This window comes from Streptomyces sp. NBC_00057, assembly GCF_045041165.1.
Classification (GTDB): Bacteria; Actinomycetota; Actinomycetes; order Streptomycetales; family Streptomycetaceae; genus Streptomyces.
In genome coordinates this window covers 8,017,681-8,133,023 of record NZ_CP108256.1, presented here as the reverse complement: position 1 = coordinate 8,133,023, position 115,343 = coordinate 8,017,681, and the positions used below count along the sequence as shown (strand labels likewise).

Below are 115,343 nucleotides of genomic sequence, written 5' to 3'. Positions count from 1 at the left end.
CACCACGTACGCGGCCAGTTGCGCGGACATGCCGGAGCCCTCGACGAGGGCGGCGGCCTCCTGCACGCCCTCGGTCCGGACGAGCGCGGCCTCGATCTCGCCAAGCTCGATCCGCATGCCGCGCACCTTGACCTGTGAGTCCTCGCGGCCGAGGAACTCCAGGTCCCCGTCCGGCATGAGCCGGGCCAGGTCTCCGGTGCGGTAGAGCCGTTCGCCCGTGACGGGGGACGTGGGGAACGCCCGGGCGGTGAGCTCCGGTGCGTTGCGATATCCCACGGCCAGGCCCACACCGCCGATGTACAGGGCGCCGGGCACCCCGGTGGGCCGCAGCCGGAAGGCGTCGTCGAGGACGTACAAGCGCTGGTTGCGCATGGGACGGCCGTACGGGATGCTCCGCCGCTCCGGGTCGACCGTGCCGACCGGGTGCAGAACCGACCAGATCGACGCCTCGGTGGCGCCGCCGAGGCTGATCACCTCGGCCTTCGGCGCGACCGCACGGATGTGGTCGGGCATGCCGACCGGGATCCAGTCGCCGCTGAGCATGACCAGGCGCAGTCGCTCCACGTCCACGGCCGGGTTGCCGTTCGCGTGGACGAGCAGCATCTCCATGAGCGCCGGTACGGAGTTCCACACCGTGACGCCGTGGTCGGCGATGAGCCGAGCCCAGCGGACCGGGTCGCGCTCCTCGCCGGGGCCGGGCAGGACGAGCGCCGCACCGGCGGCGAGCGTACCGAAGATGTCGTACACGGACAGGTCGAAGCCGAGGGACGACAGGGCGAACACCCGGTCGTCGGCGTACACTCCGAACCGCTCGTTGATGTCGACGACGGTGTTGAGCGCGCCCCGGTGATCGGTCATCACGCCCTTGGGGTCGCCGGTGGAACCGGACGTGTAGATCACGTACGCCAGGTCCTCGGGCCGGACTGCGACTGATTCCGGTTCCAGGGCGCCGCGGTTTCCGTCGGTGCCTTCGGTGGCGTCCGCGACCGCTTCGTCGAACCGGACGACCGTGACCCCGTCGGGGGCCCTGTCCTCGGCCGGAGCGGACCGCGGAACCACCAGTGCGACGGCTCCGGCGTGACTCAGGGAGCGGGCCACACGGGCGGGCGGCAGGCCGCTGTCCAGGGGGAGGTAGGCGCCTCCCGCGCGCAGGACGCCGATGACGGCCGCGACCTGTTCCCATCCCCTGTCGGCGAGCACACCGACGAGGTCGCCGGCCCGCACCCCGGACCTCTGCAGCGTGCGGGCGACGGCCAGGGAGGCCCGGTCGAGTTCGCCGTAGGTCACGGTGCCGGTGGCCGAGACGACCGCGGTGCGGCCGGGATCGCGGCGGGCACGCGCGAGGAAGGGCTCGTGCAGCAGACCGTCCGGGAGCCGACCGTCGGTGTCGTTGAGCGTCGCGTACCGCGCGGCCTGGCCGGGCGGCAGCGCCTCCCGGTGCGGGCCGTCCCAGGCCGTGGGGTCCTCTGCCAGCACCGTGAGCAGCGCGGTGTAGGCGCCGAACATGTCGTCCAGCGTCCCGGCCGGGAACAGCGCCTCGACGGCGTCCCAGGTGAGCCGGAGCCGGTCGCCGTCCTCGGCGATCTGGTGGTCGAGCCAGACCTGCGGGGTCTGTGTGATGGTGTGCGTGACACGGGCGCCGAGACCGGCCGGCGGTGTGCTGCCCGCGTCGGCGGCACCGAGTTCGCTGGTGAAGACGACGGGCATGACGGCGTCGCTGACACCGCGGCGCCGCGCCAGTTCACCGGCCACCCACACACCGCTGACCAGTTGGTGGTCCAGGTCCTGCCAGAGCCGTTCCTGGATCCGATGGGCCCTCTCCTGAAACGCCCCGGTGGTGCCGCCCTCCACTTCCAGCATGGTCAGCGCGGTGAAGTCACCGACCAGCGAGGCGAGGTCGGGATGGTCGCCCACCCGGTTGAAGAGGGTGAGGTTGAGGGTGAAGCGATCGGTGCCGGACCAGGTGCCGAGCACGGTGGCGTACGCGGTCAGGGCGAGCGCCGAGGGAGTGATCCTGGCCGCGGCGGCCCGCTCCTTCAACCGGCTCCACACATCGGCCGGGAGGTGGGCCTCACGGCGCCGGAACCGGACCTCGGACAGCTCCTCGGGGCGGCAGGCCAGCGGCAGCGGGGGGGCGGGCGGCAGCGTGTCCAGCCGGTCGCGCCAGTAGGCGAGGTCGCGCTCCCGCTCCGGTCCCCGGCACCGCTCCCGCTCGGCCAGGACGTAGTCCCGGAACGAGAGGTCGAGCGGCTGCGGTTGCAGTGTGCCGCTGTAGACCGCGAGGAGCTCGCGCAGCAGGATCTGCACACTTCCGCCATCGGCGATCAGGGTGTCGATGCCGACGTGTAGGCGGGCCTCGCTGTCGCCGGTATGGCTGGCCCGGATGTCGAACAGCGGCCAGGTCTCCGAGGGCAGCACCTGGTGGGACATCGCCTCACGGGTGGCCCGGAGCCGGCTCTCGCGCTCGGCGTCCGTCAGGCCGCGCAGATCCCCGACCTCGATCCGGTACTCCGGCACCTCGGGCAGGATGCGCTGGTCACCGTCCTCGTCGACCACGATGCGCAGCGCGTCGTGACGGCGTACGAGTGCCTGCCAGGCGCTCTCCAGCCGGGGCAGGTCGACGTCGTCGACGTCGAGTTCGATGTACAGGTGGCAGGAGACGTCACCGCCGACGGTGCCACTGCGGCCGATCCAGTAGGCGCGCTGCACATCGGTCAGCGGGAACGGGTCGTGGCGGTGTACCGGATCGGGCCGCAGCACGGCGGGGGCGGACGCCTCGGCCGCTTCCGTCCGGGGCGTGTCCGCACCGAACTCGTCCACGGCGCGTGCGAGTGCACCGACCGTGGGCGCCTCGAACAGGGTGCGCAGCGGCAGTTGTACGCCGAGGGCGCGCCGGATGCCCGCGACGACCTGGGTGGCGAGCAGGGAGTGGCCGCCGAGTTCGAAGAAGTCGTCGTACAGCCCCACCCGGTCGGTGCGCAGGGCCTCGCGCCAGACCGCCGCGATCCGCTCCTCGGTCGGGGTGACCGGCGCGGTGTAGGCATCGGATCCGGTCCGCTCGGGCCCGGGTGCGGGCAGCGCCGCGCGGTCGACCTTGCCGTTGCTGGTCAGCGGAAGCGCGTCGAGGACGACGAAGCGCGACGGGACGAGAAAGGACGGGAGCCTGCGGGCCAGTTCGGCGCGGAGCTCGGCCGGGACGGGCGGATCGTCCGGTGACTCGGGGACGAGGTACGCGGCGAGGGCCGCCCGGGACGTACCGAGGCCGTGGCCGGTGACCACGCACTGACGCACCTTCGGCAGTGCGGTGAGCGCGGCCTCGACCTCCCCCGCCTCGATCCGGAAGCCCCGGATCTTCAGCTGGTTGTCGTTGCGGGACAGGTACTCGATCCGCCCGTCGCGGCGGACCCGGACGATGTCACCTGTGCGGTACAGGCACCCAAGGGTGCCGGTCCCGGTCGCGCCGGTGGTCCCGGCCGTGCCGGATGCGCGGACGAAGCGCTCGGCGGTGAGCTCCGGGCGGTCCAGGTAGCCGGCGCTCACGCCCACTCCGCCGATGTACAGCTCGCCGGGTACGCCGACGGGCACCCGGCGGCGGTGCGCGTCGAGCACGTGGACGGTGGTGCCGGCGATGGGCCGTCCGATGGTGACGGCCCCTTGGGCCGGGTCCACGGTGTCCGTGGTCGACCACACGGTGGTCTCGGTGGGGCCGTACATGTTGCTGATCGTGCCGCGCAGGTGCTTCGACAGCCGGCCCACGAGGTCGGCGTCGAGCGGTTCGCCGCCGAGCAGCAGCTGCCGCAGTCCGCAGAGCGCGGCGGGGTCCGTCTCGTCGAGCAGGGCGCGGGCGCGCGAGGGGGTGCACTGGAGGTGGGTCACGCCGTGCGTGCGGATCAGCGCGGTGAGGGAGGCGTCGTCCTCCGGTCCGGGGGACACGATCCGCGCCGCGGGCGTCGGCTCCGCCGTGGCCCGGGTGATGAGGCCGGCCAGTCCGGACAGCGCGCCGATGGCGGCGTCCGGGTCGACACCGAAGTCGACGAGACAAGCGATCTCGTCCACCCCGACCGCGGACAGCCGGTGCACCAGGGGCAGCCGGTCCTCGGCCGTGCCGATGAGGGAGCTGTCCGCGAGGTAGCGGGCGCAGGCGTGGTCGAGGAGTGCTTCCTGGTCGTCGGCGGTGAAGTCGTCAGCCGTGATGTCGATGCCCTGCGCGCGGGCCATGTTCTCGATCAGGCCGACGGAGGAGCGCAGATAGTCGCGGAACGGCTGCCAGGCGTGTGCCCGTACCTCGTCGGCGTCGGCGCCGACGAAGGTGTGCAGCATCAGCGTGACGTGCGGCTCCCCGGGGTGGCCCGCCTGTCGCCAGGCGTCCCGGTAGACGGCGATGCGCTCGGCGAGCTCATCGACGCTCTGACCGAGCAGATGGGTGAGTAGTCGCGCGCCGGCCTCGCCGGCCCGGCGGCAGGTCTCCGGGTTGCCCGAGGAGGTGAGCCAGACGGGCAGTTCGGGCTGGACGGGTCGGGGCAGCACCCCCACCTCGATCGTTCGGTCGGCGGGTCCTTCGAAGGGAACCCGGTCACCGCGCCAGAGCCGGCGCACCTCGTCGAGGCCCTGGACGGTACGCGCCTGCCGGTCGTCGTAGGCGTCCTTGGCGAGGACGAAGTCGTCCATGTGCCAGCCGGAGGCGAAGGACAGGCCGACCCTCCCGTTCGACAGGTTGTCGACGACCGACCACTCCTCGGCAACGCGGACGGGGTGGTGCAGCGGCAGGACGACACTGCCCGCCCGGATGCCGATCCGCCGGGTGGCGGTGGCCACGGCGGCGGCGAGGACGGACGGCGCCGGGAAGGAGCCACCGAAGGCATGGAAGTGACGCTCCGGCAGCCATACGGCGCTGAACCCGTGCTCGTCGCCGAAGCGCGCTCCCTCCATCAGGAGCCGGTACTGGTCCGGGCCGGGCGGGATGCCGCTTGAGTCGCTGGCGAAGTAGAAGAGGCTGAACTCCGGGGTGGCGGATTCTTCGGTCGCCCCGGGGACGGCGACGGGTGCGGGCCCGGCGGCCGGCCGTCCGGCGTCCGGGCTCACCACCACCCGGTGGCCGCGGCTGACCGTCCACAGCAGTTCGAGCACGGAGATGTCGAACGAGACGCTGGTGACGGCGAGCCAGGTGACCGGGTCCTCGCCGGTCTCCACGACGCGGTCCATCGCAGCGAGGAAAGCCGTGAGGTTACGGTGGAGTACCACCACGCCCTTCGGCCTGCCGGTGGAGCCGGAGGTGTGGATGACATAGGCGGGCGTTTCGGGGCCCGCCACGGCGGCGGCCGCCTCCACGGGCGCGCCGGGGCCGTCCTGGCTGGAGCCGTCCGGTGCGTCGAGGTCGACCAGGGTCACCCCGTCCGGGACGACGCCGGCGGCGCCGAAGGCGTCACGGGTCGCGGCGTGTACGAGCACGGCGGCGGGCGTCGCGTCGTCGCACACGTACCGCAGCCGCTCCTGCGGGTAGTCCGGGTCGAGCGGCAGATATGCCGCGCCCGACATCAGGACGCCGAGGAGCGCGGCGGGTAGGTCCGCGCACCGGCGCACACCCACGCCGACCCGGTCACCCGGCCGTACGCCCACGGCCCGCAGCCGGCCGGCGATTCCGGCCGCCCTGCTCTCCAGTTCGCGGAACGTCAGCGAGTCGCCACCAAAAACCACGGCTTCCGCGTCCGGACGGGTGAGGACGGCCCGGGCGAAGGAGCTGAGCACGTCCTCAGCGTCGGCGGGCAGCGGTCCGCCGTCCCCGGCCGCGTCGAGCAGGGCCTGCTCGGCCGCGGTGAGGGCGAGCAATTCGGAGAGGCGCAGACCGGGGTCGGCCGTGCCACGGCGCAGCACCCGTTCCAGGGTGTCAGTCAGCGCCCGTGCGCCGGCCTCGTCGAACAGGTCGCGGCTGTACTCGCAGATCCCCTCGGTGAGACCGCCCCGCCGGGCCAGTTCCAGGCTGAGGTCGGTCCGGCACAGCCCGTTGTCCAGATCGACGGGCTCGACCTCGACGCCGGGCAGGGAGAACTCGCGCTCGGGGACGTTGCGGTAGCCGAACTGCACCTGGTAGATCGGCGCGTGGCTGAGGTCCCGGTCGGGGCTCAGCTCGCGCACGAGCCGTTCGAAGGGAACCTGGGCGTTGGCCAGGGCACCGAGGGCTGTCTCCCTTACCTGGGCGAGCAGTTCGCCGAAGGTCGGGTCGCCGGACAGGTCGGCCCGCAGGACGAGGCTGTTGACGAACATGCCGGCCAGCGCGCCGAGTTCGGGCCGGTCGCGTCCGGCGGTCGGTACGCCGACGACGACGTCCTCCTGCCCCGAATGGCGCATCAGCACCGCGTGCCAGGCTGCCAGGGTGACCATGAACGGCGTGGCCCTGGCGTCCCGGGCCGATGTCTCGACGGCCTCGGTGAGCCGCGGGTCCAGGGTGAAGCGCACCCGGCCGCCGCGGTGGGTCGGGACCGCCGGACGTGGCCGGTCCGTCGCCAGTTCGAGCAGGGGCGGGGCGTCGCCAAGGCGTTCCCGCCAGTACATGAGCTGTTCCGACAGTGCTTCGTCGGTGAGTTCCCGGCGCTGCCAGGCGGCCCAGTCCCCGTACTGGACCGGCAGCGGCTCCGCGCCGGCCGGTGTGGTGCCGTCGAGGTGCGCCCGGTATCCGGCGCACAGGTCGTCCACGAGCACCGCCCTGGACCAGGCGTCGCCGACCATGTGGTGGTTGACCACGACTAGCAGGGAGCGGTCGGGCGCCGACCTGATGAGCACGGCACGGAAGAGCGGGCCGTTCTTGAGGTCGAAGGGCCGGGCGGCCTCCTCCACGGCCGGCGCCGGCTCCTCGCCGGGCTTCACATCGACGATGCGCAGGGCAGGGCCCGACGGGGGAAGCACCCTCTGCACCGGGGTGCCGTCGGCGGGGGCAATGACGGTGCGCAGCGCCTGGTGGCGGGCGACGAGCCCGTCGAGCGCGGCCTCCAGGGCGGTCAGGTCGAGCGCACCGGTCAGCCGCAGCGCCACGTACTCGTTGTAGACGCCCAGTCCGGGGGTGAGCTGCTCCAGGAACCACAGGCGCTCCTGCCCGAAGGAGAGCGGCGCCGGGCCCGGTGCCGGGCGGATGGGCTCCTGGGCGAGGGGGCCGGTGGGGGCCGTGGACGCGGCGGTCGAACGACCGCGGGTGCGCGCCTCGAACCTGGCACGCTGTTCGGGTGTGAGCCGGGACAGACGGTCTTCCCGGCCGGTGGGGTTGGTCACTGGTTCTCCAGTTCGGCGAGGATGCGGTCCTCGATCAGCTCGGCGAGGTCGGCCACCCGCCCGCCCTCGAAGAACGCGCGGGCGGGCACGTCGACTTCGAACTCGGCCCGCAGCCTGGCCGCGATCTGGGCGGCGAGGAGGGAGTGTCCTCCGAGGTCGAGGAAGTCGTCGTGCACGCCGACCTCCTCGATGCCGAGCATCTCGCCGTAGACCTCGGCAAGGCGCTCCTCGGTCGGGGTGCGAGGGGCCACATACGCGGTGGCGAGGTCCGGGCGGGGCAGCGCGACCGTCGCGGGCCGCGCGGCTGCCGGCTCGTCGGCCAGCCTGAGGGTGCCGTCCGTGACGGTGGCCGCGGAACGCGCCACCACGGCGCGGCCGGCGGGCCCGTCGAGGAGAGCGGCGAAGGCCCGGGCGCCCTGACCGGGGGTGAGGGCGCCGGCGAGCATCCGCCCCTGGAACTCCTGGAGGTCGGCGGGGACCTCGGCCTCGCTGGCCATGCCGACTTCGGCCCACATGTCCCAGTCGATGGCGACGACATGGCGTTCGCCGCGTGCGGCCTCGGCCTCCGCGGCGGCGGCGAGGTAGGCGTTGGCCGCGGTGTAGTCCGCCTGACCGTAGGTGGGCACGAGCGTGGCGAGCGAGGAGCACACGAGCAGGACGCCCGCCTCACCCGGGCGCAGGGCGGCGAGAAGGTTGCGCATGCCCGCCACCTTGGGGCCGAACACCGTGCGCGCGTCCTCGTCGTCCCGCCGGGCGACGGAGCCTCCGCCGGGCACACCAGCCGCGTGCACGACGCCGTCGATGCCGCCGAAGCGGGCGCGGACCTGGTCCAGTGCGCCGGCCAGCGACCCGGCATCGGTCACGTCCGCCTGGAGCACGAGGACCTCCGTGCCGGACGCGCGCAGGTCCCGCAGGAACGCGGCTGCGGGGCCGGTGTCGCCGTCGGGGGTGGTCCGCCTCCCGAGGAGGACGAGCCGGGCGCCGTGGGTGCGGGCCAGGCGTGCGGCGAAGGTCCGGCCGATGCCACCGAGTCCGCCGGTGAGGACCCAGGTGCCGCCCTGTGCGACGCGCGCCGGGATGTCCGGGACGGGCCTCTCGACGACTTCGACGGTGCGGGTGAGCAACTGCCCGTCGCGCAGGGCGAGAAGCCGGGCGGGCGTGGCCAGTACGGCACCGAGCACGGCTTCGGCGCTCGTACCGTCCAGCGCGGTGCCGCTCGGCAGGTCCACCTGCGTGCATCGCAGGTTGCCGTACTCCTCGGGCAGGACCTGGACCGGGCCGCTGAGCATCGCCGCCGCGGGATCGGGGCGCTCGTGCTCGGCGGTGCGGAACGCGCCTCTGCTCAGGACGCCCAGGTGCACCTCGTTGACGACGCTCTCCTCCGCCATGGCACGGGCCAGCCGGACCAGTCCGAAGTAGCACGCGTCCTCGTCTGGGCCGGTGGCGTCCTGTCCGGTGTTGAGGCCCCAGGCGTAGAGCACGGCGGTGGGTGTGCGCACGAGTCCGCGCAGGTCGGCCATCAGCTTGGCGTACTGGGCCAGGTCCCGCGGATCGAGTTCGTAATTGCCGCGGCGGACCCGGCGGTAGCCGGGTCCGGGCTGCACCACGGTGACGATCTGTCCGCGGGCGGTGAGCAGGTCGACGGCCGGCTGCGCCTCGCCGTCCGGGTCCATCAGGACGAGCCAGGTCTGGCGGCGGCTACCGAGGCGGTCGCCGGCGTCGGCCTCGCCGTCCAGCGGGCGCCAGACGGGGACCGCGTGAACGGCGTCGGCGTCCACGGCCGTGCCCTCGGCGGTGAGGGCGGTCGTGGAGGCGGCCTCGGACGTCACGGGCAGGGCGGGCGTGCCGGGCTCGATCCAGTGGGGCCGGCGCTCGAAGGGGTAGCCGGGAAGGCCGGTCACCCGGGCGCCGGGAGCGGTGGGCCCCCAGTCGACGTGAACTCCGTTGGCCCACAGGCCGGCCAGGGACAGCGCCGCGCTCGCGGGCTCGTCCGCCGGCCCACGACGGCCGCGGGACGGCAGTGGTGCGGGGGCGAGCCTGGGAGCCTCGGCGCCGGAGCGCACCAGGTCGGTGAGCACGCTCCCGGGGCCGTTCTCCACGAGGACGAGGCCCTCGTCGACGGCGGCGAGGGTGCGCAGGCCCCGGTCGAAGCGCACCGGTTCGCGCATCTGGCGTGCCCAGTAGGCGGGGGCGGTGGCCTGCTCGGCGGTGATCCAGTCGCCGGTCACCCCGGAGAGGAACGGCACGCTGGGGGCGTTGCGTACGGTGTGGGAGACCTCTTCGGCGAAGCGCTCGGCGGCCTCGTCGCACAGGGCGCTGTGGAAAGCCCGGTCGACGGGCAGCCACAGGGGGCGCAGGCCGCGCTCCTCGAAGTCCGCGGCGGCCCGGTCCACGGCGTCGTGCGGGCCGGACAGCACGGACGCCGCAGGTCCGTTGATGGCGGCCAGGTCGAGGCCGTACGTGGCGGCTTCCCTGGCCGCGTCCGTCTCGCCCAACGGCACGGCCAGCATGGCGCCCGGGGCCGTCTCCTGCATGAGCCGTCCGCGGGCCGCGACCAGGCACAGGGCGTCGGGGAGTTCGAATACGCCCGAGAGGGTCGCGGCGGTGAACTCGCCGATACTGTGCCCGAGCAGGGCCGTGGGGCGCACGCCCCAGTGCTCCCACAGGCGGCCGAGCGCATGGCCGACGGAGACGACGGCGGGCTGGAGAATGGCCGTGCGCCGCAGTTCCTCCTCGCCGCCGTCGCGCAGCAGGGCGGTGAGCTCCTGCCCGAGGTGGGGGCGGAGGATGCCGGAACACTCGTCCAGCGCGGCGCGGAACACCGGGTGCGCGTCGTACAGACCCATCGCCATCCGCGGCAACTGGGCGCCCTGCCCGGGGAGCAAGAAGGCGACGGGCGCGTCGACGCGCTCGGTGCGGGCGCGGACCGCGTCGCGCCGCCCACCGTCACGGAGCACGGTCACCGCCCCGGCGATGTCCCGGGCGAGGACGACCCGGCGGTGGTTGAGGCGGCGGCGGCCGGTGCGCAGGGTGCGGGCGACATCGGCGAGGGACGCCTCGGGGTGGGCTTCGAGATGGGCGGCCAGCCGCTCGGTGGCGGTGTCCAGCGCGGTGGCGGTGCGTGCCGACAGCGGCAGCGCGACCGGCAGCGCGGAGGCGGGCGAGGTGCCGACGTCGTCCGCGGGTGCGGCGCTGGGGCGCGGTGCCTCTTCGAGGATGACGTGGGCGTTGGTGCCGCCGATGCCGAACGCGCTGACAGCGGCGCGGCGGGGCCCTTCCCCGACGGGCCACTCGGTGAGCCGGGCGGGCACGAAGAAGGGGCTCTCCGCGAGGCCGGGGGCCGGGTTCTCGCTCTCGGCATGCAGGGTGGCGGGGATCCGGCCGTGGCGCAGCGCCTGAACGGTCTTGATGAATCCGGTGATCCCGGCCGCGGTGTCCAGGTGACCGACGTTGGACTTGACCGAGCCCAGTGCGCACCAGGTGTCCGTGGGCGACCCGTCCCCCTGGGGGTCGGCAGCCCGGAAGGCGGCGGTGAGCGCCTCGATCTCGATCGGATCGCCGATCGGGGTACCGGTGCCGTGTCCTTCCACGTAGCCGATGGAGCGGGGCGAGACGTCCGCAACCGCCAGCGCCTCGCGGATCACGGCCACCTGGCCCGCCATGCCGGGGGCGGTGTAACCGGCCTTGGCGGCACCGTCGTTGTTGACGGCCGACCCGAGGATCACGGCATGCACGCGGTCACCGTCGGCGAGCGCGTCGGCCAGCCGCTTGAGCACGACGACACCGGCGCCGTTGCCGAACACCGTGCCGTTGGCGTCGGCGCCGTACGGGCGGCAGCGACCGTCGGGCGACTCGATGCCTCCGTCGACGGCGAGGTAGCCGGAGCGGTGCGGCACGGTGACGGTCACGCCGCCGGCGAGGGCCAGGTCGCACTCTTGTGAGAGCAGACTCTGCGCCGCCATGTGCACCGCGACGAGCGAGGTGGAGCACGCCGTCTGGACGCTGACGGCCGGTCCTCGCAGGTTCAGCTTGTACGCGGCGCGGGAGGCCAGCTGATCGGGCTGGTTGCCCTGGAACAGCATGGGCACGCCCAGTGTGGAGCGCAGGTCCGTGCGGGGCAGCAGGTTGTGGATCAGGTAGGTGCTGAGCAGCGACCCCGCGTACACCGCGATGGGCCCACGCGACCGGTCCGGGTCGCACCCGGCGTCCTCCAGCGCCGACCAGGCGCATTCGAGGAAGATCCGCTGCTGGGGGTCGATGACCGACGCCTCCAGCGCGCTGTAGCCGAAAAGCTGGGAGTCGAATCCGGCGATGTCCTCCAGGACTCCCTTCGCCGGTATGTAGCCCGGGTGGGCGGAGTCGGTCTCGGGCACACCGGAGGCGCGCAGCTCCTCGGCGGTGAACCGGTTGATCGCTTCGGAGCCCGCTGCCAGCAGCTCCCACAGCTCATCGGGGGATTCGGCCCCCGGGAAGCGCCCCGCCATACCGACGACGGCGATACGGCCGTCGGTGTCGGCCCAGTCGTCCCGATCCGGCTGAACTGGCTGTGCGTTCAAGATGTTCTCCGTTGGTAGCTCGGTGCGTCACCGCGCGTCGGCGGGCGGGGGGTGGGGGCGGTCGGGCTTTCCGCTGCGGCGGTGCGTCAGACCGCCATGAGGTAGCGCTGGAAGCGGGGCATCAGGTATTCGAGCGCGCGCACCTCGGTGGCGGTCAGCTCCGGGTGCCAGACGTCCCACAGCAGGACGGCACGCTGCTGGGTGCCCCGGTTCCAGGCCTCGTGGATGAAGCTGTCGTCGAAGAGGATGACCTTGCCCTCCTCCCAACCCCGCTCCTCCTCGCCGACCTTGATGACGCAGCCCGGCGGGACGATCAGCGGCAGGTGGGCGGTGAGCAGCAGGTTCACTCCGCCCGTGTGCGGGGTGATGTGGACGCCCGGGTTGAGGATGGTGAACATGCCGTCCCGCGGGCCGTGCGGGGTCGAGTCGAGTGCCTCGCAGGTCTTGGGGCAGCGTTCGCGGGCTTCGTCGCGCCAGGCGCCGTCGCGGTAGATCTGGTAGGTGTCCCAGCCCTGCCAGCCGAGTTCCTTGGTGTAGAGGTCCTCGTACGGAGCGAAGCGCGCCTCCGCCTCGCGCAGGGCCAGGAACTCCGCCTTGATGTCCTCGTACGCGACCTCCATCCCGGCCACCCACGGCTGGGAGGCGGGGTCGTGCCAGGGCAGCGCGCCGATCTCCGGGAAGAACAGTCGGGTGGGCTCCTGGTCGTCGTGGAGGTATTCCGGGGACCGCTCGCCGACGAGGATGGCCAGGCACTCCTCGACGCGCTCAAGTCCGTCGGAGCCAACGGCGTTGCGCAGCTCCGTCATCACGCTCTGCACGTCCATATCAGTCTCTCCTTGTCGGTGTGTTGAACTGGTCGGCCCGGCCGCGGGTCCGGGCCCGGACTGCGGCCCGCCGCCGGTTGCCGCGTGCGGCCGACTCGTTGGCCTGTGCGGGGCCGGGGCGGTTCACCGGGTCGCCTGCCGTTTCGTCCAGGCCCGCGACGAATTCGGCGACGGTGGGCCGGGTGAAGATCTCCACGAGCCGTACCTCCCGGTCGAGCCGGCGGCCGAGCTCCAGCTGAAGCCGGGCCGCGAGCAGCGAATTTCCGCCCGCCTCGAAGAAGTTGGTGTGGCGTCCGACGGGCCGGTCGTCGCCCAGGACTCGTCGCCAGGCGTCGGCGACGAGTTGTTCGGTGCCGGCCTTCGGCGGCGTGTCGGCGTCCGGGACGGCCGGCCCGGGTGCCGGAAGCCGCGCGCGGTCCCGCTTGTTGGTGCGGGTGCGGGGCAGCGCATCGAGCAGAACCACGTGTTCCGGCACGACCGCCGCCGGCAGTCGTTCGGCGAGGTGGGTGCGGAGTTCCGCGTCGGTGACCTCGTCCGTGACGACCGCGTATCCGATCAGCCGGGGCGACAACGGGGTGCCGTGCAGCGCCGCGGCGGCCTCCCGGACCGCAGGGTGGGACTCGAGGAGCGCCTCGATCTCCTCCAGCTCGACGCGGTTGCCGCGGATCTTCACCAGGCTGCCGGTGCGTCCGGTGAAGGCGAGTTCCCCGTCGGGCAGGATGCGGCCCAGGTCGCCGGTGCGGTAGAGCGTCCCACCGGGCCGCCAGGGATCGGCGACGTACGCCTTGGCGCTCTCTTCGGGCCTGCGGTGGTAGGCGCCGGCCAGGAAGTCGCTGCGCAGATGGATCTCACCGATCACGCCGACCGGGCAGGGCCGGCCGCGGTGGTCGAGTACCAGCGCCTGCCGGCCGGGGATCGGCACACCGATGGGTACGGAGACCGGGAACCGTTCGCCGGGCGCCAGTTCCCGGTAGGTGGCGAGCACGCACTCGGTGGGGCCGTACAGATTGTGCAGCCGGGGCCGGTCGGTCCGGTCCGCCCAGGCGGCGGCGAGCGACGGCGGCAGTACCTCGCCGGCGAGCAGCACGTGCTCCAGGGCGGGCAGTGTCTCCTCTGTGCGGTCCAGCGCCTCGGTGAGCACCCTGAAGAAGCCGGGCACGGTCTGGATCTGGGTAACCCCTTCGGTGCCGAGCCAGACGGCCAGGGTCATCGGGTCGTGCCGTGTGCCGTCCGGCGGTACGCAGAGTGTGGCGCCGTGGCACAGGGCGGCGAACACCTCGGTGTAGGCGGCGTCGTAGGTGAAGGGCGCCCACTGGGCGACTCGGCTGCCATACGTGATGCCGAACCGGTCGCGCTGCCAGTCGGCGAACTGTGCCAACGTCGCGTGGGGCAGGGCGATGCCCTTGGGGGTGCCGGTGGAGCCGGACGTGTAGACCAGGCAGAGGGTGTCGCCGCCGACGACGGGAGCGGCCGGGAGCGGCCGTTGCGTGTCGTCGGCGGACAGGCCCGGGTCGTCGGCCGGCACGCTCGGGTCGAGGACCTCCACCGGCACCTCGGCGAACCGCCCGGTGGCCCGGTCCCACAAGGCCGGCTGGGCGTCGAGGCAGGGTTCGGCGGCCAGGACGCAGATCGGCTCGGCGTCGGCGAGCACGGCGCGCAGCCGCAGTTCGGGACTGTCGGGGTCGAGGACCGCGAACGCCGCCCCGGTCTTGGCGGCGGCGAGGATCGCCGCGGTCTGCGCGGGACCGGTGGGCAGGAGCGTCGAGACGAAGCGGCCAGGTGCCGCGCCCCGGTCGAGGAGCCGCGCGGCGATCCGGTCGCTCCAGGCGTCCAGCCAACGGTAGGTGACGGACTGTCCGTCGTGGCGGACGGCCACCGCGTCGGGCCGCGCCGCGGCCTGGGCGCGGAACAGTTCGTGCACCGGCGTGGCGTACGCCGCGCTCTCGGCGGCCAGCGGGTTGCGTGGCCGCGGTGAGGGCGTCTCTTCCTCGTCCGGGTCGAGCGGGGCGAGGGCGGCGTCGGCGTCCGGATCGTCCAGCGCCGCGCGCAGCAGGGTCTCCAGGTGGCGTGCGAAGCGGGTCGCCGACCCGTGGGTGAACCGGCCCGACGCGTACTCCAGGAGTCCGTCGATCCGGTCGGGCCGCTCGTCGAGGGCGAGTGTGAGGTCGTACTTGGCGGTGCCGGTGGAGACCGGGCGCAGTTCTCCGGTGGCGTCGCCGAGCCGGATCAGGTTCGGCGGGGCCTCCTGGAGCACGAGGGTGGCCTGGACGAGGGCCGGTCGGCCGGCGTCGCGGGAGACACCGAGGGTGTCCACGAGACGGTCGAGGGGCACGAGCGGCCGGTCGAGGTCGGCGACGAGCAGTTTTCCTGTGCGGGCGGCGAGTTCGGAGAACGACGCGGTGCCGCGGAGATCGACGCGGACGGGAAGGGTGTTGACCAGCGGGCCGACCAGCCCCTCCAGCTCCGGTGCGCCCCGATTGGCCACGGGTACGCCGACGACGACGTCGTCGGTACCGGCGTAGCGGCCCAGCAGGGCGGCGTACACGGTGAGCAGCACGGTGAACGGGGTGACCCGCAGCCGGGCGGCGGTCGTGCGCAGCCGGTCGGTGAGGTCGGCCGAAAGCGTGACGGGCACGGACGCTCCGGCGCCGACGGGCTGCGGACCGGCGTCGGGGTCGGTCGGCAGCTCCAGCACTCCGGGGTACCCGTCGAGGCGGGCGCGCCAGTACTCCAGCTGGACCGTGCGGGCGGCCGCGCCGGTGACGGCAGTCGCGGCCGCGTAGCCGGTGAAGTCCGCGGCGGGGGGCGCGAGGGGGGCGCCGGTGCCGGTGTGGTGGGCGTACAGGGCGGCGAGTTCACGAATCGCCACGCCGATCGACCAGCCGTCCACGGCGATGTGGTGGGCGGTGCACAGCAGGACGGAGGTGTCACCCGCGCGCAGCAGGGTGACCCTCAGCAACGGCCCCTCGGCCAGGTCGAAGGGACGCACGGCCTCGGCGGCGGTGACGGAGTCCAGCCATCGCCGGGGCCCTTCGCCGCCCTCCGTGGGGAACTCCTGCGGTGCGTCGACCACGGAAGGGCGCACGGAGTCGGCGGGCAGGCGGACGAGGACCGGGCCGTCGTCGGCCAGCTCGCAGCGGACGGCCAGCACCGGGTGACGGGTGACCAGGTCGTGGAAGGCCCGGGCGAGGGCGTCCTGGTCCACGGGGCGGTCGAGGCGAATGGCGGCGGCAAGGTTGTAGGCGGCGGACTCGGGCGCGAGGTGGTGGGTCAGCCACAACTGGCGCTGCTGGTCCGTGAGAGGTACGGGGGCGGCCGGGTCGAAGGTCGGCGGGGGCGTGTCCGCCACGGTGTGCCCTTCGGCTGCCTGCCGGGCCAGGGCCCGGGGGGTGGGCTCGGTATAGAACCCGGCCAGCGGGGGCGCGTGCCCGAGCAGGTCGCGCACCCGGCCCAGGAGCCTGGTGGCGACGATCGAGTTGCCGCCCACGGCGAAGAAGTCGTCCGTGGTCCCCACCGTGTCGCGGGGGACGCCGAGGATTTCGGCCCACAGCTCGACGACGGTCCGTTCGGCGTCGGTGACCGGGGCGACCCGTCCGGATGCGGTGGCGAGTGCCTGGGCGGCCCGGGTCAGGGTGAGACGGTCGATCTTCCCGCTGGTGTTCAGCGGGAGTTCGGCGAGCGGGGCAACGACGGAGGGGACCACAGCGGCCGGCAGCAGACCCTGCAAATACCGGCGCAGCTCCCCGCCGAGACGCTCGGCGTCGTCGCCTTCACCTTCACCTTCGGCTAGGAATACGGCTGCGGGGGCCTCGGGTACGACGAACGCGACGAGCCGGGGCGCCGCCGGCCGGGCCCGGTCGACCACGACGGCGGCGGCCCGCACCTCCTGGTGACCGGCCAGGAGCGCCTCGATCTCGCCGAGTTCGACGCGGTGGCCGAGAATCTTGACCTGCTGGTCGGCCCGGCCGAGGACGACGATGCGCCCGTCCGGCAGGTACCGTGCCAGGTCGCCCGTCCGATAGACCGTATCCGTGCCGTCGCCGGCCGGGACGGCTCGCACCGGGTCGGGGACGAAAGCGGCGGCGGTGAGTTCGGGGCGGTGCCAGTAGCCCGCCGTGACACCCGCTCCGCCGATGACCAGTTCGCCGATCGCACCGATGGGTACGGGATGGCCGTGCCCGTCCAGGATGTGGCAGAAGGTGCGGGCCACCGGCCGCCCGATGGTCGCCGGCTCGCCCCGCAGCACACGCCCGCCTGTCGAATAGATGGTGGCCTCGGTGGGCCCGTACAGGTTCCACACCTCGGCGCAGCGGTCGAGCAGCCGCTCGGCCAGCCCGGAATCGAGGGCCTCGCCGCCGCTGAGCGCACGGAGCCCCGGGTGCCCCGGCCAGCCGCCGTTCAGCAGCGCGCGCCACAGGGAAGGCGTGGCCTGCAACAGGGTCGCCCCGGACCGGCGCAGCAGCGCGCCCAGCGCGTCGGGGTCGCGGACCGTCGCGTGCGGCGCGACCACGACCCGGGCACCGGCGACCAGCGGGGCGAACAGTTCGAGCACCGAGATGTCGAAGGTGATCGAGGTGACGGCGACCAGCACGTCGTCGGTGCCGATGCCGGGCTCCCGGACGATGCTGTGCAGCAGGTTGGCGACGCAGCCGTGCGGTACCGCCACGCCCTTCGGCCGTCCGGTGGAGCCGGAGGTGTACAAGAGATACGCGAGCGAGTCGGCCGCTGGTCCGTCCGGGAACGGGACCGCGGCGCTGCCGGCGGCCGCGGACAGCAGTTCCGCCGCTTCGGCGCGCGGTACATCGGTGGCCGGGGAGGTGCGATCGGGGAGGCCGGTGATGAGCAGCCGGGCGCCGCTGTCCTGGAGGACGTACGCCATCCGCTCGTCGGGCATTGTCTCATCGAGTGGTACGAGGACGGCACCGGCCCGCCACAGACCGACGATCAGCGGCACGAGCTCGGCGCCGCGCGGCACCAACAGGGCCACGCGGTCGCCGGGGCGCACCCCCAGGCGGTTGGCCAGCCGGGCGGCCACCCGGTCGGCGGCGGCGTCCACGTCGGCGCGGGTAAGGGTCCGTTCGCTGTCGCCATCGACGACCGCCGGTGCGTCGCCGCTCCGGGCGACCAGGGCACGCAGCGCCCCGGGCACAGTGCACCAGGGGGGCGGCGTCCGGTCGGCCCGGTTGAAGTCAACCAGGACCCGGCGGCGCTGGGCATCGGTCATCACCGGCAGGTCCGTCAGCGGCGTGCCTGGCTCGGACACGGCGGCTTCCAGCAGGCACAGCAGACCTTCCGCGATGCCCACCACGGTGTGCGGGGAGAGCAGTGCGGTCCGGAACTCCAGGCTGGCGTCCAGCTCTCCGTTGGGCCTCGGCCGGAGAAGCAGCGACAGGTCGTACTTGGCGGTGCCGCTGTGCGCGGGGGCGTGTGTTGTCTCGACGCCGGGCAGTCGCAGGGTCGTGGTCGGTCCGCTGTGGAAGGAGTACATGAGCTGGAACAGCGGGGAGCGGCCGCCGCCCGTGGCCGGGGCGAGTTCCTCGACGACGAGGTCGAAGGGAGTGTCCCGGTGGCCGAGGTCGGCCTTGAGGTTCTGCCGTGTGCGCCGCAGGGCCTCGGTGAAGTCGGGCTCGCCCGACAGGTCGACGCGGTGGGCCATGACGTTGAGCAGAGGGCCGATCATGGCGCCCAGCGCGGGCCGGTTGCGGGTGGCGACGGGCATGCCGACGACGAGGTCGTCCTGGCCGGTGTAGCGCTGGACGACGGCACAGAAGGCGGTGAGCACGATGGCGGGCAGGGTGGCGAGTTCCGCGCGGGCCAGTGTGCCGAGCCGGGCGGCGAGGTCCGCCGGGATCACGAAGTGGTGCACGGCGCCGGCGATGTCGGCGGCCGGCCCGTCGGCGGTTGCGCCCCGGGCACCTGATCTGGTGCTCAGGTGTCCGTCGGCGGGCAGCCGGAGTGCCGGCAGTTCTCCGCCGAGCCGCTCCCGCCAGTGGTCGAGGCCGCGCTCGGCGTCCGGGTCGGTGCGCTGCCAGGCGGCGTAATCGCCGAAGTCGGGCCCCTCGGTGGTCTCGTGGACCGCCGGGCCGCCGGTCTCGGCGGCGTACTGCGCGGCGAGTTCCTCCAGGAAGACGCCGAACGCCCAGGCGTCGACGACGATGTGGTGCGCGACGAAGAGCAGCAGATGCCGCTCCTCCCGCAGTCCGAACAGATACGTGCGCATCAGCGGCGGCCGGGCAAGGTCGAAAGGCTCGGCCACGGCCCGCGAGACGAGTTCGGCGAGCCGGTCCTCCCGCTCGTCCTCAGGCAGCGGGCCGAGGTCGGTGCGTTCGACGGTGGGGAAGGTGCGATCCGCGAAGCGCTGCCACGCCTCGCCGTCGCCATCGGGGGCGATGGAGCAGCGCATCACCTCGTGGCGGACGGCCAGGACGGCCAGGGCACGCTCCAGTGCGTCGGGGTCCACGGGGCCGTTGAGGCGGAACGCCGCGGTCTCGTTGTGCAGCGCGCTGCCCGGACGTACCTGTTCCGCACGCCAGATGGACCGCTGGGCGTAGGACAGCGGGGCGCGGCCGCGCTCCGGCCTCGGCGGAAGGGGCGCAGGGCTCATCGGGTACTCCCCGTGGCATCGGAGGGCGTCGGGAACTCGGCGATCACGCCGGCCGGCATCGTGTCGGTCACGGCCGCGGCAAGGCCGGCGACCGTGGGGTCGGCGGCGAAGACGCGCAGGGGTACGTCCACGCCGAACAGGGAGCGCAGCCGGTCCAGGAGCCGGGCGATGCCCAGGGAGTCGCCGCCCAACAGGGTGAAGCTGTCGTGGCGGCCGACCCCGGGCAGATGCAGCAACTCGCACCACACATCGGCGATTCGGGCCTCCGCCCCGTCCCTGGGCCGGTGCTCCAGGTGGGCGGCCCGCGCGGCCGCCGGCGGCGGCAGGGCCCGCCGGTCTGCCTTGCCGTTGAGGGTGCGCGGGATGGCGGCGAGGCGTACGTAGAGGGCCGGGCCGCTGCCCGGTACGAGGCAGGCCGCGGCGTGGTCCCGCAGCTCCTCGTCGGTCACGGAGTCGGCGGCCACGACGTAGGCGCACAGCACCGGGTCCGCGTCGGGCTCGGCCACCGCGGCGGCGCAGGCGTCGGCGACTCCGGGATGGCGGCGCAAGACGTCCTCCACCTCGCCCAGTTCGACCCGTACGCCGTTGACCTTGACCTGCTGGTCCCGGCGGCCGAGCACCTCCAGGACGCCGTCGGGCCGCAACCGGCCGAGGTCGCCCGTGCGGTAGCGGTCGGTGCCGGTGAAGCCGCCGGCCCTGCCGTCGAGATAGCCGCTCAAGGGGAACGGGGTGCGGATCTCGATCTCGCCGATCGCGTCGGTGACGGGCTTACCGGCGGCCAGTACCCGCACCTCGACGCCCGGCATGGGCAGGCCGACGGGCACGGTCCCGGCCGCGGCGTCCTCGGCGCCGAGGCGGCGGAACACCTTGGTCATCGTGGTCTCGGACGGGCCGTACAGGTTCACCAGTGCCTTGCGGTCGGCGAACAGTTCCCGCCACCAGGCGACGTCGGCGGGCCGCACCGGCTCTCCGGCGAGCAGGACCGCCCTCAGCCGGGGCAGGGAGTCGCCGGTAAGCGCGGCGGCGCGCAGGGTGCGGAAGACGGTGGGTACGCAGTGCAGCACCTCGATGCCCTCCTGGTCGAGCCACTCGGCGAGGGCGTTGCCGACGGGCACGGTGCCGGGCCCGGCAACATGGACGCTGCCGCCCGTGCGCAGCGGGACGAGGGCGTCGCGGAGGAAGGCATCGAATCCGGGTGAGGTCAGCAGGGAGACCCGGGTGCCGGAGGTGATGCCGAATGCGTCGGCCTCCCAGGCGAGGAAGTGCTCGACTGCCTCCAGGCTGCCCTTGATGCCCTTGGGGCGTCCGGTGGTGCCGGACGTGAAGTACACGTACCCGGCGTCGGGGACATCGAGCCCCCGCCAGTCGGCGGCGTGCCAGGGCATGGGCTCGACGGCCTCGGCGTCGATCCGCTCGCCAGTGTCGGTCGTGTCGCTGTCACGGCCGGCGAGGGCCGCGCGTCCGGCCTCGTCGGCGACGACGGCCGCGGGACGCAGGTCTTCCAGCAGGGCCGTCCAACGGGCTGCGGGCTGGCCGATGTCGACTGGTGCGAAGGCCCGGCCGACGGCTGCGCACGCCAGGATGGTGGCGATGACGGTGACGGGGTCGGCGCAGGCGACCAGGACCGGTCCGGTGTCTCCGGTCAGCCGGGCCCGCAGTCCGGCGGTGAACTCGGCGAGTTCCCGGCGGCTCCAGACGCGCTCGCGGGTGGCGACCGCGGGTGCCTGTCCGTCCTGCTCCATCCAATCGGCCCAGCGGTCGAGGATCTTCGTGTGGCTCACAGCTCTCCGTTCTTGATCCGGTGGGCCACGACCGCCAGTGGGTCGATGGCCGGGAACTCGTCCGACCGGCCCGAAGCCGCGATGGCCTGGGTGACCAGGTGGAGTTCGGTGCAGGCGGCGACGAATGCCCGTACCCCGTAGCGGGGCAGGATGGTGCGCAGGAAGTCGACGGTCCGCAGCGGATCGCCGCCGCACTTGATGCGGTAGACCTCCTGGTGCAGGGCCTCCTGGTCGTCCGGCCGGAGCATGACCAGGTCGCGTACCGCTTGGTCCGCCTCCGGGCCGGAGGTCAGGATTCCGGCCTGTGCGGTGCCCTTGGTACACAGCAGGAGGTGCGGCTCCGCGGTGCGGGCGAGTTCGCGGTGGACCAGGTCCACCAGGGACACGCAGCTCTCCAGGAGGTCGGGCGGCAGATCACCGAGCACCCGGTGGGCGGTGATGCAGGCTACGACCACCCGCTCGGCGCCTGCGGTCACCAGGCCGCGAACGGCCTTTTCGACGGCCCGGTACAGCGGCTCCAGGTCGCCGCTGCCGATTGCCTCGGTGCGGTCGACCACGGCGGGGTCGGACCACAACAGCACGCGCGGTGCTTCTTGTTCGGGGCGGGCGGGGGCGGCGCGATAGACGGTGCGCAGCAGCTCGGTCGAGGCCAGTGGCCCCATGCCGCCGACGATGCCGACCAGGGGGAGCGAGGGCCGGACGAGGTGCGGGCTCGCGGCCGGGGCGGTGTGTTCGCCGGCGATCTGCTCGCCGGGCGCGGCGAGGCGGGTCATCCCAGACACGGCAGGTCGAACTCCTCGACGAATAGCCCGAACGTCGCAATGACCATCAGGTAGTCCGTGTCGAGATGGGCGTGCACCTGACCGTCCTGTTCGCGCTGCCGGCGGACGAGCGCGGCGACCGTGTCCGGGTTGAAGTAGCCCTGCCGGCGTACCAGGGCCGGTGAGAGGAGCTCCTCGAACCAGTCGTCGTCGCCGCTCAGCAGGTGGCTGCTGGTCTGGCCGCGGAAGCCGAACTTGGGACGGGCCAGCACTTCCCCCGGGACATGTCCGTCGGCAACCCGGCGCAGCACGGCCTTCTCCGATCCGTGGGCGACCATCAGCTCCGGGTGCAGTGCGACGGCGTGGGAGACGACCCCGCGCCCCAGGAAGGGGAACCGCAGCTCGACTCCATTGGCGAGTGCCATGCGGTCGCCGTGGTCGCCGAGCAGATGGTCGGCCAGGCGCAGGTGGAAATCCAGGTAGGAGCGCTGGTGCAGCGGGTGACGGCCCTTCAGCCGGTCGGCGTCGACCAGGCGCTGGGAGGTGACGGTGAATTCGCCGAAGGAGGTGGCAAGGTCGTCGGAGTACAGGTCGCGCCGGAATTCCTGGGCGATCAGCTGATCGTTCTCGTATCCGAGGTCCACGCCCCACATCCGCTGACGGATCTCGCGTTCCAGATGGGCGTCGAGGCCGCTGAGCCGGCTTCCGCCGAGTCCCGTGGCGTCGTAGCGGTATCCGGGGTAGCCGCCGAAGAGTTCGTCGGCGCCCTCGCCCGTCAGTACGGCGACGGTGCCGTCGGCACGCACGGCCTCGGACAGCATCATCGAGCAGACGTTGTACGACTCACGGACGGGTGTCTCCGCGTGGCGGACCATGGTGGTGAGGCGCTCGGAGAGGTCGGCCTGGCGGACCGGGACCTCGCGGTGGCGGGTGCCCAGCTTGGCGGCGACCAGGCGTTGGTGGGGGCTTTCGTCGAAGTCGTGGTCGGGGAACACCGCGGAGTAGCTCGGCCAGGCGTGCCCCGGCCGGGAGGCCGCGGCCAGCGCGCCGATGAGGCTGGAGTCGAGTCCGCCGCTGAGGTAGAGGCCCACGGGCACGTCGGCGACGAGCCGGACTCGTACGGCGTCGTCCAGGAGGGCCGCCATACGGTCGGCGGCGCTGTCCAGTTCTTTGTCGAGGGTGGCGCCCAGGGGTACCAAGTCGTCCGCGGTGGGGTAGTCGAGGTCCCAGTAGCATTCGACAGTCACTCCGGACCGGTCTGCGATCAACTGCTCGCCCGGCCGCAGGGCCTTGATGCCCGCGAACATGGTGCGGGGGCTGACGAGTCCGGGGAGGGTGAGGATCTGGTCCAGGCCGTGCAGGTCGACCTCGGGCCGCACCGCGGGGTGGCGCAGGATCGCCTTGATCTCGGAGGCGAAGACGAGCAGCCCGTCCACGACCGTGTAGAAGAGGGGCACGATGCCTGCGTGGTCCCGGGCGAGCAGCAGGCGTCCCGCGGGCGCGTCGTGCAGCGCGAAGGCGAACTGGCCGTCGAGATGCGCGGTGAGGCCGGAGCCGTACTCGCGGTACAGGTGGACGAGCACCTCGGTGTCGCAATCGGACCGGAACCGGTGGCCGCGGCTGTGCAGTGCAGACCGCAGGCACCGGTGGTTGTAGATCTCCCCGTTGCACACCGAGACCAGGGTGCGATCCTCCGAGAAATGCGGCTGATTGCCCCGCTCGAGATCACTCAGGGCAAGTCTGCGAAAGCCCAGCGCAATGCCTTCCCTGGCGTAATACCCCTGATTGTCGGGTCCTCTGTGAATCAGCTTGGAAGTCATCCCGGAAACGACACGGGCATCAATCGGATGCACCCCGTCGAGGGAAAAGGCACCCGCTATTCCACACACGTTGGAAAAATCCCCGTTTCACACCTGCGCGACGATGGAATATACACGCGTCACGCTATCCCACGGAACAATGAAAGGTCAACAAGAAAATCTTCAATTCCCTACCATCCGGACCTTGGTGACGTACCGTCATAGACAACCTATAGTGCCGGGCGATCAAGGCGAGGCAAGCAATTCACGCTCTTTTCCATATTCTTGAGGGGTGCCCGTCAGTGACTCGCTGGCCTGCCTGGCCAATTCGGGAATAAGGTCGACCCGCGGGTCCCGAGGCCCGCGCAGAACTCCCAGAAACAGAAGGGCAGGGCGCAGTGACCGGCCACCTCAGAGTCGAACGCTCCGACCAGAACCGATGGACCCCGTGGGACTCCGACCCCGTGGCGTCCGACGGAACAGGACCCTTGCGTGTCTACTGCCTGCCGCACGCTGGGGGTTCCGCCGGTTCCTATCTGGCGTGGGCCCGGTCTCAGGACGTGCCCGGGCTGCGGTTCGTGCCGGTGGAGCTGCCCGGCCGGGGCACCCGCCTCGCCGAGCCCCTGCTCACCTCCATGGACGAAGTGGTGGAAGGGGTCCTCTCGGTACTGGAGAACCGGCCGAGGCAGGAGAGCTTCATGTTCTTCGGGCACAGCATGGGCGCCCAGATCTCCTACGAGACCACGCGCCGGCTGGCCGAGGCCGGCCAGCCCCTGCCGCGGGCCCTGGTGGTGTCCGGCTGCCGGCCGCCCGGCGCGCCCGTCGCGGCTCCCCTGCACGAGCGTAGCGACGACCAGCTGATGGAGGGAATCCTCGAACTCGGTGGTACACCGGCCGAGATACTCGAACACCGGGACCTGCTGAACATGCTGCTGCCGGTGATGCGCGCCGATCTCGGCCTGCTGGCCCGGTACATGGAGGGGGCGCGGCCGACCGTCCTGCCGTGCCCGGTCATGGCGTTCGGTGGCAGGGACGACCGGCTGGTGGGCCCGGAGTGGATCACCGGATGGCGGTCGATGACGGCCGGCGGGTTTCGTCACCGGATCTTCCCCGGTGACCACTTCTTCCTGCACAACCAGGTGGCGGAGTTGATGGCTGAGATCGCGGCCACTGCCCGGGAGCAGGCAGGCGTGACCGGCGGCTGAGGCGGTCGCCCCCGCCCGGGCCCCTCGCGGAGGTCCGGACGGGCAAGGCCGTCCCCGTACGTGCGGGTACCGGTGACGGGCGTCGTGCAGCGTGCCACGCTCATCGCGTGTCCAGCCGTGCCAGCTCAGCGGCGACGACCCGGCCGATGAGGTCGACCGGTCCGGGCTCGACCAGCTCCAGATGCTCTGCGTCGACCGGATGATCCACCACGGGCCCGGTGACGTAGGGACCCCACAGCTCCGCGGCCGTCGCGCGCGCCACCCGGCCGACCCTCCTGGCCTCGGCCGTCGCGGTGAAGGTGAGCAGCCCGCCGTCGTACACGCGGGGCAGCCAACGGACCATCAGCTCACCGTGGTAGCGACAGGTGTCGATCATGGCCGCCAGCGCCGCGGGGTCGATGGGCGCCGAGGCGCCCATCGCCGGGGCGAGGCGCCGCTGCAGCTCCTCCGGCTCCGGCACCAGGGTGCCCGCGGCCACGGCCACGATCTCCTCCTCCGGTGCGCCCACCGCGTCGAGCAGCGCCCGCAGGACGTCGGCTTCGGTGACCTGCCCGGTGTGCGGCCGGTCGTGCGCGGTGGGCGGGATGCTGTCCATCATCGCGACCAGCTCGACGGTCTCGCCGCGCTCCCTGAGCCGGACCGCCATCTCGTGCACGAGCACGCCGCCGAACGACCAGCCGAGCAGCCGGTAGGGGCCGCGCGGCTGCACGTCGAGGATGCGTGTCACGTACTCGGCGGCCAGTCCGCCCATGGTGTCGGGACGCGCCCGTCCGCCCGCCGGGCCGACGCCCTGGAGCGCGTACACGGGCTGGTCCGGGCCGAGGGCGCGCAGCAGTCCCACGTAGCCGAAGCCGTCGCCCACCACGGGGTGGACGCAGAACAGCGGCGGGCGGCTGCCGTGCGTGCGCAGCGGCAGCACCGGTTCCCACGCCGGAGGGCCACCGGCGAGGTCGGCCCTGAGGCCGGGCTCGGCGGCGATCCGGTTCGCCAGCGCGCTGGGTGACGGGCTGTCGAAGAGGGTGCGGATGGGCAGGTCCACACCGAGTTCGGCGCGAATCCGTTCGACGAGCCGGACCATCATCAGCGAGTGGCCGCCGAGCAGGAAGAAGTCGTCGTCCGGCCCTGCCCCGGGCAGGTCGAGGACCTCGGCGAACAGTGCGGTGAGGGACTTCTCCAGGGGCGTCGCCGGCTCCCGCGACGCCGTCGCCTCGGCGGTGGCCGCGGCGGGCTCGGGCAGCGCGGCGCGGTCCAGCTTGCCGTTGGGCGTCACAGGAAGCCGGTCGAGGGTCACATACCCGGTGGGCACCATGTACTCGGGCAGCCGATGGCGCAGGTGCTCGCGGAGATCCTCGGTGGTGGGGGCGGGGCCGTCCGTGAAAGGCACCACGTAGGCCACGATCCGGGCCGAGCTGTGCCGGTCCTCGCGGATCACGACGACCCCCGCGGCGACTGCCGGGTGCTCACCGAGCGCGGCCTCGATCTCGCCGAGTTCGATACGGAAGCCCCGGACCTTGACCTGGCCGTCGACCCGGCCCAGGTACTCCACCGCTCCGTCCGGGCGCCGGCGGGCGAGGTCGCCCGTGCGGTACATGCGGGAGCCCGGAGGGCCGTACGGGTTCGCGACGAACCGCTCCGCGGTCAGCGCGGGGCGGCCCAGATAGCCGTCCGCCAGCTGCACGCCGTCGAGATACAGCTCGCCCACCAGCCCGGGCGGGACCAGTTGCAGTTCGGCGTCAAGGATGTGGACGCGGGTGTTCCACACGGGTCGTCCGATGGGTATCGGACGGCCGTCGTCGTCCTCCGGTCGGCAGGTCCAGGCGGTGACCTCGATCGCCGCCTCGGTCGGTCCGTACTGGTTGACGAGCCGGACGCCCGGCAGGACTTGGTGGAACCTGCGCGCGGTGGCCGTCGTCAGGGCCTCACCGGCGACGATGACCAGGCGCAGCGAGACGCAGAGGGCGGCATCGGGGTGCTGCAGGAAGGCGTCCAGCATGGAGGGGACGAACTGGGCGACCGTGATGCGCTCCCGGCGGATCAGCTCGGCAAGGTACGCAGGATCCCGGTGTCCCTCCGGCCGGGCCACCACCAGGGTGGCCCCGGTGGTGAGCGGCCAGAAGACCTCCCAGACCGACACGTCGAAGCTGGACGGCGTCTTGTGGAGCACCCGGTCGTCCGCCGTGAGCAGGTACTGGGCCTGGCCCCAGCGCAGCCGGTTGGTCACGGCCCGGTGCGGAACGACGACTCCCTTGGGGCGGCCGGTCGATCCCGACGTGTAGATCACGTATGCGGGGTCGATGGGCTCCGGCGCCACAAGGCTCGTCCCCCCGGCCGGGGCCGGGGCGTCCGGGGTGAGAAGGCACACTCCCTCGGGCATGCGCAGCGCCGCGGCCTCGTCCGGCGTGGCGATCACGGCCGTCGGCCGGGCGTCCTTCAGCATGAAGGCCAGCCGCTCGGCGGGGTAGTCCGGGTCCAGGGGCACATAGGCGGCGCCCGCCCGGTGCACGGCGCACAGCGCCGCGACCAGTTCGACCGAGCGGGGTACGGCGACGGCGACGATGGCACCGGGGCCCACGCCCTGTGCGGCAAGCCTCCCGGCGAGTGTCCCGACCAGGCCGTCGAGCTCGGCGAAGGTCACCGCGCGGCCCTCGTACACGACGGCGGTGGCCTCCGGCGTACGTGCCGTCTGCTCGGCGACGGCGTCGGCGAGCGTGCTGGGCGACAGCTCCTTGCGCGTGTCGTTCCACTCTTCGAGCAGGAGCCGGCGCTCGTCGTCCGAGAGGAGCACGATCCGGCCGACGCGCTGGTCCGGGTCGGCCGCCGCGGCGGCCAGTAGCCGCGAGAGCCGGTCGGCGACGCCCGTCACCGTCGCCTCGTCGAACAGGTCGGTCCGGTACTCGACGGTGCCGGTGATCGGGCCTTCGCCGCCGTCCTCGGCCCGCTCGGCGGCCAGCATCAGCGTCAGGTCGAACTTGGCGGGCGCCAGCCCGGCTGTCAGCCGCTCGACCGTGACGCCGGGGATGTCCATGGCGACGTCGGTGCCTTGGTCCACGACGAGGGCGATCTGGAACAGCGGGTGGCGTCCGGGTTGGCGCTCCGGGTTGGCCAGATCCACCAACTGCTCGAAGGGCAGGTCCTGGTGTGCGTACGCAGCGACGTCGGTGTCCCGCACCCGGTTCAGCAGTTCCCGGAATGTCGGGTCGCCCTCGGTGCTGGTGCGCAGGACCAGGGTGTTGACGAAGAAGCCGACCAGGTCGTCCAAGCCTTCGTCGGTGCGGCCGGCGACCGGGGTGCCCAGCGGGATGTCTGTTCCGGCGCCGAGCCGGGTGAGCAGCGCGGCCAGACCCGCCTGTACGGCCATGAAGAGGCTGGCGCCGCTCTCGCGGGCGAGCGACGCCAGGGCCCGGTGAGTCCGCGCGTCGATGTGGACCGGGACGGTGCGGCCCTCATGGCCGGTCTCAGGGGTGCGCCGCCGGTCCACCGGGAGCGGAATCTCGTCCGGCAGGCCCTCCAGCGCCTTGCTCCAGTAGTTCCACTGTTCGGCCGCGAGACTGCCCGGGGTGCGGGTGTCCCCGAGCAGTTGGTGCTGCCAGAGGGTGTAGTCGGCGTACTGGACCGGAAGAGCGGCCCAGTCGGGCGAACGGCCCTCCGTGCGACCCCGGTACGCCGCGCCCAGGTCGGCGGCGAGCGGCCCGAGCGACCAGCCGTCGCAAGCGATGTGATGGATCGTCAGCAGCAGAATGTGGCGACCCGGACCCAGCAGGTACAGCCGGGCACGCAGAGGCGGCCGCGTGGCCAGGTCGAACGGCGTGGCGGCTGCGGCGCGCAGCTCCGCCTCCAGGGCCTCCCCCTCGGCGTGATCCGGGTCCAGGAGAACGATGTCCAGGAGGGAGGGCAGCTCGTGTGGGGTGAGGACGCGCTGGTGGGGCACCCCCTCGCGATCGGGGAAGACGGTGCGCAGCGCCTCGTGCCGGACGACGACGTCGTTCAGCGCGGCCCCGAGGGCACCGATGTCCAGCGGGCCGTCGAGCCGGAGCGGCAGCGGGATGTGGTAAGCGGCGCTGTCGGTCTCCAGCCGCTGCAGGAACCACAGGCGTCGCTGGGCGTGCGAGAGGGGAATCTCGGCGGGGTGCTCCACCGGGGACAACGCGGGGCGCCGGCGGCCGGTGCCTAGGAGCCGGGCCAGGCCGGCGGGGGTGCGTGCCTCGAAGACCGCCCGGATCGCCAGTTCCGCGCCGGTGACCGTGCGGACCCGGCTGATCAGGCGCATGGCCAGCAGCGAGTGGCCGCCCAGCTGGAAGAAGTCGTCGTCCGGTCCGACCTCGGGCACCCTGAGCACGTCGGCGTACAGCTCGCACAGTGCGGCTTCCTCGGCGTTGGCCGGGGCACGTCCCTGGATGTCCGCCACGCGCAGATCCGGTTCTGGCAGGGCCCGCCGGTCCAGTTTTCCACTGCTCGTCAGCGGGAGCCGGTCGAGGTGCGCGAAGGCCGCCGGGAGCATGTACTCGGGGAGGTGGCCGGCCAGGTGTTCCCGGAGCTCCGCCGCGCCGGGGAGGGATTCGGCGGCCGGTACGAGGTAGGCCGCGAGATACCGGTCCTCGGTACCCTCTCCGCGGACCACGACGGCCGCCTGCGCGATGCCGGGGTGCCGGGTGAGAACGGCCTCGATCTCGCCGGGTTCGATCCGGAAGCCGCGGATCTTCACCTGCTCGTCGGCCCGGCCGAGGTACTCCACCTGCCCGTCGCGCCGCAGTCGAGCGAGGTCGCCGGTGCGGTACATGCGGGAGCCGGGAGGGCCGTACGGGTCGGCGACGAACCGCTCGGCGGTCAGTGCCGGGCTGCCCAGGTAGCCGCGAGCAAGCTGGGGCCCTGCCAGGTAGAGCTCGCCGGGAACGCCCAGGGGCGCGGGGCGCAGCCGGTCGTCCAGGACGTAGGCGCGGGTGTTGTCGACGGGCCGTCCGATGACCGGGGTGTCGCAGGCGCCGAGTTCACAGGCGAGCGCGTCGACGGTGAACTCGGTGGGACCGTAGTAGTTGTGGACCGTGGTGCCGGGGACGTCGACGAGCCGGGTCCACAGCTCGGGTCCGACCGCTTCCCCGCCCAGCATGATGACCGCCGGACGGTGGTGGTCGCCCTCGTCGAGAAGGCCGGCGGTCAGCAGCGCCTCCATGTAGGTGGGGGTCAGGTCGAGAAAGTCGACCCGCTCGCGGCGCACATGGGCTACCAGCGTCTCGGGGTCGAGCCGCACTTCGTCGGCGAATAGGTGAACGCAGTGCCCTTCGAGCAGCCAGAAGAAGGGATCCCAGGCGGTGTCGAAGGTGATGGAGGCCACCAGGCCGACGTTCACGCGCCGGCCGTCCGGCGCGTGCCGCCGCACCAGACGGGTGCGGTGGTGCTGCGCGAGGTTGGCGAGCGCGCCGTGTTCGATGACCACGCCCTTGGGGGCTCCGGTCGATCCGGAGGTGTGTATGACGTAGGCCGGGTCGGACGGGCCGGTGGGCCCGTTGCGGTCGGCGTCCGTCAGGTTGGCCGCCGGGTGTGCCGAGACACGCTCCCGCTCGCGGGGGTCGTCCAGCGGCAGCACGGCGGTGCCTTCGGGCAGTCGGCCGGCGCCGCCCGCGGTGGTGAGCACACACACCGGCCGGGTGTTCGCCACGATGGTGGCGAGCCGCTCGGCGGGCGTGTCCGGGGTGACGGGGACGACCGAGGCCCCGGACTTGAGGACCGCGAGGAGGGCAACGACCAGGTCGGCATCGCGGTCCAGCATGAGCAGTACATGGCGCTCGGGTGCCGCGCCGCGCCGGACCAGTTCGCGCGCCAGCCGGTTCGCCCCGGCGTTGAGCTCGCCGAAGGTGAGCCGTGTGTCCCCCGCCACCAGGGCGAGAGCGTCCGAGTCCACGGCGGCCCGCTCCTCCAAGGCCTCGTGGAAGAGGGGGGCGGGCCACGGCAGTTCGGTGCCCCGCCACAGGGCGGGCAACCCGTCCCGCTCCTCGCCGGTGAGCAGGTCGATGTCGCCGATCCGCTGGTCGGGGTCACGTACGACGGTCTCCAGCAGCAGCGTGAGCCGCTTCATCAGCTGCTCGGCGCCGGCCCGTTCGAACAGGTCGCCGCTGTACTCGATGAAGCAGGTCAGTCCGGCCGGGCCGCCCTCGGCGTCCTTGCGCTCCATGACGTTGAAGGACAGGTCAAACTTGGCGCCGCCGGGGTCGGCCGGGACGACCTCGCACGTCACGCCGGGCAGTGCCAGGGCCGCTTCGGGGAGGTTCTGGAAGGCCAGCATGACCTGGAACAGTGGGTGCCAGGCCAGCGAACGCGGCGGGTTCAGGGCGGTGATCAGCCGCTCGATGGGCATGTCCTGGTGGGTGAAGCCCTGGAGGTCGGTGCGCCGGACGCGCTTGAGCAGCTCGCGGAACGTCGGGTCGCCGGACGTGTCCATCCGCAGCACCAGCGGATTGACGAAGTAGCCAACCACGTCGTCGTACCGGGAGTCGCTGCGCCCGGCGGTCGGGCTGGCAATGGGGATGTCCGTGCCGGCACCCGACCTGGTCAGGACGGTGGCGAGCGCCGCCTGCATCACCATGAAGAGGCTGACCCGGCAGGAGCGGGCGAGTGCCAGCAGTTCGCCGTGGAGATCGGTGAAGAACTCCCACGGGAAGTAGTCGCCCTGGTGGGACATGACGGCGGGGCGCGGCCGGTCGGTGGGCAGCTCCAGACAGTCCGGTATCCCGGCCAGCGCCTCCTGCCAGTAGGCGAGCTGCCGGCTGATGCCGCTGTCGGGGTCTTCGAGGCTGCCGAGGCTCTCGTGCTGGCTCAGCGCGTATTCGGCGAAGTCGGCCGGCAGCGGCGTCCAGAGGGGTTCGCGGCCCTGGCTGCGTACCATGTAGGCCGTACTCAGGTCGTGCGCAAGCGGCGCCATCGACCAGCCGTCGCCCGCGATGTGGTGCTGGACCATCAGCGCCAGGTGGTCCTCGGGGCCGAGCACGAAGACCCGCAGGCGCAGCGGCGGCTCCGACGCCAGATCGAAGCACTCGCGGCAGCCGGCCGCGATGAGCGACGGCAGGTCGGCTTCCGTCGCGGTCGCGACCGTGAAGGGGACAGGGACGTCGTCCGGGTCCAGGACACGCTGGAACGGCGTACCGTCGCGCTCCGGGAAGACCGTGCGCAGGGTCGCGTGGCGCCTCATGACGTCGGCCAGTGCGGCTCGAAGCGCGTCGATGTCGAGTGGGCCCGTCAGACGCAGCGCCACCGGCATGTTGTAGGAGGCGTCACCATCTTGGAGCCGGTCGTTGAACCACAGCGCGAGTTGCGCGTAGGACAGCGGGATCTCGCCCGCCAGACTGCTTTCGCCCAGCACTTCTTGTTGTCCCTTCCCCCATGTCCGCGACCGCCCCTGGGGGCGGTCCGCGTCACGCCTTGCTTGATGTGTGAACGCTGCCGGGGGATCGGCCCGGTTCCGGCTTCTGTGTCCCGTCGACGTGTGCCGGCGCGCCGGGGCATTCGGTACTCCCCCGTGCCGTGACGTCAGCCGGCGGTCCAGTGGTAGGTCACGTCGGGCTCCTTCTCCTCATTGCGGCTGCCGTCGTTGAACTCCCCGGCAGTGAAGCCGTGGCGCTCGTAGAAGGCCCGCGCCGCCTCGTTGCGCTGGAAGACGTGGAGCGAGACCTCGCGCGGGCCGGACTCCTTGACCGCCGCGAGGAGCGTCGAGCCGATGCCCCGGCGCTGTACGTCCGGACGCAGGTACAGATGGTCCAGTACGGTGCCGTCGAGGGCGGCGAAGCCGACGATCTCACCGGAGTCGGCCGTCTCGGCCACCCATACGGTGCTGCCGGGCAGGACGACCGCCTCGATCCAGGCCTGGGTCTGCTCGTCGCTGTACAGCCGCGGCAGGTAGGGCATGGCCTCGGTCCGCGACGCCAGGAACACCGCGGTGATCTCGCCGGCGTGCGCGGGCTCCGCCAGGCGCAGCCGCACGCCGGACGTGTTGACAGGTCCCTCGGCACTGTTCTGATTCGACGTCATGATGGTCGCTCTTTCTGGAGGTGAGCTCAGAGTGTGTAGGTACGGCTCGCGAAGGACATTCCCGCCGCGTCGGCGTCCCAGGTGAGCTCCGCGGGACGCGGTCGGTCCATGACCTGCTCGGGGAGACCGGCGTCCTCCGTCATGGCCAGCAACCGGACGGGCTTGTCGCCCCGCACGGTGAGCGTCAGCTGATAGCCCTCGACCGGCGGGGCGGCGAAGACGAGCCCCCACTTCCACGGTGATCCGGCATGTGGGCGGTTGACGCCCCCGGACAGGCTGCCCGCGTCCGCGGGGCCACCGGTTACCTTGGCGCCAACGACCTCGGTGACCGAGGTGTCCACGTACAGGGCCAGCAGCACGGGCGTGCCGGACTCAGGCCGGACGGACAGTCTCAGTGTCCGGGTGTCGCCGGTGCGTCTGTCGGAGAGGGTGCGCACGGCCGGGCGGGAGCCCGGCGCAATCGGAGCCTCACCGGCGAGGAGGCCCCCGGGCGGCGCGGCGAGGGCGGGCGACCAGGCCTCCAGACCGGTGTCGCGCCGGCCACCGGTGTAGTGGGTGACCCAGGGGTCGGGATCGGCGTCCTCGGACACCCAGTAGGCCCGCTTCTGGTCCACGTCCATTGCGTACATCAGGCTGATCGGCCGCGGATGCTCGGCGTCGGTTCCGTCGATGGCCGCGTTCACGCCCACCAGCGTGGCGCCCACCAGCGCCGCGGCCAGGCCGATGGCGAGGGTGTGCCGGAGCCGCACCGCCCGGACCGCGTCGGTCAGTGGCGATAGCAGGACGGCGGCGGCCACGGCGGCCAGGGCCAGCGGAACCGCGGCCGATGCCAGCCCGAGGGCCGGGAACAGCAGGGCGACCAGAGGCACCATCAGCACCACGGCCGGCAGTGCCGGCGCTGCCAGGGCCACCGTCCGCCACGGGACCCGCTCGGCAAGCCGGGCGGCGACCGCCACACCGGCCGCCCCACCGAGAGCGATCCAGGTGAACACATAGGCGGCACCGGGTAGCAGGACGGCGGAGAGCAGGCTCACCAGCGCCGGCCAGACCAGCGCTCCGGCGGTCGTCTCCAGCGCCGTGGCCCGCTTTCCGGCCCACGCGATCCACAGCCAAGTGACCGCAGCGGTGAGCAGCAGCAGGCCGGCGACCGCCGTACCCGTACGATACGGATCACCCCCGTGAAACAGCCCGTAGGACGGCCGGACGAGCAGCAGGACCTGCCAGGCAGCCCAGCCCAGCGCGGCCGCGGCCACCAGGGGAAGGGGGAAGGTCAGCGCCGCGAACGCGGCGGGCCGGACGCGCAGGGCCTGGCGGCGCCGGGCATACCACACGGATGCCGCCAGGGCGGCCAGGGTGGCCACCGCCAGGGGCAGCACCGCGCCGAGCGGATAACGGACGATCAAGGGGCCGACGTTGAACCACGTCGCCTCTGGTGCCTCGGCCACCCGCTTCAGGTCCATGGCCGCCAGATCGCGGGTGGCCGACAGCGCGGTGTCCCCCATATCCTGCAGGCTGCCGGGGTCGACGTGGTCGATGTCGTCCTCGGGGCCGTGGTAGCGGGCGCTGCCGCCGATCACCGCGAAGTTCAGCCCCGTCAGGCCGGCGTCACGGAAGTGCGTGAAGTCTGTCTCGTGCGGCAGGAGCCGGTAGACCTCGTCCGAGAGGGACGTGGCCACGGGCGGGGTGTCGCTCAACGCGGCCACCACCGCCGAGCTATGCGCGCCGGTCTCGAACATGACGACGCGGCCGCTGGTTCCGCGGGCGTCGAGGTTGACCACGACGTCCCGGCCGCGGTCGGCCTTCGGAAGGTCGCGTACGAAGGCCCTCGCCCCGAGCTGCCCGATCTCCTCGGCGTCGGTGAAGAGCAACACCACGTCGTTCCGCGGTTGTGCTCCCTGCTTGAGGACGCGGGCGATCTCCAGCAGGGAGGCCACGCCTAGCCCGTCGTCGGAGGCGCCGGGTCCGGTGACGACCGAGTCGGTGTGCGCGACAAGCATTACCCGGCCTGTGGACGACCGCCCCGAGATCGTGGCAATGATGTTGTGGACGCGGCCCGCCAGGTGGGAGGCCGTCCGCCGGGGAAGCACTTCGGTCGACTCGCGCTGCTCGGAGGTCAGTCCGAGGCTCGTCAGCCGGTCGGTCACATACGACCGCACCTCTGCTGCCTGCGGTGAGCCGGAAGCGTGCCCGGAGCGGGCCATCCGCTCGATGTGTTCCTCGGCCCGCAGTGCCGAAAAGGCGGTCGGTGCGGCATCCGCCGCCACTGGATCCGGTGTGACGCGCACCAGGTATCCGCAAGCAAGCACGGCCAGACACAGCAACAGAACACTGAACAGCGCGGGTAAGCGCAACCTCAATGGAACCCCCGGTCTGACGAAGCGCTCTGGTGGCAGCTTGATCACCGATGCAACTTAGCAGCAACGTTCTTAAGGAATAAAGGGGTTCACAAACAGGTCGGCGATGCGCTTGTATGGGCTGATGCGACCAGGTTGACGCGACCGCGCCCCGGTTGCGATTGCACTTCCAAAAGGGGGGAAACAAGCGGTGAACATCCCCGCTGTCCATTTTCGGGATGTCGTGAAGAGCTTCGGCTCCACAACTGCGGTGAATGGATTGGACCTCGAGGTTCCCGCTGGAATGTTCTTCGGTCTGCTCGGCCCGAACGGCGCGGGGAAGTCCACGACCATGCGTCTGATCACCGGGCAGAGCCGCGCCACCAGCGGCACGGTGGAGGTACTGGGTCACAGCATGCCGGCGGAGTCCCGCCGGGTACGTTCCCTCCTAGGCGTCGTCCCCCAACAGGACGATCTCGACACAGAATTGACGGTCCGCCAGAACCTTGAGGTGTTCGCCCGCTTCAGCGCTCTCCCTTCCCGTCGGTGCCGGGACGCGGTGGATCAGGCACTGTCCTCGGTCCGCCTCACCGACCGGGCCGACAGCCGGGTCGAGGCGCTGTCTGGTGGCATGCGCCGGCGGCTGCTGCTCGCCCGGGGCATCATCACGGCCCCTCGGCTGCTGCTGCTCGACGAACCGACAGTCGGTCTGGATCCGCAGATCCGTCAGGACCTGTGGGGTGTGATCGAGACGCTGCGCGCGGCCGGTACGACGGTGCTGATGTCTACGCACTACATCGAGGAGGCCGAGCGCCTGGCAGACGAGGTCGCCGTGGTCTTCGCCGGACGGCTGATCGCCAGGGACACGCCGCAACACCTCCTGCGCATCCATGCGGGAGCGCAGGCCGCCGAGTACCGCGGCGACGCGGCCCACCGCACGCTGGTCGAGGAGAGCGCGGCCCGCGCGGGTCTGCCGAGCCGCCGCACCGGACTCTCGGTCTCGATCCTGCGGGCCGAGACCATGCCGACGGACCTGCGCGAGGTGCTGGGACCGCCCGACGTCCTGCGTCCGACCACGCTTGAGGACGTGTTCGTCGCCCTGACCGGCGAGCTGTTCGTCTGACCGACCACCGGCACCATGCCGCTCGCCACATCAGAAGGGACCCCACGCCATGACGAGGGCCGTACCGGCACGCCCCGTGGAGACGCCGACGAGCACATCCGTGGACAGTGACGCCGTGGCACCTACGCTCTGGCCGACCCTGCGCGCGGTGTGGTTGAGGGAACTGCTGCTCTTCCGGCGTTATTGGCCCGCCATCACCTTCGGTTCGCTGGTGGAGCCCCTCGTCTACATGGCCGGCTTCGGCCTCGGCTTCAGCCGGCTGGTCGACTCGGCCGACGGGCGGCCGTACGTGCAGTTCCTGGGGGTCGGCATGGTCGTGACCTCCGTGCTCTTCGCCTCCGCCTTCGCGGGCATGTTCGAGAGCTTCAACCGGCGTTGCTACCAGCACCTCTACGACGCGGTGCTCAGCCGGCCGGTGGACGTGTGGGAGCTCGTCACGGCGGAGGCCTCGTGGATCGCGGTCAAGTCGTCCCTATACAGCTCCGTACCGCTGCTGGTCACCCTCACCGTCGGTCTCCCCGCGGGCCCCGGGCTGCTTCTCGTACCCCTTGTCAGCCTGCTTTCGGGCTTGGCCTTCGCGCTGTGCGGAATGTGGGTCTCCACGCTGGTGCCGGCGATCGACTGGCTGCGGCTGGTCGTGTCGGGCGTCCTCACGCCGCTGGTCATGGCGGCCGGTGTGTTCTTTCCGCTGGAAGGGCTGCCCGGCTGGGTCCACACGATCGCGGGCATCAACCCGATCTACCACTGCATGCAGCTGGTGCGCAATGCCGCGTTCGGCACCCTCGACTCGGGCGACTGGCTACACGCCTTGGTGCTCGTCGTGTTCACGGCGGCCACGTGGTTCCTCGCCGTGAAGGGCATGCGCCGTCGGCTCCTCGACTGACTCCCGCGCGGCCTTTTCGGCCTTCTTCGACCCTCGACCAGCAACAGGAGCTCATGGTGACCAACCCCTTCGAGAACACGGACCGTTCCTACCTCGTCCTGCGCAACGACCGTGCCGAGTACTCCCTATGGCCTGTGGGTATCGCGGTACCCGACGGCTGGAACACCATTCACGACGAGGACTCCCGCGACGCGTGCCTGGCCTACATCGAGACGCACGCGGCCTGAGCCCTGATCGACGTGCAGTCTGGCCTCGGCCGCACCAGGGGCCGAGGCCATGGTGTTGGCCTCGACCCGCAGGGCCTTGCGGACCGCACCGGACAGTCGCCCGAGCGGCGCCCTGCGGGGGACGGGCGGCGGGAGGCGTCCCGCCCTGTACTGCTCCAACGCCTGCCGCCGGCTCGCCTTCCAGCACCGCCCCCGCTCGACGAGTGGTGTGCAGGGCGGCCTCGGCCCGAATGGGGTCGAGCCGCCGGGCGGTTCTTCGACACGCTTCATTCCGCCTCGGCGATCTTGCGGGCCTTCGCCTTGTCGTACGACAGCCCGGTGCGGTGCCGCACTCATGTCCGCTGCCGCTCGATGTGCGGCCAGTCGGCGGTGCACTCCAGCAGCATCGACTCGAGGGGAAGAACCATGACTGCACCTCCTGCTGCTCCGCTCCGGGGTCCGTGCGAGGCCGTCTCGAAGTTCAACGCTGCGTAGTCAGCACCAAGTCAGCACGGGATAGGTGATCAGGGGTGCTGACATGCGGTTTCAGGTCAGCACCAAACCAGCACGGGAGTCAGCACCAGGGTGCTGAACCATGCCGGACAAAGCAACTCGGACAGGCGTCTGTCGGCCTTCAACACGGTCCTCGAAGCAGTCTCGACATGCCTGTCATGGTGGCCCCGCGCACACCCGGCCCGAGAACTATGGTGTCCCGCCACATGTGCCTCTGACCTGCCCATTCCTACGGTGTGGCGACACGAAACCGTCCCCGCCAACGTCCGGAAGTGGTGTTCATGGCTGCCTCGGCATCCGCCCCGCCGACCACCCGCTCACTCAAGCGCATCGTCGCCGCGAGCCTCATCGGCACCACCATCGAGTGGTACGACAACTCATCCGATCAGCGCTACGACCTGCTGTTTTCCCGCCACTGACCCGCCGAAGTCAGCACCGGAGATTCTCGTGCTGGGTGAGGGATCGAGAAAAGTACGCTCAAGCCGGTTCGGAACTCGGCCACAGACCCTGAAGAAGGTCACTCACCGTAGCAAGCTCACCCAGTCAGACGCCGAACCGTGCTTGGACGACAACATGGAGCAGGCCCCTACTCGGCGACCAGGCTTGGGCCCCACCGTCTACACGCGATCCGCCCGCCCCGAGCCGTGGAGACGCATATGTTCTTGACATAACTCGCGCATGTCGAGCCGAGACACGATCCAGTACGCCCCCGACGCGGGTCTCCTCATGATCCCGGGCGATCCGGCGAAGGACTTCGCTCCGGGCTTCGCGGTCTTCGACGACTCCGTCCCCGCTCTGCGCGCGTTCGTCCTGGGCTAGCTGCGGAAGGAAAACGTCAGGCCGGCACCGCCCAAGGCGAAGTGCGATGCCGTCCTACCCGTACGCGTTGGTCTCGTCCCCCGGCCCGACAACGACTACGACACGCGGGCTGTGTCGGTCGCCGCCCCGCCCCACCACGGCGGGTCCGTTCTCGACCGGCACATGGGCTATCTCTACAGCAGCGCGCTGCACGTCACGAGCGAGAGCATCCGCGATCTCACCGAGGAGGCCGGGACGCCCGTCGGCTGCCACGGATGGATAGAGCTCCACGACCTCGAAGCCGATGGCCGCTTCTACGACGACGAGGACGACGACGGAGATAGCGAGGACGAGGACGAGGACGACGCGGACTGGGAACCCAGCCGCCACGAGCTGGTGTCGTGGACGGAGCAGAAGGCCTTCGGGTATGCGGTCGGTTCCGTACGGGTCCTGCTGCCCGAGCGTCAGACCGTGCGCGCCCTCGTGGACTCGTACCTGGCCGCTCGTCGGCAAGAGGCCGACCGGTGCACGGAGAAGGAGCCGGCCCCGACCGGTGTCGAGCAGGGCCTGCGCCGGGCGCTCGCCGAGCGGCTCGCCATCCGGCTACGGACCGGTCTGAGCCATCGCGCCGCCGGCGGGGCCTGGGGCCGGGAGACCGAGCGTGACCGCGCGCGGCAGCGCCGGGACGCCGAGGCACGACCGCTCCTGCGCGCCTGGGAGACATACCAGAGCTCGCCACACCGTTTCCGTGACCTGCGTGCCGTCACCCGGTCCGTCTTCCACCACACCCGAATCCTCGTCCTGGACGGGTCCGGCGTGGAGGTCGGGCAGTACCACCAGCCGGACGGCCCGCTCACCCTGGTCGACGAGCGGGTGCGCGCCGAGGCACTCGACGCGCTGCGCGCGCACGGGTGCGCTCGCGCACGAGTCCGGCCTCCTTCAGGCGCACGAGTGCCAGATCGAGAAGACAGTCGGCGCGGTCGTCCTGGGTGAGGCGCTCGCGGAAGTCGGCCAGCACGCTGTGGTGGATGCCGGGAAATCGATCCGCCGCTGGTGGCACGGCCAGGACCACGCTGCTTACCCGCAGGCGACACGACTGCTGATCACCGCCGACGCGGGCGGCTCCAACGGCTACCGCGCCCGGGCCTGGAAACTCGAACTCGCCCAGCTCGCCGCCGAAACCAGGCTGACCATCACCGTGTGTCACCTGCCGCCCGGCACACAATGCCGTTGCTTGACTACTGAACTATCGAGGGCTGCAAGGTGATGACCTTGGCAGTGACACGTCGCGTCGGGCGCCGGTCCCGGGTGTTGATCCGGTAGGAGAGCTTCGAGGAGTACTTCGAGTCCGGACGCTTCAGGTGCCGGTCCGCCTCGCGCGGGCGCCTGACGCCGTTGTCGAGTTTCCGATACACCTTCGCCGCCAGCGCAACCAGGAACTCTTTGATCTTCGTGGGCGTGTCCGCGCACTGGCGGACCACACTGCGTCGCGCGTGCTTGAGGACCTTGACGAAGGAGATCCGGTCCGGATCGATTCCGTTGTCGTCGGCCAGAGCGATGATGACCTGGGTGAGGCAGTGGTGTACGACCAGATGTGCCCAGACTTCCGGACGCACCAGATCCGGGTCGCCCGAGCGCAGGACCTCAGCCGGCCCGCGCTGGAAGGTCTTGATCTGTCGGAACGCCGACTCCGCCTCCCATCTCGCGTGGTAAAGCCCTGCCAACTCCGCCGCCGGAAAGGCAATGGGGTCCGACAGATCGGTCAACAGCCTGACCACCTCGCCGCCGTCGACGCGGTACTCGATTACCCGGACCAGCACCCCACCGGGGTGCGCGCCCTTCTGCCCGGCCAGGTTCATCCTCGCCAGGTAGGTGCCATCTGGCAGGTGCTCGACCGGACACGCCGCGACACTTGAACGCGCCCGGATCAGCAGATGGGCCCCGGCCCCGGCGTATGCCTTCCACAGCGCCACCCCGGGAAAGCCCCGGTCCATGATGACCAGCATCCCGGCGGCCGAGCCGGCCATTTTGATCGCCAACTCCGGCTCGCCACCGCTGAATCCGCCCACCGCCGCGTCGATCTGCGCGTGCGTGCCGCACTCGGTCAGCGTCACCACCCGCGCCTGTGGGAACCCCGCGGGCCGGCCGTTCTTGACCGGCCCGCCGAACGCGGCCCGGTTGACCGTCGTATCCGGCGCATCCAGCACGAACCCGTCCACCGCAGCCAGCCGCATCCCACGGTAGAAGGCGCTCTCCAAACTGACAGGAGCCAACGGGCCGGCCAGCTCACGGAACATGGTTTCCAAGACCAGAGGCCCCAGACGCCTGCGCGCACGCGTGAAGGACGACTTGTTGCGGATGCTCTCGCTCAACTCCAGCATGCTGCCCACCAGTTGCTCCGCCACGTCGTCGTAGGAGTCCTGCTGGAACAGGGCCAGGGCGAGCGTGAAGTAGACCATGAACCCGGCCGGCAGTGCGCCGGACTTCTTGTCTCGAACCCCGCATTTCTCCAGCACTTCGGCGACGAGCTCCGGGGGCACCCATCGGGTCACCACCCCCAACCGCACATGATCAGATATCCCCACCCACGGATGCATGCCGGGTCCAACGACCGTGCTTCCTCAACGTCACCGGGAACTGCTTGCCACACTCAAGCAACGGCATTGGGTGGCGGCCTGGAGATGAGTGTCGCCTTCCGCAGAGGCGCTTGGTGTCTCTTTCACTTGCCCTTTGAAAGGTGCGAACATGTCGAGCATCACAGCACTTTCGTGGGATCAGAGCGCCGCGCCGAGGGGGATCCTCGCCACGTCGTCCCATGTGATCGTTTTAGCTTGAGCGTCCACGGTGACATCGACAAGATGCACCGCGTCGATGTGCTTGGGTCGTGACCCGGCCGCACCTCGTTGCGCAGCTTCCTCTGGACTCGATCGGAGTCGCACTCGTCGGCCGCGTACCCGATGGTGAGATATGGGACCTTGCTGGGGTAGCCCGTCGCGTGGGGTCCGCGTGCGGCTTGAATGGCGGCCCGGGCGGTGCGGTGGAGGTCGTTGAGGGGTTCATTGGGGTGGACGTCGGCGATGACTCCGCTGCGTACGACTCAAGCGATCCGATCACGATGTCGAATGGCTCGACGTCCGCGAGGCGCTTACCCAACTCCGCCACCAGGACGTCGCGTTCGGCCGGAGAGATGCCTGCTCCCACACGGTCGGTGACCTGATCGACGTGATGTGAAGCCAGGCGTCCTCCACGCAGGTGATCGGAAACTCCCGCAAGACCGCCCGCCCCCGGGTGTAGGCCCGCATTTGGATTGCCCCGTTCCATCGTGGCGATCTGGGTCTTCCCAACCGTCTCATTCGAGGGACACGACACTTCTGTCTCACGATCTTGGCCCTCCCGTGCCGCTCTCGGTCTCCTCGGGGGCAGCGCCTATGACTGCCACCAAGTCTGCCAGGAACGGCTCCAGGCCTCGGAACTGCTCGACGTGCACCGGGTATCCGACCCCGGTACGCGGCAGGGGCTACCCCTTTTCTTCTTTTCCGCCCGGATGGAGAGGCCCTTTGCGTACTCGTCCCAGGCTTCCTCCACCATGTCCGCGAACTTGAGTGGCTCGGCCCGGGTGATGAGGGCAGCCTCGTGCATGGCGGGTGCCGGTACAGGGAGGCAATCGCGCTCGATGGGGACGGTCACGGGCCCTTCGGGCAGTCGAACGAGGACCATGCCCGCTTGGCCGTTTTCGCCGACGCGGCGTGTGCCACCCTGATTGGATGTGTTGGGATGGCGGGTGGGAACTCCTGAGATGCGCTGGGCGTCACGTCAGGGGACAGGCGAGCGCGGGGGTGGGGGCGTTTGGGAATGGTACGGGGCGCGGGGATCGGAGCCTTGGCGGTGACCGGGGCTGCGGTGGCGACTCTACTGGGGCTCGCGGCGAATCAGGCTTCGTCCGAGGAGAGTTGGCCTGGACCGCTGAACGTGCTGAGGGAGCATCCATGGTCGGCCAGCGGCGGGTTGACGGTGGTCGGAGTTGTGCTGAGCCTGCTGTTGCAGCGTTTCGCAAGCGGACAGCGTGTGGCCGATCCGCCGCCTCCTTCCGCGTCGTCTGTGCCTGCATGGATCGTGGCACGCGCCGAGGCGGTCGATGTGATCACGGCCCTGCGTGCTCGTCAGAGGGGCACGGTCGGTATCACGACCGCCTTGGAGGGAGCGGGAGGCTTCGGCAAGACGACGCTGGCTGAGGTGGCCTGCGCGGACCGCAAGGTGCGGCGGAGGTTTCGCGGGCGTGTTTTCGTTGTGACGGTCGGGCGAGAGGTGCGTGGCCGGGCCGCGCTCGCCGCGAAGATCGCCGAGGCGACCCGGTTCGTTACCGGAGACACCACGACCTTCGAGGATCCGGCCCTGGCAGGAGCTCATCTCGGCCGGCTCATGGACCAACGCCCGCGCACCTTACTGGTGTTGGACGATGTATGGGAGCGCGAGCAACTGGAGCCGTTTCTGTACGGTGGGCGGAACTGCGTACGCCTCGTCACCACACGCGTCCCCAAGATCCTTCCCACCGGAGCCGCCCGTGTGCGCGTCGATGCGATGTCCCGTGAGCAGGCCCGCGAGGTCCTGACCTGGAGCTTGCCACCCCTGCCACGGCCAACCGTCGAACAGATCCTCACGGTGACCGGTCGCTGGCCTCTGCTCCTGCGCCTGGCCAACCGCCTCATCGCCGCGGACATCGCGACCGGCGCGGATCCGAGCGCCGCGACGCGCAGCGTACTCGACCGGCTGCGGACATACGGCCCGGTGGGTGTCGACCCGTCGACGCCGTTGGATCTGGACGATCCGAGTCAGCGGCGCAAGGCCGTCCAGGCTACCGTCGAGGCCGCCACCCGTCTGTTGTCGGCCGATGACGCGCGGCGCTTCACCGAACTGGGCATCTTCGCCGAGGACGAGGCCATCCCGATTCCGCTGGTGGCGCGCCTGTGGCAAGCGACGGGCAACCACACGGAGGGCGGAGCCCGCGAGCTGATCCGCACCCTGGCGAACCTGTCGCTGCTCACCCTCCGTCCCGAGGAAGGAGGCTTCGTCTCACTGCACGACGTGATCCGCGACTACCTTCGCCGCGAGCTGGGACCAGACCAGCTCGAGGCCGTGAACGCCCAGTTGGTGGACGCGGTAGCAGGTGGGCTGCAGTCGGCGACCGCGCCCGGCCCCGACGCGCAAGGCCCCGAAGTGAGCTGGTGGGACACGTCGTACGGGTACGCACTCGACCACCTGATCAGCCATCTGCTCGCTGCCGGCCGCGTGGATGCTGCCTCGGCGGTCGCCTGCGATCTGCGCTGGATCGAGACCCGCCTGTACCAACGCGGCCCCTCGGCGCCATGGAGCGACCTGGCTCAACTCCCCTCTCGGGAGGTCGGGTTGCGCGCTCGTGATTTGTCGCGTGCGGCGCATCTCCTGACGCCCACCGACCCGCGCCACGCCCTGGCGGATGTGCTCTACAGTCGGCTGGGGCCGCTGCCCGCCTGGCATGACCAGGTTGCCGCACGCCTGCGGGACCGTAACACCCTTGCTCTCGTTGACCGATGGGACCCGCCCGACCTCGTCGATCCCGCTCTGCGCGGCTCGCTGATCCACTCGAGCCCGGTGACCGCCGTGGCTGTCGCGCCGGACGACAGCTGGCTCGTCGGCGGTTGTGCCGACGGGACCCTCAAGGTGTGGGACACGGAGACGTGGAGTTGCGTCGACACGGTGCGGGCCCACGCGGGGGCGGTGACGGCCATGGCTGTGGCAGGGGACGGATCATGGCTGGTCACCGGCAGCGCTGACCATATGGCCAAAGTGTGGGACAGGGACTCGTGGACGTGCGTCGGCACCCTTGTCGGGCACACGGACGTGGTGACCGCCGTGGCCGTCGCCCCGGACGGAATGCTCCTGGTTACCGGCAGTGCGGACAAGACGGGCAGGATGTGGGATCCGGCCGCTTCGGCCTGTCTGGCGACGCTGCGATACCACACCCGGGCCGTGAGGGGCATCGTCTTCGCCCCGGACGGGACGCAGTTCATCACCAGCAGCGAGGATTATGCGGTGCAGCGGTGGGACGTTGCCACCGCCAGGCATACCTTGTCTGTGGCCTACGGCAGCGGTCCGATGGCGGCGATGCCAGGCGGGGAAGCACTCCTCGTGGCTCGGTATCAGGGGATGGAGGTCGTGCCGGACCCGTTCGAGGCAACGTTCTTCCATCCCTCAGCGGTGAGATCCATCGGCGAGACCCGCTCTGTGAAGGCGATTGCCGTCTCCGACGACGGGAACCTCATCGCAACGACCGGAGCCGACGAAACGGCGACGCTCTGGCACATCGAAGGCCATCACCTGGCTACCGTCACGGGTCATGCGGGCGCGGTGAACGGCACGGTAATCTCGCACGACGGTTCATGGTTCGCGACCGCCGGTAACGACGAGACGATCAAAATCTGGGACACGGCGCCCCAGATGCATCAGGAGCCTCGGCGGAACGCAGAAGCGCCGAGCGGAAGTCAATCCGCCTTCGCGGTCACCGCTCAGCGGGCGGCCATCACACCGGACGGCGGGCGACTCGTCACACTGCACACCGGAAAACTCCGGTTCTGGACGCCACACGCTCAGTCCGTGACGGGGTTGGAGATCAGCCAAGAGTTGCAAGTCTATGGCCGCGACGACGACGAGCCCGTCCTCGGGCTGTCCCCGGACGGCGCCTTCATCGCCGTGTGCGACGACGGACGGCGGCCCGCACTGGCCAACGCCACTTCGTATGCGGACCTCTTCGACGCGGCAGGGACCAGGCACGGCCGATTCCCACGCTACGAAGTCACCATCACCGCCCTGGCCGTCACCCCGAATGGCTCGCTGGTCATGGGCGATATGAAGGGTTCGGTGACGTTCTGGGAGCCCGGCGACAACCCTGGCGCCGAGCACACTCGCCACGGACACACCGGGCGCGTGACTGCGGCAACAGCGGCGCCCGACGGTTCCTGGATCGCGACTGGCGGCCAGGACAAAAAAGTCAGGCTGTGGGATATGACGACCCGCCGTCCGACCACACTGACCGGCCACACCGGCGAGGTGACAGCCATCGCTGTCGCACCGGACGGCACATGGCTCGCCACAGGGAGCGAGGACGCGACGACGAGAATTTGGGAGAGCGCCACCGGCTCTCATATGGGCTTGCTCAACGGGCATTCTGGACGCGTGACTTCAGCGGCTATCTCACCGGACGGAAGCTGGATCGCCGTCGTGAGCGCGTCGCGGACACTGCAGATCTGGGAGCGTGCATCGAGCGAGATCGTGGCCCTCATCCGCACGGAGGCCGCCCTACTTGACTGTGCCTGGACAGGAAACGGGCACGACCTGATCGCCTGCAGCTCACGTGGTCTGCACGGCTACCGTTTCCTGCCCAGCGCGACGACGCAGACTCCGGCCCCGTAGGTCGTCCGACTCGGCTGCTCCACTGTTGCGTCGCTTGTGGTGGGACAGTGAATCCACCCCAGTTCTACCCCACGCCCCTGTGGCGCGCCCTCGACAAAGGCACTACCTGATGGCCCGACCCGAGATCCTGAACGAGGACCGCCGCAGTACGCCACAGCACCGAGTGCGCGAAGACATCCACGCCCATCGTCGGCCATGGCCGGTTCTCGTCGATCTGCCCGCCCGTACGACGAAGTCTCGTCGAGCGCCGACCACACATGACATGCCCACTCCCGAGCAGCAAAAACGGGGAGCGAAGCCCCCGACCAGTTGAGACATCTCCACGATCACGCCGGAGAACGCCGCTGCATAGATGGAGAACGGGATGAGTACCACTGCGGACGAACGAGCAGACAGAAATTCGTCTCACAGCCTTGTCCCTTGGGCCTGACAGAGGCCACCGTCAATGAGAAAAGGACATGCGAAATGCGAACCTACACCGGGCGACGAGCGCAGCCAGCTCGCGGTCCTGATCGTGTGGGGTGAGAGACACGTGGAGCAAGGTCTCGTCCTCTGGCCACACGTCCTGGGCATGCTGGAACACGAACGGCTTCATGACCATGCACCGTAGCGTCTCGGCCCTGAACACGCGTCGACAGTAGGCGAGTTGGGTATCCGACCGGCGGTTCGGGTTCGGCGGCGGAGGCGAATCATGAAGAGTGCGCATGTGGGGCTCGCGGCGTTCGAGACCAGAGCGGGCGAGGCTGCCCGGACCTTGCTGCACAATCGTCCTGTTGGCACCGTTGATGAACGTCCAGGCCGCGTCGATCGCCGCACGGGGGCGCGGATCGTCGGGAACAGCCTGCTCAAAGACCGACAGGACGTCCTCTGCGTGCCGAACAACGTAACGCGCCACGACGCGCAGTTCGTCCATCGTCAGATCGAAGTCTCCGGACATGGTGTGCGTGCTCTGTGCCATGTTCCTGAATCGTATCCTTGAACGCTCGGTGGAGACTCTGCGACGAATCCTCCGCTCACCTGCGTCGGAACCCTCAATCGGAGGTCACATGCGGCCCGTGGACCTGGCTCGTCGCCATGGCCTGTCCACGCAGGCGGTCCGCAACTACGAGGACGCCGGCATCATCCCGCCGGCCCACCGCAGCCGGACGGGGTACCGGGACTACACCACCACTCATGCCGCCGGCCTCGCGGCCTACCTGGCGCTCGTCCCTGCCTTCGGCTACTCGACCAGCCGACGCATCATGCATGCCGTCACCGGCGGCCAGCTCGACGAAGCACTGCGCAGACAGACTGTCCTCCTGCTCGGCGGTGATGGAGCGCGCAGGAGAGCGGAGCTGCGCCCGCTCCCACCTCACCCGCCACGCGCCCGGCGGCTGACTGGTCCGGGTTCCGGCTTGGTGCCTGGTGAAGGTGGTCGGTTTACTCGGCAGGGAGCCGCCGGGTGTCCGCGTACATGCGTGCTTTGACTCCTGGTTCACCGGGCACTTTCCTTACGGGCCCGATCCCTGATGTGGCCCAATGCTGTTCGAGTGCGGTCATGACCGCCTGGGCGGTTGCTTCGTCGGCTGCGGTGATGTCGAGGACGACAAGCCCGGGCTCGCTGAGGTGCTGCGCGTGGAGCGGTTCCATGCCCGTACGGCTGTACACCGCCCTCGTCGACGCCTCCACGCACCTCCGCGGTCCCGAGCTGGATGTTCCGAGAGGGGATATCCTTGGGCCCGGGGCCGGACACAAATCCCGGCCCGATTACGGCGGGCCGGGATTCTGTGTTGTGCGCCTGGCCGGAGGGCCCCGGCCCGATTACGGCGGGCCGGAGTTCTCCAGCATGCGCATCAGGCGGTCGCTGGTTTTAGTAATCGCCGAAGTCGCCGAAGTCGCCGCCCTCGCCCTTCTCGCCGTGGTGGCGCTTGATGACGCGGAAGCTGGCGATGACTCCGTTCTTGACCTTCACGCCGCCATTCATCTCCTCGTGGTGCTTCTTCTCGTGGTGCTCGCCGTTCTCGCAGTTCTCGTCCTCGTCCTCGCCCTTGCCCTCGCCCTTGCCCGGGCAGACGCCGTCGGCAGAGCTGTGCGGGCCGACGGTGGCGATGGGGGCGCCGTTGTCGCACACGGCTCCGCGGAAGACCTCGACCTCGTTGCGGCTGTCGTTGCGGATGTTGAAGCTCTTGGCGCCCAGGCCGCTGACGACGGTGATGCAGCCGTCGGGGCGGCCGGAGTATTCGCGCTCGTTGATGTGGATCCTGCCCTCCTCGTGATGGCGCTTGCCCTCGCGCTCGTTGCCCTCGCGCTCGTTGCCTTCGTTGCCCCGGCGCTCGTTGCCTTCGTTGCCCTTGCCCGTGTTGCCGCCCTCCCCGCCCATGGGGGCCTGGGCGAGGACGGCGGCCGGGGCCACCTGGGCCTGGGCCCGGGGGGCGGGGACGGCGGAGGCGTAGGTGATGCCGGTCGCGGTCAGTGCCGCAGCGGCCGCGACGGCCGTGGCGATCGCGTGGGAACGGGTCATGATCATGTCGCTTGTTCTCCTTCTCGGACTCAGAGACAGTCCCGCTGTGACAGCCGGTGCGTGATTGAACGTACTAACACCCCCTATTCCTGTCATATCGAGCAAATCGGGACCCCCGGCTTCGTGGGGCTGATCGGGTATACAGAGCCCCTTTACGCCGCTCCGAAGAGGAGCTGACTGACCATCAAAATTGCCTCGAACGTGGGAGATTGAAAGACCGTTAGCCCTTGCAGGTGATCTTCTGACGTCCACTCACCCGCTGTGGCGGTGGGTCGCCGGAAAGTGTCGGCAAGTCGCTGCTTGACATGTGGCCTGTCGTAGGTTCCAAGGAGGCCACGTGAACGGTGGCTGTCCGACGAACGTGACCGCGCATAGCAGGGTTCTTCCAGGCCGGACGGTGACCAATGCCGGCGGGCACGGCCTACCAGCCGCGGCCTGGGCCGACCGCCCCGAGGACCCGAGCGGGCAAGCGCCAGGACCTGTCCGGGCACGATGACCATCTGCGTGGAATGACCCGCCTCCTGCTGGGCGCCGCCCACACGATCGGAACGCTCGGGACAGCCCGCTCGGGACGGTGCGCGCACTGCGGCGGGACCGGCGACGCCCGCCCGCTGAGGGGCGCTGAGCGCCTGGTCCTCGCCGCCGTCGACGCCCCCAAGGGGATAGGCGCCCTCACCTCCTACGCCACCGAGGTCGCGCTCCCGGTGAAGGCACCTGGAATAACCCCGCCATCGGCAGCGTCCACGCCGACGTCGTCATGATCGCCCCGGAGGCCGGGGTACCGCTGCTGTTCATCGAGGTCGACAACTGCACCGAGGAAGCCGTCCTCATCGCCGCGAAGTTCGACAAGTACACCCGGTTCTTCAAGAAGAAGGAGAAGGACACCGACGGCATCGACAAGCCGCTGTGGCGCACCCGCTGGTCCGCGCCCGCCTCGGAGAGGTACGAGCGCGTGCACCCTCCGGTCCTGCTCGTCTTCCACCAGGTCGGCAAGCGCTCCGCCAGAAGCTGGTCAAGGGCGCATCGTCCCCGGACGATCCGGCCCTGGCCGACTACTGGGCCGAGCGACGACGCAAGAGCACACCCCCGCCGCTGGACCGGACCACCCTGCGTCTGTTGCAGACACAGAAGGGCCACTGCCAGCTCTGTGGGCAATTGCTGCTGCACGCAGACCGATCTCCGCAGTCCCCGACCGGTTGGAGCAATGGCTCCGTAGCACCCGGAAGGCGATCAAGGCGCGGCACATCGCCTATCAGGGCCGGGGGAAAATCTGCGGAGTTTGGAACCATGTCTCCATTGGCCTGACCATCGAGCAGACTGTCGATCGGGCAACGCGCCTCCGGCACGAAGTGGGCATAGTGGTCCAGCGTGATGGTTGCAGACGAGTGCCCCAGCCACCTGGCCAGTGTCACCACGGACTCCCCCCTCAAGGACGATCGAGGTGTACGTGTGCCTCAGCACATGGAAGCCATCCCTGCGCTCCGCCTGCCACTGCCGCGGGTTCGCACACTCGTCTACCTCAAAGCCGCCCCGAAAGAGGTCGACCTCATCCCCGGCTTCACGGGGGACATGACGGGCATCGGCCACCACGGAACCTGCGACCTGGAGCTGCAACTGCGCAGGCAACGGCGTCCGCGATGGGGGTGGGTCCTGCGGTGAGTTCGAGGATGCGGCGGCAGATGCCGGGCTGGCGCACGAGTTCCGCGAGGACGGGGGCGATGTCGTCGCGGGGGACATCGGCGTAGTCGATGGCCTGTCCGATGCGCTGCCGCTGCCCGGCTGCTTGGTGGCTCCGGTAACCAGCCGCGTTGGTCTCACACCGCGTGGCGACGGTTCGCCGATTACTGCGGAGAAGCACAGGAGGCAGCGGCTGGAGGGGGGCGGACTGGTTGGGGGGCGTTGTTGACATAGGCGTACGGCGAGGAGTTGGGCGTTCCGGCCGTGGAGGGTTCCGGGTCGATGGTGGTGAAGCGGCGGTTGGCGGGGCATGGGTGTGGTCGCGTGGGTTCATCCGGCCGCCTATGTATGGGTTTCACGGTGCGGGGGCCTGCCGGTGCGGGACCACGTGCCACCAACCATGGCCGGCTCCGCAGAAACCCGCCAGGCCTCGGAAGGGGAGAACACTACCCGCCCGATCCGCCCCGAATGCCGAAGTTCAACGCTGCGTAGTCAGCACCAAGTCAGCACGGGACAGGTGATCAGGGGTGCTGACATGCGGTTTCAGGTCAGCACCAAACAAGCACGGGAGTCAGCACCAGGGCAATAAACCATGCCGAACAGCGCAATCCTGGCAGGCGCCTGCCGGCCTTCAATACGGTCCTCGAAGCAGTCTCGACGTGCCTGTCATAGTGGCCCCGCGCACACCCGGCCCGAGAACTATGGTGTCCCACCACATGTGCCTCTGACCTGCCCATTCCTACGGTGTGGCGACACGAAACCGTCCCCACCAACCGCCCGGAAGTGGTGTTCATGGCTGCCTCGGCATCCGCCCCGCCGACCACCCGCTCACTCAAGCGCATCGTCGCCGCAAGCCTCATCGGCACCACCATCGAGTGGTACGACTTCTTCCTGTACGGGTCAGCTGCCGCACTGGTCTTCAACAAGCTGTTCTTCCCCGAGTCCGAGCCGCTCGTCGGCACGCTCCTCTCCTTCCTCACCTACGCGGTCGGCTTCGCCGCCCGGCCGCTCGGTGCCCTGGTGTTCGGGCACTACGGCGACCGGCTCGGCCGCAAGAAGCTTCTGGTGCTCAGTCTGTTGATGATGGGCGGAGCGACGTTCGCCATCGGACTGTTGCCGACGCATGCCACGGTCGGGGCCGCCGCCCCCGTGCTGCTCACCGTCCTGCGGCTGGTGCAGGGCTTCGCCCTCGGTGGTGAGTGGGGCGGGGCCGTGCTGCTCGTGTCGGAGCACGGGGACGCCAAGCGGCGCGGGTTCTGGGCCTCCTGGCCGCAGACGGGTGCGCCGGCCGGGCAATTGCTCGCCACCGGGGTGCTCTCCGCGCTCACCGCGCTGATGTCGGACTCGACCTTCGGGGCATGGGGCTGGCGCATACCGTTCCTGCTCTCCGGTGTACTGGTGGTCGTCGGCTTGTGGATTCGTCTCTCTGTCGATGAATCACCGGTGTTCAAGGCGGCGCTGGCACAGGCCGAGGAGCGCAAGGCGGTCGCCGCGGCGGCCGAGAAGATGCCGCTCGTCGCCGTGCTGCGACACCACTGGCGCGATGTGCTGATCGCCATGGGAGCCCGGATGGCGGAGAACATCAGCTACTACGTCATCACGGCGTTCATCCTCGTCTACGCGACCACAGCAGCGGACCTGAGCAAGCAGACGGCGCTCAACGCGGTGCTCATCGCCTCGGCCGTCCACTTCGCGGTCATCCCGATGTGGGGCGCGCTGTCGGACCGGGTCGGGCGCAAGCCCGTCTATCTCGTCGGTGCGATCGGCGTGGGGCTGTGGATGTTCCCGTTCTTCGCGCTGATCGACGGCCGCAGCTTCGGGAGTCTGCTGCTCGCCGTCACGGTCGGGCTCATCCTCCACGGGGCGATGTACGCGCCGCAGGCGGCCTTCTTCTCGGAGATGTTCGCGACCCGGATGCGGTACTCGGGTGCGTCGATCGGTGCCCAGTTCTCGTCGGTCGCGGCCGGCGCCCCGGCGCCGCTCATCGCCACCGCGCTGCTCGCGGACTTCCACAGCTCGACCCCCATCTCGCTGTATGTCATCGCCGCGGCACTCATCACCGTGCTGGCGGTCGCCTGCGCCAAGGAGACCAGGAACCGGGATCTCGCGGACATCGAGGGGGCTGCCGCGGAGCCGGACGCAACCACAGCGCTGCCGGCCGACGCCCGTACCGTCTGAGCCGTGCTCGCCGGGCGGGCCCGAGAACCGGGCCCGCCCGGCGAGCGCCGGATGTCACTGCTGGGCAGTGGGTTCGAACCAGGTGGGTTCGTCGGTCAGGGACTGCTTGATCCTGAAGAGCCCGAACTCGTTCAACGGCGGCAGCGCGTCCACCGGGAACCAGCCCACCTCCAGCGACTCGTCGTCGTTGACGCGTGCCTCGCCACCGGTCGCCCGGCAGCGGAAGGTGACGTCCAGATACTGGCAGCGGTCGCCGTTGGCGTACTGCACCGGTTCCAGGGCCTGTGTGAGCACAACCCGCTCCGCCACACAGCGCACAGCGGTCTCTTCGTACACCTCACGCTCCGCCGTCGCCGCCGGTTGCTCACCCGGCTCGCAGATGCCGCCGATGACCGACCACTTGCCGGTGTCGGAACGGCGTCCGAGCAGCACTCGGCCCTCGTCGTCGAAGACCACGGCGGTGACGCCCGGCAGCAGGAGCAGCTGTTGGCCCGCGGTGGCGCGGATCTCGCGGATGAAATCAGGAGTAGCCATGGGCCCGACCCTACGTGGCGTGCGAGTGGATCAGCGGCTGCGCCGGAGCCGTACCGAACGGACGGTGACCCAGCCGAGCCCCGCCACGGCGATCAGCGCGAGGACTCCTTCGGGGAGCGTGCCCATCCGGGTCGCGGGCGTGAGCGAGGACCTCAACGGCACCTCGTCCACCAGCGCGTCCGCGGTGAACAGCTTCGTCTGCTGGGCGATCGTGCCGTCCGGGCGGATGATCGCACTGACCCCGCTGGTGACAGGGACGACGACGGATCTGCCGTGCTCGACCGCCCGCACCCTGGACATGGCCAGCTGCTGATAGGTCATCTCACTGCGCCCGAAGGTGGCGTTGTTGCTGGGTACGGCGATCAGTTGGCTGCCGTGCTCGACCGTGTCCCGTACGGCGTCGTCGAACGCCGCCTCGTAACAGGTCACGAGGCCCACGTTCGTACCCGCCAGATCGAAGACGCCGACCTGCTTTCCGGGGCCGAAGTCCCGCTGTACACGGTCCACGTCGGAGCTGAAGAGGCGTACGAAGGAACGCATCGGAATGTACTCGCCGAACGGCTGGATGTGCCGCTTGTCGTATGTGCTGACGGGCCCCTTCTTCGGATCCCACTGGATGAGGGTGTTGCGCAGCTTGCCGGTGTCGGGCGCGACGACCGACCCGATCACGGTGGGTACGCCGATCGCCTTCACCGCGTCGTCGATCACGATCCGGGCGTCGGCGTTCCGGTAGGGGTCGAGGTCGGAGGAGTTCTCCGGCCACAGGACGAAGTCGGGCTGGGGAACCTTGCCCGCCTTCACGTCCTGGGCGAGCTGTTCCGTGCGGCGCACATGGTTGTCGAGGACGGCGCGGCGCTGGGCGTTGAAGTCGAGTCCGAGCTGCGGCACATTGCCCTGGATCGCGGCGACAGTCGCGGTGCCGTCCTCGGCCGAGTCGTCCACGAGCGGCAGGGCGGCGAATGCGGCGGCGACGGGTACGAGGACGGTCGCGGCGGCTGCGGCGACGGCGGCCCGGGGCGCCTCACGCGTGTCGCGGTAGGTAAGGAACTGACGTACCGCTTCATAGAGACCGAAGCCGCACAGCACCACCGCGAAGGAGAGCAGCGGCGTGCCGCCCACCGCCGCGAGCGGCAGGAACAGGCTGTCCGCCTGCCCGAAGGCGATCTTCCCCCAGGGAAAGCCGCCGAACGGCACCCTGGCCCGGATCCCCTCGTCGAGAATCCAGACAGCGGCGGCCCACACCGGCCAGCAGGCGAGGCGGGAGACGGCGGCGATCCCGATGCAGCCGACCGCGATGAACAGCGCCTCGGCCGCTGCGAGTGCCAGCCACGGCACCGGACCGACCTCTTCGCCCGTCCAGTGCAGCAGCGGCAGCATGAAGCCCAGTCCGGCGAGCAGGCCGAGGCCGAACGCAGCGCGCAGTCTGCGTTCGTGCAGCACCCAGCCGAGCAGGGCGAAGCCGGGCAGAACCAGCCACCACAGAGGCCGGGGCGGGAAGCTCAGGTACAGCAGCACTCCCGAAATCACGGCGGCTGCAGGCCGTACGAGCCGCGGCATCACCCGTCTCCCCTGGGACGTGGGGGTGGATGCGGGCTGTCGCGGGTCGTCGACTGGGGTGATGGTGGCGCTCACCCGGCGGAGTCTACGGTGATCGACTGTGCGTCCGACAGCCCCGCTCGCGTTATGGAACCCCTCGCGCCGGATCGTTTCGTCACTTTCCCGCACAGATCCGGGTCGCTGGCATTACCGTGTCCGCCATCCCCCCACCGATCGGCCGTATCCGGGCGATCGCCAACGGGACGGTCACAGGTCGGGGGCGAACGTGACGATTGCACCAGCGGGGCGGGGCCGGGCGCGGGAACGCGGCAACGCTTCCGACGGAGCCGGGGCCGTGGTCCTCGCCGCCTGCGCGATCTGGTCGTTGATCAGCGCCGCCGGTCGGGAGACCGGTCCGGAGGGTGTCCTGCCGGCTCTGCTCGCCGTCGCCGCGGGCTTCGCCTGTGGACGGATCTGCGGAACGCTGCTGCCGGTGGCGACAGCCACGGTTGCCGCCGTGGGGGCGCTCCTCATGGGGCTCCTCTCGCGTCATCGCATGCCTGGCGCCACGGCCACGGTGGACACGGCGCCCGGTCACGCCGGGGCTGCCGCCGCACTACTGGTGCTCGCCGCGGGCGCCGCCTGCTGCGCGGCGGCGGCGTCCCGGCAAGCACCACTGCGTTTCTCCCTACGGCTGCTGGCGCTCGGCACAGCCTGCGCCGCGCCGGCGTTGCGCTCGGTGGCCGGGTTCGCCGCGGCACTCGGGGTGCTGCTGTGTTCGCTGGCCGCCGCCAGGATGCGACAACGGCTGCTCGGCCTCGCCGGGCTCGCCCTGTCCACCGGTCTCGTCGTCGCCACGTCGTGGGCGGTCGCCGCGGACGTGCTGCCCCAGGGCCTCATGGTGTCCCTGGAGGGTCCGCTCACCGCGCACCGGGTGCTGCTGTGGCAGGACGCGTTGGAGCTGGCCGGCGAACATCCGGTGCTGGGCATCGGCCCCGGACGGTTCGCCGAGCTCAGCCCCACCGTGGAGCAGACCGTCCACTCCGACGGCAAGCCGCACTCGGCGCCTCTGCAGCAGGCGGCCGAGCAGGGGGTGGTGGGGGTCGTGCTGCTGGGGTCGGCCTTCGGCTGGCTGCTGTACGTGCTGTGGTCGCCCCGCACCACGGCCGTCGTCCTGACGGCGGGCGCCGCGCTCACCGCTCTCGCGGTGCTGGCGAGCATCGGCAATGCGCTGAGCTTCACTCCGGTGACCGCGGGTGCTGGGCTGCTCGCGGGGCCGGCGTCGGCCCGGCGGCCCATCGGCGACGGTACGACAGGGGCGGACGGTACGGACGGGGCACGTGGACCGGATGGTGCGGATCACACGTGGTCCGGATGACGTAAATCAGATACGTGGTCCGGCGGGAGCCGATGGGGCGGCCAACCGTCCCGGCGACGCAGCCCGCCGCACACGGCGAGCGGACCGCTCCGCCCCGCTCTGAGCCGGTCGCGAGTCCCGAAGGCAACACATCGGCAGCGATCAGGCCCCGGTCGGTGTGCCGGTCGCCGACAGGTGCAGGCGCTCGCGGATGAACCGTACGCCCGCTTCCGCGTCGTCGACCGTGATGGTGAACGTCCTGCCGTCACCGAGCCGGAGCACCAGGCCCTCGCCCCTGCGGACCACCACGGCCGTACCCTGCTCGGGGCGCCAGCGGTAGCCCCAGCCGCCCCACTGGCGCGGGGTGACCTGGGGTGCGAACTCCGCTCCCACCACGTGGGTGAGCAGAATCCGGCGGCGCGGCAGGCCCATGTGGCCGCAGCGCACTTCGAGAGCGTCCCCGTCGACCCTGACGGCCACGTTCACAAAGGCAAGTGTGCCGAACAGCATGAGCAGTCCGGCGGCGACGCAGCCGATCACCGACATCAGCAGCGGGGCGAATCCGGAGGCCCAGTCGGAGGTGACGGCCAGCTGGATGCCGAGCGCCAGACAGGCGGCGCCTGCGGCGGCGAGTACCCACTGGGCCCGGTTGGTGGCCCGGCCGATCCAGACGTCGGAGTGGGGGTCGGCTCCGGTGTGCCTCGGATTTCGGGGGTGGTCCCTCATGTCAAGCAGCGTACTTAAGATTCCGCACGCCGGGGATGCATCCAAAGGCCTGCGCCGGGTCAGCGGGCGGGGCTGACGGCCCCCAGCAGCTGCCCCTCGGCGTAGGCCAGAGCGGTTTCCGGCAGCTCGGCGGTGCGCCCGCTGAGGAGGACGGTGAGGCCGCCGGCCGATTCGGCCGACGGAGCGGGTCCGGCCCCGATTCGGCGCAGCGCCTGGGCGGCGACGGCACCGGCGGAGCCGTGCAGCGCGACCGGAGGCAGACCGGGCTGCCGCACGGCGGCACGGATGCGTTCGGCGACCAGTTCGTAATGGGTGCAGCCCAGGACCACGGCCCGCACATCGCGCGGGGTGAGTGCGGCGGCTGCGGCGATGGCCCGGTCGATCGCCGGTTCGTCCGCGTGCTCCACGGCGTCGGCGAGACCCGGGCACGGGATCTCGGTGACGGCGACGGAGCCGGCGAATTCCCGGATGAGTCCGCGCTGGTAGGGGCTGCCCGTGGTGGCGGGCGTGGCCCAGATCGCGACGGGGCCGCCGCCGGCGACGGACGGCTTGATGGCTGGAACGGTGCCGATGACCGGCAGTGCGGGTTCCAGCTCGGCGCGGAGCGCCGGCAGGGCGTGGACGGAGGCCGTGTTGCAGGCGACGATCAGTGCGTCGGGCCGGTGGGCGGCGGCCGCGCGGGCCACGTCCAGCGCGCGGGCGGTCACGTCCTCGGGGGTACGCGGCCCCCAGGGCATGCCGCCAGGGTCCGAGGAGAGCACGAGATCGGCGTCGGGCCTGAGCCGGCGTACCGCTGCGGCGGCCGCGAGCAGGCCGATTCCGGAATCCATGAGCGCGATCTTCACCTGGTCACCTTAGTCGACCGCCCTTGCGGTTCCGTCACAGTGGGGCAGACTGCGGCAAATGAGCGCCGTTGCCTGGATCGCCGTGGGTTCGCTGGCCGCATGGGTGTGGCTGCTGCTGGGACAAGGGTTCTTCTGGCGGACCGATCAGCGGCTGCCGGACCGGGAGGCCCCGGAGCACTGGCCGTCCGTGGCGATCGTCGTGCCCGCGCGTGATGAGGCCGACATGCTGCCGGTGAGTCTGCCGTCGCTGATGGCGCAGGACTATCCGGGGGCCGCGGAGATCTTCCTCGTCGACGACTGCAGCAAGGACGGCACCGGGGACGTCGCCCGTGCGCTGTCCGTACGGTACGGGGGCCTGCCGGTGACGGTGGTGTCGCCCGGCGAGCCGGAGCCGGGCTGGACGGGCAAGCTCTGGGCCGTGCGCCACGGGATCTCGCTGGCCCGGGCCCGGGAGCCGGAGTATCTGCTGCTGACGGACGCGGACATCGCACATGAGCCGGACAGCCTGCGGGGGCTGGTCGCCGCTGCCGTCTCGGGCGGGTTCGATCTGGTCTCGCAGATGGCCCGGCTGCGGGTGTCGAGTGTCTGGGAGCGGCTGGTCGTACCGGCCTTCGTGTACTTCTTCTCGCAGCTCTATCCGTTCCGGTGGGTGAACCGGGCGGGGGCGCGGACGGCTGCGGCGGCAGGTGGATGTGTGCTGCTGCGGACCGGGGCGGCGGACCGGGCGCGGGTGCCGGAGTCGATCCGGCAGGCGGTGATCGACGATGTGTCACTGGCGCGGGCGGTGCAGCGCAGCGGCGGCCGGATCTGGCTGGGGCTCGCGGAGCGGGTGGACAGCGTCCGGCCGTATCCGTGGCTGGCGGATCTGTGGCGGATGGTGTCACGGAGCGCGTACGCCCAGTTGCGGCACAGTCCGCCGCTGCTCCTCGGGACGGTGCTGGGGCTCGCACTGGTCTATCTCGCGCCACCGGTCACGCTCGTCGCCGGGCTGCTGGGCGGTGCTCCGGTGGCGGCGTGGGCGGGCGGGGTGGCGTGGGCGGTGATGGCCGGGACGTACATGCCGATGCTGGGCTACTACCGGCAGTCGCTGTGGCTGGCGCCGCTGCTGCCGTTCACCGCTGTGCTCTATCTGCTGATGACGGTCGATTCGGCGGTTCAGCACCACCGGGGGCGGGGCGCGGCCTGGAAGGGGCGTACGTACGCCCGTCCCGAGGCCGCGCCGGACCGTTGAGCGGAGCCGTCCGTGGGCCGATGGCCGCAGTGCCGGCCGGACCCCCGGGGGGTCATTTACGGCCGGGTGTCCAGTTCATGCCCCACCCATAGGCGTAGTCGATGGTGCGCTGCGGGCTCACTCCGCGCTCGGGTACGAGATAGCGGGCCTCGCGCTGCACCGTGAAGTCTCCCCCGTTGTTGGTGAGGAGCGCGAGCGCGCAGACAGTGGACGGGACGGTGCATTCGTCGAGGGAGAAGTCGATCGGGGCGCCGTGCTGGGGCCGGAGGGTGACGGTCGCATGGAGATCGGCGAAACTCCGGGCGCCTTCATAGATGGTGACGAAGATCAGGACGCGGCGGAGCTTGTCCTTCTGGTCGAGGTTGACGGTGAGGTTCTCGCCGGTGGACACGGCGCCGGTGCGGTCGTCTCCGTCGAGATGGATATAAGGGGGCTGCTGGAGTGCGCCGAACGCGTTTCCGAGCGCCTGCACGACTCCTTTGCGGCCGTCGGTGAGTTCGTAGAGGGCGCAAAGATCAAGGTCGAGGTCCGCGTGGTTGGCGACCGCTCTGCCGAGTTTGCTTCCCCAGCCCTTGAACTGTTTGCGCACTTCCCAGTTGAGATTGACCCGGAGTGCTCCCGAAGTGCCGCCCTGTTTGGCGAGGGAGACCGATGGCGCGTCCTTGGTGAGAGTCACCTTCGACAGACGGACCGGCGGGGTGGCTGGGGGTACGGGAGGTGCCGGTGGCGCGGGCGGAAGCACCGGCGGGGGTGGCGGCAGATGGTCAACCCGCGTTCCCCGCTGGGGCTGTTGAGGCGATTGGGGTTGTTGATACGGCTGGGGCTGCTGTGGTTCATCGACGGAAATACCGAAGTCCGTCGCGAGACCTTCGAGGCCGGTGCTGTATCCCTGACCGACGGCGCGGAATTTCCAGGCGCCCTGGCGTCGGTAGAGCTCGCCGAGAATGATTGCGGTCTCGACCGTCGCATCCGTACTGTCGAAGCGCGCGATCTCCGAGCCGTCCGCCGCGTCCATGATCCGTACGTACAGCCCCGTCACCCGCCCGAAGGTGCCGCCGTCCGCGGAGGCCGCCAGGACCACGCGCTCGATGGCCGGCTCGATGCGCGCCAGGTCGACCGCGAGGCTGTCCGTCACCCCGTCACCGGCGGTCCGCTTGCCCTCGTGGCGCACGGCGCCGGATGCATGGGAGGGCTGGTTGTAAAAGACGAAGTCGGCGTCGTTGCGCACCTTTCCCGACACGACAAGGAGCGCCGAGCCATCCACGTCCGGTGCCTCTGGGGAGGTACGCCACCCCAATTCGACGCGCACGGCGTGAGCCGCCACCGGAACATTGGCTCCTTTTAGCATGGTCATGCCCGCCCCCATCGCGAGTCCGGCTGCCCGAAGACCTTTCTCCGCCAACCTAATCCCCTGCCCCTCACGGGGCCTACAGCGGCGCGGTCACCGTCCGGCGATCCGCCGGTAACGCACGGCCGAGGCGTCGTCGGTTCGGTTCCGGGCACTCAACGCCCTGGCGACTTCGAGGCCGTGCCGCACACGCCGCTCCACCGGCATGACACTGGAGTCGGCATCCGCGTCATCCCACTGCGCGACGCCCGGCACAGCATCGCCATGCTCCTCACGGCGGCAGGGAATCACGCCCCGCGTCGTGACGGAGACCCTCGGTCACTCCCGGATCGGCACAAGCTGGTGGGGAGGCTGCGTCCGGGCCGGGCCTCCGGAGGGTGAGGAAGGCCCGGGCGGCGGTGACGAGGGTGACATGGTGGTGTCGGCCGCACCGGGTGCGGCCCTCGAAACGGCCGGGTCCGGGTCCGTGCTCGAGCTCGCGGCGGCCGTGCCCGATCCGCCAGCGCGTCCTCGCCCGTCGCACCACGTCGTCAACCGGTGCGGTGGTGGGCAGGTTCGACGTCCGGCAGGCGGAAGGGACGTCCTGACCGTCCGGCCATCGCGCCGGCACGGTGCGGGCTCAGCGCAACCGGCCCAGCCGTCGCCGTACGCGCCGGACCTGGCGGTTGTCGGCGACCGCGTCGAGGATCTGGCGCCCGGTGTCGGCCTTGTACGCCGGACCCTCCAGGCGGAGCAGGGCGCCGTCGCGGACGACGGCGTACGCGACCGGCGTGTCCGCCTTCGGGAGGGTGACCGGGTGGCGTCCGGCCGGGAGCTTGAGGCGGGCGGGGAGGCGCAGCCGTGCCGTCGACCCGTCGGCGGCGGGGACCAGTTCGGCGGTGACCGTCAGGGCGGACACGGTGACCTTGACGGGAGCCGGGACGCCGGACTCCGCCGCCACGTACGGCAGCGGGAGCGACCGCTCGCCGCGCGCGGCGTTCGCGGCGGCGGCGCCGACCGTGTCGGGGCCGAATCTGCGCACGCGCTGGTCCACGTCGAGGGTGAGCTGGCCCACGCCGGTGGTCCAGTACGGGAGTGCGAGTCGGCCGCCGGTCAGCGCCGGGCCTGCGGCCGGGCTGTTCGGGGTGCCGTGGCCGGTCACGCGGACCATCCGGTCGATGCCCAGCAGGTTGACGAACGCCCACACGTCGTACACCCCGCGCTCCAGCGGCCTGCCGCCGGCCAGCCGCTGCGGGTCGAGCCGCAGGCGCCCGGAGACGAGGAGCTGCGACCGGCCCTCCCCGAGGGGTTGGAGCCGGACCTCCAGGTCGCCCTCCGGGTACCACCAGTCCTGCCGGTCCCGGTCCTTGACGATCAGTTCCGCGTACGCCATCCGGAACGGGTCGCGGACCTCCCATCCGTCTTCCGTCCCCGGTACGCCGGTCAGCAGCTCCGGATCCAGCCACCACTTCCCGTCCCGCTCCGTCAGGATCAGCGGCTCACCGTCGCCGCGCAGCAGTTCCAGCGCGATGTCGGCGACCAGGCAGCCGTCCTGCCAGCGCGGTGCGCCGAGCTCACTGCTTGCCTTCACCTCGCGGACGTGCTCCGCGAACGCGAACGCCCCGTCGAAGTCGCCGCGTTCCAGCAGTTCGGCCCTCAACCCGCTCACCGCGGGCAGTCCCCGCCGCACGGCGGCCGGGAACTCCTCCAGCGCCACCTGCCGGGCCGCCGCGAAGCGCCGGCGCTGCTCGGCCGGGTCCTCACGCAGGATCTCGGGCTCACGGGCCCGGGAAAGGACCTCGACGTGGTACAGGCGGTGCAGGAGCCGGTTCTGCAACGCGTCGATATCGTCGGACGTGGTGGTGCCGTCCTTGATCTGGCCGACGATGGTGCGGAGGTTGGGCCAGAATCCGTGCCGCGGGTTGAACCGGTGGCGGGTGTTGTTGCCGCCGTCGTCCCGCTTCATCCAGTAGTAGCAGGCGTAGTCGGCGAGGACCGAGATCCGTTCCGCCTTCAGGTAGGCGGCACTGACGAAGGCCAGATCCTCCATGATCCACGGCCCCTCGGGGAAGCGCAGCCCGTGTTCCTCGACGAAGGCCCGCCGGAACATCTTGTGCGGTGACATGCTCTGCATGAGTTCGTCGTTCTCGATCGTGCAGGCGTCCAGCGTGTGCCGAAACAGCCGCCGGGGCCGCACCATCGTGCTGGACATCTTGCCGATCACCACGTCGGCCCGGTTGCGTGTCGCGTGCTCGTACAGCCGCTCAAGGGCCTCGGGACCGAGCATGTCGTCATGGTCGACGAACTGCACGTACTCGCCCTTGGCATGCTTCATGCCGAGGTTGCGCGGTGCGCCCGGCCAGCCGGAGTTGGGCTGGGTGTGCACCTGGACGTTCGGATGCCCGGCCGCTAGCTTCTCCAGGCGCGTCAGCGTGTCGTCCGTCGACCCGTCGTCGACGTAGATGACCTCGTACTCATCGGCCGGAAGGCTCTGCCCGAGCAGCGACGGCGCGCACTCATCGACGTACTTTCCGGTGTTGTGGACGGGAACGATCACGCTGACCTTGACTCTCGGCATTCCACGGACCTTACCCGCCGCCGGGCGCAGGGCATCCGGCGGTCCCTCGCAGGACCGGACGGCGCGAGCCCGAACGCCGAACCCGTCTTGAACGGTCCTGGACCGCAGGACCGGCGTCCGGAGCGAGCCGACCCGGGAGAGCGGTGCGGGGTCGGCCTCATCGGCGTATCCCCCGGTCTGAGCGAGCTCGCCCGGGCGACCGCAACGGGTCAGCGGGATCAGGCCGGTGACCTCGTTCAGTTCCAGGCGCAGCGCTTGGCGTCCTCTGTCGGAGAAGGACCGATTCTCGTATCAGGAAGGTGACTGCTGTGACGGTCGTGGCCGAGGACGACACCGGGCTTGGGGGCTTCGCACACGTCGTCTTCGACGAGGACGGCCGCTGGGGCAGCCTCGTCGGCGATGTGCATGTCGTCCAGCACCGCCGGCGGACGGGCCTCGGCGCCGCACTGCTCTCCCGCGCTGCGCAGGTGGTTGTCGAACGCGCGACGGGCGACGCGATGTACCTGTGGGTGCTCGAACAGAACACAGCCGCCCAGAAGTTCTACCGAGCCCTGGGTGGCACCTGCGTTGAAGAGGCGCCGGTGTCACCCCCGGTGGCATACCATCCCGGCTCGCCGGCTCACCCGCCATGCTCTGCTTCACCTGGCCCGACGCCTCGCTGCTCGCGCAGACCGGCGGACGACGAGCCGCACGGACGACCCGGAGGAACACGCCATGACCGCTGACACCGGTACCGCCGTCGCCCACTACGACCGCCTGCTCGCCGAGCACTACACCTGGATGCTGGGCGGAGACGTCCACGAGGTCTCGGACCGGCAGGCCGCGCTGCTCGCGGAACTCGGCCTGGCGGGGAGCGAAGACGGCGGAACAGCCATCGATCTGGGCTGCGGCTCCGGGGCGCAGACGCTGGCGCTGGTCCGCCTCGGCTTCTCCCCGGTGATCGCTGTGGACACCAGCCGCCGGCTGCTCGACGAGCTCGTCTCGTATGCCGAGGGGGACGAGACGGTACGGCCGGTGCACGGCGATATCCGCACCGCGCTGCCCGAGACGGCCGAGCCGGGCACGGTCGCGGTGGTCGTCTGCATGGGTGACACGCTTCCCCACCTCCCGTCCAAGGCGGAACTCCCCGTGCTGCTCGGTCACATCAGCCGTGCCCTCGTTTCGGGCGGCCACCTCGTCGTCACCTACCGCGATCTCACGGCGGAGCTGCGCGGCACGGACCGTTTCATCCCCGTCCGCAGCAGCGATGACCGGCTGCTCACCTGCTTCCTCGAATACCGCGACGAGGACACGGTGATCGTCCACGACCTGCTCCACACCCGTACGAACGGCTCCTGGCAGCAACGAGCAAGCAGCTACCCCACGTTGCGGATCGCGTCCTCCTGGCTGGTCGAACAGTGCCGGGCGGCGGGACTGCACGTCCGTCGCGACATCGTCCGCCGTCGACCGCCGTGGCCCGGGCAGCGAACGGTACTGGCCGCGAGGGCGGCGGGCGCGGGGGCGTGGGACGGAGCCGTTCCACGCACCCCCGCGCCCGTACCCGCGCCTCTCCCAGGATGTCCTCAGACCCGGCTGCCCAGCCACTTGTGGACGGCGAGTGCGGTGGTACGGGCGTGTTCCTCCAGCATGGTGAAGTGGTCCCCGGGCACGGTGACCTCGGTGTGCGGCAGGCTCCAGTCCGGGGCGGGTTCGGCGCCGGGCAGCAGGTCCCGGGCTCGTACGTACAGGGTGGGGCAGGCGAGCGGTGCGGGTTTCCAGTCACTGAAGAGCTCGAAGTATCCGGCCATGGCGGTGAGTCGGTCGGGCTCGGCAGAGGCGAATTCCGCCGCCCGGCGCAGCATGTCCGACGTCATCGCGGAGAGCGCCTGACCCCGGTCACCGTGACCGGGGGGATAGGTGTCCACCAGGACGACGGCCGCCGGGGCGGCACCCTCGGACTCCAGACGCTCGGCCACGGCATGGGCCACCCAGCCACCGGCCGACCGCCCCAGCAGTACCGGGGGGCCTTCGGCCGCGGCTGCGCGGACGGCGGCGGCCTGGGCGGTGACGAGGGCGTCCAGTGTGGCGGGCAGAGCCTCTCGGGGCTCGAACCCCGGGTACCGCACCGCGGAAACCGGCCGCAGCCCCCGCAGCCCGGCACCGAGGCGCGCGTACTCCTGCGGTCCGGACAGCGCGCTGAGCGCGGGGGAGCACACCAGCCGGGCCCCCGTGCCGCCCTCCGCGAGCACGACGGGTGCGTGCGTCGCACCGGGCGCCCCGGCCCTGTCGAAGACCGGGCACAGGCGCGCGGCGACGGTGAGGAGCACCATGCCGTCCCAACTCTGTCCCCGGGCGCATGCGGTACGAAAGAGCGCGCCCAGGGAATCCGGGGCTCCCCCGGCGTGCGGTGCGTCGGCGGCCTGCACCCGGACGTCCGGCGGAGCGCCCGCCCCCGGACCGCCCCCCGCGCCGCCGTCCGCCGGTCGGCCCGGGGAGCCCGGAGGACCGTCGGACGCGGCGGCAGGAGGTGCCTCGGCGGCATACCGCCGCGTCAGCTCGGCGGCGAGCGCGCGCGGCGTCGGGAAGTCGAACAGCAGCGTGGACGGCAGTGCCAGCCCCGTCCACGCCGCGAGCTCATTGCGCAGATCGACCGCGGCCAGGGAGTCCAGCCCCAGGTCCGCCAGCAGGGTGTCCTCGTCGATCTCGCTCGCCTCCTCCCGGTGGCCCAGGACGCGGGCTGCCAGGGTCCGGACCTTGGTGAGCAGTACCCCGCCCCGCTCGCCGGGGGGAGCAGCCGCCAGCGCCCGACCGATTCGGTCCCCGCCCCCGTCGCCCCCGTCGGCAGCAGGCGTTCGGAGCCGGTTCGCCGCCGGGTCGCCGCCGCGGAGAGCGGCCGGGGCGAGGCGGGCCGCCACCACCACAGGTTCGTCACCGGCCACGGCGGCGTCGAAGAGGACCAGGCCCTCTTCCGGCCCGAGCGGGCCGAACCCGGAGCGGGCCATCCGCTGCCGATCCGCGTCGCCGAGGTGCGCCATCATGCCGTCGTTCTGCCGCCAGGGGCCCCAGGCGATCGACGTACCGGGCAGTCCGAGCCGCCCGCGGTGTCGTGCCAAGGCATCGAGCACGCAGTTGGCCGCGGCGTAGTTGGCCTGGCCGGCGGAGCCGAAGGTACCCGCCACCGAGGAGAACAGCGCGAACACGGCCAAGTCGTGTCCCCGGGTCAGTTCGTGCAGAGCGAGAGCGGCATCCGCCTTGGGGTGCAGCACCCGCCTCAGACGGTCGGTGGTGAGCGCCGCGACGACGCCGTCGTCCAGCACTCCCGCGGTGTGCACCACGCCGGTCAGCGGGTGGGCCGCCGGTACCGCGTCGAGCAGGGCGGCGAGCGCGGTCCGGTCCGCGACGTCACAGGCGTGAACGGTTACCTGGGCGCCCGCCTCATACAGCTCCGCGACGAGTTCCCGGGCCCCTGGAGCGTCCGGCCCGCGTCGGCCGGCGAGCAGCAGATGCCGGACGCCGTGGGCGGTGACCAGGTGCCGCGCCACCAGCATGCCCAGGGAACCGGTGCCGCCGGTGACCAGGACGGTGCCCTCCGGGTCAAGCGGCCGCCGCTTCCGCGGCTTCGGCGCCGCCTCGGCCAGTGGCACCAGCTTCGGCACGTACGCCGCCCCCCGGCGTACGGCTGCCTCCGGTACCGAGGCGGCCAGCAGGGCGGGCAGGGCACTCCAGGAGTCGGGGCGTTCGTCCACGTCGATCAGGGCGAAGCGGCCCGGGTTCTCCCGCAGGGCCGAGCGGACCAGTCCCCACACCGGTGTGTGCAACGGTACGGACGCTGTTTCGCCGGATCGGCCGTCATTCCCGCGATCGGCGCCATCTGCAGGGAAACCGTCGTCGGCCGAAGTGACGGCGTCGGACGTCACGAGGACGAGACGGGAGCGGGACAGGTGCGGTTCGGCGAGCCACTCCTGCACGAGCCTCAACGCCCAGTCCGCTGCCCGCAGCAACCCGGCGGCTTGGTCCTGCGCACCGCCGGTCGTGTCGGGCGGCGGGCACGGTGCCACGACGACGGCCGACGACGCGTCGCACGCCGCCGGGCAGGGGTACACCGGGACGCCGGAACCCGGGGGCGCGAGGGCGTCCACCAGCCGTGTGGCCGCCGTGCCCAGAACCCCCCAGCGGGGCATCGCCACGGGTGCGGGCGGCTCGGTCAGCGGCACCCAGTCCGTCCGGTGGAGAGCACCGGTGACCGCGTCCGCCGTCGCCGAGCCGGTACGCGGAAGGGGCCGGAGCGTCAGCGAACGGACCGTCGCCACCGGTGAGCCCGTCTCGTCGGTCAGCTCCACTCCGGCCTGCCCGTCGGGCCCGGCGGTCATCCGTACCCGCAAGCGCTGTACGCGGGTGGTGTGCACGCGCACTCCGCTGAAGGCGAACGGCAGGGACAACCCGTCGGCCGCCGGACCGGCTGTCCCAAAACCGTTCGTGACAAGGCTGTCCAGGGCCAGGGCGTGCAGCGCCGCGTCGAGCAGTGCGGGATGCAGGACGAACTCCGGGCCGTCCGCCTCCGGGCGCGGGGACCGGGCCGCTTCGGGCAGCGCGACATCGGCGTACAGCTCCTCCCCGTGCCTCCAGGCGGCGCGCATGCCCTGGAAGGCGGGGCCGTAACGCAGGCCGCCGACGGCCAGCCGCTCGTACGGTCCGGTCCCCGGACCGTCGGCATGCACCGGCATCGCCGCCTCCGGCGGCCAGGACACGTGCGGCCGGGGCGCGCCGCCGGCCTCGGCGGCGGCCGCTTTCCGGTCCGCGGGCGGCTGCGCCGGCGAAAGAGTACCGACGGCGTTCCGGAGCCAGGGCCGGTCACCCGCCGGAGTGTGCCGCCGGGAGTGGAAGAGCACAGTCCGCCGTCCCGCGTCGTCCGCCCCCGCCACCTTCACCTGCAAGGCGACGGCACCGTCCGAGGGCAAGGGCAGCGGCGCGGTCAGAACGAGCTCGTCCAGGACGGCCGCGCCCGCCAATTCACCGGCGTGAAGGGCCATTTCGACGAAGGCGGTCGCCGGCAGCAAGATCTCCCCAGCCACCACATGGTCGGCGAGCCACGGCTGGTCGCGCACCGAGAGCACCCCGCTCAGCAGCAACCCGTCGTCGTCGGCCGTGCGGGTGTCCAACCGCAGGAACGGATGGGTGGGCTCGGCCGTCGGGGACATGGGCGGAAGTCCCAGGGCGGGCTCCAGCCAGTACCGGCGGCGCTGGAAGGCGTACATGGGCAGGTCGACACGTCGCCCGCCGCGCCCGGCGAAGACGGCCCGCCAGTCGACGGGCACGCCGTGGGCGTGCAGCGCGGCCAGCGTGTCGAGCAGGGCGTCCGCTTCCGGCCGCGTCCCGCGCAGTGTCGGCAGGACCAGCGGTGCCGGGCCCCGCTTGCCGCCGCCCGCTTCGCCCGTGTCCGGGTCCGCCGGGGCCGGTCCGGACGAGGCGAGGCAATCTCGCACCAGGCCGGTGAGCACCCCGTCCGGCCCCAGTTCGACGTAGTGTGCCGCGCCTCGCTCACCCAGGTGCGCCACCGAATCGGCGAAGCGGACCGGACGGCGGACATGGTCCACCCAGAACTCCGGTGTGCACAGCTCCTCGTCGGTGGCCGCCCGGCCCGGCACGGCAGTGATCAGAGGCAGCCGCGGCGCGGCGAAGGACAGACGCCGGACCACGTCCGCAAAGTCGGCCAGCACGGGCTCCATCCGAGCGGAGTGGAAGGCATGGCCGACCCGCAGCGGCGTCACCGAACGACCCCGCGTCCGGAAGTACACGGCGGCCTCCCGCACCGCGGCCTCGTCGCCCGAGACGACCACCGAGGCGGGCCCGTTGACCGCGGCGATCTCCACCGCACCCCCGGTCCCGGCGAGGTGGGCGGCCACCTCGTCCGCCCCGGCGGCCACAGCCACCATCGCGCCGCCCGGAGGCAGCGCATCCATCAGCCGGCCCCGGGCCGCCACCAGTGTGCACGCATCCGCGAGGGACAACACCCCGGCGACATGTGCCGCCGTCACCTCGCCCACCGAGTGCCCGGCCACCAGGCCGGGGCGTACCCCCCAGGCCTCGAACTGCCGGAACAAGGCCGTCTCCAGGGCGAAGAGCGCCGGCTGCGCGAACCGGGTCGTATGCAGCAGCGCGCCCGTCTCCGTACCGGGCCCGGCGAACATGACGTCCCGCAGGGGCACCGGCAGCAGCGTGTCGAACAGGGCACAGCACTCGTCCAACGAACGGGCGAAGGCCGGATGCAGATCCCGCGACTCGTACAGTTCACGGCCCATGCCGACGCGCTGGCTGCCCTGGCCGGTGAACAGCAGGGCCGGCGGGCCGTGGTGGCGGGACGTGCCCGTGTGCACTCCGGGCCGGTCGCCACCCTCCGCCACGGCCCGCAGGGAGCCGAGCAGCTCGGCACGGTCCCGGGCCACCACCACGGCCCGGTGCTCGAAGGCCGCACGCGTGGTGGCGAGCGAGTAGCCGATGTCCACCGGGGCCGCATCAGGGGCGGCGACCACATGGTCGTACAGCCGTCGTGCCTGGGCCCGCAGCCCCGGCACGCTCCTGGCCGACACCGGAAAGGCCACCGCGGCCGTTCCGGGACGTGCCGCACCTTCCAGCACCGCCCCGGGCCCGACGCGGCCGCTTGCGGTCCCGCCGTACGCCACGGCACACGGCGGTGCGGCCTCCCCGTCATCCGGGGCCTCTTCGAGCACCACATGGGCGTTGGTGCCGCTGATACCGAACGAGGACACCCCCGCCCGTCGCTGACGGTCCGTCGCAGGCCACTCCGCCGTCCGGGTCAGCAGCTCGATCCGCCCCGTCGACCAGTCGACACGGGGGGTCGGCTCGTCGGCGTGCAGCGTACGCGGCAGCACGCCGTGCCGCATCGCCTGCACCATTTTGATCACGCCGGCCACTCCGGCGGCGGCCTGGGTGTGACCGATGTTCGACTTCACCGAACCCAGCCGGAGGGGACGCTGCCGCGCCTGGCGCCCGTACGTCGCGAAGAAGGCCTCCGCCTCGATGACGTCCCCCAGCCGGGTGCCGGTGCCGTGCGCCTCCACCGCGTCGATGTCCCCGGGATTCAGCCCCGCGTCCACGAGTGCCTGCCGGATCACCCGCTGCTGCGCCGGTCCGTGCGGTGCGGTCAGCCCGTTGCTCGCCCCGTCCTGGTTCACCGCCGAACCGCGCACCACGGCCAGTACCGGAAGTCCGGCGCGGCGCGCCTCGGACAACCGGCTCAGCAGCAGCATTCCAGCGCCCTCGGCCCACCCCGTGCCGTCGGCGGACGCGCCGAACGCCTTGCAGCGGCCGTCCGGAGCCAGCGCCCGCTGGCGACTGAACTCCACGAACGATGAGGGCCCCGACATCACCGTGGCGCCGCCGGCCAACACGAAGTCACACTCACCCCGGCGCAGCGCCTGGGCCGCCAGGTGCAGGGCCACCAGGGACGAGGAACACGCCGTGTCCACGGTGATGGCCGGGCCTTCGAGGCCGAAGGTGTAGGCGATACGACCCGAGGCGACGCTTCCGGCGTTGCCGAGGCCGAGGTACCCCTCGACATGCTCGGGCGTCCTTGTCAGGTGGCGGGCGTAGTCGCTGTACATCAGCCCGACGTACACCCCGGTCGCCGAGCCGCGCAGGGTGCCGGGGACGAGACCGGCGTACTCGAAGGCCTCCCACGCCACTTCGAGCAGCAGCCGGTGCTGCGGGTCCATGGCCAGCGCCTCGCGGGGAGAAATGCCGAAGAAGCCGGGGTCGAAGCGGTCCGCACCGGAGAGGAAACCGCCTTCGCGCACATACGTCCGTCCGGGCCGTCCGGGATCCGGGTCGTACAGCGCCCGGGTGTCCCAGCCCCGGTCGGTGGGGAAGGGACCGATGGCGTCCCTCCCGTCGGCCACCAGCCGCCACAGTTCCTCGGGAGAGGTCACGTCTCCGGGATAGCGGCATGCCATCCCCACGATCACCACGGGGTCGTCGTCCGACCGGGCCGCACTCCGTTTCACGGGCCCGGCGCCGGCCGGCGCGGCGGCTCTCCGTGCCCCGAGGTGGGCGGCGAGCGCGGCGACCGTGGGAAAGTCGAAGGCGACGGCCTCGGAGAGCGGCAGGCCGGTCACCGCCGACAACCTCTCCCGCAGCACCGTCGCCGTCAGGGAGTCCATACCCAGGTCCCGCAGTGCCGTGCTCGGCTCCACCGCCTGAGCTGTACAGCCGAGCACGGCCGCCACCTCGTCCCGCACCAGGGTCAGCAGGTTCTCCGACGGCTTCCCGGTGGCCTCCGCGCCCAGCGACCTCGCCGGCCGGCCGGCGAGGTCCCGCCGCAGGGTCTTCCCGGAGGTGGTACGGGGAATGTCCTCCACCTCGAACAGCTCGACGGGTACCTTGAAGCCGGACAGTTCCGCACGGCAGGCGGCGAGGATGCGCCCCCTGTCCAGCACGCCGCCATCGGGCTCGGGGACCAGATAGCCGACCGGCACCTCGCCGAAGACGGGGTGCGGGCGTCCGGCCACGGCGGCGTCCGCCACCCCCGGCAGCCGCCGCAGCACCGCCTCCACTTCCGAAGGATGGATGTTCACCCCGCCTCGAATGATCAGATCACTCGCCCGGCCGGTGACCGCCAGTCCACCGAAGGCATCGATCCTGGCCAGGTCACCCGTGCGGAACCAGCCATCCCGCAGTACCTCCGCGGTGGCTTCCGGCCTGCCGTGGTAACCGGCCATGATCCCGGGCCCGTTGACCCACAACTCACCCTCGCCCGTGTCCCGGCCGTCGGGGCCCCCGCCGACCCGGACCCGGGTGCCGGGCAGCACCCGGCCGCACGCCCCGGACGTCGTCGCCTCGCCCGGCGCCGGCATGGTGACCGGGCCCGCCTCCGTGCTGCCGTAGTGCTCCAGATAGGGGACACGGCAGATCGCCTCGAAGGACTCGCGGAACCCGGGCCCCGCCGCGGCGCCACCACTGACGCAACCCCGCAGCGCGGGGGCGCCGAGACCGCCGCCGTCCTTGCCGCTCTCCTCGCCCCGGACCGCGTCGAGCAACGCCGAATACGTGGTGGGGACCCCGCCGAGCAAGGTGAACGAGGCATCCCCACGACGCAGTTCGCCGAGCACTCCCGCCACCGAGAACCGGGGCAGCAGCACCGCGCTCGCCCCCACCGCGGTCACCCCGAGGAAGCACACCACCTGGCTCATCGCGTGATGGAGGGGCAACGGCCACAGCACGCGGTCCCGTTCGGACAGTCCCAGGACGCCGACGAGGCCCGTCGCGACCGGCGCGAGGCGGTTGCGCTGGGTGGACAGGACGCCCTTGGGCACGCCGGAGGATCCCGAGGTGTAGAGCAGCCAGGCCACTTCGTCCAGTGCGAGATCGTCCCGGGCCGGCGTCCGCGGCTCCGTACCCGCCAACTCCTCGTACCGCAGAACGCCGCCCGCGCCCGCGACCGCGGTGGGCCGGCCCCCGGTTGCGCCGGCCCCGTCCGCCGGCTCCTCGAAGTCCGCGCACCAAGGCGAGTTCCCGCCTTCGGCCACCACCACGGTCAGCCCGGGTCGCAACGGCAGCGCTCGCCGCCGCGTCAGGCAGGCGCCATCGGTGATGAGCACCCGTGCCCCGCTGTCGTCCAGCAAGCGGGTCAGCTCCTCCTCCGAGTTCCCCGGGTCCAGAGGTACGCCCACGCCGCTCGCCCGGGTGACGGCGAGCAGGCTCTCGACCGCCTCGACACGGTTGCCGAGCAGTACGGCCACCCGGTCACCGCGCGCCAGGCCGAGTCCTGCCAGGTGACCGGCCAGCCGTGCGGTCCTCCTTTCCAGCTCCCGGTAGGTCACACGCCTGAGCCGGTCCTGGAAAAAGACCTTGTCCCCGAGGCGCCGGGCGTGGTACCCGAGCAGTTCCGGCAGTGTTTTGACGATGTCGGCGTGCGGACCCACCGCATGACCTCCTTGAGACGACCCGTCGTTGAGGACGACGGCACGGTTCACCGGGTTGCCTCCCGGCGACGGGTGGACCGCGTCGGGGCCTCTCCCTGAGCCTTCCTCGCGCCCTTAGGGCTCGCAGAGAATCAAGGTGTTGCTTCCCGTGATTCGGCTCGTTGATGTGGTATGAGCGTATCCGAGTCGACTCGTGAGCAACTCGCCGCGAAGTTCGCGGTGTTGTTCCCGCATCTGGACGAGCGGCAGCGTCGGCTGCTGATGGGCGCCGAGGCCCGGATCCTCGGGCACGGTGGGATCCGGGCCGTCGCGCGGGCGGCCGGTGTCAGCGAGGCGACGGTACGCAAAGGTGTGGACGAGTTGGAGGCGGGCGAGGCGTCGCTGGGCCGGGTGCGCCGTCCTGGCGGCGGGCGGAAGAAGGCCGCTGACCTGGACGCGGGCCTGCGGACCGCGCTGCTTGAGCTGGTCGAGCCGGACATGCGCGGGGACCCGATGTCGCCGCTGCGCTGGACGACGAAGTCGACGCGTAACCTCGCTGCCGAGCTCACCCGCCAGGGGCACCGCGTCTGCGCGGACACGGTCGGTGACCTGCTGCGCGAGGAGGGCTTCAGTCTGCAGGCCAACGCCAAGACCGTCGAGGGTGCCCAGCATCCGGACCGCGACGCCCAGTTCCGCTACATCAACGAGCAGGCCCGCGCCCACCGGGACGCGGGAGACGCGGTGATCAGCGTGGATACCAAGAAGAAGGAACTGGTGGGGCAGTACAGGAACGCCGGACGCGAGTGGCAGCCCCAGGGTGAACCGGTCAAGGTCAAGACGCATGATTTCCTTGACCGGCAGGGGCCGGGCAAGGCGATCCCGTACGGGATCTACGACACCATCGCGAACACCGGCTGGGTCAGCGTCGGCACTGACCACGACACCGCCGCGTTCGCGGTCGCCTCCATCCACCGCTGGTGGCACGCCCAGGGGCGGGACAGTTACCCCACGGCCACCCGGCTGCTGATCACCGCCGACGCGGGCGGCTCCAACGGCTACCGCACCCGCGCCTGGAAGGCCGAACTCGCCGTCCTGGCCGCCGAGACCGGCCTGGAAATCACCGTCTGCCACCTTCCTCCGGGGACTTCGAAATGGAACAAGGTGGAACACCGACTGTTCTCCCACATCTCCATGAACTGGCGCGGCAGGCCCCTGACCAGCCACGAAGTCATCGTGAACAGCATCGCGGCGACCACCACCCGCACCGGACTGGCCGTTCGCGCCGAACTCGACACCAGCCTCTACCCCACCGGCGTGAAGGTCACCGACGCCGAGATTGACGCGCTGCCGATGAGCCGGCACCGCTTCCACGGCGACTGGAACTACACCCTTCACCCCGCACACCCCCACCCCGCCCGCACTGGAACCAAGACCACCGAAACACACGCCATGCACACGACCGACAAGCCAGGCCGGATCAACTCCGCCTCACTCCGCGACCCGGAACTGACCGGCATGACTCACCAACAACTGAACGCCTTGATCGGCGAGTTGACTCCAGCGCTGGCGGAACTTCGCGAGCATTCCCGGTGCGAACAACGCGGAGGCGAACGCCGCCGAGCCCCCGGCGCGGGCGCCAAGTGCAAGCTCACCTCGGCCGACCGGATCCTGGCCACCGTGCTTTACCTGCGCAGACTCGGTACTCAAGACCTTCTCGGCCAGCTTTTCGCTGTGAACCGGAGCACGATCACCGACGCCGTCGGCGAGGTCCGCCCGCTTCTGAAACAGCACGGCCACCGCATCCCCGCCTCGACAGCGCGGTTCCGCACCCCCACAGACGTGACCGCCTACCTCGAAAAATACGGGACCGAACCCCCGAAAGAGATCAAACCCGCATGTTGATTCTCTGCGAGCCCTTACGAGTTGGCGCGTGATAGCGGTGGGGCTGTTGCGGCGTTCTCGCTGTGGGATGGCGTGATCCGCTCGTGGTGATCACGGCGAATCGGGCGGTTCTCGCGCATCGGCTGTTCACGGGGCTCTCCCGGCGTCATCTGGCTGATGCGGGCGACTCCCGCGCCGACGCGTGGTCAGGAGCACAGCCGCGGACCCCGTGACCCTGTCAGCCGAAGTGCGGGTCCACTCGGGTGAAGTCGCTGACCCAGTAGCCGTGGTAACCGGCCGACGCCCAGGGCTCCGTCCCCTGCACCGGCCTGTTCTTGAAGACAGGCGCCAACCAGATGGCCGGCCGGGGTGATCGGCAGCATCACGCACTGCGTGGGATTCCGAGCCCGACCGGCCGCTGCCGGCGCGGGTGGGCGAGGAGATCACGGTGGGCGGGGAGCGCGCGCCTCACGGCGCTGCGCCGGGAAGCTCCGCGCATCCGTTGGGACACCGTGCTGTTCAGCGCCAAGGAGTCCGTCTACAAGGCGTGGTTCCCACTCACGCGTGCCTGGCTCGGCTTCCAGGACGCGGAGGTCGCGCTACGGGCGGACGGCACCTTCGCTGTGCGGGTGCTGTCGGCCGCCGAGGCCGTCGCGGACCCGCGCCCGTCGGGTTTCGCGGGGCGCTGGCTGGTCGGCAGGGGGCTGTTGATCACCTCGGTGACGAGCGTGCAGTGGTCCGCCCGGTCGCGGCCGGGGCCCGCTCCCCTGCGGTACGAGACGCTTCGAGGAACGCAGCCGGACACCGTCCGACTGCGGCGCTGTCGCAGTTGAACAGACTGCTGAACGCACCGGCGGAGAAAGCGCCTTGTTGGCCGGTCCGCCGCTCGGCTACGGTCACCGACCGTTGTCCGAACTCCGAAAGGCGCAACAATGGCCGAACCAGGTCCTGGCGCATCCTCCCTCTGGCGCAACCGGGACTTCCGTCTGCTGCTGAGCGGGCAGGTCATCTCCTTCGTGGGTGACCAGGCCCAGTTCTTCGCCCTCCCGCTGATCGTGCTGGCGATCTCCGGCTCGGCGACGCAGGCGGGCCTCGTCACCGGCCTGGGCACGGTGTCGTTCCTGCTGTTCGGCCTGATCGCGGGGGCCCTGGCGGATCGCTGGAACCGCAAAGCCACCATGATCTGGTGCGAAGCGGGCCGTGCGCTCCTCGTCGGTTCCGTAGTGGTGGCGCTCGCCACGAACAGTCTGACGCTGCCGCACCTCTACGGGGTCGCCGCGCTCAACGGCATGCTCAGCACACTCTTCCTGTCGGCCAACAGCGCCGCGCTGCCCAATGTGGTGGGGCGTGAACAGTTGTCGGCCGCGCTCGGGTACAGCGAGACCGTCCACAACACGATCCGGGTCTTCGGAGCGGTGGCCGCCGGTGCGCTCTACTCCCTCAGCCGTGTCGTGCCGTTCGCCGTGAACGCCGTGTCCTTCGCCGTGTCGGCCCTGAGCCTGCGGCTCATCCGGCGTGACTTCCAGGAGGCGCGGCGCACCGGGCCGCGTCCGCGACTGACGGCGGAGATCCGTGAGGGGCTGAGCTGGGTGTGGCACCAGCCGGTGATCCGGTTCCTGACCTTGGTGAGCGCTGCCGACAGCGTCCGCTACGGCGCCGGCTACCTGGTCATCGTCGTCCTGGCACAGGAGGCCGGGGCGTCCACGGTGGAGATCGGTGTGATCTTCAGTGGCGCCGCCGTCGGCGCACTGCTCGGTGCCCTCGTCTCGGACCGCGTCGTCAAGCGCTATCCGCTCGGCCGTATCGCCGTGACCATGCTGTGGCTGGAGGCGCTCGGTTTCCCCCTGTACGCGATCGCGCCCGATCCGACCACCCTCGGGCTCGTCGCGGCGCTCGAATCGCTGGTCGCCCCCGTGTACATGGTGGCGATCTCCACCTACCGGCTCGCGATCACCCCGGACGCGCTGCGCGGCCGGGTGAGCAGCACGGAGTCCACCTTGACCATGAGCGCCCTGGCCGTCGGTTCGGCGCTCAGCGGCACGCTGATCACCGCGCTCGGCACCGAGCGGGTCGTCCTGCTGCTTTCGCTGTGGATGATCTGCCTGGCCGTGCTCACCTCGACCCGGCGTGCCGTGCGCACGGCGCCGATCGCCGCGCTCGCGAAGCCCGCGCCCCGGCCCGCGTCCGGGACCGGTGACGAGAGCGTGGTCCGCACCGGCGGGTAGCCCCGGTCCGGAAGGCGCGCGGCTGGACGTACCGGCGACGCACGAAGGTGAGGTGTCATGGAGCAGCATCCGCCGCTGGACGCGCTTGTCGATCCCGACCCCCGGCGCGGCATCCGATTCTACGACGGGCGCGGCGGCTGGGGCTTCCACCCGTATACCGAACTCGCGCGTGCCGCCTTCGCGTTGGCAGATCGGTTGCGGACACTCGGTGTCGCGCCCGGCGATCTCGTCGTATTGGCGACGGGAACGGGTGCCGCACGACCGCGAGCATCGCTGGGTAGTCGAGCAGGCCGAGGTTGCTGTCCGAGATCTCTTGACAGTCGTGAGGTCCCAGGCGCCCGGGGTCGAAACCTCCGTCCTGGCGAGTACCACACGGATGTCGCTCCTTGTAATCCATCCACCACTTCTCGTTGACTACGGGGCCTCCCGACGGAAAAAGCCCCCGCTGTTAACGCAGGCTTTAACCATGTTTTGGCAGGTCAGGCGGACAGAACCAGCGTAAAAAGGATGACCCCGAGATTGGGGCTCCCCAACCGGCACATCGTGGGCTTAACTTAGGTGTCATGACCTCCCCCCGCTCCACCTACGGCGGCGGCTACTACGCCGCACCGTCGTTCTCCGACACTCCGATCTACGACTCCCTGGTCGCGGAGCGGGGCACCCCTCAGATCGCTCCGATCCGAGTGCCTGCCGCCTATGAGACCGGCAACAGCTATCTGCCGGCTCTCCCGGCGGCGCTGCCGGCTCTTCCCGCGGCGCCTGCCCAGCCCAATCCGTCGTACGGCTACCAGCAGCCGGCCCAGCAGGGCTACGCGCCGATGCAGCCCGCACAGTTGCAGCACGCCCCGGCGCCGTACATCCCGCAGCAGCCGACCGCGGCCCGCGGCGGGTACCAGGCGCCGTATCCGCCGCAACAGCAGCAGCAGCGGCCCGCGCCCGGCACCGGTTACGAGGCGATGCGTCCGGCGTCACCGCGCCCCGCCCCGGCACCCTCGCCCCACGAGGACCCGTACAACCGCCCGTACCAGGGCCGGGGGTACTGAGCCGGGTACCACACACGGTCGCACGGGGTCGCCGTCGAGCCATGGGGACTCGACGGCGACGCCGGTGTTCCCGCACCGGCAGCACAGCCCCTCGGTCGCGCACGCCCCGGACGGACCGTCAGCCCGGACCGGTGGGGCGGGGAACTCACGGGGGCAGTCCGTGCGTTGGCCAGGGTGAGGTTGCTCTCTCTTCGCCGCTCCGGCGAGCGAAGCGTGCCGTATCAGGTCAAGACGGATACGGAAGGGGGTGCAGGACTGTGCGAGCGGTTACGGGAGTGTGGCGTTGGCGGCGCAATCCCCTGCGCCGCGCCACTGACCGGCGCGAGGCGTGGGTGGCTCTAGTCGCACTGCTTCTCATGGTGCTGGCGGCACCGGCAGTGGGCTGGGTGTGCGGTTCGCTCGCGGACGACGCCCTGCAGAAGTCGGTGCGGGCCCAGCAGGCCCAGCGTCATACCACGACCGCGGTCGTGGTGCGCCGGGCCCCGGGAGCATCACGTCTCGTCACCGATCCCGAAGTGTCCTCGGAGCGCACCACGCAGACCTCGGTGGTGGCGCGCTGGAAGGCCCCGGACGGCACGGACCGCCGCGGTACGGTGACCACCTCCTCCCGCACGACGGATCCCGGGGCCGAGGTGAAGATCTGGACGGACCTCGACGGCCGCCCCGCGCTGCGGCCCATGGACGCTCCGACGGCTCATACGCATGCGGCGCTGGCCGGGCTCGGGACGATGCTGCTCGCCGTCGGACTGGTCGAGGGCGTCCGGCGCCTCATCGTCTGGCGCATGGTGCGGGGGCGGTACACCCTGATCGACCGAGCCTGGGCGAAGACCGGTCCGGACTGGGGCAGGACCGGGATCGGCAGCTGATCAGCTGCCGATCGGGTCAACTCCCGCCCGCCGCGCGCGCTACGGTGGACCGGCCCGCCCGCTTCCTCGGTGGGCGGGCCCGGGGTTCGTCGCTGCCGCAAGGCCGGTGACACGGGCATCACACACGCACGAGGTGGGGGCACAACAGCGCCATGGCACAGGGCACGGTCCAGGTGACGCACACCGGCACATCGCGGTGGCGGCGCCGCACAGGCGAATACGCCTCCCTCACCGCAGCCCTGGAGGCCGCGGCGGACGGTGATGTCCTCACCGTCGCGCCGGGCACCTACCGGGAGAATCTGGTCCTGCACCGCGCGGTGACGCTGCGCGGCCCCGAGGGCGCGGTCGGTTCTGTTCGGATCGCACCGGTCGACGGCGTACCGCTGACCGTCCGCGCCTCCGCCGTCGTCTCGGACCTGCATGTGGAGGGTCAGGACTCGACGGCCCCGGCGCTGCTTGTCGAGGACGGCGCGCCGGAGCTCGCGGATCTGCGGATCGTCACGCGTTCGGCCGCCGGGATCGAGGTGCGCGGTGCGGCCCGGCCGACCGTGCGCCGCTGCACGGTCGACAACCCGGCCGGGGTCGGCATCGCCGTACTCGACGGTGCGGGCGGGGTGTTCGAGCAGTGCGAGGTCGTATCGGCCGGCCAGGCCGGTGTCTCGGTACGTGACGGTGCGCATCCGCGTCTGGAGCGCTGCCGGATCCACCATGCATCGGGTGCGGGGCTGAGTGTCACCGGCGAGGGCAGCGGCCTGGAGGCCGTCGGCTGCGAGGTCTACGAGATCAAGGGCAGTGGGATACAGGTGACCGCTCGCGCGGCCGCCCACCTCACCGACTGCACGGTGCACCGCACTTCGGCGGACGGGGTCACGCTCGACACCGACGCCGTACTGACACTCGCCGACTGCGACATCCACGACATCCCGGAGAACGCGGTGGATCTGCGTTCCCGTTCGGTCCTCACTCTGACCCGCTCCACGGTGCGCCGGTTCGGTCGCAACGGCCTGTCGGTCTGGGACCCCGGCACCCGTGTCGACGCCAACCAGTGCGAAATTCATGACAGTACGGGCGATTACCCGGCGGTCTGGGTGAGCGACGGGGCGACCGTGATACTGGACTCCTGCCGGGTCCACGACGTACCGGACGCCATCTTCGTGCTCGACCGGGGATCGCGCGCCGATGTGGTCGACAGCGATCTGTCCCAGGTCCGCAATACCGCGGTGTCGGTGAGCGACGGGGCGACCGCCCAGCTCGACGACTGCCGCATCCGTGAGGCGTCCACCGGCGCCTGGTTCCGCGACCACGGCAGCGGCGGCACGCTGAACAACTGCACCATCGACGCCGCGCAGACCGGAGTGATCGTCACCAAGGGCGCCGACCCGACGATCGAGCGCTGCACGGTCACCTCCCCCGCCGAGGCCGGTTTCTACGTCTCCGCCGAGGGCCGCGGCACCTTCCACAGCTGCCGGGTCACCGGAAGCGAGGGCTACGGCTTCCATGTGATGGACGGCTGCCGTACGACTATGACCCGTTGCCGTACCGAGCGGTGTGCCCGCGGTGGATACGAGTTCGCCGAAGGCGGCGCCGCCCACGGCGACGGCACGGGAGCGGGGCCCGTCGTGGAGGACTGCACGAGCGACGAGAGTGCGCTGCGCGCCCCCGCTCCCCCGGCCCCGACCGTGCTGACGGCGACCCAGTCGCCCCCCGGGCTGCTCGGCGCGGTCCCCGGGCCCCGCGCCATGGAGGCCACCCCGGCCGGGGTGCCCGCCGCCGAGCCGGTGCGCGCGTCGGACACCGTCCTCGGGGAGTTGGACGCGCTGGTGGGACTGGACAGCGTGAAGCGGGAGGTGCGCGCCCTCACCGACATGATCGAGGTCGGCCGTCGGCGCCAGGAGGCCGGGCTCAAGGCCGCGTCGGTCCGGCGCCATCTCGTCTTCACCGGCTCCCCCGGCACCGGCAAGACCACCGTGGCCCGGCTGTACGGCGAGATCCTCGCCTCGCTCGGGGTGCTGGAGCGCGGCCATCTGATCGAGGTGTCCCGCGTCGATCTGGTCGGTGAGCACATCGGCTCCACTGCCATCCGCACCCAGGAGGCATTCGACCGGGCGCGCGGCGGGGTGTTGTTCGTCGACGAGGCCTACGCCCTGTCACCCGAGGACTCCGGCCGGGACTTCGGCCGGGAGGCGATAGACACGCTCGTGAAGCTGATGGAGGACCACCGGGACGCGGTGGTCGTCATCGTCGCCGGGTACACCCATGAAATGGAGCGGTTTCTCACCGTCAACCCCGGTGTGGCATCCCGTTTTTCACGGACCATCACCTTCAGCGACTACGAGCCCGCCGAGCTGCTGCGGATCGTCGAGCAGCAGGCCGACGAGCACGAGTACAGCCTGGCTTCCGGGGCCGGGGAAGCGCTGCTGAAGTACTTCACGGAGCTTCCCAAGGGCCCGGCCTTCGGCAATGGGCGGACGGCTCGGCAGACCTTCGAGTCGATGGTGGAGCGGCATGCGGGCCGGGTCGCCCAGCTCGCCGAGCCGAGCACGGACGACCTCACGCTGCTCTACCCGGAGGATCTGCCGGAGCTCCCCTGAGCCCGCGGGGTGTCTTGGGCCCCCTCCCCGTCGGCCTGGCGCGGCAGGACCGGTGCCAGCCGGTCCAGCAGTGCGGCCCGCTCCTGGGCGAAGACCGGGTCAGCCTGGTAGTCCGAGTGCCCCAGAACGGGTTCGGGCAGCGGATGTTCGGGGGTGCGCCCGTAGGCCAGGGGGTCCTTCAGCGGCCCCCGGTCCACCTCGGGCCCCGGTCCCTCGTCGAGCCGGACCCGGCCGCCGATCGGGTCGGTGGCCCGCCAGAGGTTGCGCCAGCAGTGCACGGACCGGTGCAGTCCGTGCAGCGGTGCGGGGCCGAAGTAGGCCGGGAACCAGCGCGCGTACAGTCGCTCGATCGGTGAGCCGTAGGTGAGCAGGGCGACCCGGCTCCTGGTCTCGGCGGACAGCTGCCAGACCGCGGACGCTGCGAGGACGCTGCCCTGGGAGTGGCCGGAGATGACGAGCCTGCCGCGGGTTCGTCCGGTCCAGCCGGACATCCGTGACGCCAGGTCGGGGACGGCGCGCTCGGCGTAGCAGGGCGGTGCGAAGGGGTGGGCGGCGCGCGGCCAGAACGTACCGACGTCCCAGAGGATGCCGATGGTGCGCCGGGCGGAGGCGTCGCGGTAGGCACGCCGTCCCCAGGTGACGAAGAGTATGAAGCCGAGTCCGACCATCCAGGAGCCGGTCGACTGGGCCGCTTCGGCCACGGACTCGACGAAGGGGCCGCTTCCCTCCATCGCGAGCCCGGGCACTTCACCGCTCGCCCAGGCCCCGCCGACCGCCGCCGCACCGAGCAGCAGCGTGGCGCCGGCGACCGGGCCGAGGATCCAGGGCGCGGAGTCGGTGAGGGCTGCGGTGGCCCGGATCCGGGCGATCTGCCGGGTCCGGGCGGGATCCGGCCGCTCCTGCCCGTACTCCCGGTCGACCTCGGGTTCCAGGGCGCGGGCGGCGAGCCAGGTGCGTACGAGCAGCAGAAGGCCGGGTACCGCCAGCAGCACCAGGAGCACGGGGATGACCGAGGCCTGCCAGCTGAGCAGCACCGGCGGTCCCTCGATGACGGCGTTCCTGCCCATGCCCGGGGTGCCGGAGCCGTCGAGCCAGTCGGCGACGCGCTGGGCGACCCCGCCGGTCATGACACCGCCGAGAGCGCACGCGAGCATGGCGACGGCCGGTCCGCCGACTCCGTACATGACGGTGCGGGGTTCGGGGGTCCGGCGGTACAGGCCCAGCGACACCACGGCGAGGACGACGACGAGCGCCCCCTGGCCGAGCGTGACGACACTGAAGGTGACATCGCCGGGCAGGGCGCCCGCAGAGACCCAGGCGGGGCGTGACCAGGCCGCGTACACCGCGGCGAGGACGAGCAGGGCCAGGGCGGCGCCGGGCAGACAGGTGATGAGGGCATGGTCGAGCCGGTTGTCGAGACGTCGTTCGCTGCGGCCGCGGCGGCAGACGACCCAGGGCACGACGAGCGCGCCCAGGACCAGCACCGCCTCGATCAGCCTGCCGAGGATCTCGGGCACGGGGCCGGTGACTGCGCGGTCGTGGCGGGCCGCGGCGCCCGCGACCGATGCGGCGACGGTGAGGAATCCGGCGGCGGTGTGGGCGGCGCGCAGCCGGGCGACCAGCCGGCGGCCGTACCAGAATCCGGGCCTGCCGAGAGCCGGGCGGCCACCGACCGCGGTGCCGGAGGTGTTCAGGTCATGAGGGGTCTCGGTGTCGACGTCGTCCGGTTCGGATCCGGTGAGCGGGCGCTGCGATTCGTACGCGCTCCATGTCCGGTTGGACAGGAACCAGAGCAGCCCCACCAGGGCGGTGGGCACCAGCGAGGCAAGGGCGAGCCTTCGGCCCGGCTGGGACCACCAGCCGCCCTGTGCCGTCGACAGAAAGCCGAGCCAGGACCGCTGGTTCGAGCAGTCCGGCACGCCCGCGCACTGCCAGGCCGTCAGATCGAGCGCGACCTCGCACGCCGCCGCGGTCAGCAGGACCGTGAGACTGAGCGCGACGAGCCGGACGAGGACGCCGTACAGGCGCACCGCGCGGGTACGGCCCCGGGCGGTGGGGCGCATCCAGTGGGCGAGGTTGACCACCATGAACGGGAGCAGCAGCAGCCACAGGGCGCGGGAGCCGTTGCCGGATGTGAGGTTGGACCAGCAGTAGGCCTCGGCGATGGGCCGGTCGCGGTACCGCTCCGGGTGCTGTTCGGCGTCCATGTCCCCGGCGCGGCGGTAGATGGCGGCGGTCGCGTCGCCGGTGACCCGAACCGGACGCGGATCGTCGAGCATCTCCTGCGGGGTGGCTCCGCCCACGCCATGGACCAGCAGTTCCAGCGCGGGCCCCGGACTCTGCGGGGCCTGGGTGACAGGTGGCACTGGAGTGACTCGCTCTCTCGGTCGTGGGGGGTGCTGATGCACGGTCACCAGAATCATGGAAGAGGGCCGGTGTACGCACCGCTCTCACGGAATCTCCCCAGTGCGACGGCCTACGACACCGCGTGGCAGGATGACCCCGTCCGAAGAGACTGTTGCACGGCCAGAGGGAAGGACCGGACCGGCGTTGAGCGAGAATCAGAACCTGCTCGCGGAGCAGCGGCGCGCCCTGATCCTCGACGAGGTGCGCAGGCGCGGCGGGGTCCGGGTCAATGAGCTGACCCGCAAGCTGAGCGTCTCCGACATGACGGTCCGCCGGGATCTGGACGCGCTGGCCCGCCAGGGTGTGCTCGAGAAGGTGCACGGCGGGGCCGTTCCGGTGGTCGAGGCCAGCACGCACGAGCCCGGTTTCGAGGCCAAGTCGGCTCTGGAGCTGACCGCCAAGGAGGACATCGCGCGGGCGGCCGCGGCGATGGCCGTGCCCGGCAGCGCCATCGCGCTCTCCGGCGGTACGACGACGTATGCGCTCGCCCAACGGCTTCTGGACGTACCGGATCTGACCGTGGTGACCAACTCGGTGCGGGTCGCCGATGTGTTCCACTCCGCGCAGCGGTCGGGGGCTGCGGGCGGGGCGCGTACCGGGGCGGCCACGGTGGTGCTCACCGGTGGGGTGCGGACCCCGTCGGACTCGCTGGTCGGCCCGGTCGCCGATCAGGCGATCGCCTCGCTCCACTTCGATGTGCTGTTCCTCGGGGTGCACGGGATCTCGGTGGAGGCCGGTCTTTCGACGCCGAATCTGGCGGAGGCCGAGACCAACCGCCGTTTCGTCCAGTCGGCGCGGCGTGTGGTGGTGGTCGCCGACCACACCAAGTGGGGCAAGGTGGGCCTGAGTTCGTTCGCGACCCTGGAGCAGGTGGACACGTTCGTGACGGACGCGGGTCTGCCGGCCGCCGCCCGCGAGGAGATCGAGGAGCACCTTCCGGGCCTGCTGGTGACGGGCCGCATCGCGGACGCCGACTCCTGAACCGTCGGCCGGTACGTGGCTTCCGCTCAGCTCGCGACGGTCGGTACACGGCCTAGGATCGTGCTGTGGCCGTCTTCCGGATCGAGCGCTTCACGCCCCTGCCCGCAGCCGAGTCCTGGCGCCGGGTGACGGACTGGGAACGGCACGCGGCGCATGTACCGCTGACCACGATCACCGTTCCCTCGGGGCTGACGACCCGGATCGGAACCGTTTTCGTGGCGCGCACGGGTGTGGGGCCGCTGGGGTTCGACGATCCGATGGAAGTGGTGCGGTGGACACCGCCCGCAGCCGGGCGCGCGGGGCTGTGCCGACTGGAGAAGCGCGGTTCGCTGGTGCTGGGCCGGGCGTCGATCGATGTGTATCCGACAGGTTCCGGATCGCATGTGGTGTGGGTGGAGGAGCTGACTGTCCGGCTGCTGCCGCGGTGGGCCGATCCGTGGCTCGCCGGAGCGGGCCGCCGGGTCTTCGGCCGGGTGCTGGACGGCATGCTGGACCGTCCGGCGCGGCCGCATCCGTAGGTGGCCGCGGTTGAGCGGGGCCGGTGGCGGTGCCGTGAGCCCGGGTGCCCGCGTGCCGCCGTTCGGAGTGCTCCACCGGCCCCGTACGGCGGCCGGGTGGAAGACTCGGGCGAGTGACCGAATCCTCCGGTGGTACGCAGCTGCGTTGTCTGGTGACCGGTGCCTCCGGGTACATCGGCGGCAGACTGGTGCCCGCACTCCTCGACGCCGGCCACCAGGTGCGCGCGCTGGCCAGGACCCCGCGGAAACTGCGTGACCACCCGTGGGCGGACCGGGTCGAGGTGGTCGAGGGCGATGTCTGTGACGCCGCCTCGGTGCGGGCGGCGATGCGGGACATGGATGTGGCGTACTACCTGGTGCACGCGCTCGGCTCCGGACCCGGATTCGAGGAGACGGACCGCGAGGCGGCCCGGACCTTCGGCGAGCAGGCACGGGCGGCGGGGGTCGGCCGAATCGTCTACCTCGGGGGGCTCACTCCCGCCGGGGTGCCTGAACGGGAACTGTCACCGCATCTGCGGTCGCGGGCCGAGGTGGGGCGCATTCTCCTGGATTCCGGGGTACCGACGGCCGTCCTGCGGGCTGCGGTCATCATCGGATCGGGCTCGGCATCGTTCGAGATCCTGCGTCATCTCACCGAGCGGCTGCCGGTGATGATCACCCCGAGCTGGGTGCGCACATCGATCCAGCCGATCGCGGTACGGGACGTGGTGCGGTATCTCGTCGGCTGCGCCCATCTGCCGGCCGACGTGAACCGTACGTTCGACATCGGCGGCCCGGACGTCATGACGTACCGGGACATGATGCAGCGGTACGCCGCGGTCGCCGGACTGCCGCACCGAGTGATCCTCCCCGTACCGGTGCTCACCCCGGGACTCTCCAGTCTCTGGATCGGCCTGGTGACACCGGTGCCGCCCTCCATCGCCCGGCCGCTGGCTCAGTCGCTGCGCCATGAGGTGGTCTGTCACGAGCACGACATCGCCCGGTACGTACCCGATCCGGCCGACGGCATCATCGGCTTCGATCAGGCGCTGCGGCTGGCCCTCCAGCGGATCAAGGATGCCCGGGTCGATACACGCTGGTCGTCCGCGGCGGTGCCCGGTGCCCCCAGTGACCCGTTGCCCACCGACCCCGACTGGTCCGGCGGCAGTCTCTACAGCGACGAACGGGAACTCACGGTGCCGGTGGCACCGGACGCGCTCTGGCGGGTGATCGAGGGCATCGGCGGCGAGAACGGCTGGTACTCCTTCCCGCTGGCCTGGGCCGTGAGGGGCTGGCTCGACCGGATCGCCGGTGGCGTCGGGCTGCGGCGCGGGCGGCGGGACGCGCAGCGGCTGCGGGTGGGCGACTCATTGGACTTCTGGCGTGTGGAAGAGATCGTTCCGGGTGAGCTGCTGCGGCTGCGCGCGGAGATGCGACTGCCCGGTCCGGCCTGGCTCGAACTGTCGGTGGACCGGAACGAGCAGGGGCGGACGGTCTATCGGCAACGGGCGCTGTTCCATCCGCACGGACTGCTCGGCCATGCCTACTGGTGGAGCGTGTGGCCGTTCCACTCGGTGGTGTTCGGCGGCATGGCCCGCAACATCACCGCAGCCGCACGAGCGGTACCGCAGCACTGTGCCACATAACGTCCTTGCGGGCAGGGACATCTGACGGTCTGTCAGATATGGTGTGCGCTACCCCGCCCGCCGCCGACCGCACGGGAGGTGCGATCCGTGCCACGCCGACTCCGTTCCGTGGAACTTGACTTCGTCGAGTCCGCTCCACTGCGACTGGTCTTCGCCGCCGAGGTGTCAGCGCCTCCCGAGGTGGTCTACCGTGCGCTCGCCGATGATGTGGCGGGCTGGCCCAGCTGGTTCACCTCGGTGACTGCGGCCCGGCCCACCGAGGACGGCGCAGGTCGCGAGGTCCGGCTCAAGGGCGGCACGGTGATGCGCGAGACGATCATCGCGGCGGCACCCGGCGAGCGGTACGTCTACCGAGTCGACGAGTCGAACGCCCCTGGTCTGCGGGCCCTGTTGGAGGAGTGGCGACTCACCCCGGCCGGGACCGGGACGCAGGTGCAGTGGACGTTCGCCGCGGACGGTTCCGCACCCTTCCGATTCGCCCTGCGGCTGGGCCGGTCGGGGGTGGGCCGGGCTTTCCGGGACGCGGTACGCAATCTCGACAGGCGGCTGACCGGGCCTGCGGCCTGAGAGCGGCCGCGGGCCGGGTGCGCCGCGTCCCGTCCGGGCTATCCGGGCCAGTTGCCGTCGGCCAGGAAGGAGTCGATGGTTTCCGTGTACGGGGCGATGTCCAGGCCCTGTTCGGCGAGCCAGCTGTCGGAGTAGTACTTGTCGAGGTAACGGTCGCCCGGGTCGCAGATCAGGGTGACAACGCTGCCGGTGGTGCCCTGCTCGACCATTTCGGCGACCAGTTTGAACGCGCTCCACAGCCCGGTGCCGGTGGAGCCGCCCGCCTTCCGGCCGATGGCCTTTTCCAGGGCGCGCACGGCCGCGACGCTGGCCGCGTCCGGCACCTTCATCATCCGGTCGATGGCCCCCGGCACAAAGCTCGGCTCCATCCGGGGCCTGCCGATGCCCTCGATCCGGGAGCCGCAGTCACTGGTGGCCAGAGGGTTGTGGTGGGTCCAGCCGTCGAAGAAACAGGAGTTCTCCGGGTCGGGCACACAGATCCGGGTGTCGAATTGCATGTAGTGCACGTAGCGGGCAATGGTGGCCGAGGTGCCGCCGGTTCCGGCCGTGGCGACGATCCACGTCGGCTCCGGGTAGCGCTCCAGTCCCAGCTGCTGGTAGATCGACTCGGCGATGTTGTTGTTCCCGCGCCAGTCGGTGGCCCGTTCGGCGTAGGTGAACTGGTCCATGTAGTGGCCGCCGGTGTCGGCGGCGAGCTTGGCGGACTCCTCGTACAACTTCCGTGAATCGTCGACGAAGTGGCAGCGGCCGCCGTGGAATTCGATCAGCCGGCACTTCTCGGGGCTGGTGGTGCGGGGCATCACGGCGATGAACGGCACACCGATCAGCTTGGCGAAGTACGCCTCCGAGACGGCCGTAGAACCGCTGGACGCCTCGATCACCGGCTTGCCCGGCCGGACCCAGCCGTTGCAGAGCCCGTAGAGGAAGAGCGAGCGGGCCAGCCGGTGCTTGAGGCTGCCGGTAGGGTGCGTCGACTCGTCCTTGAGATAGAGGTCGATGCCCCATGCCTCGGGCAGCGGGAAGCGCAGCAGATGGGTGTCGGCGGAGCGATTGGCGTCGGCCTGGACCTTCCGCACGGCTTCCTTGAGCCAGGCCCGGTACTCGAGGTCGGAGCGGTCGATGTCGATGGTCGCCATGGCCCGGCCGTCGTCTCTGTGCATTGCGGTGCCCATCAGCACGTTCCTCCTCGTGTCGCCGTCACTCTCCACCGTCAACGATATTCCGTCTACCTGCACAAACGTTCGCTTTGATGGTCCATAGCCCTGCCTTGGCGTTGGCGGGCGGGGCAGCTGCGGCATCGAGCAGGGACGCGGCCTGGCGCGTCGGCCGCGGCTTGTGCAGACTGCCCATCAGAAGCGTTACGAAGGGGGCGAAGCAGTCATGCCGGAAACGGAGTTCAGCGCGACGGGGGTACGGATCGAGCGGTGGGCCCGTTCGCTCACGAGGGCGGGGCAGGTGATCGTCAAGGACGGCAGGCTGGCTCTGCTGACCAGTTACGGCCGGGAGATCGACAGCGCCCCGGTGAGGGCGGTGAGCGCGGGCAGGCCATGGTTCGCCGGAGCCGGTGCGGCCGTGGCGCGCCTCAACGGGACGCGGTACCGACTGACGATGGGGCAGCGCAATCACGGTCCGGACAAGGCCGGGCCGGCCCACAGATTTCTCGAGACGTTGCGCAGTGCGGGCGGCCGGATGACCTGACGGGGCGCCGCCGGTACACCGCGAGTTGCGGAGCCGTGCCCCCTGAGCGACATTGGTCACACGTCACTCGTGGTTTACCGGCGGTGACATTGTGATCCGCACCGCCGGAGCTGAATCAGCAGCCAGTCATCTGCTGGATCGTTCCTTCGTCTTCTTCCGGACCTATTTCGGGGAGTCGCAGCCGTGATCAGCGAGCCGAGCAGGCACTGCACGGTGGAGCTCCAGGCCCTGCCGTCGCGGATCGGTCAGGTCCGCAGAATCGTTTCGTCGCAGCTGCGCTACTGGCATCTCGATCCTTTGATCGACACTGCGGCGCTCGGCGTCACCGAACTGCTGACCAATGTCCACCGGCATGCCCAGCCGGACAAGTCATGCACCGTCGAGATCGAGTTGCTGCTCGAAAGGCTGACGGTGTCCGTCCACGACCACGACCCACGGCTGCCGACCGTGCGCGAGGCCTCTGCGTCCAGTACGTCGGGGCGCGGACTCGCGCTGATCGCCGCGGTCAGCGAGAGCTGGGGGGTCTGCCCGAGGGGCGGGGCCGGGAAGGTTGTCTGGTTCACTCTTCCGGCGCCTTCCCTGTTCACCGCGCAGCCGCTGCACGCGGTGTACGGGGCAACCACTGACGGCCCTTTCGAGCCGGACGCCGTCACGTACCTGGACAGCAGGAAGCCCTCCGTCGCGCGGTCGTCGGTAGTCGGCTAGTGCTCTCGGCATTCGCGCCATCGCCGGAGCCTGCTGGGCAGAGCGGGGAAGGCCCGACCGCCCGCCTGCGACCTACCATCGCACCCACGAAGTGACCTACTTCCACGGCTGCCACTCAATCGGCGACGACACCCTCTGGGGCGTCAACCGCCGTCGGGGCGGGCGCCACGAACGCCCTCGCCGCCCTCAGGTCGATCCGCGCCGCCCGGCGCATGGCCCAGCGAGCAATGTGTCACCTGCCGCCCCGCACCAGAGGCGGTCGCTCCTCCTCGTGCCTGCTGATACCGCGCGTGGCTGGGCCGGGTGCTGCCGGAGTCGACCGGGTACGTCCCGTACGCGGCCGATCTCCCCCAGCCCACGGCCGGGGACACCCCCACGGCGAGTTGTGGCCGTCACCGTCGACGGCCGGCCCTGATCGCGACGACGTGGCGGCCCACCCAGGCGGATCGGGTGGGCCGCCGTCGTGCGGTGGTGTGCCCCGAAGGCCGGTGCGGACGTCAGAGTCTGTGGAAGAACGGGTCGTACGGCTCACCGAGGACGGCCCGGCCGATGGTGGCCAGCACGTGGTCGTCGTTGTCGTGGAGCTTGTACAAGGCCAGATCGCGCAGGATCCGCTCCACCGGGCTCGGGCGGATCAGGCTGCGGGCGCCGCACGCGCGGATGACGTGGTGCACTGTTTCTTCCGCCAGATGCCCGATCACATGCCAGGCCCTGCTGCCGGCGATCCGGGCCTCGTCGAGGCTGCCCTCGTCCCACAGACCTGCGACGTGGCGCAACCAGAGGCGGGCGGTCTCGACATTGACCGCCATGCTGCCCACCCGCTGCTGCACATAGGGATCACCGCTCTTGCCCTGCCGTTTCACATACGCGAGCCCGTACTCGTATGCGGCCAGGGCACCGCCGAGGAAGCTGGCCGCGTGCTGCGGGATGAAGGCGGTCTGCCACTGCCCGTCGAAGTAGCCGCCGGGGCCGCCGATGAGATGCTCGCGCGGTATGAAGGTGTCGTGGAAGCGCACCACGTGGCTGGCCGTCGCGCGCATACCGACGGGGTCCCACCACGACGTGTCCACGGTCACGGTCGGGTCCGACAGGTCGCAGGCGAGCAGCAGGAGCCTGCCGTGGACCTCCCGGGTTTGGCGCGCTCCGCCGGGGCCGACCGGATCGACGAGGAGGATCGCCCACTGTACGCCGGTGGCGCCAGTGGCGAACGCCTTGCTGCCGCGGAGGGTCCAGCCGTCCTGGACGGGGGTCAGCGTGGTGCCGAAGCGAGCGCTCTCGCCCGGCTTCGGGGTCTGGGGCTCGCCGCTCCAGGCGACCCATTTCTCCCCGTGTTCCACCACGCCGGTGAACCAGCGCCGCTTCTGCTCCGAGGTGGCGAGGGCGTCGATGAGGACGAGTGAGTTGGCGTGCCCTTCCCAGCAGCGGGCCAGCGACAGATCGGCCTTGGCCAGCGTGGTGGTCATCTCCCACAGGGGGAGGGTATTGCGTTGCGCGGGGCCGTAGCCCAGGCCGCCGTACTCCCGGGGCACGGCGGCGCCCAGGAGGCCGTCGGAGAACAGATCGTCGAAGTCCTCGGCGGGAAAGGCGGCCGTGCGGTCGTACTCATCGGCGCGGGGGGCGAATCTGTCTTCGGCGAGCTTCGCCACGGCGCCGAGAACTGCCCGGTCGTCGCCGACCGCCGGTTTGCGGGCCGGACGGGTGGCGTGGCCCAGGTCGTCGGTCATATGGGGGTGGCCTCTTCGAAGCGGAAGAAGTGGGCGCGGTACATCGTGTTCGGTATCTGGGCTTCGGTGGGATGGACGGTATGGACATCGATGGTCAGCAGGCCGCGGTTGAGGTAGCCGACGAGGATGACCTGCCGGGAGCCGAGCGGGCCTTCGGCGAGAAAGGCCACGGCCACGCTGGCGTCGATGTCGTCGGCCAGCGGGACGGCGGGCAAGATGGCGCCGGTGACGGGTGTCGTGGTCGGTGCGAGCGCGCCTTGTGAGGACTCCGGGCCGCCGCGCTCGGTGATCCGCAGCGTGAGCCGGCTGTGGTCGAGCGCGGCATCGACCACGTGGATACCGGTGGCGGTGGTGTCGAAGTTGACCCAGCCGCCTGCCAGCGGTGCCGGATCGACCACATGTGCCGTCATGGCCGCGCCTCCGCCCTGTGGAAGAACGAGCGGGCCCAGTGGTCGGCGCCCCCGCTGACGTCGCTGAAGACGGTGCATGTGGTGGTCACCAAAATGCCCGTCTTGTGATAGGCGCCTACAACGGTGCGCAGCGAGCCGAAGTCGTAGACCGCCGAGAACGACGAGGCGACCGACGGTGTGTCCGGCGAGGTGTAAAGGACCGCCGACGCCTCACCCCAGTCGCGTGGTTGCGGGCTACCGGTGCCGAAGGCCCTGACGAACATGCCCCCCTCGTGCCAGGTCACGCTCAGTCGGCGGGCGCCCTTCGAACTGCGCTGGTCGGTGTTGACCCAGTCGCCCAGCAGTGCCGAGACGTCCGGCGTGCCGGGTGGCCGCGGTGTGGCCGTTCCGGCAGGGGACGCGGAACGGGTCGTCATGGTGCCTCCCTGCTCGTAGGGTGCGTCGGGGCGAGCCCCGCTGATTCGGTGAGGTCGTGGGCATCGGGCGGCTCGGCTTGGCCGAAGCAGACGGAGTGCAGAGGCAGTGCCTCGGGCAGCGGATGGCCTGTCATCAGCTTGAACTGCTCGCGTACTTCGACGAACAGGACCTCCCAGCCGTCGATGCCGGTCAGTCCTCGGGCGCGGGTGGCGCCCATGAGCGCGGTCGGCGGATCGCGGTAGGCCATCTCCAGCACCGCCGCGTCCCAGTCGGCGGTGGAGACCGGGAACGGCTCCCGTTCCACCAGGGGCGTGGCATGAGCGAGCACGGCGTACCCCGCCGGGGAGAACCGGGACAGCGGCACATAGGGAAGCCCGAGACGCGAGGAGGCTGCCCGGCCCAGCGCAACCCCTCGGTTGACCAGGGTCACCCGGGCTCCGGCCTGGCACAGGGCCAACGCGACGGCCCGCCCGGCACCGCCGCAACCGATGACGGCGGCCCTGTGGCCGCTCGGATCGACTCCGGCCCGGGCAAGGGTGTGCAGGGCAGCGGCCGAGTCGGTGGTGGCCGCGCGCCAGCGCCCGGCGTCGAGGCACAGCAGGTTTGCCGCCCCGCACCCCCGTGCCTCCGGGTCGGCGATGTCGGCCGCTTCGAGCGCGCTCTCCTTGTGGGGGGCGAGCACGGTCAGCCCGTGCAGCGGCGGTCCGCCCAGTGCCCCGAAGTCCATGGCCCGGTGCCAGAATCGGGAGAACACATCCACCTGGAAAGGCAGGTAGAGGGCGGGCAGCCTCAACTCCCGCAACGCCGCGTTGTGCAGCCGGGGCGACAACGACCGCCCTGGGGCACGCCCGGCAATGCCGAACAGGCCGCCGAGCGGGGGCAGCGCGGGCAGGCCGTAGTCGGTGAGGAGTTGGCTCACGCTGGGCATTCCGTCCGCCCCGGGGACACCAGCCCGACCGAAGACCACGGGTGCCCCCAGCCACGGCGCCAGCACCCGGGTCCAGGTGCCGGCCGGACCGGACGCGAACGCCGTCACATCGGTACGTCCGAGCCCGGTGAGCAGCAGCGGCGCGGCCCATTCGCCCTGTGCGCCCGACTGCGGCACGAGGAGGTACTGGGCCGCTGGTACGGCAGTCATCGCGGCGAACCGCTCCAGCAGTGCCCCCGAGGCATGAAGCAGACCGGCCCGGAGGCCGGAGTCGGCCCATTGCTCGGGGCTTGGGGGCGCGTGCCAGGAGATACGCCGCTGCTTGGCCGGGATGCCCGCCAGCAACTCCGGCGCCACGTCGTCCATGGCCTCCAGATCGACCAGGTCGTAGTGGTCCGCCGCGCGCAGCAGCCGGGTGCGCCGCTCGACCGGGCCGGTGGCCGAGCGGCCGCCGTGTCGCCGCGAGCGCAAACCGTAGGTCAGCGGCCCGGGAAAATGCCGGCGCAGCCGGCGCGGATCGGGATCGCCGACCAGGTCGGCGCGGACCTCCAGCACGTCGGCCACACCTGCGAGGGCACGCAGGCGATTCGCGGTGAGGTCTTCCGGTTCGGCGATCACCGCCACCACACGGGCCCGACGCCCGACGTCGGCACCATATCCGCTCGTCAATTGCGCCACTGGACGTACTCCTCCAGACCGGCCCGCCGCGGAACGAACCGATTGACCGGGGCCGTCTCGTCCGCGTAGCCGACTGCCGGAGTGCACACGACGAGCCGGTCGGCGTCGATTCCCAGGAAGCGCAGGTTGTCACGGAGGTGAGTCCGAGCGGCGGCGTGGTCCGAGGCGGCATGGCCCTTGGCGAGCAGTACTCCCGACGCGGCGTGCCCGGCGCGGCGCTCGACGGCGTCGTCAAGCGACGGCGGCCGGTGGGCGTAGTCCGGTCCGGGCGGATCACCGCGGTCGAAGCTCTCGCACAGGGCAGCCACCAGCGCCTCCAGGGCGCTGCCGGTCACCTGCCACATCTGGGTGTTGCGGCTCGAGGGTGCGGGGCCGGCGGCGAGGAGTACCTCCGCCAGGACGTCCCGTGGCACCACCCGGTCCAGAAAGCCTCTCGTGCAGTGGCGGGAGGTGATCAGGGACAGACCGTCGCGGAGCCCGGGCGTCATCCGTAATCACCCTCGTCCGAGAGCGGGGCCGCAGCGCCCTCCGGGCCGAGGAGCTCGCAAAGACGGACGTGCACGGACCGCTGGATGTGCCGGGCGCACCTGCGGTAGACGTCCGGCGGCTGCCCCTCCGGATTGGGGATGTCACAGCGCGGGTCCAGGCACAAGGCGCGACCCTCGGCCTCGGGCGCCATGGCGATCACCCTGTCGCGGTGGGCTCGGGTCATGCAGTAGATGACGAAGCTGACCCGGCAGAGTTCCGGGGTGACCGGGCGTGAGCGGTGACGGCGGGGATTCCCCCGGCCCGGCACCCGCTGCAGACCGAGTTCAGCGAGCGCGGACCGGGCGGCCGGAGTCATCGGGCTCGCAGGCTGCGTCGTCGCGACACCCGCGCTGGAGAACCGGAAGAGGTGTGCGACTCCCGCCTCCGCGGCCTGGGCCCACGCGATGACCTCGGCCATGGGCGAACGGGAGGTGTTCCCGCCGCAGACGAACAGCACGCGGCATGCCGCGCCGGTGCCGCGTGTCCGCCACCAGACGGCGGCCGACTGGAAGGACAGGGCTCCTGCCGCGCCGACACCGAACGCGAGCGCGATGAGCTGAGAGGTCCCCGGAGCTTGGAGTCCGGCCAGCCACGCGAGCGAGAAGGAGGCGACCAGGCCGGACATCAGGCTGGCGAACGCCCAGGCCGGCACACCCCAGGTGTACTCCCGCCGGTCGAGATAGATCAGCGAAGCGAAGACGAACAGCACCTCGTATGCCACTCCTATCCCCGCGGCCGCCAAGGCGGCAGGGGTGCCGAGGAATGTGGTGATGCCCGCGCGCAGTTGCGGCTGCCCGGCCAGCGCCCCTGCCCCCAGCAGCAGAGCCAGGCAGACGGGTGCCGCGACATGCTCCTCCACGAAGAAGCGGCGGTCCGTTGCGACAACCCCGTTCTTGGCCACCCGGATCATGATCTCGAACCGGCCGAGGTAGCCGACGAGGTAGGTGAGGACGCTCAGCACGGCAGCGAGCGTGAGGTGGTAGCTGTGCACATCGCCGAGAGCCACCGAAACCGCTATGAGGCTGAGGCACAGCGCTACCCAGGAGGATGTCGTCACCCGCCGCTTGCGGGTCATGTCGACCAATGGGGAGAGGACCAGGACGCCTCCCCGCATCAGCAACAGCATGAAGAGGATCGAGACACCGGAAAAGGTGTAGTTCATCGTGGTGGAGCCGATGATGAGCGACGCGAAGAAGCCGGCCACCAGCGTCTCCCGGCCCGGTACCGGGATCCGCGCGTGGCCGATCCTGCTCCGCCGCATATGCCGCCACCGACCCGTGAGGCCGAGGAAGACGGTCATCGCCGCGAGCTGTCCGAGGACGGCTGCGGGCAGCAGCTCGAAGCCGTTGACCGGCTGGGTCGACAGCGGAGTCACTCCGCTGGCCAGTGCCTTCACCAGCATGGCGTAGGGAATGTACGAGACGAAATACCCGATGGTAAGCCAGCCCATGTGCATTACCCGTCGCTGATCGAACGTCTAGGTCTCAACATGGTGAGTCCGGGATCGACACGCCTGACCGACACCTGGCCGGAGCACATGCCGGGTAGCTTTCTGGACATTGACCGCCGCACACAAGGCAGTCGCGAATTCTACCTCTTTGTCGAGGGGCACATTGTGGACAGCCGCGAACTCTCGGGACCTTTTCAGAAAAACAAGCCGCGGCTTTCGCGAGTGTGCGAATCCCGTGGCCCGGCCAGAGTTCCCAATCTCTACCAGCCAGTCCCGTACGCCGTTCAAAAAGGCTACCTCCCGTAGGCATATACGGCCATCGCATGCGGCGCACGCACCCGGCCCTTCGCTTTCCTCGGCGGCGTATCCGGGATTGCGTTTCTTCTTGAGTGACGGTGCTGCTGTCGGCGTGTCCCTCGAGGCAGTCTTCTCGTTGCGGTAGCTGGTTGATCGGCTGGCATGGAGAGGCAGGCCGGCCAAAAGGGAGCGATCATCATTCACCACGAGGGCAAAGCGCACCTGCCTGGTGTACCCGCCTGAGCGACAGTGTCATCCAAGTACCGAAGTTCGGTTGGGTGCTTGATCCCGCTCCAGGCTCATGGCGGCGGCTGTCGGCAGCCAACCCACTCCGACCGAAGGCAACATCAGCCTCGCTGGAATCAGCTGGTGTGAAACGTGCGACGCCACGCAGTAGCTCAGTGCCATCCGTGGCTGCAACGAATCAAGCTACTTCGCGCCCAGTGAAGGTCATCGTGTGCTGTGGCCCAGGTGATCTCGCCGGGGTGATGGTGGTGAATTCCGGGACGCGGCGTCGGATGTACTGCTCGCGCGCTGCCTCCCGGGCCCTGTGCCTCGGCGGCATCGGCGCCGTCATCGTGCTGAGCCTTTGAATCCGGGCAGAAGTTACTGATGCCGATCAGGCTGCGGCGAAATCAAGCCGCTCGCACAGCGGCGCGGTGCTGGGACAGGCCGACGCCATCAAGACCGTCAGTTCCACCGCTGCTTCCTGGACTCATCGGCGTTCGGACGGCCCTTGCGCCGGCGTGATCCGCTCGCTGTCCGGCGCATACTCCCCTCTGAGAGCGGTGCCATTTGCTGTTCTCCCGCCGAGCCGGGCGAGGAAAGCGAGAACGAACAGTCCTTCTACCAGCAGGGAGAGGGGGCCGTACGGCGGCTCCCAGCCGGGTTCGTAATAGCCGTTCGGCAGGCCAACGGTGCGCGACAGCACAAAGCCGAATTTTGCCGGAACATCAGCCTCTTGAGGGTGACCCCGAAATCGATCACACCCTTTTCAGCACGGCATCACACGGAGCAACCCACCGACCTGCGCACAGCCCGCGCAATGAACTTCACCAAGCTTTCCCGTAAGCCCGCCGCATGAAGGGCCCGCGGCGCAGTGGATCACAGCGCGGACGGTGCCCTCGTCCGCGCTGCACCAACCCGTTGATCGTTTCCGGTCACAGCACGAGCGTGGCACCGTCCGGCGCCCCCCTCCACTCTCCGCCGGCGCGCTATTCGGCGGCGATCGCGGGGAGCACGTCCAGCCGTGCCGCCCGACGAGCGGGCCGCCAGCCCGCCAGCGCCCCGGCGGTGATCCCCACGAGGGCGACCACCAGGAGCCGCAGTGGCGGCAGCGCGAAGGCGAAGGCGGTGTCGCCCGTGCCCGCGGACGCCTTGACCAGCACCCAGCCGAGGACGCCGCCGAGCAACAGGCCGCCCGCCGTGCCGAACGCTGCGACCAGTACGGATTCCCAGCGGACCATGGACCGCAACTGGCTCCTGGTCTGTCCGACGGCCCGCAACAGGCCCAGTTCCCTGGTGCGTTCGTGAAGCGCCAGGGTCAGCGTGTTGGCGATGCCCAGCAGCGCGATCAGTACGGCGAGTGCGAGCAGGGCGTAGACCAGTGTGAGCATCATGTCGATTCCGCCGGCCGAGGACTGCGCGTACTCGCTGCGGGTCTGTACGTCCGGGTTGCCGTACGCCGCCGCGGTCTTCGCGACCGCCGCCTTGCCGTCGGCGGTGGTGACACCGGGCTTGAACGAGACGGCAATCAGCGAGTCGGAGTCCTGTGCACGGTGCGGGGCCCAGGCCAGGCGGGTGATGACGTAGTCGCCCGCCATTTCCGACCGGCCGTAGACGGCACGGACCGTGAAGTTCTGCTGCGTGCCGTCGGCGAAGGCGAGCCGTGCGGTGGAGCCGGTGTGCAGACCGCGCTTGCCGGCCTCCGTGCCGGACACGGCGATCCCGTTCGTGCCCAGCCCCTTCAGCGATCCGTCGACCCGGCCGAGGTCGAAGACCCTGCCGAGCGCGGCCGGGTCGGTGACGGTCAGCGCGCGTCCCGCACCGTCGACCTCCGCGACCCCCTTGCCGAGGCCGACGGCGGTCGCGACCTCCGGCAGCCGGTCGACGGCCGGGGCCAGCCGGGGGCTCAGGCCGCTGCCGCCCGCCCCGAAGGCGGGAGCGCTGATGGCGACATCGCCCGCGAAGGAGCGGTCGACCGTCCGGTTCATGGTGGCCTTCAGGGAGGCGCCGAAGACGGTGAAGAGGGAGACCACGGCGACGCCGACCATCAGTGCGGTCGCGGTGGATGCGGTCCGCCGGGGACTGCGCAGGGCGTTGCGCCGGGCCAGTCGGCCCGTGACACCGCGCAGCCGGTCGAGTGGGGCGCCGAGGAGCCGAACGGCGTACGAGGAGGCGACCGGTCCGAGCACTACGAACGCGGCGAGTGCCGACACCGCACCGGCGGCCGACAGCCAGACGGACACATCGGCCAGGGCGCCGCTCAGGATGGCGCCGAGGGAGGCCACCAGCAGCACGAGCCCGGAGAGGGCACGTGTCCGCGACTCCGCGGATTCGTCGACAGCGCTCTCGCGCAGGGCGGCGAGCGGCGCGGTGCGTCCGGCCCGGACGGCGGGCAGGAGTGCGGAGCCGAGGCAGACCAGGACGCCGACAGCGAGCGGCAGCAGCAGGGAAACGGCGCTGATCACCAGCGCGCCCTCGGGGAACGGGAATCCGACGGCGGGGAAGAGCGCCTGCAGTCCGGCGGCGATGCCGATGCCACCGGCCAGACCGGCGGCCGAGGCGATCACCCCGACCACGGTCGCCTCGACGAGGGTCGAGCCGACGACCTGCCCGCGGGAGGCGCCGAGGGCACGCAACAGGGCGTTCTCGCGGGTCCGCTGGGCGACGACGATCGCGAAAGTGTTGTGGATGGAGAAGGTGGCGACCAGCAGCACGATCCCGGAGAACACCAGCAGCAGCGTGGTGAACACGCTGAGGAAGGCACCGGAGATCATGTCCCGGTTCTCGGCGGCCGATGCCTGTCCGGTGATGGCCTCGACGTCCTTGGGCAGTACAGGGCGAAGTGCGTCGACGAGTTCCTGCTGGCTGGTGCCGGGGCCTGCGCGCACCTGGATGGTCGATGCCTCGCCGGGCTTCGGCGTGAGGTACTTCTCGGCATCGGCCTGCGTCATAGCGGTGTAGGTGACCTGACCCATGCCGTCCTGGCCGCCGAAGGTGGCCAGTCCGACGATCGTGACGTGAACGGGGTCGGGGGTGCGCAGCACGGTCGTGTCGCCGATCCCGAGCCCGCCCCGGTCGGCGGTGCCGCGGTTGATGACGACCTCACCGGGCGCGGACGGGGCGCGTCCGGCGGCGAGCCGGTACGGATTGAGCTTCGGGTCGTCGATCCAGTCGCCGGCGAGGGTGGGCGGCCCCTGACCGCCGATGGGTTTGCCGTCGGAACCGATGAGCTGGCCGGCGCCCTGGATGTCGGGGGCCGCCGCGGCGACGCCGGGGGTCTGCTCGATCCTCTTCACGAGTGCGGTGCTCACCGGCTGCCGGGTGCCCTGGGACTCGCCGGCGACCGTGACCACATTGGAGCTGCGCACGACGGCGTCGGTACCGGCGGTGGCGTTGCCGAACATGGTGTCGAAGCTCGCGCGGAGGGTGTCGCCCATGACGAGCGTCCCGGTGAGGAACGCGACGCCGAGCAGGACGGCGACGAACGTACCGGCGAAGCGGCGCTTGTGGGCGCGGAGCGAGGAAATACTCAGGCGTACGGAGGCCCGGGTGCTGGTCATGGCGTCACCGCCTGCGTGACGGGTGGGGGGCGAAGGACTTGAAGCGGTCGAGCACGCGCTCCGCCGTGGGATCGGGCATCCGGTCGACGAGCCTGCCGTCGGCAAGGAAGACGACCTCGTCGGCGTGGGCGGCGGCAACCGGGTCATGGGTGACCATGACGACCGTACGGGCGGTCTGCCGGACGGTTCGGCCGAGCAGCCAGAGCACCTCCTGGCCCGCACGGGAGTCGAGGTTGCCGGTCGGTTCGTCGGCGAAGACGACATCGGGACTGCCCGCGAAGGCCCGCGCCACCGCCACCCGCTGCTGCTGTCCGCCGGACAGTTCGCCGGGCCGGTGGTGCAGCCGGTCCCGCAGTCCGACGGTGTCGACGAGTGCGTCGAGCCACTCCGGGTCGGGTCGCTCCCCGGCGAGATCCAGAGGGAGGGTGATGTTCTCGGCGACGGTGAGCGTCGGCAGGAGGTTGAAGGACTGGAAGACGAAGCCGATGCGCCGCCGACGCAGCAGGGTGAGCCTGCGGTCGTCGAGGGCGCTGATGTCGGTGTCGCCGATGAAGGCGGAGCCGGAGGTGAGGGTGTCGAGTCCCGCCGCGCAGTGCATCAGGGTGGATTTGCCGGAGCCGGAGGGCCCCATGATCGCGGTGAAGCGGCCGGCCGGGAAGTCGACGCTCACCCCGTCGAGGGCCCTGACCCGGGTGTCGCCGGTGCCGTAGAGCTTCACGGCGTCGACGACCCGGGCAGCGGAGGCGGCAGAGGTGGGGGTGGGGGTGGGCTCGGAAGTGGGGACGGTGGTCGTCATGCCGCTCCTCCCTTGCTGCCGCGGCCGAACTGCTCGTCGAGGACGGAGAGCCGGCGCCAGTACTCGTCCTCGTCGACCTCTCCGGCCGCGAAGCGGCGGCCTAGCAGGGTGATCGGTGACGCTTCGGCGGGTGCTTCCTGGGTGGAGCGGGCCTGCCAGGGGCCTCGTCGGCCGCGCCGAACGGTACGGCGCAGCAGAGTGGCGCCGCCGATCACGACGGCCGCCCAGAAGAGCGGGAAGAGGAGGATCCAGGGTCCGGGTCCACCGCTGTACGCCAGGGTGTTCATCTCGGTCAACTCCCTCGGTTCAGGGTTCGCGTTCAGGTTTTCCTGACGATTCCGAGCCTGGCCCCGAAAGGGGGTCCGAGTCGTCGTACGGCCAGCGGCCGTACGCGTACCCCCTCGGGAGTACGTGGCGGATCTGCGGCTGCTCCCGTCGGCGGGCCGACATCACTGGATTCTGTACCTACTAGTATGTACAGTCGATTCATGAGCACTCCGGATCGTCTGATCGAAGCCACACAGGAGCTCCTGTGGGAGCGCGGCTATGTGGGCACCAGCCCCAAGGCCATCCAGCAGCAGGCGGGCGCGGGCCAGGGCAGCATGTACCACCACTTCGCGGGCAAACCCGATCTGGCGCTCACGGCCATCCGCCGCACGGCCTCACAGATACGCGAGACGGCCGGGCAGTTGTTCGACGGCCCGGGAACGGCGTACGAGCGAATCTCGGCATATCTCCTGCGCGAGCGCGATGTGCTGCGCGGCTGCCCGGTCGGCCGGCTGACGATGGATCCGGATGTCATCGCCAGTGACGAGTTGCGTGCACCGGTCGACGAGACGATCGGCTGGCTGCGCGGCAAGCTCGCCGAGATCGTCCAGGAGGGCCTGGATCAGGGCGAGTTCACCCGTCCCCTGGTTCCCGAGGACATCGCGGCGACGATCGTCGCGACGGTGCAGGGCGGCTATGTGCTGGCCCGCGCCTCCGGTTCGACGGACGCCTTCGACGCGGGCGCGCGTGGACTGCTCTCGCTGCTCGCCCCCGGTGACACCGCCGCCTGACACTCGAGGAGCACAACGCACATGCACATACTGGACCGGACTCGCGTACGAGGAAGGGCCCGCGAGGGCCTCGGCTCCACGGGCGTACGCGCGGGTCTGATCAAGGTCGCCGGCGCCTTTCACGGCATCGACGCCCATGCCCGGTTCACGATGACGGCAGCAGCACAGGCTCACCATCGCACCGGTGCGCCGATCGCCGTCCACCTGGAACTGGGCACGGCGGCTCTCGACGTACTGGACCTGCTCTGCGGGGAGTTGGAGGTCGCGCCGCAGCGGGTGATCCTCGGTCATCCGGGCCGTTCACCGGACGGGTCGTACAGCGTGAGGCGGCACGGGCGGGCGCTTTTCTCACGTTCGACGGTCCGTCGCGGGCCAATCATGCGACGGACTGGCGGCTGCCCGAGCAACTGACCGCCCTCACCGAGGACGGCTTCGGCGGGCAGCTGCTGCTGGGCGGCGACACGACAGTGCCCGAGACCCCGGGCATGCCGTATCTGCTGCGGAGGTTGCGCCCTCGCCTCGAACGGACCCTGGGGATGCAGGCGTTGGACGGAATCCTGGTGGGCAACGCGGCACGGGCATTCGCGTGGCGGACGTCTTCGGTCCTGTCCGACGGTTGAGGGCAGTGCGGCCGCCCGAGGCCCCCGTCACGCCAGCGCGGCCAGCGGATCGTCCAGCACCGGCTGCCAGGCCAGCTCCGCCGCCCCCACCAGGCTGTTGTGGTCGAGCGTGCACGGCAGGATGGGCACACTGCCGCTGCGCCCCCACAGGCTGCGATCGGCCACCACCGCACGCAGCCGCTCGGGATCCGCGTCGAGCAGTGCGCGGTGCAGTCCGCCGAGGATGATGCGATCGGGGTTGAGGATGTTGACCAGCCCGGCGAGCCCGAGGCCGAGCCGATCGATCAGCTCCTCGGCCGCGCCCCGTACCGCCGCGTCCTCGTACTCCGTACGCAGCAGATCGCCGGCCTGCTTGAGCAACGACTCCTCCGGACCGGGTTCGCGACGGGCGGCGATGAGGAAGGCCAGCGGGTCGGTCTCGACGTCCAGGCAACCGCGGCCGCCGCAGTGGCACGGGCGGCCCTCGGGGTTCACCGTGAGATGGCCGACCTCCAGCGCGAGTCCCGAACTCCCGGTGTGCAGACGGCCGTCGAGGACCAGGGCACCGCCCACGCCCCGGTGACCGGTGGCCACACAGAGCAGATGCTGGGCACCGCGCCCGGCACCGTGCCGGTGTTCGGCGAGCGCGGCGAGGTTGACGTCGTTCCCGGTGAACGCGGGTCCGGGGATGCCCGCTTCCCGTACACAGGTGGCGAAGATCTCTCGCACCGGGGCGCCCGCCGGCCAGGCGATGTGCAGCGGGTTGAGCGCGGTGCCCTCCGGTTCGGCGACCGCGGACGGAACCGCGAGGCCCGCACCGACACAGCGCAGTCCGCTGTCCCGCAGCAACCGGGCACAGTCGTCGACCACTTCACCGATGACCTGTGCCGGGTCCGCCGTGACGGTGACACAGCCGGGGGCGGTGGCGACGAGCCGTCCGCCGAGCCCGACGAGCGCGGCCCGGAACCCGTCGGCATGCACCTGCGCGGCGACGGCGACGGGCCCGGACTCCCGGATGGCCAGCCGATGCGAGGGGCGGCCCTGCGAGCCGGCGGCGGAGCCCGGCCGGGAGTCGACCCGGATCAGGCCGAGTGCCTCCAGTTCCGCGGCGACCGCACCGGCCGTCGCCCGGGTGACCCCGAGCTCGGAGGTGAGGACGGCACGGGTGGGCGCGCGTCCGGTGTGGACCAGTTCCAGCGCGGGTCCGAGCGCGCTGCGGCCCCTCTCCAACTTTGTCCGGGTGGTGGTCACCTTGCCGTTCATGGGGGCGAGTCTCCCATGATCCGCGGGTGCCGCCGACGCCCCGGTGACGCACTTGTGCCCCTTGCGGCCGCGACGGGCAGCCATGTTGCGCCCGTTGTCCGGACGCCCCTATGCTGAATTTGTGCCGCAACTAAACAAACTGCGGACGGCCCTACCGGGGGGACCTGGCGGAAACACCGCCCCACCTTCGTTGGCCCGCCTCCGTACCGCGCTGACCGTGTTCTTCGCCCTCGATGGGTTCCTCTTCGCCGGCTGGGTGGTCCGCATCCCGGCCATCAAGCACCAGACCGGCGCCTCGGCCTCCACCCTGGGCCTCGCCCTGCTCGGCGTATCCGCCGGGGCCGTGGTGACCATGATGCTCACCGGCCGGCTGTGCCGGCGCTTCGGCAGCCATGCGGTGACCGTGGTCTGCGGCGTTCTGCTCCCCCTCAGCATCGCCCTGCCCGCGCAGACGCATTCGGCACTCGCACTCGGCCTGGTGCTGCTGGTCTTCGGCGCCGCGTACGGCGGGATGAACGTGGCGATGAACAGCGCGGCGGTCGACCTGGTCGCCGCCCTGCGGCGTCCCGTGATGCCCAGCTTCCACGCCGCCTTCAGCCTGGGCGGAATGGTCGGTGCCGGGCTCGGCGGACTGATCGCGGGCGGCCTCTCCCCCGCCACGCATCTCTTTGTCCTCACCGGGATCGGACTCCTGGTCACCGCAACGGCCGGACCGGTGCTGCTGCGCCAACCGGCGCCGAAGCCCGCATCCGCGGCCGACCACGCCGAGAAGCCGCGGCGACTGGACGGGCGGGCCCGCCGCATGGTGCTCCTGTTCGGCACGATCGCGCTCTGCACCGCGTACGGCGAAGGCGCTCTGGCCGACTGGGGCGCCCTCCATCTGGAACAGGACCTGCACGCCCACCCGGGCATCGCCGCCGCCGGATACTCCCTGTTCGCACTGGCCATGACGGCCGGCCGGATCAGCGGCACGGCACTGCTCGAACGGCTCGGCCAGACCCGGACCCTGGTCGCGGGCGGTGCGACGGCCGCCGCCGGGATGCTGCTCGGCTCGCTCGCCCCGACCACCTGGCTGGCGCTCCTCGGTTTCGCTGTCACCGGCCTCGGTCTGGCCAATATCTTCCCCGTCGCGGTCGGCCGGGCCGGTGAGCTGGCCGGGCCCGGTGGAGTGGCCGCCGCGTCGACGCTCGGCTACGGCGGAATGCTGCTCGGACCGCCCGCGATCGGCTTCCTGGCCGACTGGTTCTCACTCCCGGCAGCCCTCACCACGGTGTCGCTGCTGGCCACCGCGGCCGCGGCACTGGGGTACGGAGCACGCAACGCGGCGCCCGCATGAGCGATACGCCCGTCCGAAGAGCAAAGTGCGCACGGAAACGCCGCGTTCCCTGCGGGTGCGGGCCACGGATACGGACGCCACCTGGACCGTGCGGCTCTCGCCGGGACCGCCGCAGGCCGTACGGGATGAAGCGGCACCCGAAGAGGGATCTGCGGACTGCGAGTTGAGCGCGACTGCCGAGCGGCTCTATCTGACGCTCTGGAACCGGCTGCCGCTCACGGCGATCACACTGACGGGCGACCCGGAACCGGCCCGGCTCTGGTGCGAGAACTCCGGAGTCACCTGGTCCTGACAGCAGGCCGGGGCCAGACCTCACCCGACGGGGCGCTCAGCGCCTCGGTTCGTTCGGCATGCGGGCGAGCACCGACCTCTGCAACGGCGGCCACCACACCTGTGACGCTTGGGAGCACAGGCGGTTGCGCACCCTCCGTCGTGGCCGTGTCAGCCGAGCCAGCCGGGGCGTACGAGCCCCGACTCGTAGGCGAGCACGACGAGTTGGGCCCGGTCGCGGGCGCCGAGCTTCACCATGGTGCGGCTGACGTGGGTCTTGGCTGTGAGCGGGCTGACGACCAGGCGGCGGGCGATCTCCTCATTGGAGAGCCCTATGCCTACGAGTGCCATCACCTCCCTTTCCCGTTCGGTGAGTTCGCTCAGCCCCGTTGCCGCCGCAGGCTCCTTGGACCGGGCCGCGAACTCGGCGATCAGCCGGCGGGTGACCCCCGGCGAGAGCAGTGCGTCGCCGCCCACCACCGCACGTACCGCCCGCAGCAGTTCCTCCGGTTCGGTGTCCTTGACGAGAAAGCCGGAGGCACCGGAGCGGATCGCCTCGAAGACGTACTCGTCGAGCTCGAAGGTGGTGAGCATGACCACCTTGACATCGCTCAGTTCGGGGTCCCCGGTGATGGCACGGGTCGCGGCCAGGCCATCGAGATGCGGCATCCGGATGTCCATCAGCACGGTGTCCGGCCGCAGTTCGCGCACCATGCGTACGGCCTCCTCACCGTCGGCGGCCTCCCCCGCCACCTCGATGTCGGGCTGAGCGTCCAGCAGAGCCCGGAAACCGGCCCGGACCAGCAGCTGGTCGTCAGCGAGCAGTACGCGGATCACGTTGTCTCCTCCTTGTGCGCTGCCGCGCCGGGCGCATCGGACGGCAGCGGAAGCTCGGCCCGCACCCGGAAGCCGCCGTCGGCCCGGGGCCCGGCCTCGATCGTGCCACCCAGTGCGGCGGCCCGCTCCCGCATTCCTGCCAGTCCGTTGCCGCTGCCACCTGCGTCATTGCCGGTGGCCGGTCCTTCGTCATCGATACGGAGCCGGATGTGGCCGGGCTCGTAACCGATACGGACCTGCGCGGTGCGCGATCCGGAGTGCCGGACCACATTCGTCAGCGCCTCCTGCACGATCCGGAAGGCGGCGAGATCCGCGCCGGGCGGGACCGCGCCGCGTACGCCATCGGTCTCGACGGCGACGGTCAGCCCGGCGCCCGCCGCCTGTTCGACGAGCTCGGGGAGCCTGTCGAGTCCGGGAGCCGGGGCCCTGGGGGCGTCTCCGGGGGTACGCAGGGTGTCGAGGACCTGGCGGACCTCGCCCAGCGCCTCCTTGCTGGCGGCCTTGATGGTGGTGAGGGCAGTACGGGCCTGCTCCGGGTCGGAGTCCAGCAACGCGAGACCCACACTCGACTGGACGTTGATGACGGAGATGCTGTGGGCCAGGACGTCATGGAGCTCGCGCGCCATCCGCAGTCGCTCCTCGTCGGCCCGGCGCTGCTCCGCGGCCTCCCGCTCCGCGCGCTGATCCGCCCACTGCTCACGGCGCACGCGTACGAACTCGGCGGCGGCGATGATGGCCACCGCCCAAGCGGCAACGCCCAGTTCCTGCCCCCAGGCGGCGGGGTGGTCGTCGGAGGGCGGCAGCCACCGGTAGAGCCAGTGAGCCACCAGGACGTGCCCCAGCCACACCATCCCGACGGCCGTCCAAGCGGCCCGCCGGTGCCCGGAGACAACGGCGCTGAAGCAGCCCACGGCAACGGCAAGGAAGACCGGTCCGTACGGATAGCCGGCCGCCAGGTAGATCATCGCCGCGGCCGAACTGCCGAAGACGGCCACCACGGGGTGGCGGTGGCGCAGCAGAAGTACGGCGACGGCCAGGAAGAGCAGCAGCCGCGCAAAGATGTCCAGCGGCGCCCGCTCGTCCATCTGCCCCCGGGCCGCGATGGTCGAACCGACCATGACGACGGCACCGAGCAGGATCGTCGACGGCCAGGGCAGCCGGGAGGCGTAGTGCCCCGGCGCCCCCGTCAGCCAGCGCGGCGGCTCGCCGTGCCCCCAGTGTGAGCGTTGCTCTTCCATGTCGGCCACGCTAGACCGCGAGCCGCGACGGAGGCGTCAGCCGGGCGTGGTGATCACCCGTACTCCCTGTGGAGTACGTCGGACGGGGTTGGGCGGGGGGCGACCGGGTGCCCCATGCCCTCCAGGACCTGTATCAAGGGCGGACGGATCAGGGGCGGGCAGGGCGCGACCTCTGGTGCGGTGCATCGCAAGGCCGACCGACGACAGCGCGGCGAAGCGCAGTGCCATGGCCCGCGAGCCCGGCATGTTCCGAACGAGAGGCCCTGGGTGGGCTGCCCCCCGCTCGAACGGCGTTGAGAGCTGGGGGATGTGCCAGGCACCGCGACCCCGACCGCGAACCGCCGGACAGTCCCCAGCCAGGCCCTGGGGTGATTTCCGGGTCTGCGGGTGCGGTGGGGTGATTTCTTCCCAGGCCAGGACCACCTCTGTACGCCCCTGTGCCTCGGCGGTGCGCCGGGCGTCGTCCAGGTCGTGCGGCAGCGGGATCGCCCACTTGGGAAGGCATCGGGGGCGGCCGGCCAGGACGGCATGCCCGTCGACGACGCCCTGCACGCCGAGCCCCTGAGCGATGCGGAGTAAATGTCCGGCCGCCGTCGGGGGGCACGGCTCAGCTCAGCGAGGGTACGTGCGGGTGAGTGTCCTGGCTTTCGCGCGACCGCGGTCGCCGTGCCGCTTGACCGTTTGGCGGGCGGCCGATCCGGGCGGATCGGCGGGCCGGAGGCGTGCCTATGGGGCGCGAGGGACCAGGCCGGCCTCGTACGCGGCAATGGCAGCCTCCACCCGGTTGCGCGCCCCCAATTTACCAAGGACCGCGCTGACGTGTGCCTTCACGGTGCCTTCGACCAGATGCAGCCTGGCGGCGATCTCGGCGTTGGACAGCCCTGCCCCGAGCCCGGCCAGCACGTCGAGTTCCCGTCCGGTCAAGTGCTCGAGCGGGCGGTGGGGACGTGCCGCCCGGTGTGCGCGCAGACCGGCGATGACTCGGGTGGCAACCCTCGGCGAAAGATAGGCCCCGCCGGCTCCCACCGCCTGCACTCCGTTCAGCAGTTCCCGGGGGTCGTCCGCTTTGAGCAGGAAGCCGCTGGCCCCGTCCTCGAGGGCCCGTGTGATGAAGTTGTCCTCCCCGAAGGTCGTCAGCATGATCACGCCGACTGTCGGCAGCGCCCGGTGGATCTGAGCCGCCGCCGCCAGGCCGTCCAGTCCGGGCATCTGGATGTCCAGGAGGACCACGTCGGGGCGATGGCGGCGCGTCAGCGAGACGGCCTCGTGGCCGTCTGCAGCCTCGGCCACCACTTCGGTACACGGGTCCCTGACCAGGATGGCTCGTACCCCGGCCCGGACCATCGCTTCGTCGTCCGCCACAAGAACACGGACCGGCCGACGGCCTGGTGTCGTCTGTTCCACAGGCCGAGCGTACGGCCCCAGGGCGGCTGTGAGACCGATCGCTGGGAGAAGTGCGACCAGCGGCGGGGCTGCACCCCTGACGAAAGGAAGGAAGGTGCTGACGAACGGCCCATGTGCCGCCGCGGCCAGTCCCTCTAGCGTCGCTGCCGTACGAGAGAAGTCCGGCAGATGCCGAAGGAGCCGATGTGATCACCCTCAGAGGGCTTACCAAGCGATACGGCGAAACCGTCGCTGTGAACGACCTGACACTGGACATCAAGGAAGGAAAGGTGACCGGCTTCCTCGGCCCCAACGGGGCCGGTAAATCAACCACGATGCGGATGGTCCTGGGCCTGGACCACCCCTCTCGGGGCACGGCGCTCATTGACAGCAGACCGTACTCTGCCCTGCGCCACCCCGTCCGTGAAGTGGGCGCGTTGCTGGACGCGAAGGCGCTGCACCCGGTGCGCTCGGCACGCAACCACCTCATCGCGCAGGCGCGCAGCAACGGCATCCCGGTGCGCCGAGTGGACGAAGTACTGGAGATGGTGGGCCTGGCCAAGGCAGCGCGACGCCGTGCCGGAGCGTACTCGCTGGGCATGAACCAGCGTCTTGGTGTGGCCGGCGCGCTGCTCGGTGACCCGCCGACGCTGATCCTGGACGAACCGGTCAACGGCCTCGACCCCGACGGCGTGCGCTGGATGCGACAGCTCGTGCGCGACCAGGCCGCCCAGGGTCGTACCGTCTTCCTCTCCAGCCATCTGATGAGCGAGATGCAGCTGACGGCCGATCACCTCGTGATCATCGGCAGAGGCAAGCTGCTGGCCGACACATCCATGGCGGACTTCCTTGCCGGCAGTTCCCGGGCATCTGTGCGCGCCCGGGTGCCCGACCCCGAAGAGCTGTCCCTGCTGGTGAGCCGTCTTGTTGCGGACAGCGGCGTGAAGGTCGAGGCATCGGACAAGGGCGAGATCGTCGTCAAGGGCCGGACCGCTGCCGAGGTCGGAGACCTCGCCCACAGCTCCGGCGTCCGGCTGCATCAGCTGAGCGACGTGCAGGCCTCATTGGAACAGGCGTACATGGAACTGACGGTGCGAAGTGTTGAGTACGCGACGGGCGCGGGATCGGAAGAGGGCCACACGACCGGGTCAGGGCGCAGCGCCGGATCTGAGCAGGGCACCCGGCATGAACGTGGCATGGCACGGCAGATCGGACGGTGGTCACGATGACGGCTGACATGACGGCGGATACGTCCGGAAGCGCCACCCGGGCACGGTCCGCCGGCCGGTTCGCCGGTGCGGTCGCCGCCGAGTGGACCAAACTGTGGTCGGTCCGTGCTCCGTACCTGTGCCTCCTGGTCGGTCTGCTGGCGACGGGGGTGTTCACCTTCTATTACGGATCGATCGCCCGCATCAACGAGCATGTCGTCCAGCCGGTCGGCAACGCCGTGGTGTCCTCCACGGTCCTCGTCCAGTTCGCCGTGGTCGTCCTGGCCACGGTCACGGTCACGAGTGAGTACACGACCGCCAGCATGAGTTCGTCGCTGCTGTGGGTGCCGGTCCGGCACCGGGTTCAACTGGCCAAGGCGCTGGTCACCGCTGTGGTCGCCTTCGCCGCCGGCGCGACGTTCGCCGCGCTGGGTATGGCGGTGGCTTGGGGGCCGTTCTCCGGCCATGCCTCGTTCGACGCTGTCGCGGCGGTCGGCCAGGTCCTGGCCGTCGGCATCTTCTACGCCCTCGTCGCGGTACTGACCGTAGGGGTGTCCTTCGCCACGCGGCATGCGGCCGGAGCGCTGACGGTGCTCTTCGCGCTGCTGTGGGCCCTGCCGAGCATGCTTGTGGGGCTCGGCGGCCCGGTCCTGCTCGCCATCAACGACTGGCTGCCGCACAGCGCGGGCGACCACTTCATGCGCAGCGGCAGCGCCGCCCCGTACTCGCCGGCCGCAGCGGTGCTGATCCTGCTGGCGTGGACACTGGCAGCCCATCTGACCGGTTCGTACGTGCTGCGCCGTCGCGACGCGTGAAGAGCGGCACGGCCCTCGCCCCCGGGTCCGAGCCGTCACCCGGCCGGTCCCTCTTTTCCGCCCCTCCGCCCGTCCGCTGCGCGACGGCCCGGCGGACGGGCCTGCCCCTTGTCGGTGGACCGTGACGTAGCGTCGGGCGGATGACAACACACACCGCGACCAAAGGAGAGGAAACCCGACGCCCTATGTGGCAGGTTCGTACCCCGCTGAGGTCGGTGCTCGGCGACATGGCACTGTGGGCTGTCTTCTGTGCCGCAGGCGTCATCCGGTTCAGCAACGACCCGGCGACCTCGGTCACGCTGGACCTGGTGCTCCCGCTGCTCGTGCTGGCCGTTGCGGTCCCCCTCGCCCGGTCCCGGCCGGGGACGGCGGTCCTCCTGGTGAACACCCTGTGCGCCATGGGACTGACCAACCCGGCCAGCCCCGCAAATGCCTACGTACTGGCGCTGGCCGGGCTGAGTTGCCTGCTGGGAGCGCGTACCGGCACGGCCCTCACCCCACTGCTGGTACTCGTCGGCTGCCTGGCGGTCGATCTCGCGCTGTGCGCCGTACTGCAGGTGCCTGCGGTGTGGTGGTTCTACGCGATGACCGTGCTCCCCTCCGCGCTCCTGCTGCCGTGGCTCGCCGGCCGCTACTGGCGGGGTCGGAGGGAACTGGTCTGGGGAGGTTGGCAGTTGGCCCGCAGCCTGGAGGAGCGGCAGCGGTTCGTCGCGGAGCAGGCGAGGCTGACGGAACGCGCGGACATCGCCGTCGACATGCACGACTCGCTGGGCCACGTACTGAGCCTGGTCGCTCTGCGTGCTGGGGCCCTGGAGCTCTCCCCCACGCTCTCCCCTCAGGACCGCGACGACGTCGCCGAGCTGCGCAGGACGGTATCGGACGCCGTGGACCAGCTACGTGAGACCGTCACCGTGCTGCGCGACGAGCCCCGTACAAAAGCCAGTCCGCCCGCGGCCGACAGCGTCGAGGAACTTCTGGGCCGTGCGGTCGCCTCCGGCGTCCCGGTGCGGTGGGAGCGCAACGGCCCCCTGCCCGCACTGTCACCACTGATCGAACGCGGCGTATACCGGGTGGTGCAGGAGGCACTCACCAACGCCACCAAACACGCCCCGGGCAGCACCGTGCAGGTCGGCATCACCCACGACAGCGACCGTATCCACGTCCGGATCGTCAACTCCGAGCCGCCCGCAGGCCCGTTGCCCGGAATAGTGGCGGGCAACCGTGGCCTGGCAGGACTGCGGGAGAGGGTAACGGTCCTCGGCGGCTCACTGCGGACCGGCCCGTACGAGGGCGGCTTCCAGGTGAGCGCCACCCTGCCGCATCATGCGACGGCGAAACCGACGCCACGGGGCTTGCCCGAAGACACCACCCGCCCCCTTCCCACGAACGGCACGCAGGACACCGGCGCAGAAGACACGGCCACCGGCGCCGCACCCGAATCGGCGCGCCGACTGGCGCACATACGGCGCAGCGCCCGCTGGCGTTTCGCTGCCGTCTTCGCGGTCCCCACCGTGGCAGCGGTGTTCTTCCTGCCCGCCGTCGCGTATCTGGCCTACCAGTTGGCCACCAGTGTGCTGCCGCCGTCCCGCTACGAGGAGCTGCGCGTCGGCCGGCCACGCACCGAAATCGCCCACCTCCTTCCGCCACGCCCCTTCCCCTATCCCCCCGACGATGCGCGCTTGGCGCCCCGGCCGCCCGGGACCACCTGTGAGTTCTACCGCTCGAACGGCAATCTCCTGGACCAGGTCGATCTCTACCGCCTGTGCTTCTCCGGCTCCAGACTGGTCGCCAAAGACACGCTCGATGCGGGGACGGAGTAGTCCCCAGCAGGTTTGCGGGGCATGTGTGCGAGCGGATCCCGGGACGGTGCTGTCACCTGGGGCCGAAGCTCTCCCCTGCGATGAGCAAGCGGTACCCGTAGTCCACGCTTTGCTGGTCGAGCAGGTCGGCATGACGGCGCCGCCAGGCACCGGAGTCCAGGTGGGCGCGCAGTTTCTCCATCGTCGGTTCCACGACGGAGGGCGGAAGCTGCGCGAAGGTGGAGCTGGCCTGCCGGACGGCCGGGTCGAGGTAGAGCTCGGGCCTGCGCCGGTAGGCGATCTGGGAACCGTCGGTGAAGTCGTGCGGGATGGGGAAGAGCAACACCGCATGCGGGTCGGCGTCTCGGCGACGCGCGAAATTGCGCTGGCGCATCGAACACGACTACCGCGCGCTGAAGACCACCCTCGGACTCGACCACTTCGAAGGCCGCTCGATCACCGGCTGGCACCGCCACGTCACCCTCGTCACCGCCGCCCACCCGTTCCTCACCGAACGACGGACCTGCCCAAAAGCCCCTGCAGGGCCTGCCCCTTTACCAGGCCCTGGACGTTCTCCAACGCCTCCTGGCCACCTGGACCGGCACCTGCCCCACCTGCCGACAGCCCACCCCCTGGCGGTCCCACGCCACCACCTGACAAATCCCTACCAGCTGCCTCGGCGGCCGAGCAGGCCGAGCGTGCGGGCCAGTTCGGTGACGGCTTCCCGGAAGAAGATCTCCCGGGCCTCCACCACCCCGTTGAACTGGCCGAAGATCTCGAAGGAGATCAGCCCGAACAGCTGCGACCAGGCAGCGATCAGTGGGGCGGCGACCTCCGGAGGAAGGCCGGGTGCGAACTCGGCGACCATCCGCTCGGCCTCGGCGCGCAGCTCGTCGGCGAGCGGCGGCAGGGCGAGACCGTCCGTGCGGTAGGCCTCGCCGACGACGGCGATCAGGACGAGACCGACGCGGGAGGCGGGACCGATCGTCGCCTGCGGTGCGCTGTAACCGGGCACGGGCGAGCCGTAGATCAGAGCGTATTCATGGGGGTGTGCGAGGGCCCAGTCGCGTACGGCGTGGGCGACGGCGGTCCAGCGGGTGATGTGGGGGGCGGCGTCGGCACGGGCGGCCCGGTGGGCGGCCTCGGCGCTCTCGCCCACGGAGTCGTACGCATCGACGATCAGGGCCGTGAGCAGTTCGTCCCGGCTGGGGAAGTAGCGGTAGAGCGCGGATGACGCCATTCCGAGTTCCCGTGCCACGGCGCGCAGCGAGAGCTTTGCGGCGCCTTCGGCCGCGAGCTGTTTCCTCGCCTCGTCCTTGATGGCGGCGGTGACCTCGATACGGGCCCGTTCCCTGGCTCCTCGGATAGCGCTCATGGTCTTCAGTCTGCCACGAGCAAAGAGCACTGAACGATAATGAGAGCACTGCTCTTGATTTTGAGCATCACTTCCATGCACACTGATCTCAAGCGAGAGCACCGCTCTCAAAACAATGGGGGAGTCGCCATGTCTCAGCCGTACTACCTTCAGGGCAACGCGTTCAACGTCCGGATGAACAGCATCATCGGCTGGCTCGCCCGGCACGGCGTCAGCCTTCTCGGCTCGGCCGAGATGTCGGTGCGCCGCCGCAAGAGCGGGCAGCTGCAGCGCATCCCCGTGAACTCCCACACCTACGAGGGCACGCAGTATCTGGTCTCGGCGCGGGGCCACTCCCAGTGGGTTCGCAACATGCGGGTCGCCGGTGGGGGCGAGCTGCGGGTGGGCCGGAAGATCCGTACCTTCACGGCCGTGGAGATCGCGGACGACGAGCAGAAGGTGCTGGTCGTCCGCGCCTACCTGGAGCGGTGGGGCTGGGAGGTCAACCAGTACTTCCAGGGCATCACCGCAAAGTCCACGGACGCAGAACTCCTGGCCGCCTGCCCGGACCACCCCGTCTTCCGGATCACCGTGGAGGGCTGACCGTGCGGCCCGGCCCGCCCTCGGTGTCAGGTGTCAACGGTCCATCGCCGACAGGGCCCGCTGCGCCAGCGGATGCGTACGGACCAGCTCAGCCAGCGAAGTCGTTCCCCGGGTGACCCCGGCGAACGCGTTCCAGGCCGGGCGGAATCCCGTCAGCACCGCGTGCAGCACCCCCGGCCGGCGCTCGAACAGCTTCAGCATGCGCCGTCCGACACTCATCTCGACACCCAGGCCGGCCTTGATGGCGAAGGCGTAGTTGAGCGCCTGGCGTCGGGCGTCCACGGCATCGTGCGACTCCGCGATCCGCACCGCCCACTCACCGGCGAGCCGCCCCGACCGCAGCGCGAAGGAGATGCCTTCGCGGGTCCACGGCTCCAGCAGCCCCGCCGCATCGCCACACACCAGCACCCGCCCGCGCGACAGCGGCGAGTCGTCGCTGCGGCATCGCGTCAGGTGCCCGGAGGAGATCTTCGGCTCGAAGCCGGCGAGACCGAGCCGGGCGATGAAGTCCTCCAGATACCGCTTGGTCCCCGCCCCGTCCCCCCGCGCCGAGATCACGCCGACGGTGAGGGTGTCGCCCTTGGGGAACACCCAGCCGTAACTGCCGGGCATGGGGCCCCAGTCGATCAGCACCCGCCCCGCCCAGTCCTCCGCGACCGTCTCCGGAACCGGGATCTCGGCCTCCAGGCCGAGATCCACCTGGTCGAGTTTCACCCCGACATGGGCTCCTATCCGCCCAGCACTGCCATCCGCACCGACGACCGCGCGGGCCAGAACCGTCTCGCCGCCGGACAGCACGACGGCGACCGTGCGCCGGTCCGGCACCGCGGCACCGTGCTGCTCGACCCTCGTCACGGTCGCTCCGGTACGGAGCTCGGCGCCCGCCTTCTGCGCTTCCTCGACCAGCCCCGCGTCGAACTCGGGGCGGTTGATGAGCCCGAAGAGCATCCGCTTGGAACGGCGGGTCC

At 70.9% G+C, this 115,343-nt stretch carries 74 protein-coding genes and 8 pseudogenes (2 of these 82 only partly in view); 40 read left to right on the top strand and 42 right to left on the bottom strand.

The window, feature by feature from the left end; all coding sequences use genetic code 11:
• The 7 genes from OG953_RS38290 to asnB form a co-directional block, all read right to left on the bottom strand.
• On the bottom strand, positions 1-7,260 hold the 5' portion of the coding sequence (locus tag OG953_RS38290; protein ID WP_405690199.1) for an amino acid adenylation domain-containing protein. The gene continues 1,419 nt to the left of window position 1, outside the view; only the first 7,260 of its 8,679 coding nucleotides appear in the window; its start codon is at positions 7,258-7,260; its stop codon lies off the left edge, out of view.
• A complete protein-coding gene (locus OG953_RS38285) occupies positions 7,257-11,816 on the bottom strand; it encodes an SDR family NAD(P)-dependent oxidoreductase (RefSeq protein ID WP_405690198.1) in 4,560 nt (1,519 codons plus the stop codon). The genes OG953_RS38290 and OG953_RS38285 overlap by 4 nt, the downstream gene beginning before the upstream one ends.
• 86 nt (positions 11,817-11,902) lie before the next feature.
• Positions 11,903-12,640 (bottom strand): aspartyl/asparaginyl beta-hydroxylase domain-containing protein, encoded by a 738-nt coding sequence (locus OG953_RS38280; RefSeq protein WP_405690196.1) that lies wholly within the window; start codon positions 12,638-12,640, stop codon positions 11,903-11,905.
• A gap of 1 nt (position 12,641) precedes the next feature.
• Positions 12,642-19,244 (bottom strand): amino acid adenylation domain-containing protein, encoded by a 6,603-nt coding sequence (locus OG953_RS38275; protein WP_405690194.1) that lies wholly within the window; start codon positions 19,242-19,244, stop codon positions 12,642-12,644.
• Entirely contained in the window at positions 19,241-21,025 is a 1,785-nt protein-coding gene (locus OG953_RS38270; protein ID WP_405690192.1) for a non-ribosomal peptide synthetase, read from the bottom strand. Before OG953_RS38270 ends, OG953_RS38275 begins: the two co-directional genes overlap by 4 nt.
• Positions 21,022-21,798: an aspartate/glutamate racemase family protein gene (locus tag OG953_RS38265; protein WP_405692301.1), complete on the bottom strand. Its 777-nt coding sequence runs from the start codon at positions 21,796-21,798 to the stop codon at positions 21,022-21,024. Before OG953_RS38265 ends, OG953_RS38270 begins: the two co-directional genes overlap by 4 nt.
• On the bottom strand, positions 21,795-23,675 hold the full coding sequence (asnB, locus tag OG953_RS38260; protein ID WP_405690190.1) for an asparagine synthase (glutamine-hydrolyzing): 1,881 nt from the start codon (positions 23,673-23,675) through the stop codon (positions 21,795-21,797). Before asnB ends, OG953_RS38265 begins: the two co-directional genes overlap by 4 nt.
• 398 nt (positions 23,676-24,073) lie before the next feature.
• Here asnB and OG953_RS38255 point away from each other — a divergent pair, with 398 nt between their 5' ends.
• Complete coding sequence (locus OG953_RS38255) at positions 24,074-24,790, top strand: thioesterase II family protein (RefSeq protein ID WP_405690188.1); 717 nt, start codon at positions 24,074-24,076, stop codon at positions 24,788-24,790.
• A 100-nt stretch (positions 24,791-24,890) separates the two neighbouring features.
• Here OG953_RS38255 and OG953_RS38250 read toward each other — a convergent pair whose 3' ends face one another.
• From OG953_RS38250 to OG953_RS38240, 3 genes are all read right to left on the bottom strand, one after another.
• Positions 24,891-32,141, bottom strand: coding sequence for an amino acid adenylation domain-containing protein (locus OG953_RS38250; RefSeq protein ID WP_405690184.1), 7,251 nt, complete (start codon positions 32,139-32,141; stop codon positions 24,891-24,893).
• Between the two features lie 167 nt (positions 32,142-32,308).
• Positions 32,309-32,806 (bottom strand): GNAT family N-acetyltransferase, encoded by a 498-nt coding sequence (locus OG953_RS38245; RefSeq protein WP_405690182.1) that lies wholly within the window; start codon positions 32,804-32,806, stop codon positions 32,309-32,311.
• A gap of 26 nt (positions 32,807-32,832) precedes the next feature.
• Positions 32,833-35,091: a M20/M25/M40 family metallo-hydrolase gene (locus OG953_RS38240; RefSeq protein WP_405690180.1), complete on the bottom strand. Its 2,259-nt coding sequence runs from the start codon at positions 35,089-35,091 to the stop codon at positions 32,833-32,835.
• A 328-nt stretch (positions 35,092-35,419) separates the two neighbouring features.
• On the opposite strand from OG953_RS38240, the gene OG953_RS38235 reads away from it, so the two are divergent.
• From OG953_RS38235 to OG953_RS38205, 7 genes and pseudogenes are all read left to right on the top strand, one after another.
• Positions 35,420-36,262, top strand: coding sequence for an ABC transporter ATP-binding protein (locus OG953_RS38235; protein ID WP_405690178.1), 843 nt, complete (start codon positions 35,420-35,422; stop codon positions 36,260-36,262).
• Between the two features lie 115 nt (positions 36,263-36,377).
• On the top strand, positions 36,378-37,145 hold the full coding sequence (locus tag OG953_RS38230; protein ID WP_405690176.1) for an ABC transporter permease: 768 nt from the start codon (positions 36,378-36,380) through the stop codon (positions 37,143-37,145).
• Positions 37,146-37,198: 53 nt separating this feature from the next.
• On the top strand, positions 37,199-37,372 hold the full coding sequence (locus OG953_RS38225; protein ID WP_405690174.1) for an MbtH family protein: 174 nt from the start codon (positions 37,199-37,201) through the stop codon (positions 37,370-37,372).
• Positions 37,373-38,145: 773 nt separating this feature from the next.
• A complete protein-coding gene (locus OG953_RS38220) occupies positions 38,146-38,283 on the top strand; it encodes a hypothetical protein (protein WP_405692490.1) in 138 nt (45 codons plus the stop codon).
• A gap of 259 nt (positions 38,284-38,542) precedes the next feature.
• A complete protein-coding gene (locus tag OG953_RS38215) occupies positions 38,543-38,683 on the top strand; it encodes a hypothetical protein (protein ID WP_405690171.1) in 141 nt (46 codons plus the stop codon).
• Between the two features lie 111 nt (positions 38,684-38,794).
• Positions 38,795-39,655: a hypothetical protein gene (locus tag OG953_RS38210; RefSeq protein ID WP_405690169.1), complete on the top strand. Its 861-nt coding sequence runs from the start codon at positions 38,795-38,797 to the stop codon at positions 39,653-39,655.
• Positions 39,656-39,692: 37 nt separating this feature from the next.
• Positions 39,693-39,884 (top strand): annotated as a pseudogene (locus tag OG953_RS38205) (ISAzo13-like element transposase-related protein); the annotation flags it as partial.
• Between the two features lie 16 nt (positions 39,885-39,900).
• Here OG953_RS38205 and OG953_RS38200 read toward each other — a convergent pair.
• On the bottom strand, positions 39,901-41,247 hold the full coding sequence (locus OG953_RS38200) for an IS4 family transposase (RefSeq protein WP_405690167.1): 1,347 nt from the start codon (positions 41,245-41,247) through the stop codon (positions 39,901-39,903).
• Positions 41,248-42,760: 1,513 nt separating this feature from the next.
• Between OG953_RS38200 and OG953_RS38195 the strand changes: the two genes are divergently transcribed.
• Complete coding sequence (locus OG953_RS38195; protein ID WP_405690165.1) at positions 42,761-46,108, top strand: NB-ARC domain-containing protein; 3,348 nt, start codon at positions 42,761-42,763, stop codon at positions 46,106-46,108.
• Between the two features lie 442 nt (positions 46,109-46,550).
• On the opposite strand, the gene OG953_RS38190 is transcribed toward OG953_RS38195, so the two are convergent.
• Positions 46,551-47,066: a putative immunity protein gene (locus tag OG953_RS38190; protein WP_405690164.1), complete on the bottom strand. Its 516-nt coding sequence runs from the start codon at positions 47,064-47,066 to the stop codon at positions 46,551-46,553.
• Here OG953_RS38190 and OG953_RS38185 point away from each other — a divergent pair.
• Complete coding sequence (locus OG953_RS38185) at positions 47,044-47,574, top strand: MerR family DNA-binding transcriptional regulator (RefSeq protein WP_405690162.1); 531 nt, start codon at positions 47,044-47,046, stop codon at positions 47,572-47,574. The genes OG953_RS38190 and OG953_RS38185 overlap by 23 nt on opposite strands.
• Here the strand turns inward: OG953_RS38185 and OG953_RS38180 are convergent.
• Positions 47,528-47,737, bottom strand: coding sequence for a DUF6207 family protein (locus tag OG953_RS38180; protein WP_405690160.1), 210 nt, complete (start codon positions 47,735-47,737; stop codon positions 47,528-47,530). The genes OG953_RS38185 and OG953_RS38180 overlap by 47 nt on opposite strands.
• 220 nt (positions 47,738-47,957) lie before the next feature.
• Positions 47,958-48,614: a hypothetical protein gene (locus tag OG953_RS38175; protein WP_405690158.1), complete on the bottom strand. Its 657-nt coding sequence runs from the start codon at positions 48,612-48,614 to the stop codon at positions 47,958-47,960.
• Between the two features lie 503 nt (positions 48,615-49,117).
• Between OG953_RS38175 and OG953_RS38170 the strand changes: the two genes are divergently transcribed.
• Complete coding sequence (locus OG953_RS38170) at positions 49,118-49,369, top strand: hypothetical protein (RefSeq protein ID WP_405690156.1); 252 nt, start codon at positions 49,118-49,120, stop codon at positions 49,367-49,369.
• Positions 49,366-49,824, top strand: a complete 459-nt coding sequence (locus OG953_RS38165) for a hypothetical protein (protein ID WP_405690155.1) — start codon at positions 49,366-49,368, stop codon at positions 49,822-49,824. The genes OG953_RS38170 and OG953_RS38165 overlap by 4 nt, the downstream gene beginning before the upstream one ends.
• Before the next feature lie 94 nt (positions 49,825-49,918).
• Here the strand turns inward: OG953_RS38165 and OG953_RS38160 are convergent.
• Positions 49,919-50,102, bottom strand: a pseudogene (locus OG953_RS38160) (site-specific integrase); the annotation flags it as partial.
• On the opposite strand from OG953_RS38160, the gene OG953_RS38155 reads away from it, so the two are divergent.
• Positions 50,058-50,267 (top strand): hypothetical protein, encoded by a 210-nt coding sequence (locus OG953_RS38155; protein WP_405692489.1) that lies wholly within the window; start codon positions 50,058-50,060, stop codon positions 50,265-50,267. The pseudogene OG953_RS38160 and the gene OG953_RS38155 sit on opposite strands and share 45 nt — an antisense overlap.
• An 810-nt stretch (positions 50,268-51,077) precedes the next feature.
• Entirely contained in the window at positions 51,078-52,463 is a 1,386-nt protein-coding gene (locus OG953_RS38150; protein WP_405690153.1) for an MFS transporter, read from the top strand.
• Between the two features lie 54 nt (positions 52,464-52,517).
• On the opposite strand, the gene OG953_RS38145 is transcribed toward OG953_RS38150, so the two are convergent.
• Together OG953_RS38145 and lnt are read right to left on the bottom strand one after the other, a co-directional pair.
• On the bottom strand, positions 52,518-52,997 hold the full coding sequence (locus OG953_RS38145) for an NUDIX domain-containing protein (RefSeq protein WP_093900615.1): 480 nt from the start codon (positions 52,995-52,997) through the stop codon (positions 52,518-52,520).
• A gap of 30 nt (positions 52,998-53,027) precedes the next feature.
• Entirely contained in the window at positions 53,028-54,629 is a 1,602-nt protein-coding gene (gene lnt, locus OG953_RS38140) for an apolipoprotein N-acyltransferase (protein WP_405690151.1), read from the bottom strand.
• Between the two features lie 190 nt (positions 54,630-54,819).
• Here lnt and OG953_RS38135 point away from each other — a divergent pair, with 190 nt between their 5' ends.
• Entirely contained in the window at positions 54,820-55,911 is a 1,092-nt protein-coding gene (locus OG953_RS38135; RefSeq protein ID WP_405690148.1) for an O-antigen ligase family protein, read from the top strand.
• Positions 55,912-56,052: 141 nt separating this feature from the next.
• Here the strand turns inward: OG953_RS38135 and OG953_RS38130 are convergent, their stop codons facing one another.
• Entirely contained in the window at positions 56,053-56,616 is a 564-nt protein-coding gene (locus OG953_RS38130) for a hypothetical protein (protein ID WP_405690146.1), read from the bottom strand.
• 59 nt (positions 56,617-56,675) lie between these two features.
• Complete coding sequence (locus OG953_RS38125; RefSeq protein WP_405690144.1) at positions 56,676-57,461, bottom strand: glutamate racemase; 786 nt, start codon at positions 57,459-57,461, stop codon at positions 56,676-56,678.
• Between the two features lie 58 nt (positions 57,462-57,519).
• On the opposite strand from OG953_RS38125, the gene OG953_RS38120 reads away from it, so the two are divergent.
• On the top strand, positions 57,520-58,692 hold the full coding sequence (locus OG953_RS38120; RefSeq protein ID WP_405690142.1) for a glycosyltransferase: 1,173 nt from the start codon (positions 57,520-57,522) through the stop codon (positions 58,690-58,692).
• A 52-nt stretch (positions 58,693-58,744) separates the two neighbouring features.
• Here OG953_RS38120 and OG953_RS38115 read toward each other — a convergent pair whose 3' ends face one another.
• Together OG953_RS38115 and OG953_RS38110 are read right to left on the bottom strand one after the other, a co-directional pair.
• Positions 58,745-60,058 carry a TerD family protein gene (locus OG953_RS38115; RefSeq protein ID WP_405692298.1) on the bottom strand — a complete coding sequence of 438 codons (1,314 nt, stop codon included), beginning with the start codon at positions 60,056-60,058 and terminating at the stop codon, positions 58,745-58,747.
• A gap of 601 nt (positions 60,059-60,659) precedes the next feature.
• Positions 60,660-62,597, bottom strand: coding sequence for a glycosyltransferase (locus OG953_RS38110; RefSeq protein WP_405690140.1), 1,938 nt, complete (start codon positions 62,595-62,597; stop codon positions 60,660-60,662).
• Between the two features lie 308 nt (positions 62,598-62,905).
• Here OG953_RS38110 and OG953_RS38105 point away from each other — a divergent pair, with 308 nt between their 5' ends.
• Positions 62,906-63,322, top strand: a complete 417-nt coding sequence (locus OG953_RS38105; RefSeq protein WP_405690138.1) for a GNAT family N-acetyltransferase — start codon at positions 62,906-62,908, stop codon at positions 63,320-63,322.
• Positions 63,312-63,785: pseudogene (locus OG953_RS38100) on the top strand (class I SAM-dependent methyltransferase); the annotation flags it as partial. The gene OG953_RS38105 and the pseudogene OG953_RS38100, both read left to right, overlap by 11 nt.
• 374 nt (positions 63,786-64,159) lie before the next feature.
• Here OG953_RS38100 and OG953_RS38095 read toward each other — a convergent pair.
• Positions 64,160-72,514: a type I polyketide synthase gene (locus OG953_RS38095; protein WP_405690136.1), complete on the bottom strand. Its 8,355-nt coding sequence runs from the start codon at positions 72,512-72,514 to the stop codon at positions 64,160-64,162.
• A 171-nt stretch (positions 72,515-72,685) separates the two neighbouring features.
• On the opposite strand from OG953_RS38095, the gene OG953_RS38090 reads away from it, so the two are divergent.
• Positions 72,686-74,395: an ISAzo13 family transposase gene (locus tag OG953_RS38090; RefSeq protein WP_405682394.1), complete on the top strand. Its 1,710-nt coding sequence runs from the start codon at positions 72,686-72,688 to the stop codon at positions 74,393-74,395.
• A 220-nt stretch (positions 74,396-74,615) separates the two neighbouring features.
• Here the strand turns inward: OG953_RS38090 and OG953_RS38085 are convergent.
• Positions 74,616-74,735 (bottom strand): annotated as a pseudogene (locus tag OG953_RS38085) (alpha-amylase family glycosyl hydrolase); the annotation flags it as partial.
• Between OG953_RS38085 and OG953_RS38080 the strand changes: the two are divergent.
• From OG953_RS38080 to OG953_RS38060, 5 genes are all read left to right on the top strand, one after another.
• Positions 74,731-75,207 carry a 4'-phosphopantetheinyl transferase superfamily protein gene (locus tag OG953_RS38080; protein WP_405692297.1) on the top strand — a complete coding sequence of 159 codons (477 nt, stop codon included), beginning with the start codon at positions 74,731-74,733 and terminating at the stop codon, positions 75,205-75,207. The pseudogene OG953_RS38085 and the gene OG953_RS38080 sit on opposite strands and share 5 nt — an antisense overlap.
• Positions 75,208-75,306: 99 nt before the next feature.
• Positions 75,307-76,599, top strand: a complete 1,293-nt coding sequence (locus tag OG953_RS38075; protein ID WP_405690134.1) for an MFS transporter — start codon at positions 75,307-75,309, stop codon at positions 76,597-76,599.
• Positions 76,600-77,162: 563 nt separating this feature from the next.
• Entirely contained in the window at positions 77,163-77,642 is a 480-nt protein-coding gene (locus tag OG953_RS38070) for a DUF6643 family protein (RefSeq protein WP_405690132.1), read from the top strand.
• Positions 77,643-77,899: 257 nt separating this feature from the next.
• Positions 77,900-78,508, top strand: coding sequence for a hypothetical protein (locus OG953_RS38065; protein WP_405690131.1), 609 nt, complete (start codon positions 77,900-77,902; stop codon positions 78,506-78,508).
• 152 nt (positions 78,509-78,660) lie between these two features.
• Positions 78,661-81,099, top strand: a complete 2,439-nt coding sequence (locus OG953_RS38060; RefSeq protein ID WP_405690129.1) for a right-handed parallel beta-helix repeat-containing protein — start codon at positions 78,661-78,663, stop codon at positions 81,097-81,099.
• Here OG953_RS38060 and OG953_RS38055 read toward each other — a convergent pair.
• Entirely contained in the window at positions 81,069-83,378 is a 2,310-nt protein-coding gene (locus OG953_RS38055) for a hypothetical protein (RefSeq protein WP_405692296.1), read from the bottom strand. The two genes, OG953_RS38060 and OG953_RS38055, sit on opposite strands and share 31 nt — an antisense overlap.
• 271 nt (positions 83,379-83,649) lie before the next feature.
• Here OG953_RS38055 and OG953_RS38050 point away from each other — a divergent pair, with 271 nt between their 5' ends.
• The 4 genes from OG953_RS38050 to OG953_RS38035 all read left to right on the top strand — a co-directional run bounded on the left by OG953_RS38050 (position 83,650) and on the right by OG953_RS38035 (position 87,196).
• Positions 83,650-84,486 carry a DeoR/GlpR family DNA-binding transcription regulator gene (locus OG953_RS38050; RefSeq protein ID WP_405690127.1) on the top strand — a complete coding sequence of 279 codons (837 nt, stop codon included), beginning with the start codon at positions 83,650-83,652 and terminating at the stop codon, positions 84,484-84,486.
• A 65-nt stretch (positions 84,487-84,551) separates the two neighbouring features.
• Complete coding sequence (locus OG953_RS38045; protein WP_405690125.1) at positions 84,552-85,004, top strand: SRPBCC family protein; 453 nt, start codon at positions 84,552-84,554, stop codon at positions 85,002-85,004.
• 113 nt (positions 85,005-85,117) lie between these two features.
• The gene (locus tag OG953_RS38040; protein ID WP_405690123.1) at positions 85,118-86,629 is read left to right on the top strand and encodes an SDR family oxidoreductase; all 1,512 of its coding nucleotides are present in this window, start codon (positions 85,118-85,120) and stop codon (positions 86,627-86,629) included.
• Positions 86,630-86,716: 87 nt separating this feature from the next.
• Positions 86,717-87,196 (top strand): SRPBCC family protein, encoded by a 480-nt coding sequence (locus OG953_RS38035; RefSeq protein ID WP_405690121.1) that lies wholly within the window; start codon positions 86,717-86,719, stop codon positions 87,194-87,196.
• A 38-nt stretch (positions 87,197-87,234) separates the two neighbouring features.
• Here the strand turns inward: OG953_RS38035 and OG953_RS38030 are convergent, their stop codons facing one another.
• Entirely contained in the window at positions 87,235-88,368 is a 1,134-nt protein-coding gene (locus tag OG953_RS38030) for a PLP-dependent cysteine synthase family protein (protein WP_405690120.1), read from the bottom strand.
• A 208-nt stretch (positions 88,369-88,576) separates the two neighbouring features.
• Between OG953_RS38030 and OG953_RS38025 the strand changes: the two genes are divergently transcribed.
• The 3 genes and pseudogenes from OG953_RS38025 to OG953_RS38015 all read left to right on the top strand — a co-directional run.
• Entirely contained in the window at positions 88,577-88,894 is a 318-nt protein-coding gene (locus tag OG953_RS38025; protein WP_405690118.1) for a hypothetical protein, read from the top strand.
• Between the two features lie 183 nt (positions 88,895-89,077).
• Positions 89,078-89,599 carry an ATP-binding protein gene (locus OG953_RS38020; protein WP_405690116.1) on the top strand — a complete coding sequence of 174 codons (522 nt, stop codon included), beginning with the start codon at positions 89,078-89,080 and terminating at the stop codon, positions 89,597-89,599.
• A gap of 4 nt (positions 89,600-89,603) precedes the next feature.
• Positions 89,604-89,808, top strand: a pseudogene (locus OG953_RS38015) (IS630 family transposase); the annotation flags it as partial.
• A 288-nt stretch (positions 89,809-90,096) separates the two neighbouring features.
• Here the strand turns inward: OG953_RS38015 and OG953_RS38010 are convergent.
• From OG953_RS38010 to OG953_RS37965, 10 genes are all read right to left on the bottom strand, one after another.
• Entirely contained in the window at positions 90,097-91,323 is a 1,227-nt protein-coding gene (locus tag OG953_RS38010) for an acyl-CoA dehydrogenase family protein (RefSeq protein WP_405690114.1), read from the bottom strand.
• On the bottom strand, positions 91,320-91,733 hold the full coding sequence (locus OG953_RS38005) for a hypothetical protein (protein WP_405690112.1): 414 nt from the start codon (positions 91,731-91,733) through the stop codon (positions 91,320-91,322). Before OG953_RS38005 ends, OG953_RS38010 begins: the two co-directional genes overlap by 4 nt.
• Positions 91,730-92,149, bottom strand: a complete 420-nt coding sequence (locus OG953_RS38000; protein WP_405690110.1) for a hypothetical protein — start codon at positions 92,147-92,149, stop codon at positions 91,730-91,732. The genes OG953_RS38005 and OG953_RS38000 overlap by 4 nt, the downstream gene beginning before the upstream one ends.
• Positions 92,146-93,756 carry a hypothetical protein gene (locus OG953_RS37995; protein ID WP_405690108.1) on the bottom strand — a complete coding sequence of 537 codons (1,611 nt, stop codon included), beginning with the start codon at positions 93,754-93,756 and terminating at the stop codon, positions 92,146-92,148. Before OG953_RS37995 ends, OG953_RS38000 begins: the two co-directional genes overlap by 4 nt.
• Positions 93,744-94,244: a nitroreductase family protein gene (locus OG953_RS37990; protein WP_405690105.1), complete on the bottom strand. Its 501-nt coding sequence runs from the start codon at positions 94,242-94,244 to the stop codon at positions 93,744-93,746. Before OG953_RS37990 ends, OG953_RS37995 begins: the two co-directional genes overlap by 13 nt.
• A complete protein-coding gene (locus tag OG953_RS37985) occupies positions 94,241-95,734 on the bottom strand; it encodes a hypothetical protein (RefSeq protein ID WP_405690103.1) in 1,494 nt (497 codons plus the stop codon). The genes OG953_RS37990 and OG953_RS37985 overlap by 4 nt, the downstream gene beginning before the upstream one ends.
• Positions 95,735-96,746: 1,012 nt before the next feature.
• On the bottom strand, positions 96,747-96,962 hold the full coding sequence (locus OG953_RS37980; RefSeq protein WP_405690101.1) for a hypothetical protein: 216 nt from the start codon (positions 96,960-96,962) through the stop codon (positions 96,747-96,749).
• Positions 96,963-97,245: 283 nt separating this feature from the next.
• A complete protein-coding gene (locus tag OG953_RS37975) occupies positions 97,246-99,816 on the bottom strand; it encodes an ABC transporter permease (protein ID WP_405690099.1) in 2,571 nt (856 codons plus the stop codon).
• A 4-nt stretch (positions 99,817-99,820) separates the two neighbouring features.
• Positions 99,821-100,612, bottom strand: a complete 792-nt coding sequence (locus OG953_RS37970) for an ABC transporter ATP-binding protein (RefSeq protein WP_405690098.1) — start codon at positions 100,610-100,612, stop codon at positions 99,821-99,823.
• A complete protein-coding gene (locus OG953_RS37965) occupies positions 100,609-100,899 on the bottom strand; it encodes an SHOCT domain-containing protein (protein WP_405690096.1) in 291 nt (96 codons plus the stop codon). Before OG953_RS37965 ends, OG953_RS37970 begins: the two co-directional genes overlap by 4 nt.
• A gap of 201 nt (positions 100,900-101,100) precedes the next feature.
• Here OG953_RS37965 and OG953_RS37960 point away from each other — a divergent pair, with 201 nt between their 5' ends.
• Together OG953_RS37960 and OG953_RS37955 are read left to right on the top strand one after the other, a co-directional pair.
• On the top strand, positions 101,101-101,670 hold the full coding sequence (locus OG953_RS37960) for a TetR/AcrR family transcriptional regulator (RefSeq protein ID WP_405690094.1): 570 nt from the start codon (positions 101,101-101,103) through the stop codon (positions 101,668-101,670).
• A gap of 63 nt (positions 101,671-101,733) precedes the next feature.
• Positions 101,734-102,290 (top strand): annotated as a pseudogene (locus OG953_RS37955) (phosphotriesterase); the annotation flags it as partial.
• A 27-nt stretch (positions 102,291-102,317) separates the two neighbouring features.
• Here OG953_RS37955 and OG953_RS37950 read toward each other — a convergent pair.
• Positions 102,318-103,532, bottom strand: coding sequence for an ROK family protein (locus OG953_RS37950; protein ID WP_405690092.1), 1,215 nt, complete (start codon positions 103,530-103,532; stop codon positions 102,318-102,320).
• A 121-nt stretch (positions 103,533-103,653) separates the two neighbouring features.
• Here OG953_RS37950 and OG953_RS37945 point away from each other — a divergent pair, with 121 nt between their 5' ends.
• Entirely contained in the window at positions 103,654-104,868 is a 1,215-nt protein-coding gene (locus OG953_RS37945; RefSeq protein WP_405690090.1) for an MFS transporter, read from the top strand.
• 4 nt (positions 104,869-104,872) lie between these two features.
• Positions 104,873-105,160 (top strand): annotated as a pseudogene (locus tag OG953_RS37940) (hypothetical protein); the annotation flags it as partial.
• A 149-nt stretch (positions 105,161-105,309) separates the two neighbouring features.
• On the opposite strand, the gene OG953_RS37935 reads toward OG953_RS37940, so the two are convergent.
• The 3 genes from OG953_RS37935 to OG953_RS37925 all read right to left on the bottom strand — a co-directional run bounded on the left by OG953_RS37935 (position 105,310) and on the right by OG953_RS37925 (position 108,617).
• A complete protein-coding gene (locus OG953_RS37935) occupies positions 105,310-105,975 on the bottom strand; it encodes a response regulator transcription factor (RefSeq protein ID WP_327276746.1) in 666 nt (221 codons plus the stop codon).
• Positions 105,972-107,213 carry a sensor histidine kinase gene (locus OG953_RS37930; RefSeq protein ID WP_405690088.1) on the bottom strand — a complete coding sequence of 414 codons (1,242 nt, stop codon included), beginning with the start codon at positions 107,211-107,213 and terminating at the stop codon, positions 105,972-105,974. The genes OG953_RS37935 and OG953_RS37930 overlap by 4 nt, the downstream gene beginning before the upstream one ends.
• A gap of 726 nt (positions 107,214-107,939) precedes the next feature.
• Entirely contained in the window at positions 107,940-108,617 is a 678-nt protein-coding gene (locus tag OG953_RS37925) for a response regulator (protein WP_405690086.1), read from the bottom strand.
• Positions 108,618-108,802: 185 nt separating this feature from the next.
• Here OG953_RS37925 and OG953_RS37920 point away from each other — a divergent pair, with 185 nt between their 5' ends.
• The 3 genes from OG953_RS37920 (at position 108,803) to OG953_RS37910 (ending at position 112,439) form a co-directional block, all read left to right on the top strand.
• Positions 108,803-109,825 carry an ATP-binding cassette domain-containing protein gene (locus tag OG953_RS37920; protein ID WP_405690084.1) on the top strand — a complete coding sequence of 341 codons (1,023 nt, stop codon included), beginning with the start codon at positions 108,803-108,805 and terminating at the stop codon, positions 109,823-109,825.
• Positions 109,822-110,619, top strand: coding sequence for an ABC transporter permease (locus OG953_RS37915; RefSeq protein ID WP_405690082.1), 798 nt, complete (start codon positions 109,822-109,824; stop codon positions 110,617-110,619). The genes OG953_RS37920 and OG953_RS37915 overlap by 4 nt, the downstream gene beginning before the upstream one ends.
• Positions 110,620-110,804: 185 nt before the next feature.
• The gene (locus tag OG953_RS37910; protein ID WP_405690079.1) at positions 110,805-112,439 is read left to right on the top strand and encodes a sensor histidine kinase; all 1,635 of its coding nucleotides are present in this window, start codon (positions 110,805-110,807) and stop codon (positions 112,437-112,439) included.
• A gap of 52 nt (positions 112,440-112,491) precedes the next feature.
• On the opposite strand, the gene OG953_RS37905 is transcribed toward OG953_RS37910, so the two are convergent.
• Positions 112,492-112,812: a hypothetical protein gene (locus tag OG953_RS37905; RefSeq protein WP_405690077.1), complete on the bottom strand. Its 321-nt coding sequence runs from the start codon at positions 112,810-112,812 to the stop codon at positions 112,492-112,494.
• Between OG953_RS37905 and OG953_RS37900 the strand changes: the two are divergent.
• A pseudogene (locus OG953_RS37900) lies at positions 112,787-112,984 on the top strand (IS701 family transposase); the annotation flags it as partial. The gene OG953_RS37905 and the pseudogene OG953_RS37900 sit on opposite strands and share 26 nt — an antisense overlap.
• Before the next feature lie 98 nt (positions 112,985-113,082).
• Here the strand turns inward: OG953_RS37900 and OG953_RS37895 are convergent.
• Positions 113,083-113,793: a TetR/AcrR family transcriptional regulator gene (locus OG953_RS37895; RefSeq protein ID WP_405690075.1), complete on the bottom strand. Its 711-nt coding sequence runs from the start codon at positions 113,791-113,793 to the stop codon at positions 113,083-113,085.
• Positions 113,794-113,922: 129 nt separating this feature from the next.
• Between OG953_RS37895 and OG953_RS37890 the strand changes: the two genes are divergently transcribed.
• Positions 113,923-114,375 carry a nitroreductase/quinone reductase family protein gene (locus OG953_RS37890; protein ID WP_405690073.1) on the top strand — a complete coding sequence of 151 codons (453 nt, stop codon included), beginning with the start codon at positions 113,923-113,925 and terminating at the stop codon, positions 114,373-114,375.
• A 33-nt stretch (positions 114,376-114,408) separates the two neighbouring features.
• On the opposite strand, the gene OG953_RS37885 is transcribed toward OG953_RS37890, so the two are convergent.
• Positions 114,409-115,343 carry the 3' portion of a geranylgeranyl reductase family protein gene (locus tag OG953_RS37885; protein ID WP_405690071.1) on the bottom strand. Its footprint extends 280 nt past the window's final position, so 935 of the gene's 1,215 nt are visible here — the last part of the coding sequence; the start codon falls outside the window, past its right edge; the stop codon is at positions 114,409-114,411.

Coding starts and splice junctions, on each gene's coding strand:
- OG953_RS38280 (WP_405690196.1), bottom strand. CDS start 12,640: ATGGACGTGCAGAGCGTGATGACGGAGCTGCGCAACGCCGTTGGCTCC.
- OG953_RS38275 (WP_405690194.1), bottom strand. CDS start 19,244: ATGAGCCCTGCGCCCCTTCCGCCGAGGCCGGAGCGCGGCCGCGCCCCG.
- OG953_RS38265 (WP_405692301.1), bottom strand. CDS start 21,798: ATGACCCGCCTCGCCGCGCCCGGCGAGCAGATCGCCGGCGAACACACC.
- OG953_RS38245 (WP_405690182.1), bottom strand. CDS start 32,806: ATGACGTCGAATCAGAACAGTGCCGAGGGACCTGTCAACACGTCCGGC.
- OG953_RS38225 (WP_405690174.1), top strand. CDS start 37,199: ATGGTGACCAACCCCTTCGAGAACACGGACCGTTCCTACCTCGTCCTG.
- OG953_RS38220 (WP_405692490.1), top strand. CDS start 38,146: ATGGCTGCCTCGGCATCCGCCCCGCCGACCACCCGCTCACTCAAGCGC.
- OG953_RS38215 (WP_405690171.1), top strand. CDS start 38,543: ATGTCGAGCCGAGACACGATCCAGTACGCCCCCGACGCGGGTCTCCTC.
- OG953_RS38185 (WP_405690162.1), top strand. CDS start 47,044: ATGGTGTGCGTGCTCTGTGCCATGTTCCTGAATCGTATCCTTGAACGC.
- OG953_RS38190 (WP_405690164.1), bottom strand. CDS start 47,066: ATGGCACAGAGCACGCACACCATGTCCGGAGACTTCGATCTGACGATG.
- OG953_RS38180 (WP_405690160.1), bottom strand. CDS start 47,737: ATGGAACCGCTCCACGCGCAGCACCTCAGCGAGCCCGGGCTTGTCGTC.
- OG953_RS38175 (WP_405690158.1), bottom strand. CDS start 48,614: ATGATCATGACCCGTTCCCACGCGATCGCCACGGCCGTCGCGGCCGCT.
- OG953_RS38170 (WP_405690156.1), top strand. CDS start 49,118: ATGACCCGCCTCCTGCTGGGCGCCGCCCACACGATCGGAACGCTCGGG.
- OG953_RS38165 (WP_405690155.1), top strand. CDS start 49,366: ATGATCGCCCCGGAGGCCGGGGTACCGCTGCTGTTCATCGAGGTCGAC.
- OG953_RS38150 (WP_405690153.1), top strand. CDS start 51,078: ATGGCTGCCTCGGCATCCGCCCCGCCGACCACCCGCTCACTCAAGCGC.
- OG953_RS38145 (WP_093900615.1), bottom strand. CDS start 52,997: ATGGCTACTCCTGATTTCATCCGCGAGATCCGCGCCACCGCGGGCCAA.
- OG953_RS38130 (WP_405690146.1), bottom strand. CDS start 56,616: ATGAGGGACCACCCCCGAAATCCGAGGCACACCGGAGCCGACCCCCAC.
- OG953_RS38120 (WP_405690142.1), top strand. CDS start 57,520: ATGAGCGCCGTTGCCTGGATCGCCGTGGGTTCGCTGGCCGCATGGGTG.
- OG953_RS38115 (WP_405692298.1), bottom strand. CDS start 60,058: ATGGGGGCGGGCATGACCATGCTAAAAGGAGCCAATGTTCCGGTGGCG.
- OG953_RS38110 (WP_405690140.1), bottom strand. CDS start 62,597: ATGCCGAGAGTCAAGGTCAGCGTGATCGTTCCCGTCCACAACACCGGA.
- OG953_RS38090 (WP_405682394.1), top strand. CDS start 72,686: ATGAGCGTATCCGAGTCGACTCGTGAGCAACTCGCCGCGAAGTTCGCG.
- OG953_RS38080 (WP_405692297.1), top strand. CDS start 74,731: ATGGCCGGCCGGGGTGATCGGCAGCATCACGCACTGCGTGGGATTCCG.
- OG953_RS38075 (WP_405690134.1), top strand. CDS start 75,307: ATGGCCGAACCAGGTCCTGGCGCATCCTCCCTCTGGCGCAACCGGGAC.
- OG953_RS38070 (WP_405690132.1), top strand. CDS start 77,163: ATGACCTCCCCCCGCTCCACCTACGGCGGCGGCTACTACGCCGCACCG.
- OG953_RS38060 (WP_405690129.1), top strand. CDS start 78,661: ATGGCACAGGGCACGGTCCAGGTGACGCACACCGGCACATCGCGGTGG.
- OG953_RS38055 (WP_405692296.1), bottom strand. CDS start 83,378: ATGCTCGACGATCCGCGTCCGGTTCGGGTCACCGGCGACGCGACCGCC.
- OG953_RS38030 (WP_405690120.1), bottom strand. CDS start 88,368: ATGGGCACCGCAATGCACAGAGACGACGGCCGGGCCATGGCGACCATC.
- OG953_RS38025 (WP_405690118.1), top strand. CDS start 88,577: ATGCCGGAAACGGAGTTCAGCGCGACGGGGGTACGGATCGAGCGGTGG.
- OG953_RS38010 (WP_405690114.1), bottom strand. CDS start 91,323: ATGACCGACGACCTGGGCCACGCCACCCGTCCGGCCCGCAAACCGGCG.
- OG953_RS38005 (WP_405690112.1), bottom strand. CDS start 91,733: ATGACGGCACATGTGGTCGATCCGGCACCGCTGGCAGGCGGCTGGGTC.
- OG953_RS38000 (WP_405690110.1), bottom strand. CDS start 92,149: ATGACGACCCGTTCCGCGTCCCCTGCCGGAACGGCCACACCGCGGCCA.
- OG953_RS37990 (WP_405690105.1), bottom strand. CDS start 94,244: ATGACGCCCGGGCTCCGCGACGGTCTGTCCCTGATCACCTCCCGCCAC.
- OG953_RS37985 (WP_405690103.1), bottom strand. CDS start 95,734: ATGGGCTGGCTTACCATCGGGTATTTCGTCTCGTACATTCCCTACGCC.
- OG953_RS37975 (WP_405690099.1), bottom strand. CDS start 99,816: ATGACCAGCACCCGGGCCTCCGTACGCCTGAGTATTTCCTCGCTCCGC.
- OG953_RS37970 (WP_405690098.1), bottom strand. CDS start 100,612: ATGACGACCACCGTCCCCACTTCCGAGCCCACCCCCACCCCCACCTCT.
- OG953_RS37965 (WP_405690096.1), bottom strand. CDS start 100,899: ATGAACACCCTGGCGTACAGCGGTGGACCCGGACCCTGGATCCTCCTC.
- OG953_RS37960 (WP_405690094.1), top strand. CDS start 101,101: ATGAGCACTCCGGATCGTCTGATCGAAGCCACACAGGAGCTCCTGTGG.
- OG953_RS37950 (WP_405690092.1), bottom strand. CDS start 103,532: ATGAACGGCAAGGTGACCACCACCCGGACAAAGTTGGAGAGGGGCCGC.
- OG953_RS37930 (WP_405690088.1), bottom strand. CDS start 107,213: ATGGAAGAGCAACGCTCACACTGGGGGCACGGCGAGCCGCCGCGCTGG.
- OG953_RS37915 (WP_405690082.1), top strand. CDS start 109,822: ATGACGGCTGACATGACGGCGGATACGTCCGGAAGCGCCACCCGGGCA.
- OG953_RS37910 (WP_405690079.1), top strand. CDS start 110,805: ATGTGGCAGGTTCGTACCCCGCTGAGGTCGGTGCTCGGCGACATGGCA.
- OG953_RS37905 (WP_405690077.1), bottom strand. CDS start 112,812: ATGCGCCAGCGCAATTTCGCGCGTCGCCGAGACGCCGACCCGCATGCG.
- OG953_RS37895 (WP_405690075.1), bottom strand. CDS start 113,793: ATGAGCGCTATCCGAGGAGCCAGGGAACGGGCCCGTATCGAGGTCACC.
- OG953_RS37890 (WP_405690073.1), top strand. CDS start 113,923: ATGTCTCAGCCGTACTACCTTCAGGGCAACGCGTTCAACGTCCGGATG.